87 protein-coding genes and 6 tRNA genes (2 of these 93 cut by a window edge) are annotated in these 115343 nt (G+C 65.8%); 57 read left to right on the top strand and 36 right to left on the bottom strand.

The features are described 5' to 3' along the window. Both purB and argH read right to left on the bottom strand, forming a co-directional pair. Window positions 1–1264: the 5' portion of an adenylosuccinate lyase gene (purB, locus tag H9X80_RS02530; protein WP_204792787.1), read on the bottom strand. The gene continues 83 nt to the left of window position 1, outside the view; 1264 of the gene's 1347 nt are visible here — the first part of the coding sequence; its start codon is at window positions 1262–1264; its stop codon lies beyond the left edge, outside the window. A gap of 64 nt (window positions 1265–1328) precedes the next feature. Then, a complete protein-coding gene (gene argH / locus H9X80_RS02535; RefSeq protein ID WP_204792788.1) occupies window positions 1329–2720 on the bottom strand; it encodes an argininosuccinate lyase in 1392 nt (463 codons plus the stop codon). Window positions 2721–2926: 206 nt separating this feature from the next. On the opposite strand from argH, the gene H9X80_RS02540 reads away from it, so the two are divergent. After that, complete coding sequence (locus H9X80_RS02540; protein ID WP_204792789.1) at window positions 2927–4024, top strand: hypothetical protein; 1098 nt, start codon at window positions 2927–2929, stop codon at window positions 4022–4024. A gap of 136 nt (window positions 4025–4160) precedes the next feature. On the opposite strand, the gene H9X80_RS02545 is transcribed toward H9X80_RS02540, so the two are convergent. From H9X80_RS02545 to H9X80_RS02590, 10 genes are all read right to left on the bottom strand, one after another. Then, window positions 4161–5489 (bottom strand): sensor histidine kinase, encoded by a 1329-nt coding sequence (locus H9X80_RS02545; RefSeq protein WP_239471483.1) that lies wholly within the window; start codon window positions 5487–5489, stop codon window positions 4161–4163. Further along, a complete protein-coding gene (locus H9X80_RS02550; protein ID WP_204792790.1) occupies window positions 5473–6162 on the bottom strand; it encodes a response regulator transcription factor in 690 nt (229 codons plus the stop codon). The genes H9X80_RS02545 and H9X80_RS02550 overlap by 17 nt, the downstream gene beginning before the upstream one ends. Further along, complete coding sequence (locus H9X80_RS02555) at window positions 6155–6913, bottom strand: hypothetical protein (RefSeq protein ID WP_204792791.1); 759 nt, start codon at window positions 6911–6913, stop codon at window positions 6155–6157. The genes H9X80_RS02550 and H9X80_RS02555 overlap by 8 nt, the downstream gene beginning before the upstream one ends. A 152-nt stretch (window positions 6914–7065) precedes the next feature. After that, window positions 7066–8295: an argininosuccinate synthase gene (locus H9X80_RS02560; protein ID WP_087353253.1), complete on the bottom strand. Its 1230-nt coding sequence runs from the start codon at window positions 8293–8295 to the stop codon at window positions 7066–7068. Between the two features lie 373 nt (window positions 8296–8668). Next, complete coding sequence (gene deoC, locus H9X80_RS02565; protein WP_204792792.1) at window positions 8669–9310, bottom strand: deoxyribose-phosphate aldolase; 642 nt, start codon at window positions 9308–9310, stop codon at window positions 8669–8671. Beyond that, window positions 9307–10266 (bottom strand): transketolase family protein, encoded by a 960-nt coding sequence (locus H9X80_RS02570; RefSeq protein ID WP_342590853.1) that lies wholly within the window; start codon window positions 10264–10266, stop codon window positions 9307–9309. Before H9X80_RS02570 ends, deoC begins: the two co-directional genes overlap by 4 nt. Further along, window positions 10267–11121, bottom strand: a complete 855-nt coding sequence (locus H9X80_RS02575) for a transketolase (RefSeq protein WP_204792793.1) — start codon at window positions 11119–11121, stop codon at window positions 10267–10269. 136 nt (window positions 11122–11257) lie between these two features. Beyond that, on the bottom strand, window positions 11258–11542 hold the full coding sequence (locus tag H9X80_RS02580; RefSeq protein WP_204792794.1) for a PTS sugar transporter subunit IIB: 285 nt from the start codon (window positions 11540–11542) through the stop codon (window positions 11258–11260). A 42-nt stretch (window positions 11543–11584) separates the two neighbouring features. Next, window positions 11585–13000: a PTS ascorbate transporter subunit IIC gene (locus H9X80_RS02585; protein ID WP_204792795.1), complete on the bottom strand. Its 1416-nt coding sequence runs from the start codon at window positions 12998–13000 to the stop codon at window positions 11585–11587. A gap of 119 nt (window positions 13001–13119) precedes the next feature. Continuing rightward, window positions 13120–13557 (bottom strand): PTS sugar transporter subunit IIA, encoded by a 438-nt coding sequence (locus H9X80_RS02590; RefSeq protein WP_204792887.1) that lies wholly within the window; start codon window positions 13555–13557, stop codon window positions 13120–13122. A 233-nt stretch (window positions 13558–13790) separates the two neighbouring features. Here H9X80_RS02590 and H9X80_RS02595 point away from each other — a divergent pair, with 233 nt between their 5' ends. Then, the gene (locus H9X80_RS02595) at window positions 13791–14582 is read left to right on the top strand and encodes a DeoR family transcriptional regulator (RefSeq protein WP_204792796.1); all 792 of its coding nucleotides are present in this window, start codon (window positions 13791–13793) and stop codon (window positions 14580–14582) included. 69 nt (window positions 14583–14651) lie between these two features. Here H9X80_RS02595 and H9X80_RS02600 read toward each other — a convergent pair whose 3' ends face one another. The 3 genes from H9X80_RS02600 to H9X80_RS02610 form a co-directional block, all read right to left on the bottom strand. Next, window positions 14652–15320 (bottom strand): transaldolase family protein, encoded by a 669-nt coding sequence (locus H9X80_RS02600; RefSeq protein ID WP_204792797.1) that lies wholly within the window; start codon window positions 15318–15320, stop codon window positions 14652–14654. A gap of 224 nt (window positions 15321–15544) precedes the next feature. Beyond that, window positions 15545–15620, bottom strand: a tRNA-Lys gene (locus tag H9X80_RS02605). A gap of 30 nt (window positions 15621–15650) precedes the next feature. Then, a complete protein-coding gene (locus H9X80_RS02610; RefSeq protein WP_428832966.1) occupies window positions 15651–16931 on the bottom strand; it encodes an aminopeptidase in 1281 nt (426 codons plus the stop codon). A 983-nt stretch (window positions 16932–17914) separates the two neighbouring features. On the opposite strand from H9X80_RS02610, the gene H9X80_RS02615 reads away from it, so the two are divergent. Continuing rightward, on the top strand, window positions 17915–18226 hold the full coding sequence (locus H9X80_RS02615) for a hypothetical protein (RefSeq protein ID WP_204792798.1): 312 nt from the start codon (window positions 17915–17917) through the stop codon (window positions 18224–18226). Window positions 18227–18366: 140 nt separating this feature from the next. On the opposite strand, the gene H9X80_RS02620 is transcribed toward H9X80_RS02615, so the two are convergent. Further along, window positions 18367–18441 (bottom strand) — tRNA-Gly (locus H9X80_RS02620). 672 nt (window positions 18442–19113) lie between these two features. Here H9X80_RS02620 and H9X80_RS02625 point away from each other — a divergent pair. Next, on the top strand, window positions 19114–19581 hold the full coding sequence (locus H9X80_RS02625) for a biotin transporter BioY (protein ID WP_342590854.1): 468 nt from the start codon (window positions 19114–19116) through the stop codon (window positions 19579–19581). Between the two features lie 136 nt (window positions 19582–19717). Here the strand turns inward: H9X80_RS02625 and H9X80_RS02630 are convergent, their stop codons facing one another. After that, window positions 19718–22081, bottom strand: coding sequence for a hypothetical protein (locus H9X80_RS02630; protein ID WP_204792800.1), 2364 nt, complete (start codon window positions 22079–22081; stop codon window positions 19718–19720). 163 nt (window positions 22082–22244) lie between these two features. Between H9X80_RS02630 and H9X80_RS02635 the strand changes: the two genes are divergently transcribed. After that, on the top strand, window positions 22245–23213 hold the full coding sequence (locus H9X80_RS02635; protein WP_204792801.1) for a helix-turn-helix transcriptional regulator: 969 nt from the start codon (window positions 22245–22247) through the stop codon (window positions 23211–23213). After that, window positions 23203–24135, top strand: a complete 933-nt coding sequence (locus H9X80_RS02640) for a helix-turn-helix transcriptional regulator (RefSeq protein ID WP_204792802.1) — start codon at window positions 23203–23205, stop codon at window positions 24133–24135. The genes H9X80_RS02635 and H9X80_RS02640 overlap by 11 nt, the downstream gene beginning before the upstream one ends. Window positions 24136–24144: 9 nt before the next feature. Here the strand turns inward: H9X80_RS02640 and H9X80_RS02645 are convergent, their stop codons facing one another. Together H9X80_RS02645 and H9X80_RS02650 are read right to left on the bottom strand one after the other, a co-directional pair. Further along, window positions 24145–27090, bottom strand: a complete 2946-nt coding sequence (locus H9X80_RS02645; protein ID WP_204792803.1) for a helicase C-terminal domain-containing protein — start codon at window positions 27088–27090, stop codon at window positions 24145–24147. Window positions 27091–27092: 2 nt separating this feature from the next. After that, window positions 27093–28061 (bottom strand): D-alanine--D-alanine ligase family protein, encoded by a 969-nt coding sequence (locus H9X80_RS02650; RefSeq protein WP_204792804.1) that lies wholly within the window; start codon window positions 28059–28061, stop codon window positions 27093–27095. A gap of 95 nt (window positions 28062–28156) precedes the next feature. On the opposite strand from H9X80_RS02650, the gene rlmN reads away from it, so the two are divergent. Continuing rightward, window positions 28157–29242 (top strand): 23S rRNA (adenine(2503)-C(2))-methyltransferase RlmN, encoded by a 1086-nt coding sequence (gene rlmN, locus H9X80_RS02655; RefSeq protein ID WP_204792805.1) that lies wholly within the window; start codon window positions 28157–28159, stop codon window positions 29240–29242. 110 nt (window positions 29243–29352) lie between these two features. On the opposite strand, the gene H9X80_RS02660 is transcribed toward rlmN, so the two are convergent. The 9 genes from H9X80_RS02660 to rpmH form a co-directional block, all read right to left on the bottom strand. Beyond that, on the bottom strand, window positions 29353–29598 hold the full coding sequence (locus tag H9X80_RS02660; RefSeq protein ID WP_204792806.1) for a hypothetical protein: 246 nt from the start codon (window positions 29596–29598) through the stop codon (window positions 29353–29355). Next, entirely contained in the window at window positions 29595–30464 is an 870-nt protein-coding gene (locus H9X80_RS02665) for a ParB/RepB/Spo0J family partition protein (RefSeq protein ID WP_342590855.1), read from the bottom strand. Before H9X80_RS02665 ends, H9X80_RS02660 begins: the two co-directional genes overlap by 4 nt. Next, on the bottom strand, window positions 30457–31257 hold the full coding sequence (locus tag H9X80_RS02670; RefSeq protein WP_204792807.1) for a ParA family protein: 801 nt from the start codon (window positions 31255–31257) through the stop codon (window positions 30457–30459). The genes H9X80_RS02665 and H9X80_RS02670 overlap by 8 nt, the downstream gene beginning before the upstream one ends. 657 nt (window positions 31258–31914) lie before the next feature. Next, the gene (rsmG, locus tag H9X80_RS02675) at window positions 31915–32640 is read right to left on the bottom strand and encodes a 16S rRNA (guanine(527)-N(7))-methyltransferase RsmG (RefSeq protein ID WP_204792808.1); all 726 of its coding nucleotides are present in this window, start codon (window positions 32638–32640) and stop codon (window positions 31915–31917) included. A gap of 148 nt (window positions 32641–32788) precedes the next feature. Then, window positions 32789–33373: a protein jag gene (locus H9X80_RS02680; RefSeq protein WP_204792809.1), complete on the bottom strand. Its 585-nt coding sequence runs from the start codon at window positions 33371–33373 to the stop codon at window positions 32789–32791. 69 nt (window positions 33374–33442) lie between these two features. Further along, the gene (locus H9X80_RS02685; protein WP_204792810.1) at window positions 33443–34204 is read right to left on the bottom strand and encodes a YidC/Oxa1 family membrane protein insertase; all 762 of its coding nucleotides are present in this window, start codon (window positions 34202–34204) and stop codon (window positions 33443–33445) included. 23 nt (window positions 34205–34227) lie between these two features. Next, window positions 34228–34464, bottom strand: coding sequence for a membrane protein insertion efficiency factor YidD (gene yidD, locus H9X80_RS02690; RefSeq protein WP_342590856.1), 237 nt, complete (start codon window positions 34462–34464; stop codon window positions 34228–34230). Between the two features lies 1 nt (window position 34465). Next, window positions 34466–34786, bottom strand: a complete 321-nt coding sequence (gene rnpA / locus H9X80_RS02695) for a ribonuclease P protein component (protein ID WP_204792811.1) — start codon at window positions 34784–34786, stop codon at window positions 34466–34468. 9 nt (window positions 34787–34795) lie between these two features. Beyond that, window positions 34796–34930 carry a 50S ribosomal protein L34 gene (gene rpmH / locus H9X80_RS02700; protein WP_072373740.1) on the bottom strand — a complete coding sequence of 45 codons (135 nt, stop codon included), beginning with the start codon at window positions 34928–34930 and terminating at the stop codon, window positions 34796–34798. Between the two features lie 361 nt (window positions 34931–35291). On the opposite strand from rpmH, the gene H9X80_RS02705 reads away from it, so the two are divergent. The 7 genes from H9X80_RS02705 (at window position 35292) to gyrA (ending at window position 46024) form a co-directional block, all read left to right on the top strand. Further along, a complete protein-coding gene (locus H9X80_RS02705) occupies window positions 35292–36374 on the top strand; it encodes an ATP-binding protein (protein ID WP_204792812.1) in 1083 nt (360 codons plus the stop codon). Between the two features lie 73 nt (window positions 36375–36447). Continuing rightward, the gene (locus H9X80_RS02710) at window positions 36448–37995 is read left to right on the top strand and encodes a DnaA ATPase domain-containing protein (protein ID WP_204792813.1); all 1548 of its coding nucleotides are present in this window, start codon (window positions 36448–36450) and stop codon (window positions 37993–37995) included. Between the two features lie 252 nt (window positions 37996–38247). Continuing rightward, window positions 38248–39348 carry a DNA polymerase III subunit beta gene (gene dnaN, locus H9X80_RS02715; protein WP_204792814.1) on the top strand — a complete coding sequence of 367 codons (1101 nt, stop codon included), beginning with the start codon at window positions 38248–38250 and terminating at the stop codon, window positions 39346–39348. 11 nt (window positions 39349–39359) lie between these two features. Next, window positions 39360–40466, top strand: coding sequence for a DNA replication/repair protein RecF (recF, locus tag H9X80_RS02720; protein ID WP_204792815.1), 1107 nt, complete (start codon window positions 39360–39362; stop codon window positions 40464–40466). Continuing rightward, entirely contained in the window at window positions 40450–41058 is a 609-nt protein-coding gene (locus H9X80_RS02725; RefSeq protein WP_204792816.1) for a hypothetical protein, read from the top strand. Before recF ends, H9X80_RS02725 begins: the two co-directional genes overlap by 17 nt. Before the next feature lie 130 nt (window positions 41059–41188). Continuing rightward, the gene (gene gyrB / locus H9X80_RS02730) at window positions 41189–43231 is read left to right on the top strand and encodes a DNA topoisomerase (ATP-hydrolyzing) subunit B (protein ID WP_204792817.1); all 2043 of its coding nucleotides are present in this window, start codon (window positions 41189–41191) and stop codon (window positions 43229–43231) included. A gap of 66 nt (window positions 43232–43297) precedes the next feature. Next, the gene (gyrA, locus tag H9X80_RS02735) at window positions 43298–46024 is read left to right on the top strand and encodes a DNA gyrase subunit A (protein ID WP_275100676.1); all 2727 of its coding nucleotides are present in this window, start codon (window positions 43298–43300) and stop codon (window positions 46022–46024) included. Between the two features lie 324 nt (window positions 46025–46348). Here the strand turns inward: gyrA and H9X80_RS02740 are convergent, their stop codons facing one another. Continuing rightward, the gene (locus H9X80_RS02740; RefSeq protein ID WP_342590857.1) at window positions 46349–46885 is read right to left on the bottom strand and encodes a bifunctional nuclease family protein; all 537 of its coding nucleotides are present in this window, start codon (window positions 46883–46885) and stop codon (window positions 46349–46351) included. Between the two features lie 136 nt (window positions 46886–47021). Here H9X80_RS02740 and H9X80_RS02745 point away from each other — a divergent pair. The 4 genes from H9X80_RS02745 to typA all read left to right on the top strand — a co-directional run bounded on the left by H9X80_RS02745 (window position 47022) and on the right by typA (window position 49768). Further along, window positions 47022–47098: transfer RNA gene (locus H9X80_RS02745), tRNA-Ile, on the top strand. A gap of 87 nt (window positions 47099–47185) precedes the next feature. Beyond that, window positions 47186–47261: transfer RNA gene (locus tag H9X80_RS02750), tRNA-Ala, on the top strand. A gap of 83 nt (window positions 47262–47344) precedes the next feature. After that, window positions 47345–47770, top strand: a complete 426-nt coding sequence (locus H9X80_RS02755) for a hypothetical protein (protein WP_204792818.1) — start codon at window positions 47345–47347, stop codon at window positions 47768–47770. Between the two features lie 159 nt (window positions 47771–47929). Further along, the gene (typA, locus tag H9X80_RS02760) at window positions 47930–49768 is read left to right on the top strand and encodes a translational GTPase TypA (protein WP_204792819.1); all 1839 of its coding nucleotides are present in this window, start codon (window positions 47930–47932) and stop codon (window positions 49766–49768) included. A gap of 75 nt (window positions 49769–49843) precedes the next feature. On the opposite strand, the gene H9X80_RS02765 is transcribed toward typA, so the two are convergent. Next, complete coding sequence (locus H9X80_RS02765) at window positions 49844–50590, bottom strand: trimeric intracellular cation channel family protein (RefSeq protein WP_342590858.1); 747 nt, start codon at window positions 50588–50590, stop codon at window positions 49844–49846. A gap of 135 nt (window positions 50591–50725) precedes the next feature. On the opposite strand from H9X80_RS02765, the gene H9X80_RS02770 reads away from it, so the two are divergent. The 16 genes from H9X80_RS02770 to H9X80_RS02845 all read left to right on the top strand — a co-directional run bounded on the left by H9X80_RS02770 (window position 50726) and on the right by H9X80_RS02845 (window position 68101). Continuing rightward, window positions 50726–50816 (top strand) — tRNA-Ser (locus H9X80_RS02770). Window positions 50817–50856: 40 nt separating this feature from the next. Then, window positions 50857–50946: transfer RNA gene (locus H9X80_RS02775), tRNA-Ser, on the top strand. A gap of 127 nt (window positions 50947–51073) precedes the next feature. Further along, window positions 51074–52441: a DUF4013 domain-containing protein gene (locus H9X80_RS09225; RefSeq protein WP_204792820.1), complete on the top strand. Its 1368-nt coding sequence runs from the start codon at window positions 51074–51076 to the stop codon at window positions 52439–52441. A 290-nt stretch (window positions 52442–52731) separates the two neighbouring features. Beyond that, window positions 52732–53019, top strand: coding sequence for a 30S ribosomal protein S6 (gene rpsF, locus H9X80_RS02785; protein ID WP_204792821.1), 288 nt, complete (start codon window positions 52732–52734; stop codon window positions 53017–53019). A 45-nt stretch (window positions 53020–53064) separates the two neighbouring features. Then, entirely contained in the window at window positions 53065–53565 is a 501-nt protein-coding gene (locus H9X80_RS02790; protein ID WP_204792822.1) for a single-stranded DNA-binding protein, read from the top strand. 54 nt (window positions 53566–53619) lie between these two features. Beyond that, window positions 53620–53892: a 30S ribosomal protein S18 gene (rpsR, locus tag H9X80_RS02795; RefSeq protein ID WP_204792823.1), complete on the top strand. Its 273-nt coding sequence runs from the start codon at window positions 53620–53622 to the stop codon at window positions 53890–53892. Between the two features lie 199 nt (window positions 53893–54091). Continuing rightward, window positions 54092–54985 (top strand): DUF2232 domain-containing protein, encoded by an 894-nt coding sequence (locus H9X80_RS02800; RefSeq protein ID WP_204792824.1) that lies wholly within the window; start codon window positions 54092–54094, stop codon window positions 54983–54985. A gap of 35 nt (window positions 54986–55020) precedes the next feature. Next, window positions 55021–55551: a 50S ribosomal protein L9 gene (gene rplI, locus H9X80_RS02805; RefSeq protein ID WP_204792825.1), complete on the top strand. Its 531-nt coding sequence runs from the start codon at window positions 55021–55023 to the stop codon at window positions 55549–55551. A 511-nt stretch (window positions 55552–56062) separates the two neighbouring features. After that, a complete protein-coding gene (gene dnaB / locus H9X80_RS02810) occupies window positions 56063–57418 on the top strand; it encodes a replicative DNA helicase (RefSeq protein WP_239471511.1) in 1356 nt (451 codons plus the stop codon). A gap of 169 nt (window positions 57419–57587) precedes the next feature. After that, window positions 57588–58868, top strand: coding sequence for an adenylosuccinate synthase (locus H9X80_RS02815; protein WP_204792827.1), 1281 nt, complete (start codon window positions 57588–57590; stop codon window positions 58866–58868). 21 nt (window positions 58869–58889) lie between these two features. Further along, on the top strand, window positions 58890–59852 hold the full coding sequence (locus H9X80_RS02820) for a DegV family protein (protein WP_204792828.1): 963 nt from the start codon (window positions 58890–58892) through the stop codon (window positions 59850–59852). A 63-nt stretch (window positions 59853–59915) separates the two neighbouring features. After that, window positions 59916–61202: a phosphoribosylamine--glycine ligase gene (purD, locus tag H9X80_RS02825; RefSeq protein WP_204792829.1), complete on the top strand. Its 1287-nt coding sequence runs from the start codon at window positions 59916–59918 to the stop codon at window positions 61200–61202. Window positions 61203–61217: 15 nt separating this feature from the next. Further along, window positions 61218–62000 carry a LytR/AlgR family response regulator transcription factor gene (locus H9X80_RS02830; protein WP_204792830.1) on the top strand — a complete coding sequence of 261 codons (783 nt, stop codon included), beginning with the start codon at window positions 61218–61220 and terminating at the stop codon, window positions 61998–62000. Further along, window positions 61997–63298, top strand: a complete 1302-nt coding sequence (locus H9X80_RS09335; protein ID WP_204792831.1) for a GHKL domain-containing protein — start codon at window positions 61997–61999, stop codon at window positions 63296–63298. Before H9X80_RS02830 ends, H9X80_RS09335 begins: the two co-directional genes overlap by 4 nt. Before the next feature lie 198 nt (window positions 63299–63496). Then, window positions 63497–66481 carry a glycoside hydrolase family 3 protein gene (locus tag H9X80_RS02840; protein WP_204792832.1) on the top strand — a complete coding sequence of 995 codons (2985 nt, stop codon included), beginning with the start codon at window positions 63497–63499 and terminating at the stop codon, window positions 66479–66481. Window positions 66482–66496: 15 nt separating this feature from the next. After that, entirely contained in the window at window positions 66497–68101 is a 1605-nt protein-coding gene (locus H9X80_RS02845; RefSeq protein WP_204792833.1) for a bacterial Ig-like domain-containing protein, read from the top strand. A gap of 224 nt (window positions 68102–68325) precedes the next feature. Here the strand turns inward: H9X80_RS02845 and H9X80_RS02850 are convergent, their stop codons facing one another. After that, a complete protein-coding gene (locus tag H9X80_RS02850) occupies window positions 68326–68823 on the bottom strand; it encodes a hypothetical protein (protein ID WP_204792834.1) in 498 nt (165 codons plus the stop codon). 524 nt (window positions 68824–69347) lie between these two features. Here H9X80_RS02850 and H9X80_RS02855 point away from each other — a divergent pair. From H9X80_RS02855 to H9X80_RS02880, 6 genes are all read left to right on the top strand, one after another. Continuing rightward, on the top strand, window positions 69348–70025 hold the full coding sequence (locus tag H9X80_RS02855) for an NUDIX domain-containing protein (RefSeq protein WP_239471513.1): 678 nt from the start codon (window positions 69348–69350) through the stop codon (window positions 70023–70025). Between the two features lie 712 nt (window positions 70026–70737). After that, the gene (locus tag H9X80_RS02860) at window positions 70738–82230 is read left to right on the top strand and encodes a Spy0128 family protein (RefSeq protein WP_204792836.1); all 11493 of its coding nucleotides are present in this window, start codon (window positions 70738–70740) and stop codon (window positions 82228–82230) included. Between the two features lie 72 nt (window positions 82231–82302). Then, window positions 82303–82602, top strand: a complete 300-nt coding sequence (locus tag H9X80_RS02865; RefSeq protein WP_204792837.1) for a MarR family transcriptional regulator — start codon at window positions 82303–82305, stop codon at window positions 82600–82602. 136 nt (window positions 82603–82738) lie between these two features. After that, complete coding sequence (locus H9X80_RS02870) at window positions 82739–84523, top strand: ABC transporter ATP-binding protein (RefSeq protein ID WP_204792838.1); 1785 nt, start codon at window positions 82739–82741, stop codon at window positions 84521–84523. Between the two features lie 172 nt (window positions 84524–84695). Beyond that, window positions 84696–85493: a hypothetical protein gene (locus H9X80_RS02875; RefSeq protein ID WP_204792839.1), complete on the top strand. Its 798-nt coding sequence runs from the start codon at window positions 84696–84698 to the stop codon at window positions 85491–85493. A gap of 260 nt (window positions 85494–85753) precedes the next feature. Beyond that, a complete protein-coding gene (locus tag H9X80_RS02880; protein ID WP_204792840.1) occupies window positions 85754–87259 on the top strand; it encodes a DUF6273 domain-containing protein in 1506 nt (501 codons plus the stop codon). Window positions 87260–87400: 141 nt separating this feature from the next. Here H9X80_RS02880 and H9X80_RS02885 read toward each other — a convergent pair whose 3' ends face one another. Next, the gene (locus H9X80_RS02885; protein ID WP_204792841.1) at window positions 87401–88282 is read right to left on the bottom strand and encodes a PfkB family carbohydrate kinase; all 882 of its coding nucleotides are present in this window, start codon (window positions 88280–88282) and stop codon (window positions 87401–87403) included. A 188-nt stretch (window positions 88283–88470) separates the two neighbouring features. Between H9X80_RS02885 and purE the strand changes: the two genes are divergently transcribed. From purE to purN, 5 genes are all read left to right on the top strand, one after another. After that, window positions 88471–88932: a 5-(carboxyamino)imidazole ribonucleotide mutase gene (gene purE, locus H9X80_RS02890; protein ID WP_204792842.1), complete on the top strand. Its 462-nt coding sequence runs from the start codon at window positions 88471–88473 to the stop codon at window positions 88930–88932. A gap of 27 nt (window positions 88933–88959) precedes the next feature. After that, complete coding sequence (gene srtB, locus H9X80_RS02895) at window positions 88960–90198, top strand: class B sortase (protein ID WP_204792843.1); 1239 nt, start codon at window positions 88960–88962, stop codon at window positions 90196–90198. Between the two features lie 12 nt (window positions 90199–90210). Continuing rightward, window positions 90211–91776, top strand: coding sequence for an amidophosphoribosyltransferase (gene purF / locus H9X80_RS02900; RefSeq protein WP_204792844.1), 1566 nt, complete (start codon window positions 90211–90213; stop codon window positions 91774–91776). Window positions 91777–91867: 91 nt separating this feature from the next. Then, on the top strand, window positions 91868–92953 hold the full coding sequence (gene purM, locus H9X80_RS02905) for a phosphoribosylformylglycinamidine cyclo-ligase (RefSeq protein WP_204792845.1): 1086 nt from the start codon (window positions 91868–91870) through the stop codon (window positions 92951–92953). Next, window positions 92943–93581 carry a phosphoribosylglycinamide formyltransferase gene (gene purN, locus H9X80_RS02910; RefSeq protein ID WP_204792846.1) on the top strand — a complete coding sequence of 213 codons (639 nt, stop codon included), beginning with the start codon at window positions 92943–92945 and terminating at the stop codon, window positions 93579–93581. The genes purM and purN overlap by 11 nt, the downstream gene beginning before the upstream one ends. 481 nt (window positions 93582–94062) lie before the next feature. Here purN and rlmD read toward each other — a convergent pair whose 3' ends face one another. After that, window positions 94063–95229 carry a 23S rRNA (uracil(1939)-C(5))-methyltransferase RlmD gene (rlmD, locus tag H9X80_RS02915; RefSeq protein WP_204792847.1) on the bottom strand — a complete coding sequence of 389 codons (1167 nt, stop codon included), beginning with the start codon at window positions 95227–95229 and terminating at the stop codon, window positions 94063–94065. A gap of 230 nt (window positions 95230–95459) precedes the next feature. Here rlmD and H9X80_RS02920 point away from each other — a divergent pair, with 230 nt between their 5' ends. The 9 genes from H9X80_RS02920 (at window position 95460) to H9X80_RS02960 (ending at window position 107670) form a co-directional block, all read left to right on the top strand. Beyond that, window positions 95460–96479 (top strand): SPFH domain-containing protein, encoded by a 1020-nt coding sequence (locus tag H9X80_RS02920; protein ID WP_204792848.1) that lies wholly within the window; start codon window positions 95460–95462, stop codon window positions 96477–96479. A 415-nt stretch (window positions 96480–96894) separates the two neighbouring features. After that, entirely contained in the window at window positions 96895–98361 is a 1467-nt protein-coding gene (locus H9X80_RS02925; RefSeq protein WP_204792849.1) for a radical SAM protein, read from the top strand. 231 nt (window positions 98362–98592) lie between these two features. Continuing rightward, on the top strand, window positions 98593–100668 hold the full coding sequence (locus tag H9X80_RS02930; RefSeq protein WP_204792850.1) for an elongation factor G: 2076 nt from the start codon (window positions 98593–98595) through the stop codon (window positions 100666–100668). A gap of 144 nt (window positions 100669–100812) precedes the next feature. Beyond that, the gene (locus H9X80_RS02935; protein WP_204792851.1) at window positions 100813–102003 is read left to right on the top strand and encodes an FprA family A-type flavoprotein; all 1191 of its coding nucleotides are present in this window, start codon (window positions 100813–100815) and stop codon (window positions 102001–102003) included. A 330-nt stretch (window positions 102004–102333) separates the two neighbouring features. Next, the gene (locus H9X80_RS02940; protein ID WP_204792852.1) at window positions 102334–103347 is read left to right on the top strand and encodes a hypothetical protein; all 1014 of its coding nucleotides are present in this window, start codon (window positions 102334–102336) and stop codon (window positions 103345–103347) included. A 494-nt stretch (window positions 103348–103841) separates the two neighbouring features. After that, complete coding sequence (locus H9X80_RS02945) at window positions 103842–105188, top strand: hemolysin family protein (protein WP_204792853.1); 1347 nt, start codon at window positions 103842–103844, stop codon at window positions 105186–105188. 79 nt (window positions 105189–105267) lie between these two features. Beyond that, complete coding sequence (locus H9X80_RS02950) at window positions 105268–106056, top strand: cyanophycin synthetase family protein (protein WP_204792854.1); 789 nt, start codon at window positions 105268–105270, stop codon at window positions 106054–106056. A 63-nt stretch (window positions 106057–106119) separates the two neighbouring features. Further along, window positions 106120–106575: a YtxH domain-containing protein gene (locus H9X80_RS02955; RefSeq protein WP_204792855.1), complete on the top strand. Its 456-nt coding sequence runs from the start codon at window positions 106120–106122 to the stop codon at window positions 106573–106575. Between the two features lie 3 nt (window positions 106576–106578). After that, window positions 106579–107670 (top strand): PRC-barrel domain containing protein, encoded by a 1092-nt coding sequence (locus H9X80_RS02960; RefSeq protein ID WP_204792856.1) that lies wholly within the window; start codon window positions 106579–106581, stop codon window positions 107668–107670. Between the two features lie 310 nt (window positions 107671–107980). Here H9X80_RS02960 and H9X80_RS02965 read toward each other — a convergent pair whose 3' ends face one another. Next, window positions 107981–108922, bottom strand: coding sequence for an endonuclease/exonuclease/phosphatase family protein (locus H9X80_RS02965; RefSeq protein ID WP_204792857.1), 942 nt, complete (start codon window positions 108920–108922; stop codon window positions 107981–107983). 919 nt (window positions 108923–109841) lie between these two features. On the opposite strand from H9X80_RS02965, the gene rfbB reads away from it, so the two are divergent. The 3 genes from rfbB (at window position 109842) to amrS (ending at window position 113288) form a co-directional block, all read left to right on the top strand. Continuing rightward, complete coding sequence (gene rfbB, locus H9X80_RS02970; RefSeq protein WP_204792858.1) at window positions 109842–110861, top strand: dTDP-glucose 4,6-dehydratase; 1020 nt, start codon at window positions 109842–109844, stop codon at window positions 110859–110861. A 148-nt stretch (window positions 110862–111009) separates the two neighbouring features. Continuing rightward, entirely contained in the window at window positions 111010–112416 is a 1407-nt protein-coding gene (gene amrA, locus H9X80_RS02975; protein ID WP_204792859.1) for an AmmeMemoRadiSam system protein A, read from the top strand. Further along, on the top strand, window positions 112413–113288 hold the full coding sequence (gene amrS, locus H9X80_RS02980) for an AmmeMemoRadiSam system radical SAM enzyme (RefSeq protein WP_204792860.1): 876 nt from the start codon (window positions 112413–112415) through the stop codon (window positions 113286–113288). The genes amrA and amrS overlap by 4 nt, the downstream gene beginning before the upstream one ends. Before the next feature lie 10 nt (window positions 113289–113298). Here the strand turns inward: amrS and H9X80_RS02985 are convergent, their stop codons facing one another. Both H9X80_RS02985 and H9X80_RS02990 read right to left on the bottom strand, forming a co-directional pair. Continuing rightward, entirely contained in the window at window positions 113299–114489 is a 1191-nt protein-coding gene (locus H9X80_RS02985; protein WP_204792894.1) for an Nramp family divalent metal transporter, read from the bottom strand. 73 nt (window positions 114490–114562) lie between these two features. Then, window positions 114563–115343, bottom strand: the final stretch of a protein-coding gene (locus tag H9X80_RS02990) for a magnesium transporter (RefSeq protein WP_204792861.1). The gene runs 1082 nt beyond the window's last position; the window shows 781 of its 1863 coding nt (coding positions 1083–1863); the start codon falls outside the window, past its right edge — the gene reads right to left on this strand; the stop codon is at window positions 114563–114565.

Consider the following 115343-nt stretch of genomic DNA (forward strand, 5'->3'; position numbering starts at 1 on the left):
GCTCCTCGGCAGGGAGGGTGCAGCGCGGGTCCGCCTCGAGCTTCTCGCGGAACGTGGAGCCCTGCTCGCACTGCTGGACCTCGTGCCAGGTGGCCATGGCGTTGTCCTGCACGATGGCGTAGGCCTGCTCGCGGGTAATGCCGGTCTCCACTAGGGCCAGAAGCACCTTGGAGGAGTAGATGAGGCCGCGGGTCTTGTTGAGGTTGGCCATCATGCGCGCCGGGTAGAGGATGAGCCCGTCCACGATGCGGATGAGGCACTGGAACATGTGGTCAAGCGCGATGAAGGAGTCGGCCTGCGCCACGCGCTCGGCGGAGCTGTGGGAGATGTCGCGCTCGTGCCAGAGGGCCACGTTGTCAAAGGCAACCTGCGCGTTGGCCTTCACCACGCGGGAGAGGCCGCAGACCTTCTCCACGGTGATGGGGTTGCGCTTGTGCGGCATGGCGGAGCTGCCCTTCTGGCCCTTCTTGAACGGCTCCTCCGCCTCCAGGGTGTCGGTGCGCTGGAGGTTGCGGATCTCCGTGGCGATGCGCTCGCAGGTAGCCGCCGTGGTGGCGAGGACGCCGGCGAGATAGGCGTGGTGGTCGCGGGAGATGACCTGCGTGGAGAGCGGGTCGTGCACGAGGCCGAGGTGCTCGCAGACGTACTCCTCGACGAACGGGTCGATGCTGGAGTAGGTGCCCACCGCGCCCGAGATGGCGCCGAAGGCCACGTTCTTGCGGGCGTCCTTGAGGCGGTCGAGGTCGCGCTTGAGCTCCCAGGCCCAGCTGCCGAACTTCATGCCGAAGGTCATCGGCTCGGCGTGAATGCCGTGCGTGCGGCCCACGCAGAGGGTGTCACGCTCCTCGAAGGCGCGGCGCTTGCAGATCTCGCCGAGCCTGCGCACGTCCTCGATCAGGATGTCGGTGGCCTGGACGAGCTGGTAGCACAGGGCGGTGTCGCCCAGGTCGGACGAGGTCATGCCAAAGTGCACCCAGCGGGAGGGCTTGGGCTCGCCCTCGGGCACGTCGCGGTCGATGTACTCGCCCATGTTGGTGAGGAAGGCGATGACGTCGTGGTTGGTCACGGCCTCGATGGCGTCGACCTCGTCCTTGTTGAAGTCCGCGTGCTCGCGGATCCAGGCGGCCTCCTCGCGCGTGATGCCGATCTTGCCCATCTCGGCGTGCGCCTCGCAGGCCAGGACCTCGATCTCCTGCCAGATGCGGTACTTGTTCTCCAGCGAGAAGATGTGGCCCATCTCGGGGCGGGTGTAGCGATCAATCATGTGGGGCTCCTTCGGCGTCGCGCTGCATACCAGCCTGATTCTACCGCAGGGGCGAGAAGAACCTCTACGCCACGCGGCCCTCGTCCGCGGCCAGCGCCGCGCGGGCCTCCCCGAGCTGAACCACCACGGCGTCGTGGCCGGTTCCGCCGTAGGTCACGCGGGCGTTGGCAATGCCGGCCGGGTCGAGGTCGCGGGCGACGTCCTCCTCGAACAGCGGGCTCGCGGCGGCAAACTCCTCGGCCGTGAGGTCCTCGAGGCCCTTGCCATGCTTCTCGCAGTAGAGCACGAGCTCGCCCACCACGCGGTGCGCCTCGCGGAAGGGCATGCCCTTCTTGGCCAGGTAGTCGGCCACGTCCGTGGCGGCCGAGAAGCCCGTGCCCGCCTGCGCGAGCATGGCGTCGGCGTTCACGGTCATGGTCTCGACCATGCCCGCGGCGATCTCCATGCAGTCGCTGAGCGTGCGAGCGGCGTCGAGCGGGCCCTCCTTGCACTCCTGGAGGTCTTTGTTGTAGGCGAGCGGCAGGGACTTCATCGTGGTAAGCAGCGCCATGAGGTCGCCGTAGACTCGGCCGGTCTTGCCGCGCGTGAGCTCGGCGAAGTCGGGGTTCTTCTTCTGCGGCATGATCGAGGAGCCCGTGGAGTAGCTGTCCGAGAGCGTGATGAAGCCGAACTCGGTGGAGCTCCACAGCACGATCTCCTCGCACAGGCGCGAGAGGTGCATCATGGAGACGGCGCAGGCGTACTCGAGGTCGAGCAGGTAGTCGCGGTCGGAGACGGCGTCGAGCGAGTTGGGGATGGTGCGGCCAAAGCCCAGGAGCTCGGTAGTGCGCTGGCGGTTCAGCGGGTAGGTGGTGCCGGCGAGCGCCGCCGCGCCGAGCGGGTTGGCGTCCGCGGCGTCGCGCGCGGCGACGAGGCGGACGTGGTCGCGCGTGAACATCCAGAAGTAGGCGAGCAGGTGGTGGGAGAGCAGCACCGGCTGGGCGTGCTGCAGGTGGGTGTAGCCGGGCATCACCACGTCGAGGTTCTTCTCGGCAACGTCGAGAAGGACGCGGCGCAGGGCGCGGTTGCCGGAGAGCAGCTGGTCGCAGAGGTCCTTGGCGAGCAGGCGGATGTCGGTGGCCACCTGGTCGTTGCGCGAGCGGCCGGTGTGCAGGCGGCCGCCGGGCGTGCCGATGTTGCGGGTGAGCGCGCCCTCCACGGCCATGTGGACGTCCTCGTCGTTGACGTCCCAGGCGAAGGTGCCCCCCTCGATCTGGGCGGCGATGTCGGCGAGGCCCTCGTCGATGGCGGCCTGGTCCTCGGCCGAGATGATGCCCTGCTCGGCGAGCATCTTGGCGTGCGCGCGGCTGCCGGCTATGTCCTGGGCCGCCATGCTCTTGTCGACCTCGAGGCTTGCGCCAAACTCCTGCGTGAACTGGTCAACGCCCTTCTCGAACCTGCCGCCCCACAGCGCCATGAGCCCTCCTTGCTTGCGTTTTGTCCCAACAAGCTTACCAAAGCGGGAGCGGGTCCTTGCGCGAGCGCCCGTCGCGTAGCATGGGTTTTACGGACCGCCCGGCGAACGCTTGCCGCCGTCCGCAGCTGCCCCGCGCCCGGGCGGCAAGGGGTGTGATACCCTACCGGCCACCGCGCGGCCCCCATCGCACAACGAAAGGGGTCGCCATGCTGATTTGCGTCAACAAGACGTCTGCGCTCGCACTTCTGCGACACGTCCGGGCAACCGGGGAGCTCGCGCACGCCCAGATCTGCGGCCTGCCCGAGCCGGACCCCCTCCCGCAGCGCAGGTGGACTGCGCGGCTCATCCCCCACGAGCTACTCGGCCTGCGCGACGCGCCCAGTCCCGAGCGGCGCGTGTGCGTGGCCGTCCCCTCGCAGGAGACGCGGCCGCTCGCCTCCTTCTTCTCAAGCACGGTGTATTCCACGGGATTGCCCCCAGGATCGTTCTTACAGCTGAGCGATGATCTGGTCATTCCCTGTCCCGAGCTGCTCTTTATCGAGCTCGCCAGAGTCATGCACCCGGCCGTGCACGAGCTCCTCGGCTATGAGCTCTGCGGGACGTTTGCCCGCAGCCCAATTGACCCCCGCACGGGCGGCGTGACTCATGGCCTCGCCCCCGTTACGGATGTTCTGCGCATCGGTGACTATATCGACCGGTGTCAGGGGATTGCCGGAATGCCCGCGGCGAGGCGTCACCTGAAGAACGTGCGGGACAACGCGTGGTCGGCAATCGAGGCTGTGATGGCGTTGATGGTCGTGCGGCCCGTCAGGGATTTGGGGTATGGAATCGAAAAGATCACCCTCAACAAGCGGCAGGGCAATCCACGCGCACTCGTCCAGCGCGGGTGCATGAGCAGCAGGGTTCCCGACATTGTGCTCGACGACCTCCCTGTCGGCTTCAACTACGACGGCCACGATCATCTCAACCTCTCGTCAATCATCAAATCCATTAGCAACTCCACGGAGCTGAGGGCATCGCTTGCCCAGCTGAGGAATAAGTACGTAGACGACCGCAAGCGCGACAGGGAGCTCGCCGCACAGGGACGGGTGGTCATGCCGGTTGTTGCCGAGGACGTTTTTGCGTGTGGCGGCCTTGATACGGTGGTCCTTGAGGCCCTGATGGCATCAGAGCGGCTCGGCGGACCCGCGGCGGCCAGCGTCGTCGAAGACGGGGCGTGGGATCACCAGGTGGAGCAGGCAAGACAGCAGCTCGTCTGGTCCCTTCTGCCCTGGGAGGGAGGAAAATCTCTGGGGGCCTTCTGATTGGGGCCGCATTAGAGGGACCCGCGGGAAATTAATCCACATTTCAGGGCGCTCCGAAAACAGCCAACTGGCCTTTTGCTCGATTCACAAAACCAAATGTGGATTAATTTCCCGTCACCGGGCGGCGCGCCTCCGCTCAGCGTCGCGGAATCCGCACGGTGAAGCGCGTGCCCACGCCCTCGCGCGAGACGAGGTCGATCGTGCCGCCGTGCTCCTCCACGATCCAGCGCGCTATGGCCAGCCCCAGGCCCGTCCCCTCCTTGGACGCGTCGCGCGCGGCGTCGGCGCGCCAGAAGCGCTCGAAGACGTGGGTGGCCTCCTCGGGTGACATGCCCATCCCCTCGTCGCGCACGGAGTAGGAGACGGCGTCGGCGTCTGCCGCCACGTCCAGCAAGATCCTCGTGCCCGTCGCCGAGTAGCGCGCCGCGTTCTGCACGATCACGCGCGCGGACTGCTTGACCATCGACGCGTCACAGGTCACGACGAAGCGCTCGTCGCTCGCGGCGTTGGTCGAGAAGCCCAGCTCGTAGGCGTGGTCGGCGTCGATCATGGCCGACTCGCCCGCCACCTCGCTCACCAGCGCGGCGAGGTTCACGGGCGCGAGCTCGAGCGTGTTGCGCCCCGAGTCCCCGCGCGCGAGGAACAGCAGCTGCTCCACCAGCTCCTGCATGTGCGCGCCCTCGGCCTTGAGCGCGGTGATGGACTCCTCCAGGACCGCTCGGTCGTCCTTGCCCCAGCGGTCGAGCATGTTCACGTAGCCCTGGATGACCGCGATCGGCGTGCGCAGCTCGTGGCTCGCGTCGGAGACGAAGCGAATCTGCTGGAGCTTGGCCTCCTGCATCTGGCGCAGCAGCCCGTTGAGCGCCACCTCGATGCTCGCCAGGTCGTCGACGCCGGTCTTTACCTGCGGCGAGTCGACCGACGCCCGCTCGATGGCCTGCTCGAGGCTCTCGATCTTGCTCGCGTCCATGATGTCCTTGGACCCGAGCGCCTCCGCGCTCAGGGCGAGCGCGTTCAGGGGCTGCAGCCTGCGCCGGATTCGTCGGACGTCCGAGAAGATGCCCAGCAGGCTCAGCAGCTCGACGGCAAGAAGGGCGGCGCCCGCGGGCCACAGGGAGATGAGGTCGGAGCCGGGCTCGAAGAAGAACCAGTCGCCCGCCGGGGTCGGACCCGTCTTGACGGCGAGCGTCAGCGCATCGAGCCCGCTGCGACCCGTGCTGAAGAAGAGCTCGCAGGTCACGTGGTCTGCCGGGATGATGCCGTAGGCGAGCGCGTCGGCCGGGAGGTCCCGGGCGTACCCCACCCAGAGCGCGGCAAGCACGGCGAGAAGAGCGATCAGGTCCACGAGGACCCACCGCACCAGCCGCCTCCACCAGAAGCCGAGCGCGATTCTCCACGCAATCGAGGAGGAGCGCTTCTCGCCCGCCGCGAGCTGGGTGCTGGGAGGCTCAGCCTTCTCTGACAACGTAACCAACCCCTCGGACGGTGGTGATGAGCTTGACGCCAAAGCGGTCGTCGAGCTTGGCGCGCAGGTGGGCTATGTGCACGTCAACCACGTTGGTCTCCCCCACGTAGTCGTAGCCGAGGGCCTCCCGCGCGAGCTGGACCCGCGTGAGCACGCGCCCCGGGTGCTCCATGAGGGCGCGCAGGACCTCGAACTCGCGGTTGGTGAGCTCCACGGGCTCGTCGCGCACGGAGACCACGTGGCGCTCGGGGTCGAGCGTCACCCCGCAGGCGGCGAGAACGCCCGCGGCGTCGGGCTCGGACAGGGCGGCGGGGGCGTGCCTCTTGAGCGCCACCCGCACGCGGGCGAGAAGCTCCTCGATGGCAAAGGGCTTGGTCACGTAGTCGTCCGCGCCGGCGTCGAGGCCGGCGACCTTGTCCATCACCGCGTCGCGCGCCGTGAGCATGATGACGGGGACGTCCTTCTCGCGCCGGATGCGCCGCAGGACCTCCATGCCGTTGAGCTGGGGCAGCAGGATGTCCAGGAGGACGAGGTCGAAGTCCACGTCCAGCGCCCGGTCCACGGCCGAGCGCCCGTCCGCGACCCACGTGACCTCGTAGCCCTCGTGCGCGAGCTCGAGCTCGACGAAGCGCGCAAGCTTCTCCTCGTCCTCGACGAGCAGGACCCTAGTCATGGCTCGGCTCCTCGGCGCCGCGCGCCTCGGGCTCGGGCTCCGGCGTCGCCGCCTCGTCGTTCGGCGAGAAGGACGCGGGCTCGTCGGCGGGCTCGGAGTCCGCACGCTCCTCCGCACGCGGCGCGGGCGCCGGGGTCGCCGGCCGCGGGGCGTAGGCCGGTGCGGGCGTCGGGGCAGGCGCGGGGGCCGTCGCGCGAGTCGCGGCGTGCGGCTCCTCCGCCTCCTCCGCCGGCCTCTCTATCCGACAGAAGAAGACCAGGTAGGCGAGGAAGAACACGGGAAGGATGAGCGCCATCCACCAGACGGGCTGGAACGGGCCCAGGTAGACGGCACGCCCGGTCGAGGCCGACGAGAGCAGCAGCCACAGCGCCTCGCCCACCACGGTGGGCAGAAGCGGCAGCTGCACGGACTTCTCGCCGTTACGGTAGGAGACCACCTTGCTGTCCATGCCGCGCCGCAGGAAGCGCCGGCACGCCGCCGCCATCCGCGAGAGCCAGCCCGCGGCCGCGCGCGGCCCCGACTGCGCCGAGCGAGCGTAGGCGTCCTGCGCCGCTCGCATCTCGCTCGAGACCCCCGCGCCCGGCGCGCCGGTTGACGCGCGCGCCGTCCCCGTCTGCGAGTAGCCACGCTCCTCCAGCCACACCAGGGCGTCCAGGACGTCGTCCCCGCAGGCGTCGAGCGCCGCCTTCGCGTCCGCGTAGCCCACGCCGGCCTTCTCGCGCACGGTCTCCACAAGCTCGATCTTCTCCATGGCAATCCCCTCTCTCGGTCGGTTGCCAGATCCGTCTCTGAGAACATGGTCCCAGGGCCAGATTAACCTCACCTTGAGAGGGGATTAACGTTTTCCCCAGCTTTGTCGGCCGGCGGGCCGGAAGGGATACGAAGGGACCGTCCCCTTGTCTCCTAGTGCACGGGCTGGAGGCCGGAGCCGGGACCCTGGACCTTGGACCAGGTCTTGGACTGCAGGCCGTGGAGCTCGATGAAGCCGCGCGCCGCGCTGTGGTCGAAGGTGTCACCCTCGTCGTAGGTGGCCAGGTTGTAGTCGTAGAGGCTGTAGGGGCTGCGCACGCCGTCGACGAACAGGCCGCCCTTGCACAGGATGATGCGCACGTCACCGGTCACGAACTTCTGCGTGTAGGCGTTGTACGCGTCGATGGCGTTGCGGTTCTGGGAGAACCACAGGCCGCGGTAGACGGTCGAGGCCCACTCCACGTCCATCTTGGCCTTCTGCTTGAGGGTCTCGGCGTCGAGGCAGAGCTGCTCGAGCGTCTGGTGGGCTTGGATGAGCAGCAGCGCGGCCGGGCACTCGTAGCACTCGCGGCTCTTGATGCCCACGACGCGGTCCTCGATCATGTCGATGCGGCCGTAGCCGTTGCGGCCCGCGATCTCGTTGGCCTTGATGATGAGGCTGAGCAGGTCCATCTTCTCGCCGTTGATGGCGGTGGGGATGCCCCCCTCGAAGGAGATGACGACCTCCTCCGGCTCGGCCGGGCAGTCCTCGAGGTTGGCCGTCATCGTCCAGATGTCCGCGGGCGGCTTGTTCCAGGTGTCCTCGAGCACGCCGCACTCGATGGCGCGGCCCCAGAGGTTGTCGTCGATGGAGTAGGGCTTCTTCTTGGTGGTGGGCACGGGCACGCCGTTGTTCTCGGCCCACTCCATCTCGGAGTCGCGCGTGGTGAGGTCCCAGACGCGCACCGGCGCGATGATCTCCAGCTCGGGGTCGAGCGCGCGGATGCAGGTCTCAAAGCGCACCTGGTCGTTGCCCTTGCCCGTGCAGCCGTGCGCGATGTACTTGGCGCCGTACTGGTGCGCGATGTCCACGAGGTGCTTGGAGATCAGCGGGCGGGACAGGGCTGACAGCAGCGGGTAGACGCCCTCGTACTTGCCGTTGGCCCAGATGGCCTTGGAGAGGATCTTCTCGGCGTACTCGGCGCGCATGTCGAGCGCCTCGGAGGCGATGGCACCCATGTCGAGCGCCTTCTGCTTGATCCAGGAGAGGTCCTTCTCGTCCTGGCCCACGTTGCCGCAGATGGCGATGACGTCGAGGTTCTTCTCGACCTGCAGCCACTTGACGATGACGGAGGTGTCCAGTCCGCCGGAGTACGCAAGAACGACCTTTTCCTTCTCAGCCATGGTGATTCCCTTCGGTTGGTTGGCTAGCTGCTTGACGTGCATACAAGAAAGCCCCGACGTCGCGGGGCGCTTGGAGCCGAGGCTGGCGATAAGAACCGGCAAGCTTGAAGCGACACGCGACATCTAGGGCGTGATTCGTCGGTTCTGGCGTCGGGAGGGGAGGAGGGCCGCAGCGGGCGTCTGCGCGCTGTGAACGTTCATAAACGTTGGCCTCCTCAAGTACGTTGAGCGGGCGCGGGCTATTGGCCCGCGGCTGTCTGACGAGGCTGACTATAGACCGCCGCGGCGGCGTGGTCCGGAATTGAATTCGAGTGGAAACAAAAAGGGCCGGACGCCGAGAAGGACGTCCGGCCCGAGGGCTGCGGGAGCGCGGCTATCCGGCCACGATGGCGATGCCGCTGCTCGTGCCGATGCGGTCGGCACCGGCGTCGACCATGGCCTGGGCCTCGGCGGCGTTGTGGATGCCGCCGGACGCCTTGACCTTGCAGCGGTCCCCCACGGTCCTGCGCATGAGGGCCACGTCCTCGACGGTGGCGCCGCCGGTCGAGAAGCCCGTGGAGGTCTTCACGAAGGTGGCGCCCGCCTCGACGGAGAGCTCGCAGGCGCGCACGATCTGCTCCGGCGTGAGCAGGCAGGTCTCGAGGATCACCTTGACGCAGCGGCCGCGGGCGGCCTCCACGACGGCGGCGATGTCGGCTCGGACCGCGTCGTCCTCCCCGGCGAGCAGCCAGCCGACGTTGATGACCATGTCGAGCTCGTCGGCGCCGTCGGCGACGGCGCAGGTGGCCTCGGCCACCTTGCCGGCGGTGGACATGGCGCCGAGCGGGAACCCGATGACCGTGCAGACCTTGACCGGGCTGTCGGCAAGGCGCTCGGCGGCCGTGGCCACCCAGCACGAGTTCACGCAGACGGAGGCAAAGCCGTGCTCGGCGGCCTCGTCGCAGAGGCGCTCGACCTGCTCGCGCGTGGCGTTGGCCTTGAGGACGGTGTGATCGATGATCGATGCGAGGCTCATGCGAGGCCTCCCTTGACCGAGGCCACGAGGTCGTCGGCGGTGAGGTGGAAGTCCTTCTGGAGCCACGCGGGGTCGCCCACCTGGCCGAAGCGCTCCTTCACGCCGTGACGGACGAGCTTGACGCCCGCACCGGCCTCGGCGAGCGTAGCGGCGACGGCGTCGCCCAGGCCGCCGATGACGCCGTGGTTCTCGAAGGTGACCACGAGCTTCTTGCCGGCCGCCTCGGAGAGCACGAGCTCCTCGTCGAGCGGCTTGACGCAGAACATGTCGACCACCGAGCAGGAGACTCCCTCCGCCTCGAGCGCCTCGGCGGCGTCGAGGGCCTCGCTCACGAGCTGGCCGCACGCAACGATCAGCACGTCGGAGCCCTCACGCAGGAGGTTGCCCTTGCCGAGCTCGAACGTGGAGCCGCTCTCGTAGACGGTGCGGACGGCCTTGCGGTTGGCGCGGATGTAGTGGATGCCCTCGAGCTTGGCGAACTCGGCGACGATCCAGCGCATCTGGGTCTCGTCGGCGGCGTCGCAGACGACGGCGCCGGGGATGGTGCGCATGAGCGCCATGTCCTCCCACGTGGTGTGGGTGCCGCCGTTGGTGCCGACGCAGAAGCCTGGGTCGGATCCGAAGATGTTGAGGGTGTTGTGCGCGTAGGCGCCCGACAGGAAGATCTGGTCGAACACACGGCGCGTGGAGAAGGGCCCGAAGGTGTGCGTGAACGGGTGGTAGCCCTCGGAGGACATGCCCGCCGCCACGCCGATCATGTTGGCCTCGGCGATGCCGCACTGGATGAAGCGCTCGGGGTACTTCTTGGCAATGTTGGTGAAGTGGCTCGCGCCACCCAGGTCGGCCTCGAGGGCGACGACCCGCTCGTCGACGGCCATGGCCTGCTCGATGGAGTCCACCATGACGTCGCGAAGCTCCGCACCCTTCTTGGTGCGGTCCTTGGCTAGCGTGAACACTTATGCCTCACTCCCCTCGATGTAGGCGCCCAGCTCGGCAATCGCGGCGTCGGCCGCCTCGCGGCAGGCGGGGTCGGAGAACTTCACCGAGTGGTTGCCGGGGTAGGTCTCGAAGAACGGCACGCCGGCGCCCTTGACGGTGTCCATGACCACGCAGGTGGCGGAGTCGGTGACCGCCTCGGCGGCGGCAAGCGCCTCGTCGAGGGCCTCGATGTCCTGGCCGTTGACCTGCTGCACCGCAAAGCCGAAGGCGCACATCTTCCCGGCGATGTCAAACGGGTTCATGACCTCCTCGCACGTGCCGTCGAGCTGGCGCTTGTTCCAGTCGATGACCACGATGCAGTTGCTCAGCTTGTAGTGGGCAAGGTACTCGAACGCCTCCCAGCACTGTCCCTCGTTAAGCTCGCCGTCGCCCACGATGAGGTAGACGTGGCGGTCGCTGCCCTTCATGCGCAGCGCGGTGGCGATGCCGGCGGCGGTGGAGGTGCCCTGGCCGAGCGAGCCGGTGGTCATGTCCACGCCCGGGGTCTTGGTGCGGTCCGGGTGCGACGGCAGGTTGGTGCCGCCCTGGTTCAGCGTGAGCAGCATCTCACGGTCGAAGAAGCCGCTCTCAGCGAGCGCCGAGTACCACGCGGGACCGGCGTGCCCCTTGGAGAGCACCACTCGGTCGCGGCCCTCCCAGCGCGGGTTCTTGGGATCGTAGCTGAGGCGGCGTCCGTACAGCACGCTCATGAGCTCCACGATGGACATGGAGCCGCCCAGATGGCCGGAGCCGGCCTTCTCGAGCATGACGAGGATGTCGCGGCGGATCTTGGCCGCCAGCAGCTTGAGCTCGGAAAGCTCCTCAGGCGTCATGTGAGGTCTCCTCCCTTTCTTGCTCTCTTCAACGGTTTCGGGTTTCGGCACGCGTCCTCGGCGAGAAGAACCTCGGGACGCGCGACAGACACAAGAGGAGCCCGTGCTTGGACGGGCTCCCCTCGCTAGGCTGTTGTTACAGACCCATCTTCTCGCGAAGCTTCTGCTCCAGCTCGTTCTTGTCGACGATGTTCTGGAGAACCACGACGTCCTCCTTGGGGACGTCCTTGATGAAGTCTGCGAGGTCGCGGCCGACGACGAAGAGGTCGGCGGCACCGGGGTGAACATCGGAGGTGGTGGAGTGGACGACCTCCACGCCCTCGACGCCCATCTTCTTGAGGGCGTCCTGGATGTTCATCTCGACCATGAGGCTCGAGCCGAGGCCGGAGCCGCACGCGCACATGATCTTTCTCACCTGCATGTTGACTACTTCCTTTCTGTTGTGACGCCTGACGTCACTAGGCTACTCCTGGGTCTTGGGCTTGGGAGCAACGATGTTGTAGATAATCGGCAGAAGGAAGCAGATGATGCAGACGACGAGCAGCGGCCAGCCCGGGATGATCTGGGCGAGGTTGCCGAAGAGGATGCCCATCCAGGAGAAGTCGGCGTCGGAGAACGTGGCCGAGGTGAAGCCGAGGGCCGTGAAGACGGGCATGCAGATGGCCGGCAGGAAGGTGATCAGCAGGCCGTGGGCGAAGGCACCGGCGATGCAGCCCTTGAGGCCGCCCTCGGCGTTGCCGAAGACGCCGGCGGAGGCGCCGCAGAAGAAGTGCGGGACGACGCCCGGGAGGATCAGGGCAACCGGGGTGATGTTGGCGTTGATGAGGGTCAGGATGACCAGGCCAACGATGCCGGCGACGAACGAGGTCAGGAAGCCGATGATGACCGCGTTAGGAGCGTACGGGAAGCACACCGGGCAGTCGATGGCGGGCTTGGCGCCGGGGACGAGCTTCTCGGCGATGCCCTTGAAGGCGGGGACGATCTCGCCGACGATCAGACGGACGCCGGAGAGGATGATGTAGACGCCGCCGGCGAAGGACATGCCGGAGGTCAGCGACCACACGAGCCAGTTGGTCGTGGTCTCGGTGCCGACGTTGAGCAGCGTGTTGAGGTACTGGAACTGCGTCGGGTCCTCGCCGAGGATGCCACGGCCCACGGCGACGCCGGTGACGATCACGAAGAGCACCATCATCGTGATGGAGATGGAGACGGTGGTGTCACGCAGGAAGATGAGGCGCTTGGGGAAGTTCACGTCCTCGGTGGACTTGCCACCCTTGAAGAAGTGGCCCACCCAGCCGGCGAAGGCGTAGCCGATGCCACCGAAGTGGCCGAAGGCGATGCCGTCGGAGCCGGTGATCTTGCGGAACGTAGGCTGGCAGTAGGCCGGGGAGAGAACCATGATGAGGCCGAGCAGGCAGCCGCCGGCGACGTAGAGGGACCAGCCCTCGAGGCCACCGATGGAGAGGACGACGGCGAGCATGCACGCCATGTAGAGCGTGTGGTGACCGGTCAGGAAGATGTAGGGCATGCGGGAGAAGCGCGCCAGCACGATGTTGAGAATCATGCCGAGGCACATGATGATTGCCGACGCCTGGCCGAAGTCGTTCAGGGCCATCGACACGACGGCCTCGTTGTTGGGAACGACGCCCTGCATGTTGAAGGCGTAGTTGAAGACCTCGCCGAAGGCGTTCAGCGAGCCGGACTGCAGGAAGCTGGAGCCCGCCTCAAGAACGAGGAAGCCGACGATGGTCTTGACGGTACCGGTAACGATGTCCTCGATGGGCTTGCCCTGAAGGGCGAGACCAAGGAGCGAGAGAAGGCCGACGAGAATGGCCGGGGTGGACAGAATGTTGACCACAAAGTCAAGGACTGCGTCCATCTTCTCTACCTCACTTTCCTAGATCCATACCTGACTGTCTGCTGCCTGTCGACGATCTCTCCCTGTCGTCGACGAGAAAGCCGAAACCTGCTTACGGGCCGGGGCGCCCGCCGGGCCGCCTACTCGGCGACGAAGAAGTCGTAGATCTCGTCGGCCGTGGCGGCCTCGGCGATCTTGGTGATGTTGTCCGGGTCACAGAACATCGTGGCCAGGCGACGCATGACCTCGATGTGACCGTCGGCGTCCGTGGCGGCAAGCGTCACGAGCACGCGCACGTCCGGGCCCTCCTCCTTGAAGCGGATGGGCTCGCGCAGCACCGTCACGGCCAGCTGGCGCTTGAGGACGCCCTGGTCGGGACGGGCGTGCAGGAGCGCCAGGTCCGGGCAGATGACGAAGTAGGGGCCGAACTCCCTGGCGTTATCGATGATGCCGTCAATGTAGCGGCTCTCCACATAGCCCTGGTCGACGAGCGGCTGGACGGCCACGTGGACGGACTCCTCCCACGAGTCGACCTTCTCGACGATCTGCACGTTCTCGCGCTTGAGCATTGACTGCATACCTGCCACGATGCGCCTCCTTCGCTGGCCACAAAGGCCCACTCGCATTCATACGGGCGATACTATACCGCTTTTTTTCCTGTTTCTTCCTGTTCTGTTCATAATCCGTTCAAACACGGTGAATTATCGGTGAACGGTCTTTTTGAAAGCGAGGACCTCTTGAGCCCCTCTTGCCGCGCATTCGCGTATCCTGTTTGCGTATGTATATAGAAGGCAGGAGAGGCAAGCAGGGCGTGTTTCCCAAGCAGCGTCGCGAGAAGATCCTTGAGATCCTTAACTCGGCGGGTCATGCGACCGTCGAGGAGCTCGCTCGTGAGTTTGGGGTGAGCGTCGACAGCATCCGCAAGGACCTCAAGGTCCTCTCCGACGCGGGGCTCTGCCGGCGCGAGTACGGCGGTGCTCTGCGCGTGGGCGGCCCGGTGGCCCAAGCCCCCGCCGCGCCGGCCTCGCCCGTCCTGGCCGACACCTCCGACGACACGCTGCTCGGCGACGAGGGCCGCATGGCCGTGGCACGGCGCGCCTACATGGAGATCAACGACGGGGACGCCATCTTCCTCGACATCTCCCGGACCAACCTCTATCTGGCCGACATCATCGCCGCCGGAGACAAGCGCCTCATCGTGACCACCAACATGATCGAGATCCCGCAGCGGCTGGCCGCAAACCCCAAGGTCACCGCCCTCGCCACGGGCGGCTACCTCAACGCGCAGCTCACCGGCTTCATAGGCTCGGCCACGATCAGCCTGCTGGAGCCCCTGCTGTTTGCCAAGGCCTTCATCGGCGCCAACGGGGTCGACCTCGCCACGAGCGCCGTCCTCGCCCATGACATGGACGACGGCATGGTCAAGGAGAAGGCCCTCAAGAACGCCTCGTACCGCTTCCTGCTGGCCGACAAGGCCAAGTTCCACATCGGCGGCGGCTATCGCTTTGCCTCCATCAACGACTTCACCGCCGTCATCACCGACGAGACGGACCCCGAGGTGCTGCGCGCCATCGTGAGGACGGGGACGCCCGCGCTGTGCTAGGCGTCCCCGTTGTGGGGGTGCTCGGGTTGTCACGGGGCGGAAGCGCCTGGCTCCTCTCGTCGGGCGGGGCTATGCGAAGAGGTGGTCGCGGCCGTAGGTGGCCTGCCAGCCGGCGCTAAACTCGTCCACCGCCTTCTTGGTGCCCGGGTGGTCCATCATGAGCTCGATGACGTTGGGGGGAACCGTGACGGCGTCGACGCCGGCGCGGAGGAGCTCGTGGACCTCCTCGACGTTATGGAACGAGGCCCCCATGACCTTCGACTCCAGCCCGCTCGCGGCCAGCATCTCGATGAGGTCGAGGACGCGTCCCACGCCGTCGCCGTAGTTGCACATGCGGTTGACGTAGGGAGCCAGGTAGTCGGCGCCGTTCATCGCGGCAAGAAAGCCCTGCTCGGCGGTGTGGATGCTCGTGGCAAGGACGTTCAGCCCCTCCTGCTTGGCCGCCTTGATGGCGCGCAGGCCGGCGCGCGTCACGGGGATCTTGGCGTAGGTGTTCTCCGGGCGCAGCGCGTTGATGGCACGGGCCTCCTCCATGATGCCCTCGAAGTCGGTGCGCACCACCTGGGCAAAGAACTTCTGGTCCGGGCGCAGGTACGCAAGGAGGTCACCGATGGCCCGCTCGGGGTCCTTCCCGCTCTTGATGATGATCGAGGGGTTGGTGGTCACGCCGGAGACGGTGAGCAACGAGTCGATCTCCCTGACGGCTTCAAGGTCGGCGGAGTCAACGATGAGTTCCATGCGAGGTCCTTTCCACAGGTGACGGGTGCGCGCCAGGGCACGACGGCACGTCCTTCTCGCCTGACTCTACACGCTTGGAAGGGCGTACGGCAGCGGATTTCCTGATTTTTCCTGTTTCGGTGCGGAGCCGTCGACGGGCGGCGCGGCGAGAAGAACCTCGGGGCTGCCGGCGCAACGCAAAAGCCCCCGGCAGCGGAAGAACCGCTGCCGGGGGCGCTATGCCATGGTGCGCCGTCAGGGCTTCGAACCCTGGACCTTGGGATTAAAAGTCCCCTGCTCTACCAGCTGAGCTAACGGCGCGCAGGGTCGATTCTACCACGCGGCCGGGCACTACTCCCAGGCCCACTGGCCGTTCACGAAGACCGGGGTCTCGGTGCCGTCGGACGCCACGCCATAGACGTTGAGGTCGTCGGTGCCGATCATGAAGTCCACGTGGGTGCTGCTCTGGTTGACGCCACGGGCGAGCAGGCCCTCCTTGCTCAGACTGGCGCCGCCGGCGATGCACTCCGGGAACCCCATGCCCAGTGCCAGGTGGCAGCTCGCGTTCTCGTCGTAGAGCGTACTGAAGAAGAGCGTCTCGCTCTGGCGGATGGGCGTGTTCTTGGAGACGAGGGCCACCTCGCCGAGACGGCACGATCCCTCGTCCGTCTCGATGATGTGGCGCAGCACCTCACGACCCTGCTCGGCACCGAAGTCGACCACGCGGCCGCCCTCGAAGCGCAGCCAGAAGTCACGCACCATCTGGCCGGAGTAGACCAGGGGCAGGGCGGAGTGGACCACGCCCTCGGCGCGCATGCGGTCCGGCGAGGTGAAGACCTCCTCGGTGGGGATGTTGGGGAAGAATGCGACGCCGTCCTGCGTACGGCCGGCACCGCCGTCCCAGACGTGGCCGTCCGTCAGGCCCACCGTGAGGTCGGTGCCGGCGGCGGACTCGTAGCGGAGGGCGTCGAAGCGGTGGGAGTTGAGGAAGCGCTTGGTCTTCTCGAATGAGGCGTTGTGGGTCTCCCATGCGCTCTCCGGGTCCTCGCCGTCGGCGCGGGAGACCTCGAGAATGAGCATCCAGAGGCGGTAGAGAGCCTCGGCCGGGGAGAGGTCGGGGAACACCTCGCGTGCCCAGGCCTGGACGGGCACGCCGGCGATGCACCACGCGTTGCGACCGAAGTCCATGCCGTCACGGAAGACGCGACACTCGGTGTTGCGAGACTTGGCAGCCGCGGCGGGCTTGGCCGGGTCAACCCCCTTGAGCATGGCCGGGTCAGAGCCCTCCAGGAACAGGAACGCCGCGCCGTCGGCGGCGAGTGAGTTGAGCTGCTCCACCTGCCAGGAGGGTGTGGTCTTGAAGAAGGAGAGGTCGCAGTTCTCATAGGTGAGGCGGGTGACCTCGTCGTCCCGCCAGATTACGGTGACGTGGCCGGCGCCGGCGCGGTAGGCGGCGTCCACCACGCGGCGCGCAAAGTCAGCACGCTCGACGGGCGCCTGCAGCACGAGCTCTTGGCCGAGGCGTAGGGAGGCCCCCTTGCGCACAAGAAGGCGTGCATAGAGGTCAAGCTGGTCGGAGAGCGCCTCGGTAGCGAGGCGGCACTCCTCGTCGGTCATGGGAATGAGTGCCACGATGGTTCCTTTCCGTTCTTGCCGCACGGCAGGGGCGGTGCGTCTTGTCATCACGCCAAACGACGGGGTTCCGCCACGCCTTGTGACGAAACCCCGCCGCACTGGGTAGCAAAACTATGTCACGCTTTTTCTACCCATAAAGACTACTTCAAGAACAGTACCTCAGCCCTGACGCCTATACATTATGACGGAGCTGTTTGGACGGCGTCTGTCGGCTCGACAGACAGGGACCTGGCTATAATTGCTTTTCCATCTCTGCTATCAAGCCAGTGGTGCACGGAGACAGCATCTTCAATCTGAGCTTTCTCAAGCTCGTCAGGATGATTTGAAAAGTCGAACGTGACAATCGATCCGCGGTCAAATACACGGCTACTTTCAACCTCTATGGATATAAAGCACCTATCTCGTGATATGTCTTTCACTGTTCCGCTACTCGTGAACATAGCGCTATTCAGGCCACCACCCGATGGAGACTGCCAAATCAAAATAACAATACACAGAATGGACGTTAATGCGAATGCCGTAACCGCTCTATGACGCACGCTTAGTTTAGAAAAAAGTACCATAGGTCGATTCAACCGCCAACGATGGAGAAAAAGCTGAGAGTCCGACGTCGGACTCACGTGCGCTAGATAATGTTAGTGAGAGGGACACTCCAGTGACAGCAGTGGCAAACATCTTTATAAAATTCCGACGATTAATGCCTCCTATGGTCGCTCCTCTCAATCGTTGATACTTTAAGAACATTATCTTGAAGTATCTTTGACCGTGAAATGGCAGCTACCGGCTGAAGGACCTGCCGCGGGAGAGGAGGCCCGAGGGATAGCCGGAAGCGGCGAAAGCACGTTGACGGGACTGATGAAAGCACGTTGGCGCGACCGGCGCCGATCCGTTTGCGAAATTGGCGAAAAGTAGGTTGACGGTATCACCTGTCGCGCGCCCTCGCCGACACGCACGACGACCTCCAGAGGGCGAAGCAGAGGATGTCCAAGTTCCTGCTGCGCCACGGGCACGCCTTCGACGAGGAGACCCCGACAGGCCGCAGGAAGGGGAACTGGACGCGCGCGTACTGGAGGTGGGCCGACGCGATAGAGTTCGGGGAGCCCGACGACGCCGCGGCCTACGAGCACTACCGCGACTGCGTGAGGCGCTGCCAGGAGGCGCGCGACGCGCTGGCCGCCAGGGTCGCGGAGTCCTCCGGCCGGCCCGAGTGGAGGCCCGTCGTCGCCAACTGCGCCACGACGCGCGAGACAGCGTGCTGGGCCTGGGCGATCGCGAGGATGGCCGTGGCGTAGCGCCGCCCCGCCGGGGGCACAGAGCAGGGTCCGACCCCGGGGCCCGCCGCCTCCGGTAGCCCCGGGAGGGACGGGCCGGTTTTGCCCCTTGACAATGTTCAGCTCATATTAAAAAGGGCCCCGAAGGGCCCGGAGGATTCTGGAGCGGGCAACGGGACTCGAACCCGCGAATGTCAGCTTGGGAAGCTGATGCCTTACCACTTGGCGATGCCCGCGTGTGCTCTTGCCGGACAAGCCGGCGCAAGAGGTAGTATACCGTGCTCTTTTTCACCGGACAAGGCGTCTGCGGAATCGACAGCGAAGAGTGAGACGGACGTGTGGACGTTTCGTGACGCCGTTGGGTGACCTGCCGGAGACCAGGCCTCCCGGCATCTCGGGGACGCCACTCCAAGGCTGGGGCTCTCCGCCCGACGCAGAGTCTTTCGAAGGTCTCCCGGAAGCCCGTCGCGCGTGTTCCGAAAGACTCATCCCCTACGGTGTGCCCCACATGCGGCACAGGCGGACGGAGGCTTTGATGGAGGGGACGCGCGCACGGCGGGAGCGGTCGAAGAACAGGGAGGCGCGGAGACGGCAAGAAGCACCGCGCAGTCGTCTCATAGGCGGCGACCCACTCGGTGGCGGCCTTCCCGCAGCGGTTGGCCATGCGGGAAGGATGACGCTGCTGGGACCGCTGGCCGGCCGACGATAGGGCCGAGGTCGAGCCCTCATGAGGGGGCCGCGCCGGTAGGCACGAGCCGTTGACAGCCGCCCCTACAAAGGGGGAACATTGCCCGCGCAGGCCGCACAAAACCTGCTCGGCCCCTGTGGATTGGACGAACATGTCTCCCCGTCAGACAGCCCGCTGCGGACTCTGTGTAGCCCTTCTAGCCGTCGGGTCCTCGATCAGCGTGCCACTTGGTCCCGTGCCCTTCACCCTGCAGACCCTGGTCCTGGCAATGCTCCCCGTAGCGCTTGGCGGCAGGGACGCCACGGTGACCGTCGCCGTCTGGATCGTCGCAGGGGCCGTCGGCCTGCCCGTGTTTTCGGGCCTCTCGGGTGGCATAGGTCACATCCTCGGCCCCACGGGTGGCTACATCTGGGGGTTTCTCGTGGGGATGGTCCTCGCCGCGGCCGTCCTCCGACTTGGGGCGCTTCCCAGGCCCCTGCGCGAGGCGTTCGCCGTTACGGCGATGCTGCTCGTTTCCTACGCACTTGGCACGCTGCAGCTGATGGCCCTGATGGGGGTCGACCTCGCGGCGGCGCTCGGAATGGCCGTGGTCCCGTTTGTCATACCGGACGTGTTCAAGCTCGCCGCAGGCGTCGCCGCAGGGCGGGCGGTCAGGAGGGCCCTTCCCCTCGACGTGCAGGCCGCCTAAATCCTCGGTGGACAGACCGCCTAGACAGAGGGAAGACCCTGGCTAGCTGAGGTTCCATAACAGAAGACCCGCCGGATACGTTCCGGCGGGTCTGTTTGCACGTCTACCTGTCGGCGACGCCCACCTGCGGCCCTCGTTAGGAGCGGCGAATCATCTCCGTGACAAGCTCGGCGACCTGCGCCGCCTGATCGCCACTCACGTTCTCCGGCAGGTCGTCGGCAGTCTGTGAGAGCGCCGCGAGCCCGTTGGCATCTACGCCACGGATGGTGACGGAGCGCAGTGAGGAGCGCATGGCCACGGTAGCGTCAGTACCCTGCCAGTCGCACGGGCGCTGGTCGAGCGTCATGTGCAGGTCGTTTGCCGCACCGGAGAGAAGGCGAGAAATACGGCGGTCCGCCCGGCGGTTGACCTCAAGCCCCTCGTTCTTGAGCAGACAGAGGTCACCGGCGCCCACGCAGTCGAGGTTGATGACGAAGCAGCCGCGAACCTCAGAGCGGTGCTGCTGCAGGAAGGCACGCATGCCCGCGTGGTCAAGGGAGGAGGCGCCCAGTGCGACGAACCAGATGTCATGGGAGACGAGGGCGTCGTCACCGAGCTTGAGAACGGCCTCACGCAGCTCCTCCTCGCTCGGGGCCTCCTCGTCCTCCACGAGGCGCAGACCGGAGCGGGGCGCAGCGCCCCCGCGCCACATGCTGCCGCCGTCTTCCTCGGAGTCCTCCTGGTCATCGGCACCAAGCCAACCGCCAGTGGAGGGGGCCTCGTCCTTGGGGGAGCTCTTGCGAAGGCCCTTGATCCTATCAAGTAGGCCGCTCAGCGGGTTGTGCCGTGCCGGCGCGGCCTCCTCGCGAATGGAGGAGATGGTCTCGATGGGCTCTGGGGCCACGGCGGGCGTCGGGGCCACGGACGCCGGGGCGTCCGAGGTACGCGGCGTTGCCACCTTGGGCGACTGGACGCGAGGCGCATGGGGGTCGGTCGCAAAGGGGTCGACCTCGCTCTCCGACGGATCGGGCAGGTCGAAGAGGGACGCTCTGCGCGCGACGCTGGAAAGCTGAGGACGGTAGCTCGTCTTGCCCCACTCAGGGTCTGTCGGAGCCGCCGTACGGGCGACGGGACGAGCGGCCTGCGTGGCGTCCGAGTCGCCCCTGTTGACTGCTTTGCCGGCATGACCAGAGGTGCCCCTCTCGTCCGCCGAACGTGAGGTGTCGTCCGCCACAACTGAGAGGCGGGCAGTTGCGGACGGGCTCTCGTGGGGCACGTCGGCCCTCAGGGGCTCGGAGGGAGCCGTGACGTCAGCCTCGGACCCATCGTCTGCGACAGAAGAGTCCGCAGTCTCGTCCGGCGTGGCAAGAAGCGTGGTCTCGGAGTCCTGGGTCACTCGCGGCTGCGGGGCAGTCTGGGACACGCCTTCCTCGGGTGTAGGTTCGGGTTCGGTGGCGTCCTGCCGAACGGCTGGCTCGGAGACCTCAGCGAGCCCCGTGGGGGAAGGTTCTGAAGGGACGGAGAGTTCGATGGTTGAGCCAGGCTCCTCGGTATCGGCGGACTCGGTCATCGGGGCTGCGGGACCGGGGGCGACCAGCGCGGGTGCCACGTACTCGATCTCGCAGTCCTCCGGAAGCATGCCGAGAGAGCGGAGCACCTCAGCCCCGTGACGAACGCCCACGACCTCCTCGTAGACGGGCTGCGCAGCGGTAACGTCGGCCGCGGCGGGCTCGGGGGTCCCATCCTCCGGAGCGGTCGCAGGCTCCGGCGCAGCCGGGCGCTCGCGAGGAGTCATGCCGCTCGGGCGGACGTTCTCGAGAACGCCGAGCATCGCGGCGACGGACGACTTGTTGTCGTTTGCGCCAAGCGTGCAGGCCGCCATCCGCTGGGCGATGACGCCCACTGCCACGAGCAGGGCCGGCAGCGCGGCGACGATGCCGACGAGCCACAGCACGATACGGACGACGTCGGGGATGAAGCCGAGCAGCTGCAGGAGGGCGCAGACGGCGGTCACGTAGGAGCACGGTACGCTCAGCTTGGTGACAAGGGGAAGGTAGGGCGCCACGGGAGTCGAGAGAAGGAAGTTCTCTCGCGGGGAGTCATAGTGGGCAACCACCACGATCGTACGGTTGCCCTTGGTCACGAGGGGCCCCGTGGCACGGTGGATGGCAACCACATTCTGGCTTTGGGCGGGCGGCCCGAAGCCCAAGGACACCTCATGGCCAAACAGACGCAGAACCGCAATCGCCGCGGGAACGATCGCAAGCACCAGACCGATGACGGTCAGCGGCAGGAAGCCGAGACCACTCACGAGCACGCCGAGAAACATCGCAACGGAGAGCGCGGCCGGAACCACGCCCGCGAGCGCAGGGGCATTGAACTCCTCTATCCTCGGCTCGACGTTGTGCTGCGCCATCAGCTCAGAGATGGTCTGCGCGGCCTGGAGCTCCTCCTGGCTGTTGGCCGGGGCTATGCCGACCTTCTCGTTGAGGTAGTCGAGGTAGTCATGTGTCATGGCCATGCTTGCATCCTTTTTATGAGTCCCGCAGTCGCCGTTATAAGGTGTGCATACAATCAAAAGAGTATACGTCTTGTGCATTGTTTTCGTAGAAAAGACGCAGACGACTCAAACAACGGTGCGAAAGGACGCCCCTCACGCAGGCGTCCCGACACGGAGGTCGGCATTGAGGGTCACGAAGGACGACGAGCGAGCGCGGAGGATCTGCTCGCTCGCGCTTGAGTTCATGAACGCGGAGTCGCCGGTGCCGTCGTCCGAGCTCGCCCGGGACTTCTATCCCGGCCTCGCGCCGGAGAGCTTCCGGCGTGCGTTCTCCCGTGACCGGGCGGCCCTTGCCGCCTGCGGGGTCACGGTCGAGGAGGTTCGCGCGGCAAGCGGCGAGTCCAGCTGGCGCGCCGACGATGGCTCCTTTGTCGGCGGGGCCGAGCTTGAGCCCCGCGAGGCCGCCGCGCTCGACGTGGCCTGCCAGCCCCTGCTGGACGACCCCGCCTTTCCCCTCTCGGATGACCTGCGCCTCGCACTCGCCAAGCTGACGCGCGCCTTCGCCGAGGTCGGCGCCGGCGTAGCAGCGGGGCCTGCCGCCGTCGAGGGCCGTGCCTTCACGGAGCTCCGGCACTGCCTGCTCGCGGGCTGTGCCGCGCGCGTGTGCTACCAGGACGCCAGGGGACACGCCTCCGAGCGCGTCATCGCCCCGTACGGCCTCTTTGAGCTGCGCGGCCACCGCTACCTCGTGGCCGGCCGCCTGGACAATCAGGGAGGCGTGGTTGGGGGCGGCGAGCGCACCTACCGCACGGACCGCGTGCTCCAGGCCGAGGCCCTGCCCGCGGTTCCGGTGGACGTCCCGCCCGACTTCTCCCCGCGGGACTGGAGGCGCCTCCCGTTCCAGATCGGCGATCCGGTCGTGGACGCCCGCTTCCTGGTGCCTCCCGAGCGCATGACGGACGTCCGACGTGCCGCCGGCAGCCAGGGCTCGTTTGCCCAGGACGGCAAGAGGAACCTCTGGACCGTCGAGGTCGCCGACCTCTCCGCGGCCGCGAGCTGGGCGGCCGCGCAGGGCATCCGCCCGCTCGCGCCGGAGGGGCTCGTGCGCGCATGGGAGTCGCTGCTTGAGGGGGTGCTGCGAGATGCCTCGTAGGAAGGGTGGCGCGGGCCGGCCGGGAGGCCTCGACGAGGCGCGCGAGCTCGTGGCGCTCGTGGCCAGCCTGAGCGAGGCGGGCGACGCGCTGAGCGCCGAGGCCGTGGCCGCGCGGCTCGGCGTCTCCCGGGAGCGCGCCGAGAAGCTTGTGGCGCTCGTGCTCACGGCCGCGGGCGCGGGAGGGTCCCGCCTGCCGCTCGTTGAGGAGGACGAGGCCGTTACGATGCTGCTCACGCGCGGGATGCGAGGCCGGGCCGTGCGCCTGACGACGCGTGAGACCGTGGCCGTAGAGGCCGCGCTCGAGCGGCTCGGCGTGCGGGAGGACGACCCGCTCAGGGAGCACCTCGAGGGTGCGCTCGCCCCGGCGGCACCAAGCGAGAACCTCGTCCGGCGCCTCGTCTCCGGCGAGAAGGACCCGGCGCTCGCCGCGCTCATCGCCGACTGCGCCCGCGCGCTCGCGGAGCGGCGCGATCTGCGCTTCCTCTATCGCCGCGCCGGCGGCGGCCCCGCGGGGCCCCGATGCGTCACCCCCCTGCGCCTGCGCTGCGAGGACGACGCCTGGTACCTCGAGGCCTACGACCGTGACCGCGCCGGAGAGCGGACCTTCCGCCTAGACCGCATGTCAGAGATGGAGAACGTCTCCCGCGCACCAGAGCCAGCCCCCACCCCGGTGCCGCAGACCGCACCAACGGTGCGTATCACCTTTGACGACCCGCGCGACCTTGACCTGCTCCCCTGGCACGACCTGCACGTCCTAGAGCGTGGCGAGAAGTACGTGGTGGCCGAGACGCCCTCCTACGGCAGCTCGTGGCTCCCTCGCATGCTCGCCGCCTGCGGCGGGAGCGCGCACGTGGACGACCCGACGCTCGCCGAGCAGGCCAGGGCCTACGCCCGGGAGCAGCTCGCCGAGGCACGTGCCTGACGCGCCGCGTCAGCTCTCGTGGGAGGCGCGCCACATCCTGATGTAGCGACCGACGTTGGCGCTTTCCAGGCGGGAGACGTTGCTCGAGGGCAGCGAGCTCACGAAGAGCCGCCCGTAGCCTTTGCTCGCCACCCGCGAGTCCGCGAGCACGAGCACGCCCGTGTCCGTCGAGCTGCGGATCAGACGACCAGCCGCCTGCTTCACCGAGATCACCGCCTCGGGCAGCGAGTAGCGCCACCAGGCGCGGTCCTCGCGGCGGTCGCGCTCGCGGACGAGCGGGTCGTTGGGGCTCGCAAAGGGCAGCTTGGGGATCACCACACAGCGCAGGGTGTCGCCCGTCGCGTCGAAGCCCTCCCAGAACGAGCGCAGCGCCATCAGCGAGAGGGTCTTCTCGCTCATGAAGCGGGTGCGGAGGCGCCGCGGGGAGCTGCCGCGCTCCTGGCAGGCCACCTCAAGGCCCTCGGCGGCGAGCCGCGGGCGGAGGGACTCAAAGACGCGTTCCATGTCACGGCGGTTGGTGAACAGCGTGAGCACCGAGCCGCCCATCGCCACGTGCACGTCAAAGAGCAGGTCCTCGAGGGCACCGAGGTAGGCGCGGTCGTTGGGAGCCGGCAGGTCGCGGGCCACCACCACGGACATGTGGGAGTCGTAGTCGAAGCTCGAGTCCAGCCGCACGTCCCGGTGCTTGGACTCGGGCAGCGCGGAGAGGCCGACGGCGTGGTCGAAGTGGGAGAAGTCGTCGCCCACGGCGATGGTCGCGGACGTGAAGACCACGCTTTCCATCTCCGGCAGCCAGCGCTCGGCGAGGTCGGCGCCCACGTCGATCTTCTCGGCAAGGAGGCGCTCGGTGGAGATGCGCCGCTTGGAGCGGGAGAGCTGCGCGGAGTAGACGTAGCGGGCGTCTGTGCCCTCGCAGATGAGGCGGATGCCGTCCAGAAGTGTCTTGAGGAAGCGCGAGGACTCGCCGAGCGAGGCGGCGTCCTGCGGGGCCTCAGCGGAGAGCGCCGAGACCGCGTCGGCGAGCGCGCGGACCGTCTCGTCGAGCGCGTCTGTCGCCGCGGAGGCAGCGCCGGCCACGGCGCCCCACTCGGGCGTGGCGCGGACGGCATCGTCTATCCAGAGCGTCACGAGGTCGTAGCCGCCATCGCTCCTTGCCAGCGGCGCGAGCTCGTGGACCGCCACGAAGAGGTCGGCCACCGCCACGCTCGCGCGGCTCACGGACGCGGCGGACTTGGTGAGCAGACCCATGGCCAGCGTTGAGGCGTCAAGCAGCATGGCCTGGACCATCGCCTGGTGGATGGCGCCGGTGCGGGTGCCGCCGAGCAGCTCGAAGGCCGCGCGGGCCTCCTCTCCGGAGACCTCGACGGCCCACTGGCGGCGGGCCTCGGCCTCGAAGCCGTGGGCCTCGTCGATCACCCAGTGGCGGATCGGCGGCAGGATGCGCCCCTCGGCCTCCACGTCGCGCAGGAGCAGCGAGTGGTTGGTCACCACCACGTCGCCGCGGGCGGCGCGGCGGCGCGCCCCGTGGAGCAGGCACTCGCCGGGGAAGTACGGGCAGCGGCCGCGCAGGCACTCGCCCGGCGTGGTCGTGAGCATCTGGCGCGGCACGGAGCGCCAGCGGATGCCGAGCGCGTCGAGGTCCCCCTCGGGCGACTGGCAGGCAAACGCGTAGGTCACCGCGATGGCCGTGAGCATGTCGCAGGCAACGGAGTTGTCAGAGCGCCCGTCGTGGGCGGCCGCGGCAAGCGGCAGCTCTTCCGCCGCGGCGCGGTCCAGGCGGTACAGGCAGGGGTAGTGGTCGTAGCCCTTGAGGCTCGTGAAGGTGAGGCCCCCCGGCAGCGCGGCGGAGAGCGCCGGCAGCTCGTGGGAGACCAGCTGGTCGGTGAGGGCGTTGGTCTTGGTGGCTATGCCCACCGTGACGTGGTTGCGCTGGGCAAAGAGCACCTCCGGCAGCAGGTAGGCCACGGACTTGCCCACGCCGGTGCCCGCCTCGATGGCGCGGTGCGTGGAGGTGGCGAGCGCGGAGGCCACCTCGCGCGCCATAGTCACCTGCTCGGGCCGGCGCTCCATGTGCTCGTACATGCGCGAAACCACGCCGCCCGGGGCAAAGGCCGCCTCGACCTCCTCGGCCGTGGGGGCGTGCGTCTCGGGAAGCTCCGCCGCGTCGGCGCGCTGCTCCCCCTGGGCCGAGCGGACCAGGGCCGCACGCACCTCCTTGAGCGAGAACGGCCGCGGCGACGCCTCGGCGGCGGCCCCGGCAAGGTAGGAGAGCACCGGCCGGAAGGGCCAGTCGACCTCGGGGTGCATGGCCGCCAGCTTGGCGAGAAGCCCCTCGGGCAGGTCGGAGAGAGCGGTCAGCAGGACGGGCCACATGCCACAGAGCGCGTCGACGTCGTCCGCGGCCCGGTGGGTGACCGACGCGCAGTCGAAGGCCGCAGCCATGTCCGCAAGGCGGTGCGTGGAGAGCCGCGGCAGGGCGATCCGGGAGAGCGAGAGCGTGTCGATCCACGTGTCGGAGACCTCGGAGCCGCCGGGAACCGCCTCGATGAAGGTGCGGTCGAACGTCGCGTTGTGGGCGAGCACCGGCCGCCCGGCGGTGAACTCCGCAAGGGCCGCCACCGCCTCGCGCGGGCTCGGCGCGCCCGCCACGTCGGCGTTGGAGATGCCGGTGAGGCGGCTGATCTCGGACGGGATCAGCATGCCCGGGTCGACGAAGGTCTCAAAGCGCTCGGTGACCTCGGTACCGCAGAGCAGGGCGGCCGAGATCTCAATGAGCTCGCAGTCCTTGAATGAGAGGCCCGTCGTCTCGGTGTCCAGCACCACGACCTCGTCCGTCAGGGGCCCGAAGTCTCGGCCGCGGGCCCTTCTCGCCAGGCTGAGGTACGCGGCTCGCACGTGCTCGGGGGTACCGGGGAGCAGCAGGGCCTCAAGCGAGCGCGGCGCCTCCGCGCCCACCGCTAGCAGCTCCCCTCGGAGCCCTCGAGCGCGTACTCGATAAAGCGCGTGCAGAGCTCCGGGAAGTCGATGCCGCCGTGGCGCGCGGAGTCCGGCAGGAGGCTCTCGGCCGTCATGCCGGGGATGGTATTGGTCTCAAGAATCACGGGCTCGCCCTCGGCGGTCACGATGAAGTCGCTTCGAGAGCAGCCTCGGCATCCGAGCGCCCGGTGGGCACGTACCGCCAGGTCCTGTGCGCGGGCGTAGACACCTGGCTCCAGGCGCGCGGGAATCACGTGGTGCAGCGCGGACGGCTCGTACTTGACCGTGACGTCGTAAAAGTCGGCACCGGTAACGATCTCGACCACCGGCAGCGCGTGGGCGTCATCGTTGCCGACCACGGGGACGGTGATCTCCATGCCCGTGACGCACTCCTCCACGAGCACGCGCCCTCCGGCCGCGGACGCCGTGGCGATGGCATCGTTGACGGCGGACGCCTCGGTCACGCGCGTGATGCCGAAGCTCGAGCCGTTGGCGGCGGGCTTCACAAAGAGCGGCAGGCCGAGCTTGGCAACAAGCTCGTCTACCTGCTCCGCGGTGAGAGCGGTCCCTGCGGGGACGTCCACGCCACGGGGCGTGCGGATGCCCGCGGACTCAAAGACGGCCTTGGCGAGCTGCTTCTCGGACGAGACGGCCGAGGCAGCGACGCCGGAGAAGGTGTAGGGAAGGTGCAGCACCTCGAGGAGCCCCTGCACACAGCCGTCCTCCCCGTAGGCACCGTGCATGGCAACGAAGGCCACGTCATAGCCTCCGCTCACGAGGCGCGTCATGAAGTCGCGCGCGGCGAGGTCGAGGGTGTCCACCCTCGTGAAGCCGGCCTCCACGAGCGCGTCGTGGCAGCGGGAGGCGGACTCGAGCGAGATCTCGCGCTCGTCCGACCAGCCGCCCCCTATGACTGCCACGTGTAGGGAACGCAGCCGCTCTCTGTCCATCCGAGCCCCTCCATCTGCCGCGCGCGTACGCTAGACTTGTCGTAATCCTCCTGTTGAGGATACTCCAAACGAACACGACCTCAGACGGAGGACCCATGCCCCAGGACACCACCCCGAGCACGCCGCAGCCAAACGGCGAGAAGAACAGCGAGAAGCGCGACCTCCACTCCCTCACCCGCGGTGAGCTTCAGGCACTTCTGACCTCGCTCGGCCAGCCGACGTTTCGCGCCAAGCAGATCGAGGACTGGGTCTGGGTCAAGAACGCCCAGAGCTTCGACGAGATGACCAACCTGCCCAAGTCCCTGCGTGAGGAGCTGGCGCGCCACGTCACCCTTGGCGGCGTGAGCGAGCTCGCCCGTCAGGTCTCGGTGGACGGCAGCCGCAAGTACCTGCTCGGCTTCTCAGACGGCGCCAGCGTGGAGTGCGTGGGCATGCCCACCCGCAACAAGCTCTCCGTCTGCGCCTCCACCCAGGCGGGCTGCCCGATGGGCTGCGCGTTCTGCGCCACCGGCGCCGCCGGGCTCACCCGCTCCCTCACCGCCTCTGAGATCTACGAGCAGGTCATGCACGTCCGCGACGACTTCAACACGCGCGTGACCAGCGTGGTCCTCATGGGTCAGGGCGAGCCGTTCCTCAACTACGACGCCACCGTCTCGGCGCTGCGCCGCCTCAACTCGCCCGACGGCGCCGGCATCGGCGCGCGCCACCTCACGGTCTCCACCTGCGGCCTCATCCCCCAGATCATGCGCTTTGCCAACGAGCCCGAGCAGTTCACCCTTGCCGTCTCGCTCCACTCCGCCGTCCAGAAGACGAGAAACGCCCTCATGCCCGGCGTGCGCAAGTACTCCCTCGTCAACCTCTACAACGCGATGGGAGAGTACGTCAACAAGACGGGCCGGCGCCCCACCTACGAGTATGCGCTCATCGCCGGCGTGAACGACACGGAGAGCGAGCTCCAGGCCCTCTGCGACTTCTGCGAGGGAACGCTCGCTCACGTCAACCTCATCCAGCTAAACGAGGTCGAGGGCTCCCGGTTCCAACCTTCCACCGAGGCGCGGGCCGAGGACTTCGTGCGCCGTCTCGCGAGCGTGGGCGTCGAGGCCACCATCCGCAACTCCCGCGGCGCTGACATCGACGCGGCCTGCGGCCAGCTCCGCCAGCGCGTCTCCAAGAAGGAGTAGCACTGCTTTCCTCCTTTTTGAGAAGAACATTAGTTCTGCGTACGTTTGTTCGTCATAAGAAGAGAGGGTTGGATTTTTGTCCAACCCTCTCTCTTTTGCAGGTGGATTGCCTAGAAGCCGAGAAACTCCCATTGCTCTCTGGTCCTGACGCGGTTGGGGAGCTCGTCCTCCTCCATGACCGAGCCCTGGGCATCGGAAACCGCTTCTGAAATCTTCTGGAAGGCGTCCTTCGTCGCTTTTACCCCTGCGCGCAGGCTCTCACGGGCAGAATCGGTCAGCAGCACGCGGTACGTCACGTAGCCTACCGCAGTCACTCCCGTAATCAGAATCACTGGAACAAAGGCGCGCACCTTCACTCAGACCACGTCCCCGGCCCGGCGAGAAGATCCACGATGTGGGCAAGCTCATCCTCGCTCTTGAACTCAATCTCTATCTTGTTCTTGCCTCGAACGTTCTTCACCTTGACGTTGGTATCAAGTGCCAGCTTCATCTGACGGGCGGCGCGCTTGAAGGACTGGGGAACCGGCAGGCGTACCGGCTTCTCAGTCTTCTCGCTGACAGAAAACAGTGGGGCAAGACTTTCTGTCTGACGCACCGACAAATGCTCGTCCACCACCTTGTTAGCCAGACTGATGCGGCCCTCCTCACTCGGGACGGCTAGGATGGCACGGGCATGGCCTGCCGTGAGTTTTCCCTCGTCCACGAGGTTCTGAACCTCCTGAGGAAGATCGAGGAGCCTGAGGGTGTTTGTGATGGTAGAGCGAGACTTGGAGAGAGCCTTGGCAAGCTCTTCTTGTGTCAGACCCTTCTCCTTGATGAGCTGTCGATATCCCTGCGCCTCCTCCAGAGGGGTGAGGTCAGACCGCTGAAGATTCTCAATCAAGGCAAGCTTGAAGACGTCCTCGTCTGATATCTCACGAATGATGACCGGAACCTCGTCAAGCCCTGCGGCCTTGGCCGCCTGATAGCGACGCTCTCCAGCCACAATCTCATAGTAGTCACCCTGCTTTCGTACCAGGAGTGGCTGCAGGATTCCATTTTGTTTGATTGAGTCAGTCAGTTCGGCAAGGTCATCAGCCTTGAACGTCTTTCTCGGCTGTCCTTTGTTTGGACGAATCTTGCTTAGGGGAAGCGTCGAGTCTGGGTGCATACCCGCTGTCTCGGCATCCGCTTCTCCTACAAGGAGCCCAAGGCCTTTGCCTAAACCACTTTTCTTAGCCACGTGCAACCACCTCTCTTGCCAGCTTCGAATAGGCAAGGGCACCCTTGCTCACGCGCGCGTACATTGCAACTGGAAGACCATGGCTTGGAGCCTCAGACACCTTTACGTTGCGCGGGATAATGGTCTTGAACATCTTCTTGCCAAAATAGTTCTGGACCTCGTCAACGACTTGCTTCGAAAGCGTCGTCCTACTGTCGAACATCGTCATGACCACGCCAAAAATCTCTAGATCTGGATTCATGCGACGCTTTACCATCTGCATTGACTCAAGGAGCTTTGCCACACCCTCAAGTGCGTAGTATTCGCACTGAATCGGAATGATGAGGCTATCCGCAGCGACCAACGCGTTGATGGTGAGAAGACCCAGTGAAGGGGGACAGTCAATAAAGACGTAGTCGAATTCGTCCTTTACCTTCTCGATAGCCTCCTTGAGCACAGACTCACGTGCCATGGCGGCCACAAGCTCGATTTCCGCTGTTGCAAGCTGAATCGTGGCGGGAACTATAAAGACATTAGGCTCACAGGTCTCAACAATTGTGTCCTCGATAGGTTGGTCATGAAGAATGACGTCGTAGATGTCATGCTCCAGGTCCTCTTTTTCGATTCCATAGCCACTTGTTGAGTTTCCCTGCGGGTCAAAGTCAACAACAAGCACCTTTTTCTTGCCCTCCCCAAGACAAGCCGAAAGGTTAATGACTGTTGTTGACTTTCCAACACCACCCTTTTGGTTAATTACCGCGACAACCTTGCTGTTACGCTGTGGAAGACCTCGTTTTACGTCTTTGTAGCTCATTTGTCCCCCATATTTCTTTCGGTTCAGTAGAAATGCCTTGTATCAGCATCATACGTGATTGTTTCACGTGAAACTGTGTCAATCTTCCTTATTGCAGCCTATATCTAGCAGAAGACATGTTTCACGTGAAACCTGAGCTCATTACGCGAATTTGTATACAGGTTTCTTCAAACCTGTCTATGGGGGCTTCGATTCCAATGAATCGGATGCTTAGTTTGCTACATATCATGTTTCACGTGAAACCTAGCCTGCAGTTAAATATGGGCAAGCCAGGTTCGCCTATTATTCCTGTTTACTATGACGTATGAAAACATCCGTCATATATATTTTGAGATGTGTTTACCTATCTCAGCAACTAGGTCTGGAGAACTGGATTGTAGAGTTCGGAGTAAACGGCTGACCGTACTCATCTCGCTCCATAGAAGCGTCTCGATAAAGTTGCGATTCTTTGAACACCAAGACAGACAAATGGTGACTGGGGCCATTCAATCTGATTTGACAAGTGCTCGGCTAAGGTCATAAGCCTAATGTCGTTCTCCTAGCAAGCTATAACTCGTTTTGTTTTTGACATGAGGTACTTCCATCATCTCCAGACTAAAGGCCTCCCCATCGTTTGTCTGAACGATGGGGAGGACACATGAACAATCTTTACGGGACCTACTCTCCTAGAGGTTCCCTCTTTGCAAGCCCTGTCTTTCGAGGAAGCTTGATCGTGGGCTTTCTCACCTTCTTAAAGACAAGAACCTCTCGATGACCAAGTCCTCGGGGCAGCTCAAAGGTTTCACGTGAAACAAGTTCTAGACCACAAATCTTAGCTGCACGAACACCCCTCTCAATTTCCTCTGTCTCAGGACGTCCCTTCTGAACAAGAAGCAGCCCATTGTGAGAAAGAAGAGGGGTGGCATACTCAACGAGTGCGTTGGTCTGAGCCACAGCGCGAGCAAGTACTATTGTCTGACTCCCACCATGAGTTCGAGCATAGTCCTCAACACGGTCGTGAACCGCAACAAGCCTTCTCATTCCAAGCTCCTGAATGAACTCGTTGACGGCAGCAACCTTCTTTCCAACTGAGTCAAGAAGAGTCCCGTGGGAACCAGTCATCACCCCAAAGGGAATCCCAGGAAACCCACCACCTGTACCAAGATCAAGGTAGCGGTCCTTCTCGCTAACCGAAACTTCACGGGAGGCAAGCGGAAGAAGAGAGTCCACAAGATGCAATGTCACCGCATCAGCCGGCTCAGTGATACGAGTGAGGTTAACCACCTTGTTCTTCTCAATGAGAAGCTCAAGGTGACGAACCATCAGCTCGGCCTGTTCCTTCTTACATCTAATCCCAAAGACAGCAAGCTCTTCAACGAGCTGTGCGATAAGAGCATCATGCATGTTAATCCAATCAGGACAACTGACCATGACAAGAAGTCACGATGCAGAGGTTTTTGTCATAGAAAAGGGAGGGCGCCTGAGACGCCCTCCCTAAGGATACAGAATCAATCAACGCTCCGTCGAGTGAACGAAGCTGAGGAATCAGAAGCTACCTGACCGCAGTAATGACCACGCGACGCTCCGGCTCCTCGCCTTCGGAATGCGTGACCACGCTATCGTCATCACGCAGGGCAAGGTGAATCAACCGACGCTCGTAGGCGTTCATAGGAGCGAGGGTCACCTTACCGCCGCGCTGGCGAGCACGCGCCGCAGAAGAGCGAGCAATCTCCTCGAGCTTGCGCTTACGGCGGCTCTTGTAGCTCTCGATGTCCACGGTCACGGGATAGTAGAACTTGATCTTGCTACTGAGCAGCGAGGTCAGAACCATCTGCAGGGCGTCGAGCGTACGACCATGACGACCAATGAGAACGGCCAGGTCCCCTTCGCTCACGTCAAGGATGAGCTCGCCGTCCTCCCCGTCATACTCGTCAATGGAGCAGTGGTCCTCCCCAAAGAGAGACAGGATACCCTTGAGGTAGCCAACCGCAAGGTCTGCAATGCGATCCATCTCGTCGTCGGTCAGGGCGACACCGGCCTCGTAGTGCTCACGGATGGAGGCGAACTCGTCGGCGTCCTCGACGCCCGTCTGTCCCTCGGTGAGCTCACTGGAGTCCATCATCGCGTCCTCCGCCATCTCAGCCTCCTGCAATATAAATAACTAAAACTAAACGACTCTATAAGAGCAGCTTGTAAATAGGAACAACTAGCTCTTCTTGTGCGGGCGCGGCTTCTTCTCGCGACGCACCACGTCAACCTCGATGGGCTTGTTGGCAGCCTCAGCGGCGGCCTCGGCCTTGGCCTTCTCCATGACGCGCTTGGTGATGAGCTGCTGCTGGACGACCTGCCAGAGCGAGGAGGTCACATAGTAGAGCAGGACGGCTGCCGGGCAGCTTGCCCAGCCGAACCACAGCATCAGGATGGCCATGACGCCACCCATCATGTAGCTCTGGGAGCGCTGCTCGGCAGGCTGGTTGCGGGCGGTGAGCACCATCGGGACAAACGTCAGGATGCCAAAGAGCACGTCAAAGGCAATGTAGGGAACCGCCGCCACGATACCGGAGGCATCCACGACCTGCGCAACGGAGAGGGAGATCGAGGGGAGGATGTTGAAGAAGCTCGCGTCCGTGGGCACGTTGCGTACCACGGAGAACAGGCCGAAGAAGACCGGCATCTGCAGGATGAGCGGCAGGCAGCCCCCAAGCGGGTTGAACTTCATGTCCGCGTAGACCTTGCGCAGCTCCTCAGCCTGGCGCGTCGGGTCGTCGGCATAGCGCTCCTGAATCTCCTGCAGCTTGGGCTGCATGACCTGCATGCGCGCCGTCGACTTGGTGGAGTGCGTCATGAGCGGCGTCAGGATGAGTCGGATGATGAGGGTCAGCACGATGACAGCAAGTCCCCAGTCTCCGACGAACCCCTCGATGCCCGCGAGAATCGCGGTCAGTAAGTTAATAAACCATTCCCACATGGTTCCTCCGTGGCCCGCGCCCCTCAGGGCACGGGGTCATATCCGCCAGCATGGAGGGGATGGCACCTGAGGATCCTGCGAACCGCAAGCCCGCACCCCCGAACGAATCCGTGGCGCTCGATGGCCTGACGCGCGTACTCGGAGCAGGTGGGCAGATAGATGCACCGCGGGGCAAGGAGCGGGGACACGTGCCTCTGGTAGAGGTCGATGGCCCAGGTGGCCACGCGCGCCGCCGCCGTCTGCCCTCCGCGGGGGGTCACCTTACACGCCCGCCTTTCCGAGCAGCCTCCTCAACGCACCAGACACCTGCTCAGGCGAGCTGTCATGGGTCCGGTACGTCGAGAGGAGAATCACGTCATAGCCGTCCCTCGGAAGCCCGGCAAGGCGCGCCGACTCTCTCAGCACGCGCTTGCACCTGTTCCGAAAGACGGCGTTACCGAGCCTCTTCGCTGCGACGAAGGCGACCCGCCCGGGGCCGCCTTCGTCGAGCGGTGCCACTCGAATGCGCAGGTAGGAATCGTTGTAACCCCTCCCCTGCGAGAAGACCCTCTCAAAATCCCTGCGTGACTTGATGGTCTTCATAAGACGTCGCTAGACGGTGAGGCGCTTGCGACCCTTGGCACGACGACGGGCGAGGACGGCGCGACCGCCCTTGGTGGCCATGCGGGCACGGAACCCGTGCGTGGTGGCGCGCTTGCGCTTGTTCGGCTGATACGTACGCTTCATAGCTATTCCTCCCGATTGGGTTTAGGCGTCCTTTAGAGCAATAAGCTCAGAGATTGTAAGGGTCTTTCACGCGACGTGTCAATTTAGCCACCAAAGAATCTCCATGTTTGGGCCGCTCAGACACCTCGTTTGTCACCGCGGCGAGAAATGCCAGGGTGAGACGCAGCTTTCACTCGATGAATCCATCTTTGCATATGGATGAAAGATGTCTTTCTCATGGTATGATTTTTCAGCACACGGAACCCACATAGACCGAGTTTTCTACTATTGATAATCAGCTGTAGAAAACTTTCGTTCATATCGAATTCTCACTGAAAAGTTTTCGACACTTGTTCAGCGATTGTAGAAAGGGGAGAAGACGGTGGCGCGGGACTTCTATCCCTTTGTCGAGAAGGACGACGCCGACGCAACCGACGGGGACGCTGGAGGGAACCTCGAGGTCCACCATCCCGCGCGCATAGCCGTCTACGACGACGCCTCCGCCGCGCCGCGCGTAGTGGTCATAGAGCCCTGCGAGGTGCGCGACTACCTCGAGCAGATCACGGCAGCGGTGAACCGTCTCTCTCACGAGCAGGGCGGGACCATTCCTTTCATGGTCATCAGGGAGATCGTCGAAAACTTCATCCACGCCTACTTCCAGGCGCCGACGATCACCATCCTCGACGGCGGCAACACCATTCGCTTCTCCGACCAGGGCCCGGGAATAGCCTCCAAGGACCTCGCGCTCGAGTACGGGACGAGCTCGGCCACCGAGGAGATGAAGCACTACATCCGCGGGGTGGGGAGCGGCCTTCCCTATGTCCAGCAGTACATGACGGACAAGGGCGGCAGCCTTGAGATAGAGGACAACATCGCAGGGGGGACCGTGGTGACCATCTCCACCCACCCACGCGAGGAGGCCCGCGCCGTCTCGGGAGTCTCCACGGCCCCCTCGTCTCCGATGTCCGCGCCGACCTCCCCGCAAACACAGTCTCCCTGGCAGCCCCCGGCGTCACAGGCCCCGGTGCCGCAGCAGATGCAGGGGTGGGCACAGCAGGCATACCCCGGTCCCTGGTCCCAGCCCTACCAGCAGGGAGCATGGCAGCCAGCGGCGCAGGCCTGGGTGCCACGTGGCCCGTCGGCCTACCCCTATCAGCCGGCGCCCGGCGCTCCCTCGTCCTTCTCGCCGGAGCCGCAGCCGCAGCCGCAGGCAGCCTACCAGGTGCCCTCTCCTCAACGGCAGGTTGCACCCTTCGTGCCGGCCATCCAGCTTGACGACCGTTCCCACCAGGTGCTCACCTTCCTCGCGGAGCACGAGGTCGTGGGCCCAACGGAGCTCGTGCGCGCCTTCGGCTCCTCGGCAGCCACCTGGTCTAGGACCCTCTCTAACCTGAATGCCCAGGGGCTGGTGACAAAGGTCGGGCAGAAGTACCAGCTCACCGCCGTGGGCAGGACGTTCGTCTAGGCGTCGGCGGAAACTTATCAACAATCACCTATACTGTGGCAGCAGTTTTCGACATTTGGTGATTGCGGGGCACATGGACATATCTCTGGAATCTGACGCCGAGGCGCTGTGGCAGGACGCGCTCGACCTTCTCGCTGACAGGAGCCTGCCGGAGGCGGTGCTTGCCATGCTGCGGAACTGCGTTCCAGTGGGCATGGACGACGGGGTCCTCCGGCTTGAGACGCCCATGCGCCTGGTTCTCAAGACCGTCTCCAAGAACGCCCCCACGATAGAGGAGTGCCTCACGCAGGCGGCCTTCCAGCCGATGCGCCTGGAGATCTCCTTTGCCGCCGGCAAGGCGCCAGCGCCGCGGCCAACGTCCACGATGACCCGCGCCGAGGCCGAGAGTTGGAACGCCGACACCACGCCGGGCGCCCAGGTGCCAGCTCCGCGGACCCTCATCGAGGACACCTGGGACGAGCGTGCCGCCGTCGCGGAGCGTGAGGAGGAGAACCGGCGCCGCCGAGCACGAAACCCCCTGGTGGAGGACATCTCCGAGGCAACCTCAAAGCTCACCTTTGACCGCTTTGTCCGTGGCGAGGAGAACGACATCGCCTACCAGGCGGCACTGCAGGTGGCAAACGGCATGAACAGCACCTACAACCCCCTCTTCATCTACGGCAAGAGCGGTCTGGGCAAAACGCACCTGCTACGCGCCATACAGAACTACATAGCCCGGAACGACCCCTCCCGCCTGTGCGTCTACCGCGACGCCTCGGCCTTCATCACCGACTACACCGAGGCCATGCGCCACTCCGAGCGCTCGGCCGCCTCGGTGCTGCGTCAGAACTATGCGGACATCGACGTCCTCATCATCGACGACGTGCAGAAGATGGCCGGCAAGGCGGGCACCGTGGGGTTCTTCTTCGACACCTTCAACGAGCTCGTGGGCAACGGCAAGCAGATCGTGCTGGCCGCCGACCGCACGCCCGCTCAGCTCGGAATGGGCAAGGACGGCTTCGACGAGCGCGTCACGAGCCGCCTGAGCTCGGGCTTCACCGCGCCGATCCAGGTCCCGAGCTACGAGCTCAAGCTGCGCCTCATAGAGACCTTCTGCGAGCGCATGCGCGACGACGCCCTGCGCGAGAACGTCCATGGCCTTACCGGCGAGGTCCCCGAGGAGGCACGTCAGTACATGGCCGAGCGCGCCGGGACCAACATCCGCGTCATAGAGGGGTTCTGTCAGCGCTGCCTCTTCGCCGCGACCGCGGCGGAGGCGCGCGGGGAGAGGCTCACCCGGGAGGAGATCGAGTCTCTTGCGCGCGAGTGCTGGCCCAGCGCGCGGCTCACGGTCTCCATAGAGGACGTGCAGAAGGCCGTCGAGAAGTACTATGACATCGACCACTCGAGCCTCATCGGCAACAAGCGTCACAAGTCACTGATGGAGGCGCGGCACGTGGCCATCTGGCTCTCCCGCGAGCTGTGCGACCGCACGCTCGCCGACATCGGCAAGCACTTCGGCGGGAGGAGCCACGCCACGATCATGCACAGCATCAGCGTGGTGGACGAGGCCAAGCGGGAGGACAAGGGGTTCTACGACCGACTCATGCAGATCCGCGAGTCGATAACGGGAAACGTCTAGCGTTGCGCGCGCACGAATGTAGACAATCGTGTTGACAGGCTGTCAGAGGGAGGAGAAAAACCATGAGGTCGTGTAGAAGGAGTTTTCGACAACGCCGGTGATGTCGAGGCGTGTCAAAGGCGAGCCCGTCTTCCAAGAGCATGGCGCAACACCTCTGACCTCGTGTTTCTCTGAGTTTTCCACTTATCTACACGCTCTATTACTACTACTGCTCTTATATTTATCTATAAGTACAAACAGAAGGGGTCAGCCGTGAAGTTCACCGTCAGCCAGTCAGCGCTCATGAAGGCCCTCGCCGTGGTGGCCAAGGGCATGGGAACCAACTCGACCCTCCCCATCCTCTCCGGGATCTACGTCCGTGCGGGCGAGGGGACCCTTGAGTTCCAGACCAACAACCTGACCATCTCCATCCGCCACCTCATCCCCGCCAACGTCGAGGAGCCCGGCGAGACGGTGGTCTCCGGCAAGGTGCTCACCAGCATCGTCAAGACCCTCCCCGACGCTGCGGTGACCTTCGACGGCGCCGACCGCAACCTCAAGATCTCCTGCGACAAGTCAACCTTCCGCCTCAACACGCTCAACCCCGCCGACTGGGCTGCCTTCCCGGAGCTCGCGCCCACGCGCACGATCGAGCTCCCGAGCGACCTGCTCTCCCGGATGGTGGACAAGGTCTACCGCGTGACCTCGCGTGAGACGAGCCGCCCCATCCTGCAGGGCATCCTGCTCACGGTGGAGGACAACACCATCCGTCTGGTGGCAACCGACTCCTTCCGCCTGGCCGTCTGCGACTCCTCCGTGGAGGCCGCGCCGGGAGAGGCCTTCCGTGCCATCGTGCCGGGCACGGTCTTCCACGACGTCCTGGGCATGCCGTCGATGACGGACACGGTGCAGATCGGCACCACGGACAGCCAGGTGGTCTTCTCCTTTGGCAACACGACGTTCGTCTCGCGCCGCATCGAGGGCAACTTCCCCGACTACAAGCAGCTCCTGCCTCCCACCTGTGCCACCGCAGTGGAGCTCGACGTGGAGGCGTTCTCGGCCGCGCTCAAGCGCGTGTCCGTGATCGCGCTGCAGAACGCCTCGGTCCGCTTTGACATCGACGCCGACGGAGGCCTGGTGCGCCTCTCCGCCTCCTCGCCCGAGCAGGGAGAGTCCACCGAGACCATTGCCTGCGAGGTGGAGGGCCAGAGCATGGCCATCGCCCTCAACTACCACTACGTCTTCGACTGCGTGAACGCCGTCTCCGAGGGCTCGGGCATGCGCCTGGAGCTCCAGGGCTCCACGCAGCCGGGCATCTTCAAGAGCAACGGCAAGGTGAACTACCTCTACCTGCTCATGCCGGTGCGCCTCTAGCGAGAAGGACCGTGGGTCTTCGGGTCACAGAGCTCGCCCTCGCGGACTTCCGCAGCTTCGAGCGCCTCGAGCTCGCGCTCTCGCCCTCGGTGACGGTCTTCGTGGGGCCCAACGCGGCCGGCAAAACCAACACCGTGGAGGCGCTGCAGCTGCTCACCGCCGGGCAGTCGTTCCGTCGCCCCGCGCCGCGCCAGCTCGTGCGCGATGGTGCGGAGTCGGCGCGGATTGACGCGCGGATGGAGGGAGACAGCCGCGTGCTGGACGCCCGCTGCGACGTCACGCTGACGCCCCCGCGCCGGCAGTTCTCCCGCAACGGGAAGCGCTGCCACGCGGCCGACATGCCCGAGGCGCTCATGAGCGTGCTCTTCACCCCGGACGACCTCGCGCTCGTGAAGCGCGGGGCGTCGCACCGCCGCGCGGAGCTGGACGACTTCGGCCGGCAGGCCAACCGCGGCTACGCCAACGTGCTCTCGGCCTACCTGCGCTCCGTGGAGCAGCGAAACCGCCTGCTCAAGGACGAGTTCCCGGACGCCTCGCTCATCGACGCCTGGGACGCGTCGGTGGCGCTCGGCGGCGCCACACTGCTCCATGCGCGCCTTCGGCTCTTCGGTCGCCTGGCGAGGAAGGTCTCGGCGGTCTATGCCACCGTCTCGGGCGGCGAGGAGCTCTCCTGCACCTACGAGTGCACCCTCGGGAACTGCACGGAGCTGGCGGGTCTTGGCCGTGACGAGCTGCGCGACCGCTTCATGGAGCGTCTGGCCGCCTCCCGCGCGGAGGACCTGCGCCGCGGGCAGACCTGCGTGGGGCCCCACCGCGACGACGTCCGCTTTGAGATCTCTGGTCGCGACGCCCGCTCCTTCGGCTCCCAGGGCCAGCAGCGCTCCGTGGCACTCGCGCTCAAGATGGCCGAGGTGGAGCTCGCCGAGGAGATCCTCGGCTCCCGCCCGGTCCTGCTGCTCGACGACGTGATGAGCGAGCTCGACGAGCGCCGCCGCGACGCCGTGATGTCCTTCGTCCGCGGTGGGATCCAGACGGTGGTCACCACCACCAACCTCGGGTACTTCTCGCCGGAGCTCATCGATGCGGCGGAGGTGGTGCGCTTTGGCGAGAAGGACTGACGGCGCGCGTCCCAGCACGGACCACCTCCCGCCCGTGACCTCCGAGCTCGTGGCGTCCGAGCTCAGGCGAGCCGCCGCCCCGACGCCAGCCGCAGACGTCTTCTCCGCGTGCTTGGACGCCCTCGACGGGCACGGCGAGGTACGTTCCACGTGGAGCGCCGGCCGCGCGTGGAACGCGGTGAACGGGGACATCGAGCGTGCGCACACCACTGGCGTCTTCGTCCGCGAGCCGCACGGACACGAGCAGCTGCCCACGCTGATCGTCTACGTGGACTCCCGCAGCCGCGTCACGGACTTCACCGCCAACCGCGAGGTCTACCGCGCGCGGCTGGAAAACGTCGGGCTGCGCTTCCAGGACGTGACCTTCCGCGTGTCCAAGCGCCCCACCCGCGCCGCCGCGGCCGCGCCGAGGAAGGCGGACGGTGCGGCGGGAGGTCCTTCTCGCCCGCTGCCGGAGCTCACGCCGGAGGAGGCCGCAGAGGTCGAGAGGCTCTGTGCGTGCCTGCCTGACGCGCTGAGGGACAGCGTCTCTCAGGCGATGAGGCTCTCGTATCGCCGGGAGCGAGACGAACAGAGCGGAATTGGTGAATGAGGGCTTAGACAGTCTCTCACGGCCCCACAAGCGGTATCATTGAATCGTCTGGGCAGATTTTGGTCTGGGACCAGACAAACATCGAACCCTGAGCACATCGCCGCAGCTCTTGTCAAAGAGAGGATGACGCGTGGCAAAGAAGAACGAGAACGAGTACGGCGCGAGCGAGATTAAGATCCTCGAGGGACTCGAGGCCGTCCGCAAGCGCCCCGGCATGTACATCGGCACCACGTCCGCGTCCGGCCTGCACCACCTGGTGTGGGAGATCGTGGACAACTCGGTGGACGAGGCCATGGCCGGCTTCTGCACCAAGATCCGCGTGACGGTGCACCCGGACAACTCGATCACCGTCGAGGACAACGGCCGCGGCATCCCCGTGGAGAAGCACCCGGTCAAGAAGATCCCGACCCTCGAGGTGGTCCTCACCATCCTGCACGCCGGCGGCAAGTTCGACAACAACGCCTACAAGGTCTCCGGCGGCCTCCACGGCGTGGGCGTCTCCGTGGTCAACGCGCTCTCCAAGAAGCTCATCGCGCAGGTCAAGCGCGACGGCAAGATCTACGAGATGGTCTTTGAGCGCGGCAAGACCGTGCAGAAGATGAAGGTCGTGGGCACCTCCAAGGCCACCGGCACCACGATCACCTTCTGGCCGGACGAGGAGATCTTCGAGACCACGGTCTACAGCTGGGACACCCTGCACGACCACCTTCAGGAGACGGCCTTCCTGAACAAGAACCTCAAGATCTCCCTCACCGACGAGCGCGAGCTCATGCCTCGCACCGAGGAGTTCTGCTACGCCGGCGGCATCATCGACTTCGTGAAGTTCCTGAACGCCGAGAAGGACATCCTCCCCGGCCTCTCCCGCCCCATCTACATCGAGGGGCGCTCCGCCGCCGACGCGCCGGAGTCCCAGATGGGCGAGGTCGAGGTGGCCATGCAGTGGAACACCGGCTACTCCGAGCACACGCTCTCCTTTGCCAACGATATCTACACCGAGGAGGGCGGCATGCACCTCGAGGGCTTCCGCACCGCCCTCACCAAGGTGATCAACGACTACGGCCGCAAGCAGAACATCATCAAGGAGAAGGACGCCAACCTCACCGGCGACGACATCCGCGAGGGACTCACGGCCGTCATCTCCGTGAAGCTTCCCGACCCGCAGTTCGAGGGCCAGACCAAGGCCAAGCTCGGCAGCTCCTATATGCGCACACTGACCAACCGCATTGTGTCGCAGGGCATGGCCGAGTACCTCGAGGAGCACCCCAACCAGGCCAAGGAGATCCTGAAGAAGGCCTCCCAGGCTGCCAAGGGTCGCCTTGCGGCCCAGAAGGCGCGCCAGGCCACGCGCCGCAAGAGCCTGCTCGAGAGCGCCGCGCTTCCCGGCAAGCTGGCCGACTGCTCGGTGCGCGACGCCGAGATGACCGAGCTCTTCATCGTGGAGGGTGACTCCGCAGGTGGATCGGCCAAGGACGGTCGCCGGCGCGACATCCAGGCCATCCTGCCGCTTCGTGGCAAGATCTTGAACGTGGAGCGCGTGGGCGACCACAGGGCCTTCTCGTCCGACACCATCCAGGCGCTCATCACCGCCATCGGCACCGGCGTGACCACCGGCACCGGCGAGGGCGGCGACTTCGACCTCTCCAAGGCGCGCTACCACAAGATCATCATCATGACGGATGCCGACGTCGACGGCGCGCACATCCGCATCCTGCTGATGACCTTCTTCTACAAGTACATGCGCCCGCTCATCGACGCCGGCTACGTCTACATTGCCACGCCGCCCATCTTCGGCGTGAAGGTGCGCAACAAGATCCACTACGTCTACCCCGACGGCAAGACCCCCGAGGACGAGCTGCTGCGCCAGACCATCCGCGGCCTTGGGCTCGACCCCGACGAGGAGGACGAGACCGACAAGTCCCAGGCGGCCATCAAGGGCTCGGGCCGCAAGCGCAAGGGCTACTCCGTCCAGCGCTACAAGGGTCTGGGCGAGATGGACCCCAAGCAGCTCGCGTCCACCACGATGGATCCCAAGACGCGCATTCTGCAGCGCGTGACCATCGAGGACGCCGCCATGGCCGACCGTGCCGTGCGCGAGCTCATGGGCAACCAGGTCGAGTACCGGCGCGACTACATCGAGAAGCACGCGCACGACGCCCGCTTCCTCGACGCGTAACCCCACTTCGTATCACCCAGAGAAAGGCCACACGTGGCAGACGAGAACAACACCACCCCCGACGGAATGCCCGACGACCTGAGGCGTCTTCTCGCCCGCGCCGAGCAGGGCGACGACGCCACCGGAGACGTCTACATCGAGGACGACTCCGATGATGAGGACGACGCCGACGACGGCGAGCTCGAGGAGAGCTTCGGCACCAACGCCCGCGGCGAGGACGCCGGCGAGACGGACATCAACGGCGGCTCGCTGCAAATCAGCGAGTTCGGCCACGAGATGAAGCAGAGCTTCATCGAGTACTCGATGTCGGTTATCACCGCGCGCGCCCTGCCGGACGTGCGCGACGGCCTCAAGCCCGTGCACCGCCGCATCCTCTACGCCATGAACGAGTCGGGCATCTTCCCCAACCGACCGCACAAGAAGAGCGCCTGGACGGTCGGCGAGGTCATCGGCAAGTACCACCCGCACGGTGACTCCGCCGTCTACGACACCATGGTCCGCCTGGCCCAGTGGTTCTCCATGCGCGTGCCGCTGATCGACGGTCACGGCAACTTCGGCAACATCGACGGCGACGGCGCGGCGGCCATGCGATACACCGAGAGCCGCCTGGCCAAGCCCGCCATGGAGCTCCTGCGCGACCTGCAGAAGGACACCGTCGACTGGCAGCCCAACTACGACGAGTCCCTCGCAGAGCCGCAGGTCCTGCCCGCGCGCTTCCCCAACCTTCTGGTCAACGGCTCCTCGGGCATCGCCGTCGGCATGGCCACCAACATCCCGCCACACAACCTCGGCGAGGCCGTCGAGGCCACCTGTGCCTTCATCGACAACCCCGACATCACGGTCGACGAGCTCATGCAGGTCATGCCCGGCCCGGACTTCCCCACCGGCGCCATCATCATGGGCTCCGACGGCATCCGCCAGGCCTACGAGACCGGCCGCGGCTCGCTCACCGTGCGCGCCAAGGCACACGTGGAGTCCACCAAGACCGGCCGCTCGCGCCTCGTCTTCACCGAGATCCCCTACCAGGTGAGCAAGGGCACGCTGCAGGAGAAGATCGCGCAGCTCGTCAACGAGAAGCGCATCGAGGGCATCTCCGACATGCGCGACGAGTCCACGCAGAAGGGCCTGCGCCTGGTCATCGAGCTCAAGAAGGGCGTGGTGCCGGAGGTCGTCCTCAACAACCTCTACAAGTTCACCTCGCTGCAGACCACCTTCGGCGTGAACAACCTCGCGCTCGTGGACGGCGTGCCCAAGTGCCTCTCGCTCCGCGAGATCCTGCGCTGCTATGTGGACCACCAGGTCGACGTGGTGACCCGTCGCACCGAGTACGACCTCAAGAAGGCGCGTGCCCGCGCCCACATCCTCGAGGGCTACCTCATCGCGCTCGACAACATCGACGAGGTCATCCACATCATCCGCTCCTCGCAGACCGACACCGAGGCCTCCCAGCGCCTCATCGAGCGCTTCGGCTTCACGCCCGAGCAGACCCAGGCCATCCTCGAGATGCGCCTGCGCCGCCTCACCGGCCTCGAGCGCGACAAGATTGAGGAGGAGCTCGCGGGCCTGCGCAAGGCGATTGCCTACTACGAGGACCTTCTCGCCCACGAGAACAAGATCCTCGCGGTCATCAAGCAGGAGATGCGCGAGATCGCGTCCAAGTACAGCGACAAGCGCCGCACGGAGATCTCCGGCGCCGCGCGTGACCTCGACGTGGAGGACCTGATCGCCGACGAGGACATGGTCGTCACGATCACCCACACCGGCTACGTCAAGCGCATCCCGGTGGCCACCTACCGCTCCCAGAAGCGCGGCGGCAAGGGCGTCCAGGGCCTCTCCCTCAAGGACAACGACTTCGTCGAGGACCTCTTTGTGGCGAGCACCCACGACTACGTGCTGTTCTTCACCAACCTCGGCAAGGTCTACCGTCTCAAGGTGCACGAGCTGCCCATCGGCAGCCGCCAGGCGCGCGGCTCGGCCATCGTCAACGTGCTCGCGCTCGCTGAGGGCGAGCACCCCACGGCGGTCATCACCACGCGCGAGTTCCCCGCGGACGAGTACCTGATGTTTGCCACGCGCGGTGGCATGGTCAAGAAGACGGCCATGAGCGAGTACGACAAGAGCCGCCGCGACGGCATCATCGCCATCAACCTGCACGAGGGCGACGAGCTCGTCAACGTCCGCCGCGTGCGCCCCGGCGAGAAGGTCATCCTGGTGTCCACTGACGGCAAGGCGATCCTCTTCGACGAGACCGAGGTCCGTGCGATGGGCCGCAACACCTCCGGCGTCCGTGGTATCACCCTCAAGGGCGAGGCCAGGATGCTCGGCATGGAGATCACCAACGGCAACGGCGACCTGTTCGTCATCACCGAGAACGGCTACGGCAAGCGCACGCCCATCTCCGAGTACCCCGAGCACAAGCGCGGCGGCCAGGGCGTCTACACCATCGCGATGACGGCCAAGAAGGGCAACCTCGTGGCCTGCCGCGTGGTAGGCCCGCAGCACGAGCTCATGATCGTGAGCGAGGAGGGCGTCGTCATCCGCGTGAAGTCCGGCGACGTGAGCCGCCTCGGCCGCTCCACGCAGGGCGTCAAGGTGATGAACCTCGCCGACGGCGACCGCGTGAGCGCCGTGGCCCGCATGGTGACGCACAAGAAGAAGGCCCCGAAGCACGACGAGGCCCAGGGCATGCTCGACCTGGCCGCGGCCGGCGCCAAGGACGCCGACGAGCCCGAGAGCGTCGACATCGGCGGCGACGAGGAGCTCTCCGACGACCTGATCGACGACGAGGAGTAGCCTGTCGCGGCGCTGTGCCGCGCAGGAGTGAGACGAAGGGCGGTCCGCGGGTTCTTCTCGCCGCGGGCCGCCCTTTTGCGGGGAGCGAGCCGTGCCGCCTGTGACTGGCCATGTTGTCGCAGGCTGTTCCGCCGCCCTGGTGCGGGATTTGGCGGGGATGTGTGCTGCGCGGGAATCCCTGGGAGTGTGCGTAGGAGGTGCGAGAAAAACCGCCCGTGTGCGTAGGGGTGCGCACACGGGCGGTGATTTTGGCGGCGAAAACGCACACGCCCGGCGAATCAGGCGCAGACGCACGGCAAGTTGGTGGACGCGGCGCGACTCCGGTTACTCGCCGTCCTGCTCGCCGTGCGCCACGTTGAAGTCCTCCGGGGAGAGCTGCTCCACGAAGGCGTGGAACTCCTCGAGCTCGTGCGCGCGCTCGTCGGCCTCGACGCCGCGGAAGTCCGGTAGCGCGGCGGCGGCCAGCACGGACTCGTCCGCGTAGATGGCCACGCCCTCGCGCACCGCAAGCGCGATCGCGTCCGAGGGGCGTGCGTCCACGTAGTGGCGCTCCCCGGCCGCGTCCAGAAGCTCCACCTGCGCAAAGAAGGTCGTGCCCTGGACGGACATGACGCGCACGCTGAGACAGCGGCCCCCGAGCTCGGCAATGACGGCGCTCAGGAGGTCGTGGGTCATGGGCCGCCCGCCGGAGCGGTCGCGTACGCCCATCGTGATGGCCGTGGCCTCCACGGAGCCGATGCGGATCGGGAGCTGCTGCGGCGTGGCGCCGGCCGGCACGTCGTGCGTGACGAGGACGATGAGGGACGCGACCGGTCCCCCGCCCACGACCACGCTCTGTATGTCCATCCGTCTCAGCGGCACGCCGTCTCCCTTCTCTTTCCGTTGGCATATCCTACCCAATCGCGGGGCCTTCGCAACCTGTGCGCACCGGCAGAAAAGAAATTGCAAAAAGGTGTTGACCCTCGGCGGGGGGCTGTGTAATATATCTCCTTGCGTTGGGCCTGTAGCTCAGTTGGTCAGAGCGTCCGGCTGATAACCGGGAGGTCACAAGTTCGAACCTTGTCAGGCCCACCACTTCCTGACAATAGTCGCCCCAGCGTTAGCCGAGTCGCCGCTGGGGCGATTATTCTTTTCCGGCGAGCTTTCTGCGCCGGGCCCAGAGGGGACGTAGCTCAGCTGGGAGAGCGCGGGCTTTGCAAGCCTGAGGTCGTGGGTTCGATCCCCATCGTCTCCACCACACGTTCGCCGGGACCCTCGGGCCCCGGCTTTTCCTTATGCTGCGGTATCATCCCAGCAGGACACGTGACGCAAAGGAGCCTCATGGCCGAGAAGAACCTGAGGGAGGGGGTCTCCCCCCAGACCGACGAGCTCGCAAGCACGCTCATGGGCGATGCGTTTGACCTGCTTGCAGACGGAGAGCCGTTTGAGGTGCTCCTTGCCGTGCAGGACGCTGGCGGCAGGGTGTCAAGCTACGAGTTCGTGGACGACGGCCCGGAGGCCTGCCTCGAGGGAGCCCGTGCCCGTGTTCGCGAGGCGGCGGGCCACGGCGCGGTGCGCTATGCGATCGCCTACGAGGGCGCGGTGGCAGATGACGACGGCTCCTTTGCGGACGCGCTGCTGCTGGAGTTCGGCGAGCGGGGTTACCGCAGCTACTCGGCCTTCTCTCTGATCGACGGCAAGGGGGCCGGCGACGGCTTCACGTGGACCGACCCCGCGCCGGCCGGCGAGATGGAGCCGCTGCTGTAGGCGTGCCGGCGGCCACGCATACCGCCATCGGCCCGGGTCTCCTTGGGCGCTTCCTATAGAGTCTGTGACCTGCGGGTTCTTCTCGCCATGCATACCGTCCGCGCTGTATAATGCACCGGTTGCCGAATAGTTGCACACAGAACAGACCGAGAGGGACCCATGCGCCAGGAGAACATTAGAAACATCGCGATCATCGCGCACGTCGACCATGGCAAGACCACGCTCGTGGACCAGATGCTCAAGGCCACGGACGCCTTCCGCGAGAACCAGCAGGTCCAGGAGCGCGTGCTTGACTCCAACGACCAGGAGCGCGAGCGCGGCATCACCATCCTGGCGAAGAACATCTCGATCGAGTATCAGGGCGTCAAGATCAACGTCATCGACACGCCGGGCCACGCCGACTTCGGTGGCGAGGTGGAGCGCGTGCTGCGCATGGCCGACGGGGCGCTGCTGCTGGTGGACGCCGCCGAGGGCCCAATGCCGCAGACGCGCTTCGTGCTTCGCCACGCCATCGACGCGCACCTGGCCATCATGATTGTGGTCAACAAGATCGACCGCGAGGGCGCGCGCCCGGAGGAGGTCGTCAACGACTCCCTCGACCTCATGATGGACCTCGGCGCCACCGACGAGCAGCTCGAGTTTGCCATGGAGCACGTGGTCTACGCCTCCGCAGTCAACGGCTTCGCCCGCCTGGCGCCCGACGACGGCAACATGGACATGTACCCGCTGCTGGACATGATCGTGGACGCGCTGCCCGCCCCCGACGTGGACGTGGACGGCCCGCTGGCCATGCAGTGCGTGACCATCGACCACTCCGAGTACGTGGGTCGCATCGGCATCGGGCGCATCTACTCCGGCACCATCCACGACGGCGACAAGATCCTTGTGGTGAAGAACGACGGCTCCCGTGCCATGAGCCAGGTCAAGCAGCTCTTCACCTTTGACTACCTGGGCCGCAAGGAGGCCACCGAGGTGGCCGCCGGCGACATCGCGGCCGTGGTGGGCGTGGACTCCACCGACATCGGCGACGTCTACACCGACCCCGACAACCCCGTGGAGCTGGAGCCCATCGAGATCGACCCGCCGACGCTCTCCGTCATCTTCGAGCCGTCGACCTCCCCGCTCGTGGGCCGCGAGGGCGACATCGTGGGCGGCCGCCAGCTCAAGGAGCGCCTGATGCAGGAGCGCGAGAACAACGTGACCATGCGCATCGAGGAGCTTCCCGACAAGACCGGCATCGAGGTGGCCGGCCGCGGCATCCTGCACCTCTCCGTGCTCATGGAGACCATGCGCCGCGAGGGCTTCGAGTTCCAGGTGGGCCGCCCGCGCGTGCTCTTCAAGAAGGACGAGAACGGCGCCATGACCGAGCCGGTGGAGCAGGCCGTGGTGGAGTGTCCCGGCGAGTACTCCGGCAAGGTCATCGAGGTCTTCGGCAACGCCGGCGGCACCATGTCGAGCATGGAGACCGGCACCACGCAGACCCACCTTGAGTTCAAGATCCCCACGCGCGGCATCATGGGCCTCAAGAACCGCATCCTGAACGTCACCCACGGCGAGGCCGTGTTCTACCACACGTTCCTCGAGTACGGCCCCTATGCCGGTGAGATCGGCGTGCGCCAGAACGGCGCGATGATCTCCATGTCCACCGACAAGGCCGTGGCCTACGCGCTCGGCACGCTGCAGGAGCGCGGCCAGCTCTTCGTGGGTCCCGGCGACGAGTGCTACGAGGGCATGCTCGTGGGCGAGCGCTCCAAGCCCGGCGACATGGTGGTCAACATTGCACGCACCAAGAGCCTCGGCAACCAGCGCAGCTCCACCGCCGACATCGCGGTGCAGCTCACCCCTCCGCGCACCTTCACGCTGGAGGAGGCGCTCGAGTACATCATGGACGACGAGCTCGTGGAGGTCACGCCCAAGAGCATCCGCATGCGCAAGCGCATCCTCTCCGAGACCGAGCGCCGCAAGTGGGCCGTGCGCACGGGCAAGGTGAAGAAGTAGCGTCTCGCAGTGCCTCTGTGACGCGCAACCGCTCCGTTCGCCTGTGTCGCCTCTCCGGCGGCGCAGGCGTTTTTCTTAGCCGCGCCGCGAGCGCCTGTGGGCCTTGCGCCAGCGTGTCACGCGGACGCGCCGGGCAGCGCGCTGCACCGGCTCGACCACGCGCGGCGCGAGGTCCACGTCTGCCGGCGTCTTGACGTTGAACCGCAGGGACCACCGGCGCAGCCCGATGGTCACGAGGATGCAGAGGACCGCGCCCCAGAGCTTGTTCAGGGAGCACAGCACCACGGCAAGGTAGTAGACGACCGACCCGGCCAGCGCGCAGACCGCGTAGAGGTTCGAGCGCTGGAAGATCCGTGGCACCTCGCCCAGGAAGACGTCGCGCAGCATGCCACCCCCCACGCCGGTCATGATGCCCATGAGCACGCACGAGGCCGGGAGCATCCCGTAGACCAGCGCCTTGTCGGTGCCCACCAGCGCAAAGAGCGCCACGGCCATGATGTCCAGCCACTCCAGGAGGTTTGGGACGCTGTCCAGGGAGCGAGGGAAGAGGAAGCCCAGCAGACCCGTGGCGGCGCTCGCCAGGATGGCAAACGGCGAGTCCAGCATGTAGACGCTCCCCACCTGCATCATGACGTCTCGGATGAGGCCGCCGCCCAGCCCGCACAGGAGGGCCAGTCCCACAAACCCCACCGCGTCCAGGTGTCGCACGCGGGCTACGAGCACGCCGCCCGCAGACCCCACGATCACCGACGCGAGGTCAACCCACGTGGGCAGCGAAACGGCCGCGAACTCGGGGTTGATGGTGGAGAAGATCTCTGGCACGTGCGCTCCTTGGGTCACTCCTGCGATGCCCGTCCATTGTTGCGCACCCCGCATCACACCGAGGCGAGAAAAACCATGAGATTGTGGTCGCGCGCGGGGCGCTCTTACGCTATACTGACCGCTGCAGCATTTCATGGAGAGTTGTCCGAGTGGCCGAAGGAGCACGATTGGAAATCGTGTAGGCGCCTAAAGCGTCTCCAGGGTTCAAATCCCTGACTCTCCGCCAGAACTTTCTCGTGGCGCCTTCGGGCGCCACGTCACCCTTCGGAGGGGTGGCAGAGTGGTTGAATGCGGCGGTCTCGAAAACCGTTTACCCCTTCGGGGGTACGAGGGTTCGAATCCCTCCTCCTCCGCCAGAGCATGAATGGGTCGGCACGCAGGCGCGGGTCGGCCTTTTTCATGTCGCTAAACTGCCTCCCCTGCAAACCTTCCCCCGTACGTTTGGGGTACGCTACAGGAAGTCCACGACCAAGGGGGGGACAGATGGTATCTGAGAACGAACTCGAAGGCTTCCGCCGCGACCGCTACTTTGCGCGCTCCTGGGCCCTGCTTACCAGGGACCGTGGCTGGGTCAAGCCCGTCCTCGTCATGACCGTGGCACTGCTCGTGCCCGTCGTGGGAGTACTCGGCGTCATGGGCTACGTCCTCGAGTGGGCACGCCTGACCGCCTGGGGCGTCAACTCCGCCCCCAAGCAGCGCGACGTGGCCGTGGGCGCCTGTATCGCCAGCGGCTGGCGCGCCCTGGTGGTGATGGTCGTCTGGGGCATCTGCGTGGGCCTCATCGGCGGCGTGCTGGCCGTGGTCCCGCTTCTGGGCGGCCTGCTCTCGTTTGCGTGGACCGTCTTCGGCATCTTCCTGAACCTCGTGCTCATGGCGGCCCTCGTCCGCGCCACCATCTACCAGGAGATCAAGGCCGGCCTGCGTGTGCCCACGATCTGGCAGATGGCCTCGCACGACGCAGGCGGCCTCCTGCGCGTCCTGGGCATCCAGGTCGTGGGTAGCGTCATCATCGGCGCGATCACCTTCGTCGTGGTCTTTGCGACGATGATGAGCATCCTCCCGCAGCTCATCTACCTCTTCGAGTACATCGCGGCCTATGAGAGCATCATGTCAGACTCCATGCTCGCCGGCCTCATAATCTCTCGGGTCATCTCGATCCTGCTCTCCCAGTGGCCGGCCCTCGTGGTGCTGACGCTGGTCGGCGGCTTCTTTGGCATCGTGGTGAACATGCTCGCCCTCACGTCCGTGGGCCTCTGGATGCGTCAGTTCAACGTGGGTGCCTGGACCCGCGAGGAGGACCCGCTGCCTCCCTACGTGAGCGACCCGCGCGACGCCGGCCCCTCCTACGGCTACGGCTCCGCCCCGCAGCAGCCGCCCGTACCGCCGACCCCGGGTGCCCCCGCTTCCGGCCCGGCCCCGTCTGCCGACCCTGCGCAGGCCGCGCCTACTGCCGGCGCTCCCGCAGGGACGAGCCCCGACAGCGCGACGCCCTACAACGTGAGCCCGACCCCGGCAGCCCCGTCCCCCGCCGGCGAGAAGACCGACTACACCGACGGCTCCTGGGTCAGGGAGGTCACGCCCGCCGCCGCGGCGCCAGACGCCGCGCAGGTCCCGGCCGCACCAGTTGTAAACGTGGCTCCCGCAGCGCCGGTGCAGTCCGCGCCCACCCCGGTACCCGCGGCCAGCCCCGAGCCGCCCGAGCCGCCGGCTGCGTCCCAGGACGGCCCCGTGGCGCCGCCCGCGCCGCCCGAGCCCGCCGCTCCCGCGCAGGGCAGCGAGCCCACGTCCTTCTCGCCGGTGAGCGAGGAGGGGCCGGAGGGCCCCGCGAAGCCCGAGGGACCCATCTCCTAGGGGCCGTCACGCCGTGCCTGTGAAGACCATGTGGACGCCGGGAGGCAGCGCGCCTTCCGGCGTCCTCTGCGTTATGGGCTCCTACCACGGCGGACCCCGCACTGGTGAAAGGGTGTGGGAAGGCAGGCGTGCGTCATCTGTCACGCCGGCTGGGTACCATCCCGGAAGAGGGGAAGTCGTGGAGGTTTTCGCAGGTACCCGTTGACTGTGATAGGATGTCCAGTCGAACCTTTCCTGCTCCGGGCGCACCTTCACTTCCCGGAGCCATTAGCCCAGAGGAGGTGAAACACATGAAGGCCTATGAACTGCTGTACTTTGTCGACCCCACGTGCAACGAGGAGACCCGCGCTGGCATCATGAAGCGCATCGAGGTCGCCCTTGGCGATGGCAAGGTTGACAGCGTCGAGGACTGGGGCAAGCGCAAGCTCGCCTTTGAGGTCGACGACCTTACCGAGGGTGACTACATCCTCATCAACTTCCACGCAGATCCCACCGTTATCGCCGAGCTCGACCGAGTTCTGCGCATCAACGACGCCGTGAAGCGTCACATGGTGGTCCGTCGTCCGGACAAGGACTAGGCATGGAAGCGCGGGCCCAAGCGGCCCGCAGAGAGGAAGTGAGTCATGAGCATCAACAGGGTGAACATTTCGGGAAACCTGACCAGGGACCCCGAACTGCGCATGACGAACAGCGGCATGCAGATTCTTTCCTTTGGTGTCGCCGTCAACGACCGTCGTCGCAACCAGCAGTCCGGCGAGTGGGAGGACTACCCCAACTTCGTTGACTGCGTTGTCTTTGGCGCCCGCGCCGAACCGCTCTCCCGCTTCCTCTCCAAGGGCTCGAAGGTTGCCGTCGAGGGCAAGCTTCGGTACAGCTCCTGGGAGACCAAGGACGGCCAGAGGCGCAGCAAGCTCGAGGTCGTCGTCGACGAGGTGGACCTCTTCAGTTCGAGGGACCAGCAAGGTGGCGGCGCGCAGGCTTCCTACCAGGCAACCTCGTCGTACGGCGCGCCCGTTGCCGCCGCCCCGCAGCCCGCGCCTGCCATGTCGCAGCAGGGCGGCTACACGCGGCCCGTCCAGACCCCGCCGGCGACTGACGTCTACGACGAGGACATCCCGTTCTAACCACCGGGCGACAGGGCGTGAGCCTGCGTCGCCAACAGAAAGGCAAAACAAGACATGGCTAAGCAGAAGCAAGACTATCAGCGCCAGCCGCGTCGCAAGTACTGCCAGTTCTGCAAGGAGGAGACCGAGTACATCGACTACAAGGATGTGCAGCTTCTCCGCAAGTACATGACCGACCGCGGCAAGATCAAGCCGCGCCGCGTCACTGGCGTCTGCACGCAGCACCAGCACGACATCGCGCTCGCTATCAAGCGCGCCCGCGAGATGGCGCTTCTTCCCTACACCATCCCCGTGGTCTCCAGCCGCGGCGGCCGCAACCGCGGCTAGGCGCCTTTTCGGGAGAAGAGCGCAGGCAATGAGCGGCTGGCCCGACAACGGCTTCCCCACACCCCCGCAGGGGGCGGGGGATGCGCGTGAGCGCTCCACTGACGAACGGGGCATCGTGCCCGCCGGTCAGGGGAACGGACCACGCCGGCCGGCTCTTTCGCTGCCCTCGGGCCTGTTCTTCTGCGTGCTCGGAGGTGCGGTGGCGTCATCATCGATGGCGTTGCTCGCCCCGGCGCTCGTAGGGTACGGGTTCGTCTCTGCGTCATTTACGGGAGGGCCGCATGGCAAGGTGGCGGGGCTGGTGGCCTCCGTCGCCCCCGCGGTGGCCCTGAGCGTGACGCTTGGGCCGTCGTCCATCGTCGCTGCCGTCATCTGCTGCCTTCTGGCGTGCGCGGCGGGCGAGCTTGCCCTTCGGGGTCGGCTCACGCCCGGTGTGGCCTGCGTGGCGGTCGCCCTTGCGGCGCTTGCGCAGATTGGGGCGGACAGCGTCGTCAGCGCCGCCCAGGGCACGACCATCGCCGCAAGCGTCGACTCGCTCGTGTCTGCCTACCAGGACTCGCTTTCCGAGACCTCGGTGGCGGCAGCGTCCCTGATGCAGCAGGTCCGGGCCGTGATGGCCATCATGTGGCCAACCGCCTACGTCCTGTCCACCGTGGCCGAGTACCTCTTCGCCTCGGTGGGAGTGACGCTTGCCGTAGCGCGGATCCCGGAGCCGTCCGTGAGGATGCCGCGTCACGCGGAGTTCGACCTCCCGCTGTGGGTGGTCGGCGTCCTCGTGGCAGGTGTCGCCGGGCTTGCCTTTGGGCTCACGGCCTCTGGGCCGGTGGCAGGCGTCGTCCTCATGGTCGCGGCCAACGTGGTCATGGCCCTGAGAGTCGCCCTTGCGGCGCAGGGACTCGCGGTGTTCGCCTGGCTCCTTGGGCGGCACCACCTCGGGCCGCTCGCGTGCCTGGTGCTCGGCGGCGCGGCGCTCTATCTCGAAGTACAGTTTTTCGTAATGACCCTCGTAGGTCTCGTGGACGTGTGGGCCAACTTCCGCCACCTCGCGCGTGGCGGGCGGCCTGGCGACAAGCAGATCGCGGGTCAAGACTAGGGTCGGCTTCGGCCGATCGACCGAAGGAGTGTCACATGAAAGTCATCCTTTTGGGTGAGCTCCGGGGCAAGGGCGGAGAGGGCGACGTCGTAGAGGTCGCCCAGGGCTACGCGGAGAACTACCTGTTCCCCAACAAGATCGCCCAGCCTGCCACCCCGGGCAACATCAAGCAGCTCGAGGAGCGTCGTCACAACATCGAGAAGCGCGAGGCACAGCGCATCGCCACCGCCGAGGCCACCAAGGCCGCGCTCGACGGCAAGTCCGTGACCGTCGACGCCAAGATCGGCGAGGAGGGCCAGCTGTTCGGCTCCGTCACCCCCGCCCAGATCGCCGACGCCATCAAGGCTCAGCTCGGCGTCGAGGTCGACCGCAAGCGCGTCGGCCGCGGCAACAACATCAAGACCTCTGGCAAGCACGCCGTCGAGGTCAACCTCTACCGTGAGATCACCGCGGTGGTCAACGTCCTCGTGGGCGTGACCGAGGAGGAGGCCGCCGAGGAGGAGGCCGACGCCGCCGAGACCGAGGCTGAGGCCGAGGTCACCGAGGAGGCCGCCGACGCCGAGTAGGCGCGGCACGAGGTTTTCAACGAGCCTCTCGCTGAGCTGGGAGTTTCTACAATAACCGCAGGTCAGCAAAGTGTAAGAAGGAGCCTCGGCTGGCAGGAGACCAGCCGGGGCTCCTCTTTGGCTCTGAATGTCGATACCAGCGTTTACCTGCGGCTTTGTTAGGCATATCACGCTTTTACATACATTGTCATAGGTCCGGCCCGCCGCCTTCCGGCTCTGTTGAAAACTGGAAGAATTGTCTAAAACTTTTGAAATCCTGCGGGAATAGAAATGATGAAAACGTCGAAAGATGAAGAATCCGCCGGTTGACGGGGAGTTTTTTCTCATCGGGCGTGTCGAAGACCGGAGACGCTGAAAATGACCCCTTGACAGCGGGCCGTCGATGAATGACACGAAGGGACTGTCCCCACGTATCACTTCCATGGGCGGGGCCTTCGCTAGAATGTACGGACGGACCGGGAGCGAGGAGAGAGCCGTGGCGCAGAGTGACTACTCAGTGAACCCAACCAGGATGACGGTCGGCGGCGAGGGCGCCTCCATGCCGCAGGATCCCGAGGCCGAGGCCTCGGTGCTCTCCGCCATGATCGTCTCCCCCGACGCGCTGCAGGAGTGCCTCATCGACCTTGAGCCGGACGACTTCTACCTGCCCTCCAACCGCACGGTCTTTCTTGCCATGCGGGAGATGTTCGACAAGAACCTCCCCATAGACACCATCTCCCTGGCCGACTACCTCAAGAGCTCCGGCGAGCTCGAGCGCGTGGGCGGTCGGAGCTTCCTGCTGGGCCTGGGCAACAACTCGCTGGCGCTGGTGGGCTGGCGCCGGCACGTGGAGATGCTCCACCGTGACACCACGCTCCGCAAGATGATCAGTGCTGCGGCGCAGATCACGGCCCTCGCCTTCGACGCCCCGGAGGACACCAAGGAGGTTGTGGACCGCGCCGAGAAGCTCCTGCTGGACGTCACGGACCGCGACGTCCACGCTGGCGAGCAGTCCCTCGAGGAAATCATGGCGGACCTCTACGAGGACCTCGGGCAGAACGCCGCCAACCACGACAAGCCGCTCGGCGTCTCCACGGGCTTCCCCCGCATCGACGAGACGCTGCTCGGCCTGCGTCCCGGCCAGATGATCGTCATCGGCGCACGCCCGGGTGTGGGCAAGACGTCCTTCGCGCTGAACCTTGCCACCAACGCCGCCTTTGCCGGGGCGTCGGTGGCGCTCTTCTCGCTGGAGATGTCCAAGGTGGAGATCGCCCAGAGGCTGCTGGCCGCAAACGCCCGCGTGGGCCTCCAGGAGATCCGCTCCGCCCGTATCAGAAACGAGCAGTGGCCGCAGATTCTTCAGGCCACCAACGACCTCTCCCAGCTTGACATCATGATTGACGACACCCCGGGTACCACCGTCACCGAGATTCGCGCCAAGGCGCGCCGCATCCTGCACGGCAAGCCGCTCGGCTTGGTGATTATCGACTATCTGCAGCTCATCTCGCCACCGGCCGGGGGGCGCCGCGCGGACAGCCGCGCCACCGAGGTCTCCGAGATGAGCCGCGGCATCAAGATCATGGCCAAGGACCTCGAGGTGCCGGTTGTGGCACTCTCCCAACTCAACCGTACCGTGGAGAACCGCACCGGCAAGCGCCCGCAGCTCTCCGACCTGCGCGAGTCCGGCTCCATCGAGCAGGACGCCGACATCGTGGCCCTGCTCGACCGCTCGATGAACGAGGAGGAGGCCGCCCGCGACGACCGCCCGGACATGAACGAGACCACGTTCATCATCGCCAAGAACCGCTCCGGCGCGCTGGCTGACATCGCGCTTACGTTCTTGCCGGGGTCCACCAAGTTCGTCGAGGTGGACAGCTTCCACAGCTAGGTGAGACAGGGGGACGGAGAGAGACAGGGGGACGGGGGAGGTGTCCCACGTGTTCCAGTGGGACACCTCCCCCGTCCCCCTGTCTCTCTCCGTCCCCCTGTCTCACCCGTCTCGCAGGCGCATGCCGTATAATCCGTGTGTATGTGACTTTCGCGACGAGAGGGAGCTTATGTCGGCATCAGTGCTCGTGGGTACTCAGTGGGGCGACGAGGGCAAGGGCAAGGTCACCGACCTGATCTCGGGCGACTTCGACGTCGTGTGCCGCTACGCCGGCGGCGCCAACGCCGGCCACACCGTCATCGCCAACGGCAAGAAGCTGGCACTGCACCAGGTTCCCTCCGGCGTCATGTACGAGGGCACCTACCCCGTGATCGGCAACGGCTGCATCGTGGACCCGGAGATCCTCCTCTCTGAGATCGACATGCTCGCCGAGCAGGGCATCTCCGCCGAGCACCTCAAGATCTCCGGCAACGCGCACATCGTCATGCCCTATCACAAGGACCTTGACGGCGCGCACGAGAAGAAGCTCGGTAAGAACCTCATCGGCACCACCAAGCGCGGCGTGGGTCCCTGCTACATGGACAAGATGAACCGCACGGGCCTGCGCATCCAGGACATGCTGGACGAGAAGATCTTCCGCCAGAAGCTGGAGAGCGCGCTGGCCTATACCAACCCCATCCTGGAGAAGGTCTACGAGCTGCCCACCTACACGGTTGACCAGATCTGCGAGACCTACCTGCCCTACGCCGAGCGCATCCGCCCCTACATCGTGGAGAGCAGCCTCTTCCTTAACGAGCAGCTCGAGGCCGGCAAGAACATCCTCTTCGAGGGCGCTCAGGCCACGATGCTCGACATCGACCACGGCACCTACCCGTTTGTGACCAGCTCCAGCTGCACCGCCGGCGGCGCCGTCACCGGCTCGGGCGTGGGTCCCACCAACATCGACCGCGTGCTCGGCGTGGCCAAGGCCTACCTCACGCGCGTGGGCTCGGGCCCCTTCCCCACGGAGCTCTTTGACGAGGTGGGCGAGAAGCTCGGCGAGGTGGGCCACGAATATGGCGTGACCACCGGCCGCAAGCGCCGCTGCGGCTGGTACGACGCCGTGGTGGTGAACTACGCCGCGCGCGTGAACGGCCTCACCGACCTGGCCATCACCAAGCTCGACGTGCTCGGCTGCCTGGACGAGATCAAGGTCTGCGTGGCCTACGAGTGCGACGGCGTGGAGTACCACACCGTTCCGGAGCACCAGAGCGTCTTCTACCACGCCAAGCCGGTCTACGAGACCCTGCCCGGCTGGAAGTGCGACATCTCTGGCATCCGCAACTTCTACCAGCTCCCGCGCGAGGCCAAGGACTACATCGACTTCCTCGAGCAGCTCGCGGGCGTGCGCGTGTCCATCATCACGGTGGGCCCGGACCGCGAGCAGACCATCGACCGCTACTGGCACTAAGCGGCGACGTGGGGCCAACCTGTGGCAGAGGGCAACTTCGGCATCATCTGTGACGAGGGCTGCGACCTCCCGGCCGCGTTCCTCGAGCGTGCTGGTGTGGTCTGTGCGTCCCTTGGCGAGAAGAACCCAGGGCCCACCCGCGCGGACGGTCACGCGGGCGCGTCCGGTACGGCCGACGGCTCGGCCGTGACCGTCGCCGACATGGCCCCCGTCCTCGAGGCGTGCTATCGCGCGCTGGCGGCGCGTGGGGTGACGGAGGTGGTCTCCGTGCACTCCGCCGGGTGCTTCTCGCCAGCGGTGGAAGCCGCGCGGCAGGCGGCTGCCGCCTGTGCGGACGAGCTGCGCGTTGAGGTGGTGGACTCGGGGTCTGGGTCCGCCGCCACGGGGATGCTCCTGGACCGCGCATCCTTCTACCGCTCCCGGGGCGCAGACCTTGACGCGGCAACGACTGCATTGAGTGAGCTTGCCTCCCACGTGCGGCTGCTCGTGGTGCCGGCGACGTCGGCGCCCCTGGTGCGCCGTCGTGCGCGCCGGGCCCACGCGGGCCTGCTCAGCCGGGCGACCGCCTCGCTCAGGGTGCGGATCTCCGGTGAGCGCGGCCTCTATCTGGTGACGCGCGGCGAGGTCACGCAGCTCGCGCGCTCCACTGACCTGGCGGAGCTCACCGGCCGGCTGGCCCACGCCATGAGCGCCGTGGCCGCAAACGAGGGCCCGCTCACTTACGTGGTGGTGGAGACCGGTGACTCCCGCTCCCTGCGCGCGCTGGAGAAGCCGCTGGACACCAACGAGTTCGACGCGCGCCGCCTGGGCACGGTGCGGGCCGGCGTCTCCGTGGGAGAGGCCGTCGGTGCGGGAGCCGTCGCCGTGGCGCTGGTGCCCACTATCGCCTATGACCGGCTGCCCGGCGACGAGGGGACGGCCGAGGACCTTGTGGACGTCCTCGCCGCGGCCGAGGCGGGCGTACCGGAAGACGCGACCGCCTGACTCCGGTCCGACGGCACAGACTAGACAAGAGCGGCCCCGCGGGGCCTGACCAAGGAGGTACACATGAGCGACGCTAAGGTTGACATCCTGCTTCTGGGCTCCGGTGGCCGCGAGCACGCGCTTCTCGCCAAGCTGGCGGAGTCCCCGCGCGCGGGCAAGCTCTACGTGGCGCCTGGCAACGGTGGCATGAACGCCCTGGCCGAGCCCGTCGAGCTAGACATCGAGTCCCCGGTGGACGTGGCAAACTGGGCACGCGAGCACGCCGTGGGCCTCGTGGTCATCGGCCCCGAGGCACCTCTTGTGGCCGGCGTGGCCGACGCGGTGCGCTCCGCGGGCATCCCGTGCTTTGGACCCAACGGCAAGGCCGCGCAGATGGAGGGCTCCAAGAAGTTTGCCAAGCAGGTCATGAGCCGCGCCGGCGTCCCCACCGCCGCCTACCGCACCTTCACCGACGAGGCCAGCTGCGCCGAGTACGTGGAGCGCGAGGGTGCGCCGATCGTCATCAAGGCCGACGGCCTGGCCGCGGGCAAGGGCGTCATCGTGGCCAAGACCACCGAGGAGGCTCTGGAGGGCGTGCACGAGTGCTTCTCCGGCGCGTTCGGCGAGGCCGGTACCACCGTGGTGGTCGAGGAGACGCTCGAGGGGCCGGAGTGCTCGCTGCTGGCGCTCACCGACGGCACGACCGTGGTGCCGCTGGCCACCGCGCAGGACCACAAGCGCGCGCTCGACGGCGACCGCGGCCCCAACACGGGCGGCATGGGCGTGTACTCGCCGGTTCCCGAGCACCTGGTCTCCGCCGAGGAGCTCGCTGCGATGGTGGACATCGAGAAGCGCGTGGTGGCCGAGCTGGCCTCCGAGGGCATCATCTACTCGGGCTGCCTCTACGGCGGCTTCATGCTGACCAAGGACGGCCCCAAGGTCCTGGAGTTCAACGCGCGCTTCGGCGACCCGGAGACCCAGGTGGTCCTGCCGCGCATGAAGGCGGACCTGGTGGACGTGTTCCTGGCCTGCGACTCGGGCACGCTCTCCGAGGACATGGTCTCCTGGGACGACGACTGGGCCGTCTCCGTGGTGCTGACCTCGGCCGGCTACCCGGGCAGCTACGAGAAGGGCAAGGTCATCACCGGCATCGAGCGCGCCGAGGAGCTGCCCGGCGTGACCGTCTACCATGCCGGTACCGCCCTGCGTGACGGCGAGCTGGTCACCAACGGCGGCCGCGTGCTCGACGTGACGGCCGTGGCGCCGACCTTCGAGGAGGCCCGCGCACAGGCCTACCGCGCCTGCGAGCTCATCGACTTCGAGGGCAAGACCTACCGCAGCGACATCGGCATACGCGCGATCAAGCAGTAGCCTGGGGGTGCTTGCATGGCCGGGAGCAGGGCAACTGTCAGGATTGGCGTCGTAGACGACGACGCCTCTGATCGCGCACAGCTCCACGCGGCCATCGACCGCTTTGGGGCCGAGAACGACGTGGCGCTGAGCGTCACGGAGTTCCCGAGCGCCGGGGTGTACCTCTCCGAGCCTGGCGGCGTCTTCGACATCCTCTACCTCGACATAGACATGCCGGGCATGTCTGGCATGGAGCTTGCCGAGACCATCCGCCAGACCGACTCGGGCGTCGTGATCATCTTTTGCACCAACCTCCAGCAGTTTGCCGTGAACGGGTACCGCGTCTCCGCCCTGGGCTTCATCGTGAAGCCGGTGGAGTGGTACCCGTTCCAACTGTTCTTGAGCCGTGCCCTGCGCGCGGTGGGCCTGCGCGCCGCCATGCGCAGCAAGGGCTCCGGTAAGCGGATCGTTCTCAAGGACGGCGGGGTCTCGCGCGTGGTGAGCGTGGCGGACATAGAGTGCGTCGAGGTTCGCAAGCACTACCTGCTCTACTACGTGCATCCGCGTGAGACCGACTCCGAGTCCGTGCTGCGCGTCCGGGGCACCATGCGCGCCGCCGAGGCGGAGCTGGCCCCGTACGGCTTCTCTCGCTGCAGCTCAAGCTATCTGGTCAATCTGAGTCGCATCGCCTCGGTGGAGCGCAACGACGTGCACGTGGGTGGGCAGACCCTCTCCATTGGGCGGACGTTCAGGGACGGCTTCCGGCGGGACTTCTCCCACTACCTCGCCAACCGGGGATGGGAGGGTGCACGGTCGTGATAGGGCTCGTTTCCAGTGCACAGGTGGGCCTGGGTCTTCTGTTCGCCGCGCTCTTCTTTGTGCCGTGGAACCAGCGCCGCGGCCCCGCGTGGGCCGTCGTGTTTGGTGGCGTGGCCGCGGTGCTTGTTGTCTCCGAGCTGCTCAACTTGGAGGCCGTGCCGGGCCTGGTGTCGCTGAGCGTCTCGGCGGGCCTGGTCCTCCTGTGGGCAATCGCGTGCTTCCGCTGCGACGTCGTCCATGCGCTCTTTGCGCTGACCTGCGCCTACACCGTGCAGCACATGACGAGCAAGTTCGTCTACATGATCGTGATGGCGCTGCTGATCGACTATCAGGTGCCGCTTCCCACCTTGTGCCCACTCGTTCTTCTCGCCGTGGCGAACGTCATCGTGCTCGTCCCCGTCTACCTGAAGTTCACCCGTCCCTACCTGCACAACGGCAGCATCACGTTCAACCGCATGCAGACCGTGGTGCTGCTTGCGCTCTTCCTGGGTGCGGCCATCTTCCTAAGCTGGGTGCTCGAGGACACCCTGGACTCCTCCTCGTCGAGCTACCTCACCAGCTACCTCTGCCTCAATAGCCTCTGCGTCCTGCTTGCCGTGACCGTCCTGTGCCTCGAGCTCACCAACTGTAGCGTCAAGCGCCTTGAGGGGGAGAACGACGTGCTGGAGCGCCTGCTTGAGGAGGACCGCGTCCAGTACGAGCAGGCGCAGCGGGACATGGAGAAGATCAACATCCGCTACCACGATCTCAAGCAGCAGTACACCCACGCCCAGGCTGAGGACCGCGCCGAGCTCGAGGCCGAGATGAGCGAGCTGCGCCCGCGCTACCGCACGGGCAACAAGGCCCTTGACGTGGTGCTCACCGAGAAGAGCGCGGCGTGCGAGAAGGACGGCGTGCAGCTTGTGTGCTCCGTGGACGGCCAGCTGCTCGGGGGCATGCGGAGCTACCACGTCTACTCCCTCTTTGGCAACGCCCTCGACAACGCGGTCGAGTGCCTCTCCCAGGTGGAGGACCGCAGCCGTCGCGTGGTCTGGCTGAACGTCGAGCCCGTTGGCGAGATGGTGGTCGTGCGCGTGGAGAACTACACGCCGTCCGAGCCCGTCGTCCGGGGCGGCTCCCTCGTGACCACCAAGGAGGACGCCGCGTCGCACGGCTACGGGATGAAGAGCATCCGCAACGTGGCGGAGATCTACGGCGGCACGGCTGAGTTCTTCGTGGAGGACCACCTCTTCCGTCTGGTGGTGACCATGCCCCTGGCGGAGCTGCGGGTGCACGAGCAGCGCGAGGACGCCGCGTAGCGCGCCCCGACGCCCCGCGCAGCCCCGGGCGCGGAGGGGCCGCGTGTCGATTGGGCCACTCTTGCTGACGTCCGTGCCTACCCTGAGGTACTTCTCGCCCTGTCGAAATACTGTGGACTCACTGACGCAACCCGCTGGAGCGGTGCACAGCTCCAGCGGGTGCGCTGAGTCATGCACGTAAGAAACGAGGGAGGTTATATGTCAGAAGCAAAAGCGCCCCGGAACGTGACCCGGCGTTGGCTCGGCGCCGCCGGCGTCGGCGCCGTGCTCACGAGCCTCATGGCATCCGGTACGACCGTCGCGCTCCAACAGGAGGGCGAGGTCGACCACGCACTCGGGACCGGCGGCTCGGACTCCGCCTACGGCGGGACCGAGTTCACCGCGGACGGCTCGCTTTCCGACGAGGGCTTCGAGCGCTACATCGCCGCGGCCTACGAGTTCTGCGAGCGCGAAGAGGAAGAGGGCAGCGTCCTTCTCTACAACAAGGACAACGCCCTGCCCCTCAGCGACTCCGAGCGCAACGTGACGGCCTTTGGCCGCGGGAGTATCGACCCGGTCTTCCGCAGCACCGCCGGCGGCTCGTCCACCAACAAGGACTATCAGAAGACGCCCGTCGACGCCCTCAAGGACGCCGGCTTCAACGTCAACGAGACCCTGCTTGACGCCTACGCCAACGCCGACGCCCCCGCCGACCGCACGGTGAGCAGCGTGGGAGAGTACGACCCTGCCGTCTTCAGCGACGACGTGAAGGGCTCGTTCTCGGGCTACGGTGACGTTGCCTTTGTGACGATCTCGCGCTTTGCGACCGAGGGCCAGGACCTTGCCATGTCCAACGACGCCGGCAAGCGCATGCTCGAGCTCGACGACAACGAGAAGGCCATCTTCGACACCATCCAGGAGTCGGGCCAGTTCAAGAAGACCGTGGTCCTGCTGAACTCCGTCTTTGCCTTCGAGCTTGGCTGGCTCGAGGACTATGACGTGGACGCCGTGCTCTGGGTGGGCAACCCCGGCTTCTACGGCATGCCGGGCGCCATCCGCGTCATCACCGGCGAGGTGAACCCCTCGGGCCACACGCAGGCGACCTTCGTGGCCAACTCGCTCTCCGCCCCGTCTGCGGAGAACTTCGGCCTGCACTCCTTCGACTACGCCGGTCGCACGCCGCGCACCGCGGGCGAGAGCTTCGTGACCTACAGCGAGGGCATCTACGTGGGGTACCGCTACTACGAGACGCGCTACGAGGACTGCGTGCTCGGCCAGGGCAACGCCGACTCTACGGCGGGCGTGAAGGCGTCCTCCGACGGCTGGAACTACGCCGAGGAGGTCTGCTTCCCGTTTGGCTTCGGCCTCTCCTACACCACCTACGAGTACACGCTCGACGACGTGACCTACGACGCGGCGGCCGACAAGTTCACCGCCAGCGTCACCGTGGAGAACACCGGCAGTGTGGACGGCAAGGCCAGCGTCCAGCTCTACGTGCAGTCCCCCTACACGGACTACGACAAGCAGAACGGCGTGGAGAAGTCCTCGATCCAGCTGGTGGCCTACGCCAAGGTCGACGTGCCGGCTGGCGGCGAGCAGAGCGTGCAGCTGGAGGTCCCGTGCTACCTGCTGGCCTCCTACGACGCCAACTCCGCCAAGGGCTGGATCCTCGACGCCGGCGACTACTACTTTGCCGTGGGCAACGGCGCCCACGAGGCTCTCAACAACATCCTCGCGCTCAAGTGCGGCGACGAGGTTGAGGGCCGTCTCGTCGACCACAACGGCGACCCGGCGGAGCCCAACACCAACGCGGCCAAGCTCTGGACCTCGGAGAACGCCGACACGGACACCAAGAAGTACCGTCAGTCACCCTACAGCCCCGACGTCGAGGTCACCAACACCTTTGACGACGCCGACCTCAACTACTGGGCTAATGACGACCAGAAGATCACCTACCTCTCGCGCTCGGACTGGGAGGGCACCTACCCGCAGACCGTCTCCACGCTCACGGTCAACGACGCCATGTACGACGGCCTGAACATGCAGTTCTACAAGAAGGCGGCCGACGCCAAGAGCGTCTCCGACTTCCAGCTGGGCGTCGAGCTTGACGAGAAGATCAACTTCCTCGACATGAAGGGCGTGGAGTTTGACGACCCCAAGTGGGACGACTTCCTCTCCCAGCTCACGATGGACGACCTGCTGCTCAACATGGGCGACTCCAAGGGCATCAAGACCGTCAAGGCGGTCAACAAGCCCGGCTGCACCATCGTCGACGGCCCCGAGGGCATGAACGGCCAGTTCAAGTTCGGCGACCGCCGCAACTGCACCGGCTGGGCCACGCTCTCCATCGTTGCCGCTACGTGGGACCCCGACCTGCAGTACCGCTTTGGCCAGATGTATGGCGAGGACGCGCTCTACGCCTCCATCCCCATCGCCTACGCGCCGGCGACCGACATCCTGCGATCTCCGTACTCCGGCCGTACCTCCGAGTACTTCTCGGAGGACCCGATGCTGGGCTACTACGCGGCAAAGAACGTCATCTCCGGCATGCGGACCAAGGGCCTCATCGGCACGATCAAGCACTTCTTCCTGAACGAGCAGGAGGCCGGCCGTCAGGGCATCGCCACCTTCGCCAACGAGCAGTCCATCCGTGAGATCTACATCCGCGCCTTCGAGGGAACGCTCGCTGCGGGCGAGTCGCTCGGCGTGATGACGGCGTACAACCGCATCGGCCTCATGTACGCCGCCGCGAGCCAGGGCATCCAGCATATCCTCCGCGACGAGTGGAACTACGGCGGATTCATTATCGACGACGCCCTGAGCGCCTCCGAGTACTCCTCGGCGCCCGAGATGCTCATGGCGGGCAACAACATCTTCTGCCTGGACACCGCCCGTCCCACCGAGGTCGGCAAGCTCATCAACTCCACCGACGACGGCGACCTGCTCCAGAAGGTCATCGACTCCAACCACTACCTCTACTACGTCATGCTGCAGTCCTCCATGGGCACCCTGTCCTCCGACACGGTGGTCTCGGACTCCATGCAGTGGTGGAAGATGGCCCTCTTTGGGGTGGACGGGGTCCTTGCCGCGCTCACCGTGGGAGCCGCCGCCGTGTACGGCGTGAAGGCCTACCGCGAGTCCCACCCGGTACCTGACGGTCCCGGCTCCGGCTCTGACGACAAGAGCCTCGACGAGAAGAACTAACGGAGGTGGAATCAGATGCTTGAACGTATGAAGAACCGCGGCGTCGGCGGGGTGCTCTGCCTGGTGGCCGGGCTCGTGGCGCTGGTGACCGCGGTCGTGTTCTTTGCGACGCAGGCCGAGGCCGCACCGCTTGGCCACACGGGCATCATGCCCGGCGTGGCGCTTCTGGCCGGCGTCGTGGTGACCGTTGCGCTGACGCTCGTGCCCCTGCGTTTTGGCGCGCTCATCCAGACCGTGGTCTACGGCGTGGCCGTGTACTTCTCGGTGACGCAGCTCTACCTCGTGTTTGCCGACGTCATCTTCAGCGTGACGTACGCGGGCGGCAACGCGCTGCTCTGCGTGATGTACATGGCCGGCGCGCTTCTAAGCTGCGTGCTCTGCGTGGTGGCGTGCTTCTTTGAGAAGCCCGTCTCCCAGAAGGACCGCCAGGGCTCCAAGAAGCTCGTGCCGGTGGCCGCCGTCCTGGTGGTCGCCGCCGTGGTGGGGGTCTTTGCGGCGAACCTGAGCCTTGGTCCCGGGGCGGCCACGAGCTCCGATTCTGCCTCCGGCTCCGAGGAGGCCGCTACCGGCGCCACGATGAAGTACGCGGACAACGAGTTCAAGGACATGTCCATTGACGAGCTCGCCGCCATCCCCCGCTCCGACTGGGAGGCCAAGGAGGCCAACGGCGACGTTGCCTACTTCTTCGAGGGCCAGTACACCGAGGGGTTTGCCACCGTTGTCGACCCGGCGTGCCTGGACATGTACCTCTGCACGGACGGCTCCATGTACGGCTCCCTGAGCGGCCCGGTCACCTCGGTTGCCCCGGGCGTCACCTACGTGTACGGCTACTGGTACAACGTGGACGAGTCCGGCGAGAACAACTTTGTGATTCACCTTGCTGGCACCCAGAGCGCTGACGGCACCACGCGCGCCACGAGCACCGAGGGCGGCGAGGACGCCGACATCCAGATCTTTGACACCGACCACGGTGACTACAACTGGGAGGCGAGCTTCAGCCTCGGTCTCTACGGCGGCGCGATGACGCGCAACATGAACATCTACGGCCAGGTGTACGCCCCTGCCCAGAGCCTTGAGATCGACGCGTCCCAGCTTGACACCTTCTACACCGGCGACACTTTCAATCCTGCCGCGCTCTCCGTCACCGTGGTCCGCGCGAGCGGAGCCACCGAGAACATCTGGGGCGGACGCCTGAGCTTCAGCGGCTACGACTCCGAGACCACCGGCACCAAGACGGTCACGGGCTCGTTCCTCGGCGCCACCGCTACCTTTGACGTGACGGTCGACGAGCTCAACGCAGAGACCTATGCGGGCACGTACGGCCTGGTTACGGGTGATGCGGTCGTTGACACCGACGTGACCATGACGGTGGACTACTCCCACAAGACCGTGACCATTGCCTCGGCCGACGGCTCGGCCAAGGTCGTCGGGACGATCAGTGATGCGACCGACACCGCCGTGACGATGTCCATCAACGGCAGCGAGCCGCTGACGGCCACGATTTCCGGCTCTGGCGACGCCAAGACCATCACGGTCCCGGCTCACCAGGAGGTGGTGAACGGCATGACCGGAAGCACTACCTACGACGTGGGTGAGTACACGCTCACGCTGAGCAAGTAGCTCTCTCCGGATTGCCCCCTTCCCTTAGAGGCCCGTCGCAGAGTCTGTCTGCGGCGGGCCTCTTTGTCATGGGGCGGCGCGTGCTGTCCTGCTGCGCGGCTGACTTCGATATTCCTCTCCCTGCTTGTTCGATGTGGGCCACTGAATATGAGCAGGTAGATGATGGCAAAGTCGATTTAGCCGATACCGGTTGCCGACCACGTGGTCGATGGTGGAAACGCCGCCTACACGTCTCCAGTGCCCAGTAACTTGGTAGCAAGGTGCCCGCGCTTCCACCAGGGAAGGGCTGCCATAGCCTGCTGACGCTCGGCGATGCCGGCAACGCGGTCGGCGAGGTGCGCGGAGCGGTCATTGGCAACGGAGAGCTGCTCCCTCAGCTCCCTCAGTTCGCGATCACGTGAAGAGCGGAGCTCGGTAAGCTCAGCCACAAGCCGCTCGTTCTGTTCCTTGAGGTCCTTGATACGTCCGTTGAGGGCGGCAATTACGGCATCGTTGCCCGTGCTCTGGGCAGGAGGCTCTGGGTCAGGGTTCTGAGGGGTGCGCGGGGGGATGCTCTTGCCAAGCGCGTCGGCGAGTGCCGAGACAGCAAAGTCATCGAGCACGTCGGTCTTGCCCACACGTGTCACATGGTCAGGCGAGAGCCCAAGTTTGTCGATGTAGTTGACTACCGTCTGCTTGGCCACGCCCAGCTGGTCGGCAACCTCTCGTTTTGTAACGCCCATGTACACGCCCCTTATACGTCAGGCTTGGCGGCCTGCTCTGCTCGATTATCCGCGTGCCTGTAATTATAGGGTTAGTCAAGGGTTGTTCGGCAAGTATCAACCAACCATCGACTAATCTGTGTGACGTGGTCGAAAATATGTGTGACCTCAGACAGCTGTTTGATGAAGGACAAAATGAGGGGCGGAATGTTCGGCCAGTGTAACGGTCGAACACATCGTCGACTAAAGTGCACAATTGGGGCTACGGTTGGGCATAACGGCGCAGTACGTGGAGCGCCAGCAGGTATGAAAACGTGCGGCGCGCGGAAAGGCTCGACGTACAAAAATGTGTTCTTAACAAAAGTCAACGCGTTCGGTCTGCAGCTGCCAACAAGCCCCGCCTGCTTGGACTAGAGTAGTTCTTGCGAGCCACGAGCCCGACGGCGAAGACCCAGGAGGACCGCATGTCCGAGAAGTCCGAGAACATAACTGCCCGTGACGTTACCCAGCCGACGCGTGAGGAGCTTGGGAGCGCCGTAGACGATATGCGCGATTCCGTGGTTGCGTTTACCTATGATGGCGACCGTTCCTCGCAGGACCACCTCTCCGGAGCGCCCGAGGAGCGCGACCTCGTGCTCGGCGAGGACGACCCGCGAGATGCGGCACTGGCCGAGCACCCGCTGACCGAGGACGTGGCCTGGACCGGTCGCATCTTCAACGTTGACCGCCTGCGCGTGGAGCTGCCCGACGGCCGCGCCGCCATCCGTGACGTGGTGCGTCACCCCGGTGCCGTGGCTGTGGTTGCGCTGACTGAGGACGGTCGCATCTGCCTGGTGCGCCAGTACCGCACCGCGCTTGGACGCGTGACCGTGGAGATTCCGGCTGGCAAGCTCGCCCCCGGCGAGGACCCGCTTGAGTGCGCAAGCAGGGAGCTTCTTGAGGAGACCGGTATGAGCGCGCAGAAGATCGCCTTCCTTACCACCATCGCCAGCTCCGCGGGCTTCTGCGACGAGCTCATCCACATCTATATGGCCACCGGTCTTGCCTTTGGGAAGTCGGACCCGGACGCCGACGAGTTCATCAACGTGGACCTGGTCCCGCTGGACGAGCTCATCGACGCGGTGCTGGACGGCCGGATCGAGGACGCCAAGACCGTGGTGGGCGCGCTGGTGTGCGACGCGATCATGCACCGGCTGACGCCCGGCGAGGACGCGGAGGAGTAGCGGCGCGCTCTCCCAAGCATCACTGTTGATATATAGGTGATAGAGAGAACCGGGCTGGTTACGTCCGGTTCTCTCCGGTTACATACACCTTCCTGAATTAACAAATATCAACCTTAAGTCCCAATACATACCGTAAGCAGCCCCCAACCTCCCCTGTTTCTCCAGCGAGAAGAACCTTATGGGTTGGCAGGCTTGCGTTTGACTGACGTAAAACCTGCGCGTGCGGAGATTTTCGCTCGAAAACTGAATATATCAGTTTCTGAATCGAGCGCTTTGAAAGGCGTACTTGCTGGAAGGAAACTTAATAAGGGGAGGGGTGACATCGTTAGAAGTTGAACTACTGCTTCAACAGCATCTTTATCTGTTTTATAAAGTTTAGAATAGAATGTGGGAGGGGGTATTATATAGATACAATAATTTGTAAAATACGAGCTAAACGCTCAATTACATTTACAAAATAGTGAGCTACAACTCTCAAGTCATGGCTTACACTGACCGAGTCTGGCTGTATTGGCACCATTCTGTCGAGTCAAAAGGTGCTCTTGGCTTGGAGGTTTGTATGAAGCACATGAAGCACACCACGGGGGGTGGGTTCTCTTCTAGGAGAAACCTGAAGTCACCTCTCTCAAGCAAACCCAAGCGGAAGTGGGGGATCTTTGCTGCAGCAGCAATCGTTGTCGTAGCGATTGTTGCCGCAGCGGTTGCCTCACCGATGGCTGCGCGAGCGGCAGCGAGTGGCACCACGTCCGTCGACCCCGACACCACCAATGCGTGGGAGAACTACACCGCTCCTGGCGGCGAGACCTCTACGCAGAACGTCGGCCGTATCTGGACCGACAAGAGCGTGTTCAACACGGATTACACCTTCCAGGGCCAGCTGAGCGGCTCTGTGCAGAAGGGTGACTCCGACTTCGTCGTCGGCCTGTCTGCCCTGTCCTCCACCTCGAACCTGACCGAGACCATCACGACGAGCCAGCCGCTCGACATCGTGCTTGTGCTCGATGTGTCCGGTTCGATGGACGACCCCATGGAATCGTATGAGCCGGTTTACGACCTTCGTACAAACTGGGGTGCACCCACATATTACATTGAGCTCAACGGCGAGTACCAGGAGATTAGCCATGACAGGCAAGGCTGGTATTATGAGACCGGTTGGGGATGGTCCTCTACTCGTCATGATGTGACCCCCAAGACGTCAGCTGACGATCCTAACGGCACGCAGGTGTATCAATATGTCGAGGGCGAGGACAAGATCGATGCCCTCAAGGAAGCCGTTAACGGGTTCATCGACACGGCGAACGAATCAAACAGCTCCATCCAGAACCCCGACGACAAGAGCCGCATCTCCATTGTAAAGTTCGCGGGCGACACCTACAGGTATGAAATCGGCAACGATCGCGGTGAGGGCGGCAGCTCTTCCTACAACTACACTCAGGTCGTTTCTGACTTCACGTCGGATGCCGACGCGCTTAAATCCGACGTTAGAGCGATTCGTGCCGGCGGCGCAACATCGGCCGATATGGGCCTGAGCCTTGCACAGGATGTGTTCGAAGGTGGCTATCACGGTAATCATTGGGATAACGATACCTATCTTGGCGCTCGAGATAATGCCAAGAAGGTAGTCATCTTCTTTACCGATGGCGAGCCGAACCACAGCAGCGGCTGGAACGGCGCGGTGGCAAACGATGCCATCGATGTTGCCCGCCAGCTGAAGAACGATGGTACGACCATCTACTCGATTGGCGTCTTTGGTGATGCGAATCCGTCTGACACCGAGCAGGATTTCAACGGCTACATGCACGGCGTCTCGAGCAACTATCCCAACGCGCAGAGCTATAACAACCTTGGGCAGCGTGCGCCGGAAAGTGACTACTATAAGTCGGCGACGAACGCGAATGAACTGGATTCTATTTTCGAGGACATCTTCCAGCAGGAGTCGCAGAGTACTGGCTCCGGCTCGCCTATCCAGAGCATCACGCAAGCGGGCGCGCAGGAGACTCCCGGCAACCTGACCTTCACCGACCGGCTCGGTTCTTACATGGAAGTTACCGGCACCGGCGCGGGTGCTGACAAAATGCAGCTGGCCTATGCAGACCAGCTCTACACAAGCAAGTCTCGCGACGAGCAGCAGATTCAGGGTGGCACCGTCTATACGTACCACTTCGATGGCCAGGTGGCCGGCAACGCCGTGTACGGCGCAGCCAACCTCTCCGACATCTCCGTCAAGGTGACGCACTACAATGACGCGGCCCAGGGCGACCTTGTCCAGGTGACCATCCCGGCATCCCTCATCCCGCTGCGCAACTATGACGTCAACGCCGACAACAAAACGATGACCGTCTCTAAGGCGTACCCCATCCGTCTCTTCTACGGCGTGAGCCTCAAGCAGGGTGCGGAGGATGCCATCAACACAGGTTCCGGCGATGTGTACGACGCCATCGCGCAGAACAACGTCTCCGCCGACAAGCAGACCCTCGACTTCTACACTAACCTCTACACCAACGGCAGCGGCGACACCACGGCCGTTTTCACGCCGAACGAGGCCAACAAGTTCTACTACTACACCTCCGACACGCCGCTCTACGTGGACGAGGCGTGCACGGAACGCGCGACGCGCCAGAACATCGATCAGTACAATAAGGTTTACTATCAGGACACCTACTACGTGCAGACCGAAAACGGCGGCTATGAGCAGCGTACGACGTCCGTTGCCGTCAACCGCGACGGCTCCGAGTTCAGCCACATCGCCTTCGTTCAGTGGGGCAGCGGGTACGGCAACGCCTACATGCCGGCGCACACCCAGCGCACCGACCGTCCTGCCACGCTCAACACCGACAAGTTTGAGAATAAAACCGACACCGCCGAAACCGCTCTCGTTCCTTCCTGGAGTGGCGTCAACGAGGTGTCCCAGGCGCTCGGCAATAACGGCAAGATCAGCTACCCGATGCCCGGCTCCCTCGAGATCAAGAAGACGGTCGACTGGACCAACGGCTCCGACCAGACCCAGCAGGACAAGAACTCCTTCATCTTCGACATCTCGCTCACGGATGCGAACGACAAGCCCATCAGCGGCACGTACAACTACTACGTGGATAACGCCGAGACCGCATCCGGCCAGGTGACCTTCACCGACGACGGCAAGGCGAGCATCCAGGTCAACGGCGGCACCACGGTGCGCATCGACGGTCTGGCCTCGGGCGCCAAGTTCACGGTGACCGAGCAGGGCGTGGGTCAGAACGGCTTCACCGTCACGTCTGACACCACCTCGCAGACCGACGTTGAGAACACCAACACCACCGACGGCATCGTGACCGGCACCATCCCCGCCGGTTCGCAGGCGTCTCTCTCCTTTGTCAACCAGTACCACGCCGAGGACGTGAACCTGAGCACCAACGCCAAGCTGCAGGTTAAGAAGAACCTGACCGGCCGCGATTGGCGCGACACCGACGAGTTCACCTTCGCGATCGATGGCCTTGCCGGTCCGAACGGTACTGCAGCCCCCGAGCCTGACGAGACCACCATCAAGGTCGATGACGAGACCGCCGACTACACGAAGGCCTTCGGCGACATCACCTTCACGCAGCCCGGCGAGTATCGCTACGCTGTGACCGAGGTAAGCGACGGCATTCAGACCATCCCCGGCATCGACTACTCCGCTGCGCGCTATCGCGTTGTGGTGAACGTGAGCGATAACGGTACCGGCAACCTCGTGGTCGACTCCGTGACCATCGAGCAGCGTCTGGACGACGAGGGCCATACGCCGCAGTCTCAGCCCACCATCGATAACAACACGATGGTGTTCACCAACAACTACAACCTCGATGCCGCTACGACCAACATCGACGGCACCAAGAACTACACCGACACGACCGGCAAGAACCCGATCAACGCCGACAAGTTTACCTTCCAGCTGAAGGCGCTCGGCGGTTACGAGACCGAGGGCGGCAGCGCCGACCACTACACGGTTGACGCGGCTGACGTTCCGATGCCGGATACCGCCGACGAGAACCATGCCGTGACGACCAACAACACGGGTTACGAGTTTGGCTTCCCGACCATTAGCTACGACGGCAACGCCGTGGGTAAGACCTTCGTATACGAGGTCAGCGAGCTCAAGGGTAGCGAGCAGGGCATGACCTATGACGAGGACACCAAGTACACCGTCAAGGTTGCTGTGTCCGAGATCGATGATCCGGAGAACCCGGGCCAGAAGATCATCGTGGCCACGCCTGACCTCGATCCCCAGGACATTGTCTTCAACAACACCTACGATCCGGCCGATGCCACGCTCGCGGGCAAAGACGCCATCCATGGCACCAAGAAGCTGACCGGCCGCGAGATGAAGGAAGGCGAGACCTTCTACTTCCAGCTCACCCAGACGGGTGGCCCGGCCACGCCTGACCCGAAGGACGGGGACGCCTACGTCCAGGTGCTGAACGCGGCCGAGTACGCGACCGTCTCTCAGAGTGACCAGGACATGTACTTCAACTTCAAGGACATGACCTTCTCCGTCGCCGGCACCTACACCTTCCAGGTGAACGAGGTCGCCAACCAGTACGGCGATGAGACCACGGACGGCAACGGCCTCACCTATGACAAGAACGTCTGCACCGTGACCGTGGAAGTCAAGGACAACCATGACGGCACCATGACCGCCATGCCCTCCTACAGCAACCAGAGCCACAGCGAGACCGACAAGGCCGTGTTCGACAACACCTATCAGGCCGAGATGAACTACGGCGCTAACGGCGCGGGCGGCATCAACGTGACCAAGCAGATGCTCGACCGCCCGATGGCCGAGGGTGACTTTAGCTTCACCATCACTCCCGAGGGCGAGGATAAGGCGTACGAGACCTTCACCAACACCGCTGCCGAGATGAACGGCACGGTGACCATGAAGCAGCTCCAGAACCTGACCTTCGACCAGGACGATGCGGGCAAGACGTTCACCTACATCGTGGACGAGTCCGACCCGGCCGAGGGCCAGGCGCTGCCCGAGGTCGACTACGACCAGAGCCAGTACAAGGTCGAGATCCAGGTTATCGACAACGGTGACAGCACCATGCACACCGTGACCACAGTGACCAAGATCAAGAACGCCAAGGGCAAGAGCGTCAACAAAGTTGTCGTGGATCACGCTGATTCCAGCGCCGACGGCTATACCGCTCCGACCTTCGGCTTCGTGAACGACTACAACCCCAAAGGCACGACCGCCGGCGGCGAGGATGCCGAGCATCCGCTGCAGGTGACCAAGACCGTCGAGGGCGCTCCCTCGCCTGAAGGCGTGGAGTACTCCTTCACGCTGACGCCGGCTGAGGACTACGGTGAAAAGGTCACGGGCCTGACCGACGGCAAGCTGACCACGCACACCACGGGCAGCATCGCCAAGGGCGAGTCCCAAACCGTGGACTTCGGCCAGCTGACCTTCACCGAGCCGGGCAACTACACCTTCAACGTGCAGGAGGACCAGCCCGTCGTTGACGCTGGCTGGACCTTCGACGACGCCAACGGTGACGGCGTGACCGAAGCGCACCAGATCACCGTTGTGGTGACCGACCTCAATGACAAGGGTGAGTACGACGGCAACCTCTACATCCAGAGCGTGAACGGCAGCCCGGTCCAGGTGACCAACAGCTATCATGCCAACAGCATCACCGTGGGCGGCGAGGGCGCTGACCAGCAGATCAACGTCCAGAAGACCGTGACCGGTGCTGACTCCGACGAGAACTTCAAGTTCAAGCTCGAGCCCATCGTCGACGAGACCAACACCGAGGAGGTGTGGGCCAACAACGTCGAGCCCGCCGAGGGCAACGACGGCACCGCCACCATCGACGGTGGCGTGACCCAGGAGAAGGCCAGCACGACCACCTTCGGCGGCATCACCTTCAAGGCTGAGGGCACCTACCAGTTCAACGTGACCGAGGTCCAGGCGCATGACGGCGTGGACGACCCGGCCGGTTGGACCTACGACACGCACACCTCCGTCGTGACCGTGACCGTGACCGACGAGGGCAACGATGGTCAGCTCGACGCCGCGGTGAGCTACGACAACTCGCAGGCCAAGACCGACGCCGACAAGGGTTGCAAGACCGTTGCCGCGTTCACCAACAGCTACGCCCCCGGCGAGATCACCACGACCGACGACACGAGCGTCGACACCAACATCAAGGTGACGAAGAGCGTCACGGGCGCTCCGGCTACCGAGGCGTTCACGTTCAGCCTCAAGCTGGCTGACGGCCAGGACGGCTCCAACGTGTTCGAGGGTACGGGCGACGACAAGACCCCGTTCGACGGCGTTGAGGTCACGACGTCTGACAACATCGCTGCCGACTCCACCGAGACCAAGGCGTTCGCGGGCGTGACCTTCACCAAGGCGGGCGACTACAAGTTCGTCATCGACGAGACCACCACGACCGACAAGGCCGGCTGGACCTACGACGGCTCCACGCACGAGATCACGGTCCGCGTTGCGGATCAGGACGCCAAGCTCGTCATCACGGGCATCGACGGCAACAACCCGACCTTCACAAACGCCTACACCACCTCCGGCACCCTGTCCGGGAATGGCGAAGAGGCAATCAAGGTCACGAAGAGCCTCACCGGTCGCGCGAACGACGAGTGGCTTGACGGCGATTCGTTCAAGGCGATGCTGACCGCTCAGGAGAGCACGGTCGACGGCCAGACGATGGCAGCCGATAGCGTGCCTATGCCCGGCGGCCGCACCGGTGGCGTGGCGACGGTTGACCTGACGAAGGACAACCATGAGAGCGTGGCCTTCGGCGACATCACCTACACGCGTCCCGGCACGTACAACTACACGCTGGCTGAGGTCCAGGAGAACGCGATCGACGGCGTTTACTACTCGCTGGCCGAGTACAACGTGGTCGTGACCGCAACCGACAACGGCAACGGCACGCTGACCGTCACGTCCGAGATTACCCAGACCAAGGACGACGACGGATTCGGCTCCAGCGAGGAGGGCTATACCGGCAGCACCGAGTCCGTTGACGTGGCAACCTTCACCAACGTTTACCAGCCCAACTTCGCAACGCTCGACGGTGCGCAGAACCTGACGGTCTCCAAGAACCTTGAGGGCCGTGACTGGTACGAGGGCGACGAGTGGACGTTCGCGCTGGCGCTCACCGACGGTGATGCGTCCAAGGTGATCATGCCTGCCCAGACGCAGCTGACCATCAACGCGAACACGCCCAACTTCGCGGCGAGCTTCGGCAACATCACGTTCCGTGCGGCTGGCACCTACATCTTCACGGTGACGGAGTCCGGCGTCGTTGAGGGCGTGACCAACGACACCGATGCCGAGCGCACCATCGTGGTTGACGTGAACGACGACACCAAGGGCAACCTGATCGCTACGGTCAATGCCGAGCGGAGCGAGGGCCTTACCTTCACCAACACCTACCAGCCCACGGGCACCACGATCAGCGGTGACAGCGCCATCACGGTGCAGAAGACCCTGACCGGTCGCGATTGGGCTGACGGCGAGGAGTTCGGCTTCACCATCAAGAACATCCAGAAGCCCGAGGGCCTGGAGAGCGCGCCGATGCCGGAGAACGACACCATCACGGTGGGCAAGCCGGCCGAGGGCAACGTTGCCACCGCGCAGTTCGGCGACATGACGTTCACGCAGGCTGGCACCTACGTGTACGAGATCACCGAGAACCCGGGTGACGGTTCCCTGAGCTACGACGACCACACCGCCACGGTGACAGTAGCCGTGTTTGAGAACCAGGCCGACGGCACGCTGTCCGCGCAGGTGTCCTACGACAACAGCACGGCAACCACCGACGGTGACAAGGCCGTGACCGGTGCCGCCGCGTTCACCAACGCATATAACACCGAAGGCTTCGACCTGTCCTTCAGTGGCACCAAGCACCTCGAGGGCCGTGACTTCCAGCCCGGCGACGAATTCACCTTCATGGTGAACGCCGGTGCCGATGTGCCCGTGCCCGACGGCGTGACCGTCACCTCTCGGGACGAGTCCAGCTGGACCGGTACGGTTACCATCAAGCCTGAAAGCGGCAACGACGCCACGATTGACTTCGGCAAGGCTGCCATCACTCAGGCTGGCGAGTACACCTACCTGATCACCGAGCAGAACACCGGCATCGATGGCATGGGCTACGACGAGTCCACCCACACCATAACCTTCAAGGCGGAGGACAACGGCCAGGGCGGTTTCAATGTCACCCAGACCGCCGGCGACCTCACGTGGGTGAACAATGCAGCCTTTAAGATGGACAAGCCCGTCTCGCTTGAAGGCACCAAGTCCATGACCGGCGCTGACATGTCCAACGGCCAGTTCACCTTCACTGTGGAGCCGCAGGATGGGGCTCCGATGGGCGAGGGCACCCAGGCCGTGACCAACGGCGAGCCCACTCAGAACGAGGATGGCAGCTGGACCGCTTCGCTCGACGTGCTGAAGGACGTGTCCTACGATGCACCTGGTGACTACGTGTACCTCGTCACCGAGCAGAACGACGGCCAGCCCGGCTTCACCTACGACGGCACCCAGTACAAGGTGACGGTCACGGTGGCGCAGGACGGTACCTCGTCCACGAAGGTTGAGAAGTCCACGGACGGCGAGAACTGGGCCGAGGCTACTGCGGTCGCGTTCAACAACAGCTACGCGACCGAGGGCAGCGCCACGCTCAACGGCTCTGCCAACCTGGGCGGTACCAAGACCCTCTCCGGCCGTGACTGGACGAACGATGACAGCTTCACGTTCATCCTTGCCGCGGGCGACCAGCCCACGCAGCAGGCCATCGCCGACGGCACCATCCACATGCCCGACACGATGGAGGTCGTGCAGGGCGCCTACTCCGACGGCGCTCAGGTGCCGTTCAACTTCGGCAACATCGTGTTCGACCAGGCTGGCACCTACACCTTCACCATCTCCGAGCAGCAGCCCGGCGACGATGGCTTCGTTGGCCCGACCGCTGGCATGACCTACGATGATCATGTCCGCACCATCACGGTGACGGTGGTCGACAACGGCAACGGCCAGCTTGAGGCTGCGGCCGAGGCTGAGGGTGACGCCAACTGGACCAACACCTACAAGGTTGACGGTGAGAACCCCGGCACCCTCTCCGGTGCTGAGAACCTCGAGGTCACCAAGGTGATTGACGGCCGCGATTGGCAGGATGGCGACAGCTTCACCTTCGAGCTGACCGCCGACGAGGCGAACCCCGAGGGCGCCACGCTCCCGGAGAACGCCTCTGGCATCACGATCACCAACGAGACCACCGGCCACAAGGCCGCGTTCGGCGACATCACTTTCAGCAAGCCCGGCAACTACACGTTCTACGTGAACGAGCAGATGCCGCAGGATGACGACCACGCGACCGAGGGTGTCCAGAGCAACGGCGTGACCTACGACGGCGCGCAGCGCGTCATCGAGGTGAGCGTTGTCGATAACTATGACGGCACGCTGACGCCGTCCGCCACGGTCACCTCCGACCACGGCCTGACCTTCACCAACACCTACAAGGCGGGCGGCACCACCACGCTTCCCACTACGGGTGAGGGCAGCTTCACGCTGCGCAAGGTCCTGACCGGCAAGGCGTGGAACGGTGACGAGTTCACCTTCAAGGTCGAGGCGGCTGACTCTGCGTCCGCGAACTACCTGCCCGAGCAGACCGAAGTGACGGTGAACGCCAAGACCGGCACCAACGACGAGGGCTACGACTTTGCCAACTTCGCCTTCGGTCCGATCACCTATGACCAGGCCGGCACCTACACCTATACGGTGACTGAGCTACCCGGCTCCAACGCGGGCATCCAGTACGATACCCACACCGCCACGGTGACCGTCACCGTCTCCGATAACCTGCACGGCGGGTATATCGCCTCCGCGACGGTTGCCAACGGCACCTTCACCAACGAGTACGCTACCTCGCTTGACTTCGGCGCCGAGGGCCAGGGTGGTCTCTGGATCCAGAAGAGCCTGACCAACCATGACATCGCGGACGACCAGTTCGAGTTCACGGTGACCGCTGCTGACCAGGCCTCGGCCGACAAGGCTGGCTTCGACGGCATGTCCAAGGTCGTGAAGTCCACGGCTGCAACGATGGATGACAATGGCACCGCCATGAGCATGGCCGAGATCTTCTCCGACGCCACGTTCACGCAGGACGACGCTGACGACACCTACACCTACACGGTGCGGGAGACCAAGGGTGGCGAGTTCGGCTACACCAACGATGACACCGTCTACACGGTGACCATCACCACGGCCGACGACGGCCAGGGCGGCATCAAGGTGACCACCACGGTGTCCGCTGACAACGGCTACAACCAGTCCTACGTCTACGACAACGACGAGACGACGGACGACCCGCAGGCTATCGTGCCCTTCTCCAACAGCTACGAGGCCACCGGCACGCTCGGCGGTGACGGTGAGGGCAACGTGACGATCAACGCCACCAAGTCTCTGACCAACCGCCCGATGACGGACGGCGAGTTCACCTTCAACGTGACCGACGCCAGCGGCAACCAGGTTGCCACCGGCACCAACGATGCCAACGGCAACGTGACCTTCAGCGCGATCGACTACACCAAGGACGGCATGCTCGACGACGTCGAGAACGGCCTTGCCAGCTACAGTCAGGTCGACGGCAAGGACACGTTCACCTACACCTACACGGTGGCCGAGGATCAGGCGAGCTTCGACGAGGGCGTGACCGCCATCGCCGGTAGCTTCCAGATCACGGTTACGGTGACGGACAACAACGACGGCACGCTGGGCATCGCGGTCGCCTACCCCGATGGTGGCGACAGCCTCCAGTTCCGCAACGCCTACGGTGAGGGCGAGACCGGCCAGGCCACGCTCAACATCAACGGTGCCAAGGTCCTGAACATCCAGTCTGGCAACAACGCGCCTGACATCGCCGGTAAGTACAGCTTCACGCTGACCGGCTCCGAGGGCGCTCCGATGCCCGCTACCACCACGGCTACCAACGACGCCGCGGGCAACGTCAACTTTGGTGACGTCACGTTCACCATGGAGGGCGTGTTCGGCGACACCGGCGGCCAGGCGGCGGCGACCGACGAGGCCGCGACGGACGAGGCCAGCGTGGCCGCCAAGTCCGCGGTCCGCACCAAGACCTTCACCTACACGGTGACCGAGTCCGGCACCGTTGCGGGCGTGACCAACGACGCCGCGGCCTCCAAGACCTTCACGGTCACGGTGACCGACAACGGCGACGGCACGATCTCCGTGGCCACTGACCAGGCCACTGGCGCTGAGTTCAGCTTCACCAACACCTACGCCGTGACTCCGACGCAGGAGACCCCGACCGGTGACGACGGTGCCACGGGTACCGGTCACATTACCATCGGCAAGGAGCTGACCGGCCGCGCCATGACCGAGGGCGAGTTTGGGTTCGCGCTGACCGACGCCAACGGCACCGTGGTGTCCCAGGGCACCAACGACGCCAATGGCAACGTTGAGCTTCCGGCCATCACCTTCAACGAGCCGGGCGACTACGCCTACACGCTCGCCGAGGTGAACGGCGGCCAGGGCGGCGTGACCTTCGACCAGGCCGTCTACCAGGTGACGGCGCACGTGACCGACAACGGCGATGGCAGCCTGAGCGTTGCCTGGACCGTCAAGAACTCGGCTGGCGAGCCTGTCAACCAGCTCACCTTCCACAACTCCTACTCCACGGCCCCTGCGACCGTCGTCTTTGGCGGCTCCAAGGTGCTTGACGGACGTGAGCTTGCGGCCGGCGAGTTCAGCTTCGAGCTCCGTGACCACGACACCGGCAAGGTGCTTCAGACGGTCACCAACGCCGAGGACGGCTCGTTCGCCTTCGACACCCAGGTGTTCGGTGGCGTCGGTGAGTACACCTTCGACATCGCTGAGGTTAAGGGCGACGCTGAGGGCGTGACCTACGACGACATGGTCTATACCGCCAAGGTCACCGTCACAGACGACGGCAACGGGCACCTCCTGGTGACCGGTCTCACCTACAACGACAAGGTCGAGCTGCCGGTGTTCACCAACACCTACGTGGAGCCCGCGGCGCCCGAGCCACAGGAGCCCGAGCCCGCGGCACCGACGCCTGAGCCCGAGATTCCCGACACGGGCGACCACACGAGTTCCGTGCTGCCTGCCGTCCTGATCGCATGTGGCGTGGCGCTGGCCGGCGGCGCCTGGGCGCTGAGGAAGCACCAGGGCAGGTAACTGCCAAGATAGACCGAGCGCGGCCGGCGTCCCTGCGGGGGCGTCGGCCGCCTTCTTTAAGAGGTGGTAGGTATGAGCAATGCGGACCAGAGGGCCAAGGCGGCTCCCAAGCGCCTGACGCCGACGGAGCGCCGCATACTCCTCTATGTGGCCGAGCGCGAGGGAAAGTCGTGCTCAAAGGCCGAGATGGCCGAGGCACTCGGACGGAACCGCAAGACCATCGACCGTCTTGTCGCCCATCTGCGGGAGGAGGGGCTGATCGTCTCCAAGCCCGTGTGGGACAAGAACGGAGCACAGCTTCCCAATTCCTATCGGCTGGCGCGCAACAAGGACGCGCGACGCGCCGCGGAGGCGGCGAGCGAGGCGTCGTAACGCAGCGAATCCGCCGCCCATCCGCATCGCTGCCACAACGGCCCCAGGTTCTTCTCGCTGCTGCGGTGCCTGCGGTGGGGGCGGCGGTGCTACCCTAGTGCGGCATGTCTCGCGCCAACCCAGACCGGAGTCGTTCATGTCGCTCTTCTCGCGCTTTCTGACCTACTACAAGGGCCAGCTGCACCTCTTTGTCATCGACACCATCGCCGCCATCGCGGTGGCCGGCATCGACCTCGCGTTCCCGCAGATCCTGCGCACCCTCACGGGCGGCCTCTTCACGGAGGGCGCGGGCGCCATCATGGGGGCGCTGGCCTACCTGGCCGTAGGCCTCGTGGCCATGTACGCCGTCCGCTTTGCGTGCCGCTACTTCGTGATCTTCTGGGGTCACGTGATGGGCGCGCGCATGGAGAGCCGCATGCGCGAGGACCTCTTTGACGCCTATGCGCGCCAGAGCTTCAGCTTCTTTGACCACAACAAGTCGGGCGACCTCATGAGCCGCCTGGTCTCGGACCTTTTTGACATCGCCGAGGCCGCCCACCACGGCCCGGAGTTCGTCCTCATCGGCGTGGTGGAGGTCACGGGCAGCTTCATCATCCTCTCCACCATCAACGTGCCGCTCACGGCCGTGCTGGCACTCATCGCGGTGCTGCTGGTGGCCTACAACGCCTACGCCAACTTCCGCATGCGCGCGGTCTACACGGAGAACCGCGTGCGCATCTCCGGCGTCAACTCCCGCCTGGAGGACGCGCTCAGCGGCATGCGCGTGGTCAAGAGCTTTGCTGCGGAGGACGTGGAGCGCGCCAAGTTCCGCGCCTCCAACGACGCCTACCTGGACTCCAAGACCCGGATGTATCGCGCCATGGGCCGCTACCAGGCGGCCATCGCGGTCATGATGGGAGCGCTCAACACGGCCGTGGTGGTCCTGGGCGGCTGGCTCATCGCGCAAGGGCAGATGCAGGCCATCGACCTTGCCACCTACGCGCTCTACATCACGCTCTTCACCTCGCCCATCCAGTCCATCCTGGACTTCACGGAGACCTTCCAGAAGGCCATCGCGGGCTTCCGCCGCTTCTGCGAGGTGCTGGACGCGCAGCCGGACATCCAGGACGCCCCCGGCGCGCCCGACCTCGTGGTAAGCGAGGGCGCCATCAGCTACCAGGACGTCCACTTTGCCTACGCGGAGGCGGACGGCCGCAAGGACGAGGAGGTCATCCGCGGCCTCACGCTGGACATCCGCCCCGGGGAGACCATCGCGCTGGTGGGGCCCTCGGGCGGCGGCAAGTCCACCACCTGCTCGCTGCTGCCGCGCTTCTACGACGTTGACTCCGGCTCCATTACGATCGACGGCCAGGACGTGCGCTCCGTCACGCAGCGGAGCCTGCGCGAGGCCATCGGCCTGGTGCAGCAGGACGTCTACCTCTTTGACGGCACCATCGCGGAGAACATCGCCTACGGCAGCCCGGACGCCACGGACGAGCAGATTCGCGAGGCCACGCGCCGCGCCAATATTGCGGAGTTTATCGAGAGCCTGCCGGAGGGCTACCAGACCCAAGTGGGCGAGCGCGGCAGCCACCTCTCCGGCGGCCAGAAGCAGCGCGTGGCCATTGCGCGCGTGTTCCTCAAGAACCCGCCGATTCTCATCTTTGACGAGGCGACCTCGGCCCTGGACAACGAGTCCGAGCAGGCCGTCCAGGAGTCGCTGGCCGAGCTCTCTCGCGGGCGCACCACGCTCGTCATCGCACACAGGCTCTCCACCATCAAGAACGCTGACGAGATCGTCACGATGGAGCACGGCCGGGTCTCTGAGCGCGGCACCCACGAGGAGCTGCTGGCTCTGGGCGGCACGTACGCGCGCTACTACCACATGCAGTTCGCGGACGGCGCGGAGCCGGCGGCGACCGCGGCGCGGGACGCTCGGTAGACGCGGGGGCGGCCTATTGCGGGTTCTTCTCGCCGTGCGGGATGCGTGAGGGCCCTGCGGGGCGTCTGCGGGGGCGGAATTGCGTATACTGTGAGGGATTGAAGCTACTCCGCTTGGAGCCCGGCGCACGTGACCGGAGGTCGTCGCCGCATCTGTGACGGGAAGAGAACGCATGGCTAAGAAGAGCGAGATCGCGCGCATCCAGAAGGGCGCCCTCACGGCCGACGAGGCCGAGGAGCTGTTCTCGCGCGTCGACCACACGGGTCACACGGACGAGGAGCGCGCCCGTCGGCAGCGCGCGCACCGCAAGGAGAAGGGCGTCTCACTTGATGTGGACCCCCTCTCGGAGGACGATCCCTCCGGCTCCAACGTCGGCAAGGTCATCGCCAAGACGGCCGTGCTCTTTGTGGCGGTCTTCCTGGTGGCCGTGGTTGTGGGCCAGGTGGCCTTTGGCCTCATTCGCCGTGCCAACACCGCCAACCTGGCCGAGGAGGCCAACGTCCGCACCGTGGCCTCGGCGCTCTCCGGTGGCGTGGAGTGGGGCAACGGCTTCACGCAGTTCCCGGAGGACTTCACCGTCCAGGAGGCGGACGAGAACACCGGCCGCGTGGAGGTCACCGTCATCGACACCAGCTCGGAGAACGCGCTGGAGTGCTTTGCCGGCTCACAGGTGCAGGCCACGGCGTTTGCCGTGAACGCGCTGCTCAACCCCAACATCAACACCGTGGTCTACCACGTGAACGTCCACACGGACCCCGACGGCAAGATTCAGCAGTCCTCGCTCTTCGGCTTCCTCAAGCCAACCGGTGACGTGACGTCGTTCATGACCTTCGTCTGGACCAAGACGCAGTCCGAGGCGGGCGTGCAGTTCTCCTGCCACATCACCGGCATCGACGACGCGGTCCAGGACGAGCTGCGCGACCAGATTACCACTTCGTTCACCCCGGTCCAGATCCTGAGCGGCAACTAGGGGCGGCCTGGCCGTCCCGCGGGGCGGCCCGCAGGTGGGCCACCGGGTGGGCCGCAAGGCGACGCCCGGGCACGGGCTGGCGAGAAGAGCCGACGCTCTTGGCATGTGTGGCCTATAGGCGTCCCGTCCTACGTGCTTCTTACCGGTGCTTTGGTTCAACTTAGCGAAAAGCCAGCTTCTAAGCTTGATTTGAGATGGGCGCGGCCTCCCTGGTCATGCTACTTTGGTAGCGTGCAAGAAGGTGACAGGGGAGGTCGTCCATGAGGTGCGGGAACTGCGGTGAGGAGCTGCCCGGGCGCGCGAGGTTCTGCCCCGCCTGCGGTGCTCCCGTGGACCAGCCCACCGAGGAGGAGTTGACTGACACTGCCGTGATCGGGGCCGGCGGCCTCGGGGCGGATCAGGAGGTTGACCCCGAGGACCTCCCGGCGTCCAAGAAGCTCGAGGAGCCGCTCGAGCCGGTTGGCCTGGGTGCCGTCCCGCTGATGCCCGTTGTCCCGCCGCCTCGCGCAACCCGCGTGCGACCAAGGTCGCCGCGCCCGTATGCCTCCCATGGCCACCCCGGCTCCGCGTCCGTTCCCCCGAGCCAGCGCGTCTGGTCCCCCGACGAGCGGGAATGGCAGGAGCGCGAACGGGAGGCCGAGCGCCAGGCCGAGCCTGCCGCCGAGCCCGACGCCGCCGCTTCCGGACAGGACGCTCGGGACTCGTCCGGGAATCTCCTCCGCGGTGCCGCCCGTCGCGTCGCCGCCGGCGCCAGGCGGGCCGCCGACCGTGCGAGGTCGCTTGACCGTCGCCGCATCGGCATAGTTGTCGGCGCCCTTGCGGTGGCCGCCGTCCTCGTGGCGGCATTCGTCGGCGTGGTGTCCACGAGCTGGCTGGGGCCGTTCAGCCCCGACGACGCACCGGCGCCGCAGGTCCAGCCTCCCTCGGACGGCAGCATTGACCCCATCCAGCCCGATGACTCCGCCGAGGAGCAGCCGGATGAGGCGGGCTCGCAGCTCCCCGAGGGCGCGCCCGAGGTTCGCGCGACGGTGGAGGACTACTCCTGGGAGGAGCTCTCGCAGATCTCCGCCCTCATCGCCGGCGCCTCTTCCGACGCCGAGGGCCTGGAGATTGCCGAGACCTACCATCTCTGCGGGGCGGACGGCACCCTAGATGGTACACAGGCCAAGTCGCTGGAGCTTTCCGACGGCACTGAGGTCACCATGCGCGTGGTCGGCTTCCGCCAGGACCAGAAGGCCGACGGCTCCGGTCCGGCAGGCATCACGCTGCTCTCCGAGGACGGCGTCTCCGAGCAGGCCATGAACGCAACCGGCCAGCTCGTGGGCGGTTGGGAGGAGTCCACGCTGCGTCCCTGGATGAACCAGAGCCTCATCGGCGAGCTGCCGAGTGAGGTGTCCGACCTGATCGTGAGCGTGGAGAAGACCACCAACCCGCCCGCCGGCACCGGCGAGGTGGGCCAGGACGTCACCGAGGACAAGCTCTGGGTGCCGTCCTACTCCGAGGTGGTCGGCGAGCCGGGCTCCGGCAGCAATCGCTACGGCCTCTACGAGTACGAGGGCCCGCAGTACCAGCTCTTCTCCGACCTCGGCATCACGTGGGCCCAGCCGAGCCCCGAGCTCATCATCCCGTCCGGTGGCTACTGGTGGCTGCGCAGCCCGGACGTGGCAAACGACCGCTGGTTTGTCGTCGTGGGGCCGGAAGGCCAGAGCGCCTACGGTCACCGACCGGCCACGGAGAACGCCATCGTCATGGGGTTCTGCCTGTAGCCCTTCGACTGACCTACGAGGACCATCCTACAGACAACGGGCGGGCGAGAAGTACCGTGATCGAGGTTCTTCTCGCCCGCCCTTTTTGAGCCGTTGTGGTGGGGCCGGCCTTGCCCGGGGTGCCCGAGCGTGGCGCTCGGGCTACGCGAGCAGCGCGGTGACGTCGCCGAGGACGCTCTCGAAGCTCACGCCGCGCACCTCGTAGTCCGGCTGCGCCGGGGTGATCTGCATGGCGTGGCGCACCAGCGAGCTCGCAAACTCCACGGAGGAGCGCAGGTCACGGCCGGTGTAGATGGCCGCGGTGAGGCCGGAGGCAAAGAGGTCGCCGGTGCCGTGCAGCATGTAGGGCAGAAGCTCGCCGGAGACCTCCTCCACCATGCCGTCCCCGCCGGCCACGGCCACGTAGTTGCGGATGACGCTCTCGCCGGCGTGGACCACGCCCTTGAGGACCACGGACTTAGCGCCCATCTCAAGCAGGGCGTCGGCCATGCGGCGGACGTAGGCCTCGTCCACGTCCTGGCCCTCGTAGGGGATGCCGGTGATGATGGACGCCTCGGTGAGGTTGGGCGTGAGGACGTCGGCGCCGTCAACGAGGCCCTTGGTGGCCTCGCACATCTCGTCGGTGTAGGTGGGGTACTTGGAGCCGCCGTCGCCCATCACCGGGTCGACGATCCTGAGGGCGCGCGGGTACTCGCGGTAGAGGCGCAGGATGGCGTCAACCTGCTCGGCCGAGCCGAGGAAGCCCGAGTAGACGCCGTCGAGGTCAATGCCCTCCTCGCGCCAGGCGTCGAGGTACTCGCCCAGCATGGGCGTGGTGTCGTGCATGTAGAACTTGGGGAAGCGCGTGTGCGCCGAGAAGAGCGACGTGGGGACCGGGCAGACGTCGATGCCCGCCGCCGAGAGCACCGGGATCGCCACGCCGAGGGAGCACTTGCCGTAGCCGCAGAGGTCGTGGACGGCCGCCACGCGTGGCAGGTAGGCGCCCTTGCGCTCGTACAGGTGCAGGTTGCTGGCTGTGTTCATGGGATTCTCCTTTGTCCGCGGACTGATGGACCAGCGTACAGGGGCAAAGGATAGACCTTTACGGGCCCGTGGGTGCCGGCGCGGGCGAAACGTGCTGGTTTCATGGCGGCGTGCGCACTTCCTGCCGTCGGGACGCGTCCGTGCAGGTTGCGTATACTAAAGGGCTGTAGCCAATCGAGAGGAGCAACATGGCAGACCAGCCGCTCGTTGGAATCATCATGGGTTCCAAGTCAGACATGCCCACGATGGAAGCCTGCACCGCGCAGCTCGAAGAGCTCGGCGTTCCGTACGAGCTGGTTGTTGCCAGCGCGCACCGCAACCCCGAGAAGGTCCACGAATGGGCCGGAAGCGCCGCCGAGCGCGGCCTCAAGGTCATCATTGCCGCTGCCGGCAAGGCGGCCCACCTCGGCGGCGTGGTGGCTGCGTTCACCCCGCTGCCCATCATCGGCGTGCCGATGAAGACCTCCGACCTCGGTGGCATGGACTCGCTGCTCTCCATGGTTCAGATGCCCTCCGGCGTGCCGGTGGCGTGCGTGGCCATCAACGGGGCCAAGAACGCCGCCATCTATGCCACGCAGATCCTCGGCGCCACCATGCCCGAGTATCGCGAGAAGATCGTGGAGTTCAAGCGACAGATGGCCGAGGCGTAGGGCCTCGGAAGGGAGGCGGGAGCCCAGATGGCTTCGCACTTCAAGCAGCCGGGCCCGGACGAGACGCCACGCCGCACAGGGAGCCACGCGGCGGGGGCGGGCCCTTCTCGCCCGGTGGGACGGCACGCCGCTGGTGACGCCGCCGGTTCGCGGGGCGCTCACGGGCAGGCGGCCCCCGACGCTACCGTGCCTCGGATGGAGGGCGGCCTGCGTGGGCACCTTTCCACCCCGCGCGGCGGCGACGAGTCCTATCACGCCCCCGTGGGCAATCCGCACGCGGCGCACGTGACGGAGCGGTCTGACGGCTACATCTCGGTCGTCTCCGAGGGCCCCGGCGACGGTCGGCGGTCTCGTGGGAGGCGGCGTCGCGAGGACGGGTTTGTTGAGACGGACCCCTACGACCTCTCCGGCCGCCGAAGCAGGGACCCCCGGAAGCGCGTGGGCCGCGTTGTGTCCGTGCTGCTGTTCGTGGTGGGCATTGCCCTCATTGCCGTCGCGGGGGGCATGTGGCTCTACAACCAGTGGCAGTACCACGAGCAGGACCGCATCAACGAGGAGCTGGCCACCTTTGCGGACGTCTCGGACAACGGGACGACGCCGCCGCAGGTTGACTGGGAGGCCCTCAAGGCCCTGAACGACGAGGTGGTCGGCTGGGTGCAGATTCCCGGTACGGCGGTCAACTTCCCGGTCTATCAGGCGTCGGACAACGAGAAGTACCTTCACACCAGCGCCGAGGGGAGCTATTCGCTTGGCGGGCAGGTGTTTATGGACTACGAGAACACGCCGCCCGGCATGATCGACGCCCAGACGGTGATCTACGGTCACCACCTGCGCAACGGCGCCATGTTCAAGCCCGTCTCGGACATGACCAACCAGGAGATGTTCGACAGCGTGTCGACCATCTGGTACGTCACGGAGGACGCCACCTACGAGCTGGAGCCGCTGCTGGTGTATGAGACGGACGCCTCGGACACGGGGGCGCGCACGTTCAGTTTTGCCTCCGACGACGACCTGCACGCCTACCTCACAGACCTGCTGTCCCGCTCGGTCACGAGCCGTGCGGACGCCGCGGACGTGATCTCCCGCACGAGCCATGCGCTCACGCTCTGCACCTGCAACTATGAGAACGGCGACTCGGGCCGCACGCTGCTGGTCTGCGTGCCCAAGTCCGAGGCGGCCGGTGACGCTGCCGCCTCTGGCGCCGCCGACGCCGCCGCTGGCGAGACCCCTGCCGACGAGACCGCCGAACAGACCCCCACGGAGTAGGAAGGACCACCCTTGCCCAGCCACACCAACCCCACGTCCTGGAAGTGCCGTTCATGCGAGCGGGGAGGCTGCCCTGCCGGCGGCTGTCCCGGCTGCGGTGACGACAAGCTCCACGAGGAGTGCGGCGTCTTCGGCGTGTGGGCGCCCGGACGCGACGTGGCGCGCATCACCTACTTCGCCCTGCGCGCCCTGCAGCACCGCGGGCAGGAGTCGGCGGGCATCGCCGTGGGCGACGGCAAGACCGTCCTGATTCGCAAGGACCTCGGCCTGGTCACGCAGGTCTTCTCCGACGACGACCTCTCCGCCATGCCGGGCAAGGTGGCCTGCGGCCACTGCCGCTACGGCACCGCGGGCGCCAAGGGCTGGGAGTCGGCCCAGCCGCACCTCTCCACCATCGACGACATCATCATCGCGCTGGCGCACAACGGCACGCTGGTCAACTTTGACGACCTGCGGCGCGAGCTCATCGAGATGGGCATCCCGTTCCGCTCCAACACGGACTCCGAGGTGGCAGCGCGCCTCATCGGCTACTTCACCCAGCGCAGCCACCGCCTGCGCACGGGCATCGCGCACACGATGCGCATGCTCGAGGGCGGCTACGCGATGGTGCTCGTGCGCGAGAACGCGCTCTACGCCTTCCGGGACCCGCACGGCATCCGCCCGCTGGTGCTGGGGCGCCTGGGCGACGACGGCTGGGTCGTGGCCAGCGAGACCTGCGCGCTGGACATCTCCGGCGCCACCTTCGTGCGGGAGGTCGAGCCCGGCGAGATCATCCGGGTCTCTGACGACGGCATTCGCTCCGAGCGCGGCTGCAAGGCGCTCTCTCCCGCGAACTGCATCTTCGAGCACGTGTACTTCTCGCGCCCCGACTCGGTGAAGGACGGAGCGAGCTTCTACCTCATGCGCCACAACATGGGCCGCCGCCTTGCGCAGGAGACGCCCGTCGACGCCGACCTGGTGATCTCCGTGCCGGACTCGGGCACCCCGGCGGCCGAGGGCTTTGCCCAGGAGCTGGGGATCCCCTTTGGCACGGGCCTCATCAAGAACCGCTACGTGGCACGCACGTTCATCCAGCCCACGCAGGAACTGCGTCAGATGGGCGTGCGTCTCAAGCTCAACGCGCTGCCGGACGTGGTGCGCGGCAAGCGGCTGGTGATGGTGGACGACTCCATCGTCCGTGGCACCACGAGTCGCCAGATCGTGAGGATGCTCAAGGCCGCGGGTGCCACCGAGGTCCACGTGCGCTCGGCCTCCCCGATGGTCAAGTGGCCGTGCTTCTACGGCATCGACACGGGCAGCCAGGACCAGCTCATTGCAGCCAACATGTCTCTTGACGAGATTCGCGCCCACATCGAGGCGGATTCCGTGGGGTTCCTCTCCACCGAGGGTCTGCTTGCCTGCGTGCCCAAGGCGGGGTACTGCGAGGCGTGTTTCACCGGCGAGTACCCCGTGGAGATTCCGCATTCCTTCTGGAGGGAGCGCTTCCTGCCCGGTTACGAGCCCCACAACCTGACCCCTGCCTCGAAGACCTCGCAGATGTCCCTCGAGCAGGCCGAGAAGGTCATGTCGCAGGAATAGACCAGCCGTGTGGAGCGGCCCGGCGCGTCTTGCGGCGCCTGGGCCGACGCCAGGGATCCCGTTTGTCAGACCACCCAGAAAGGGGAGAAAGATGGCCGATACGCCCAGCACCAAGCATGTGAGCTACGAGGACGCCGGCGTCGACACCGCCGAGGGCGCTCGTGCGGTCGACGCGATCAAGGCGGCCGTGGCAAGCACCAACCGCCCCGAGGTCGTGAGCGAGCTGGGCGGGTTTGGCTCGTGCTTCTCCATGAAGGCGTTCAAGGACATGGAGGACCCCATTCTGGTGTCCGGCACGGACGGCGTGGGCACCAAGCTCGCCATCGCGCAGCTGCTTGACCGGCACGAGACGGTGGGCGAGGACCTTGTGGCCATGTGCGTCGACGACGTGGTGCCCGTGGGAGCCGAGCCGCTCTTCTTCCTGGACTACGTGGCCATCGGCAAGCTGCGCGCCGAGCACGTGGCCAAGATTGTGGGCGGCATCGCCGAGGGCTGCCGCAAGTCGGGCTGCGCGCTCGTGGGCGGCGAGATGGCCGAGCACCCCGGCGTCATGGCCGCGGACGACTACGACCTCGCCGGCTTTGTGGTGGGCGTGGTCGACCGACCCAAGATGATCGGGCCGGAGAAGGTGCACGTTGGCGACGTCATCCTGGGTCTGCCCAGCTCGGGAATCCATTCCAACGGCTACTCGCTGGTGCGCAAGGTTGCCATCGAGGGCCGGACGGTGGAGGAGCTCGAAGCTCCGCTCGAGGAGCTGGGCGGCGAGTCGCTCGCGGACGCCGTGATGCGGCCGACCACCATCTACGCCGGCGGTCTGGTGCGCGCGCTGCGCGCCGGGGCACCGATTCACGCGATGGCGCACATCACCGGCGGTGGCATCACGGAGAACCTTGACCGTGCGATGCCCGACGGCGTGGACGCGCTGGTCTACCGTGGTGGCGAGGACGGCCCCGCGTGGGACATCCCGCCCGTGATCACGTACATGGTGCGCGAGGCCGGGCTCACCCTCGATGAGGCGTATCGCACGTTCAACATGGGCGTGGGCATGGCCGTGATCTGCGCACCGGAGGACGAGGACACGGTCAGGGCCGCGCTTGAGGAGCAGGGGTTCGCCCCGTTCCGCGTGGGCGAGTGCGTGCCTGGTTCCGGCAAGGTGGTGTACGACGATGAGCGATAGGGACGTGGCGGCCGAGCCGCTCAAGATCGGCGTGCTGATCTCCGGGAGCGGGACCAACCTGCAGGCGATCATCGACCGGATCGCGGACGGCTCTCTGAACGCCTCGATCGAGCTGGTGGTGAGCTCGCGCCCGAGTGCGTACGGCCTCAAGCGCGCCGAGGCGGCGGGCATTCAGACGCTCACCCTCTCCAAAGACATCTATGCCGATCCCGAGCAGGCCGACGAGGTCATTGCCGCCGAGCTGAGGCGCCGTGGCGTCGAGTACGTCATCATGGCCGGCTACATGCGCAAGGTGCACGACCCGATTCTGGCGGCCTTTCCCAACCGCGTGGTCAACCTGCACCCGGCGCTGCTGCCGAGCTTCCCGGGGGCGCACGCCATCGCCGATGCCTACGAGCGCGGCGTCAAGGTTACGGGCGTGACGGTGCACTTTGCCAACGCGGACTACGACGCTGGCCCCATCATCGCGCAGCGTGCGCTGCCGATCGAGGAGGGGTGGACCGTGGACGAGCTCGAGGCGCACATCCACGAGATTGAGCACGAGCTCTATCCAGAGGTCGTGGGGCTGCTTGCCGCTGGTCGCGTCCATGTGCGGGACAACGGGACCGTGGCCATAGACCCCGCGTAGAGTTGTTGAGATAACTCAGGGGCGCCCGGCGAAGTCCTTCGCCGGGCGCCCCTGAGTTATGGCCTCTTTGGCGTGCGGTGTGGGTGGCACCGCGGTTTGCAGCGTCACCGGCGCGTCCCATGTTCTGAGGCTTTTGTCGTCCGGCCCGCCCCTGCCTGGTTCCCGTAATCAGCCTCTAGCCGGTACCCTCAATTTGCAATTTGGCCATAACTGTGACGTTTGACCCGGTAGATTTGCAATTCGGCTATAAGTGTGACGTGTCTGTGGGGCTCGCCTAGTAGCGCTACCACAAAGCCGCAGGAAAACACATAGCAAACGAAACCAAAAGAGCCCTTACGGGCTCGTTGCCGTCACAGTTATGGCCAAATTGCAAATTTAGGGGCCTGCACGTCACAGTTATGACGAAATTGCAAGAACGGACGCGCCTGCCCGCCAGTGCATGGGCGCTGGACCGCCGCGGGCGCCCGCGGATGCACCCGCGCTACCTCCGCACAAGCGTGGCGACGCACTCCACGTGCTTGGTGTGCGGGAACATGTCCACCGGCGCCACGCGCTCAAGCCGATAGCCGCGCTCGCGCAGCAGCGCAAGGTCGCGCGCCTGCGTGACCACGTTGCAGGAGACGTAGACCACCCGCTTCGGGGAGAGCCGGGCCACCCCGTCAAGGAACTCGGGCGTGCTTCCCGCGCGAGGCGGGTCCATGACCACAACGTCAAAGCGCTCGTGGGCCCCCTCGCGCGCCATCCAAGCCGTTGCGTCCGCCGCCACAAAGCGGCATCGCCCGTCCACGCCGTTGGCCGCTGCATTGCGCCGCGCACACGCCACCGCCCCGCGAACCTGCTCAACCCCCGTGACCTGCAGCCCAGGTGACGCAGCCGCCGCACAGATGCCGATTGTCCCCGTTCCGCAGTAGGCGTCGAGCGCGCGCTCGGCGCCACCGACGCCCTCGAGCGCCAGCTGGTAGAGCACCTCGGTCTGCTCGGGGTTGGTCTGGTAGAAGCTCGTTGGCCCTATCTCAAAGCGGCAGCCGAGCAGCTGGTCGTGCATGACGCCCGGCCCGTAGAGCGTACGGCTCCGTCGTCCTAGGATCGCGTTGGTGCGCCGGTCGTTTACGTTGAGCACGATGCTCGTGACCTCGGGGCAGGCCGCTCGGAGCTCGTTGACCACGGTCCTCTCTCCGCGGAGCTCGTTCACGCGAGAGACCAGCACCAGCAGCACGTCGTCCGTCTTCCATCCACACCGGACGACCGCATGGCGCAGCACGCCCGTGCCCCGGTCCTCGTCGTACGGCGGGATGTGCAGCCGCTCGGCAACGCGGGCGACGCCGTTCAGCACGCGCCGGGCACGCTCGTCCTCAACCAGGCAGTCCTGGCACCGCACGATCCGGTGCGTGCCCGCGGCGTAGAACCCGCTCAGCACGTGTCCACGTCCGCCATATGCAAACGGTGTCGCCGCCTTGTGCCGGTAGCGCACCGGCTCAGCCATGCCGCGAATGCCCTCTACGGCCGCCCCGTCCTCCTGGGCCATCGAGCCCAGAAGCTTCTCGACCTGTTCCTGCTTACGGTGCAGCTGTATGGGATAGGGGACCGCGAGCCATTCGCAGCCGCCGCAGTCACGCGCAATCGGGCAGGTGTACGTCTTATATCCCATGTGCCCCAGTATGACAGGGGGGTGCGGGAGTTTGTCAACCCCGCTCCCGTCGTCCCGCGCGGATGACGCTGCAAGGCGCTTGTTCCGTCCTGCCACTCGCCGCCACCGCCCGACCGTCTGCGTCTTCCTCTTGCAATCATCCTCTTGCGCAGAAACCAATCTGATATCACAATGGTCTCAGACGAGGGCGACCATCCCGGGGCGCGCCCGTCACGAGGAAAGGAACCGCAATGACCGTTGAGAAGAAGGCCCGCGCCGCCTCTGGGTGGCCCATGCTCTTTGTGACCCTTGCCGGCTACGTGGCCTCCATCTGGGGCATGGTCCAGGGCATCGTCATCCTGGCCACGGCCGAGGAGGCCGGCGTCCCCGCGCCCGTCACCGGTCCCGTGCTGCTCGTCGGCGGCATCGTGCTGCTCATCGTGGCCATCATTGTCACCTGTGGGTTCTTCTCGCTACAGCCCGGGCAGGCCCGCGTGCTCGTGCTCTTTGGCAACTACGTGGGCACGGTCCGCGAGTCGGGCTTCTACTGGGTGAACCCCTTCTACAGCCACAGCCTGGGCTCGGACGGCACCGGCGCCTCCGTTGACATCAGCCTGGAGGAGGGCACACCCTCCGTGAAGGCCGCGGCGGCCACCAAGGCGCTCTCCACCAAGGTCTCCCTGCGCGCCCGCACCCTCAACGGCGACCGCCTCAAGGTCAACGACAAGATGGGCAACCCCATCGAGATCGCGACCGTCGTGGTCTGGCACGTGGCCGATACCGCCAAGGCCCTCTTTGACGTGGACCACTACCCCAGCTACGTGGCCATGCAGACCGAGACCGCGCTGCGCCACGTGGCGAGCGTCTACGCCTACGACCACATGGAGGACGACGACGCCTCCAACAGCTCCATCACGCTGCGCTCCAACATCGAGGAGGTCTCCGCCACCCTCAAGGAGGAGCTCGACCGTCGCCTTGCCCCGGCCGGCGTCTCCGTGGACGATGCGCGCCTCACCCACCTGGCCTACGCGCCGGAGATCGCTCAGGCGATGCTGCGCCGCCAGCAGGCCGAGGCCATCATCGCCGCGCGCAAGAAGATCGTGGAGGGTGCCGTCAGCATGGTGGACATGGCGCTCAAGGAGCTCTCAGACGGCGGCGTGGTGGAGTTTGACGAGGACCGCAAGGCCGTGATGGCGTCCAACCTGATGGTGGTGCTCTGCGGCGAGTCCGAGGCCCAGCCCGTGCTCAACACCGGCTCGCTCTACCAGTAGCCAGGAAGGGCGAGAAGAACGTGGCCGCGCGCAAGCAATACCCGCTCCGCATAGACCCAGAGGTCTGGGCCGCGGTCGAGCGCTGGGCTGCCGACGAGATGCGCAGCGCCAACAGCCAGGTGGAGTGGATCTTGCGGGACGCGCTGCGCCGGGCGGGGCGCCTGGGCGGAGCCGCGTCTGAGCGGCGCGAGGATGCGGGGCGGAAGTAGGCGAGGGGGCGGAGGGCCGGCAGGCGCCTCCGCCCCCTCACGTTGAGGTTCTTCTCGCCGGGCGGGCGGCTGGCGGGCCGTGCTGCATATTTCTTAACCATTCCAAAACGTTGCGACATGCGTTCAAGCTTGCTGACAACGGGTACACTGACGCCTGTAATCGAACTGAATTCAAAAAGTTCGACCTACGGACGAAAGAGGCACCCATGCAGTCAAAGATCGCTCATGCGGCCGAACGCAAGGCCTTTGGCCTCGTCCTCGACCAGATCATCAAGGCCGGTTCCGCCCCGGACCGCGAGCAGAAGCTCGACAAGCTGCTCGACATGGCGGGCAACCTGCTCAAGGACACCTCGCCCGGCTCCATCCGCGGCCTGCGCAAGGGTCTCTATCCCGGCTCGAAGTGGGAGCAGTTCCTCTGGAAGGTCATCGACGAGACCGACCACCACGTCCTCAAGACGGCCATCCTGAACGGCGCCTACGAGGCGGCCTTCCGCGGCCTGCGCAACACCACCGCCAACGCCGAGAAGTACCAGTGCAACGTACCCTGGATCATCCTGTTTGATCCCACCTCGGCCTGCAACCGTCACTGCGTGGGCTGCTGGGCGGCTGATTACGGCAACTCCCTCAACCTCACCTACGAGGAAATGGACCGTCTGGTCACCGAGGGCTCCGAGCTTGGGTGTCACCTCTACATGCTTACCGGTGGCGAGCCCCTTGTCCGCAAGAAGGACGTGCTGCGCCTGGCCGAGGCCCACGACGACTGCCTCTTCAACATCTTCACCAACGCGACCCTCATCGACCAGGAGTTCTGCGACGAGGTGCGCCGCCTGGGCAACATCGTGTTCTCGATCTCGCTTGAGGGCGACGAGGCCTCCAACGACGGCCGTCGCGGCGACGGCTCCTACGAGGACGCCATGGCCGCCTTTGACCTGCTGCACAGCAATGGCCTACTCTTTGGCACGTCGACGGCCTACACGCGCGACAACGTGGACATCGTGAGCTCGGACGATTACCTCGACACGATCATTGAGAAGGGCGCTCGCTGGGCCTGGTACTTCCACTACATGCCCGTGGGCGAGGGCGCCAACGCGGACCTCATGCCCACCGTGGATCAGCGCGAGTACATGCTGCACCGCATCCGTGAGGTGCGCGCGGTGGAGGGCGGCAAGCCCATCTTTGCGATGGACTTCCAGAACGACGGTGAGTTCGTGGGCGGCTGCATCGCCGGCGGGCGCGTCTACTGCCACATCAACGCGCGCGGCGACGTGGAGCCCTGCGTGTTCATCCACTACTCCACGGCCAACATCAAGGAGAAGTCTCTGCTCGAGTGCTTGCGGCAGCCGCTCTTCCAGGCCTATCGCGAGAACTACCCCTGGAACGACAACATGCTGCGCCCCTGCCCCATGCTGGAGAACCCGGAGATCCTGCCGCGGATCGTCCACGAGGCCGACGCGCCGTCCACCGAGTACGTCACGCCGGAGGACGTCGACCACCTCTGTGCTCGTACCACGCCCTACGCGCACGAGTGGGAGAAGCGCGCCGAGAAGATCTGGCTGGAGGAGCACCCCACCGGCAAGAAGGTCTACGAGGACGCCCTCTCCGACGAGAAGATTTCCGTGAAGGCCAAGCTCATCGCCGAGCACGACGCGGAGGCCGAGAAGGACCTTGTCTGACGTGACAGGGGGGACAGGGGGACGGAGGAAGTGTCTCCGCTCCGTCCCCACGTCTCGCCAGGGTGCAACCGGGACAGGGGGACGGAGCGGAACCACTTCCTCCGTCCCCCTGTCCCGCGTCCCCCTGTCAGGCCCCACTTCCCACCCGCTGCCCGATACGTACGATATGCGCCGGCCTCCCGTGGGTAAGGTGAAAGACATCGTGCACACACCCTGTCCGAGGGAGGCATCATGGCAGCAAAGGGAACGGAGAAGGTCAAGAACGTGGTCCTTGTGGGCCAAGGCGGCGTGGGCAAGACCATGCTGGCCGAGGCCATGCTGCACCTGACGGGCCGCACCACCCGTCTGGGAGGCCACGCCGGCACCAAGCCCACGCTGGACTACGACGGCGAGGAGGGCGAGCGCGGCTTTTCCATCTCAACCTCGATCGCGCCCGTGACCTGGCAGGGCACTCGCCTGAACGTGCTCGACGCCCCGTGCTACCCGGACTTCGTCGGTGACGCCTATGCCGCCATGAGCGCCGGCGAGACGGCCGTCTTCGTGGTGGACGCGGCGTCCGGCCCGGGCACCATCACCACGCGTCTGTGGTATGCGGCCGAGGACCTCTCCCTCGCACGCGCCCTCTTCGTGAACCGCCTCGACCGTCCGGACGCGGACTTTGACGTGGCGTTTGCCACGCTCCAGGAGCGCTTTGGCAACAACCTTGGCGCCGTGACCATCCCGATGGGCTCGGGTGAGTCGTTCGCCGGCATCATCGACGTGGTGCACATGACGGCGCGCCACCTCGAGGATGGAAAGCCCGTGGTGACCGACGTCCCGGCCGAGTACGTCGATGCCGCCGAGGCCGCCCGTGCCCAGCTCACCGAGCTCGTGGTCGAGGCTGACGACGAAATCATGATGAAGTACCTGGAGGGCGAGGAGGTCACCCAGGAGGAGCTCGAGGGGCTTCTCGCCAAGGCCATGCGCGAGCGGGTCTTCGTGCCCGTCTTCTCCGGCAGCTGCGTGCGCGAGGAGGGCGTCATCTCCTTCATGGACGCCGCGGTGGAGTGGTTCCCCACGATGGCCGACTTCGGTCGCATCCCGCTGGTCAACGGCGAGCAGCTCGACATCTCCGAGGACGACGAGCGCCCCGTGGTCTTTGCCTTCAAGTCCCTCAACGACCCGCAGAACGGTCGCCTCTCCTTCCTCAAGGTCCTCGCCGGCACCATCACGCCGGGCGTCGAGCTCACCAACGCCCGCACGCGCAAGACCGAGCGCCTGGGCCACCTCTACCAGATGTGTGGCAAGGAGACCACCGACGTGCAGAGCGCCGCGGCCGGCGATATCGTGGTGGTGCCCAAGCTCGAGGCCATGACCGGCGACACGCTCTCCGTGACGGGTAAGGTCGAGGCCGCCGAGTTCCGCTTCCCCAACTCGCTCTATCGCATCGCCATCGAGCCGGACAAGCGCGGCACCGAGGGCAAGCTCTACGCCTTCCTGGAGAAGTCCGCCGACGCCGACCCCACCCTCAAGGTGGAGCGCGACGAGGACACCGGCCAGACCGTCATCTCCGCCATCGGCGAGGCGCAGGTCAGCGTTCTGCTTGACCGTCTTGAGGATCGCGCCGGCATCACGGCGCACACCGTGGCGCTCAAGATTCCGTACCGCGAGACCATCCGTCGCGTGGCCAGCGCCCAGGGCCGCCACAAGAAGCAGACCGGCGGCGCGGGTCAGTACGGCGACTGCTGGCTGCGCATCGAGCCCAGCCCCGGCCAGGGCTACGAGTTCGTGGACGAGGTCGTGGGCGGTCACATCCCGCGCGGCTTCATCCCGGCCATCGACAAGGGCGTCCAGGAGACCATGCGCGACGGCGTGCTCGCCGGCTACCCGATGATCGACGTCAAGGTTGCCGTCTACGACGGCTCCTACCACCCCGTGGACTCCAACGAGATGGCGTTCAAGACCGCTGCGCGCATCGGCTTCCAGAAGGCCGTCGCGCAGGCCGAGCCCGTGCTGCTCGAGCCGATGGCGCACCTGCGCATCACCGTGCCGGAGAGCTACGCCGGCTCCGTGATGGGCGACGTCTCTGCCTCCCGCGGCCGCGTGGAGGGCATGGAGGCCGGGACCGGCGCACACGCCGGCGAGACCACCGTCGTGGCCACGATTCCGTACGCCGAGGTCACTGACTACGCCACGCGCCTGCGCTCGCTCTCGCGCGGCACCGGTGAGTTCGAGATGGAGCTCTCCGGCTACGAGCAGGTTCCACACGACATCCAGCAGCGCCTGGCGGACGACTACGCCGCCCGCCGCGCCGCCGGCGAGAAATAACGAGAGGGGACAGCCCTTCGTATCGTTGGCCCCCACGCGGGGCGGTCGGCCCACGCGGGCCGACCGTCCCGTTCTTCTTACCGCGCCGTGCTATGCTAGCTGCCAGAAGGACGCCGTCATTTAGCTGTCACACAAGGAGGCCCCATGCTTTCCGCAGTTCAGATCAAGCCCGACGTCTACTGGGTCGGCGCGCTCGACTGGAACGCGCGCGAGTTCCACGGCTACACCACCGAGGCCGGCATCACCTACAACGCCTATCTCATCATGGACGAGAAGGTCACGCTGATCGACACGGCCAAGATCACCTTTGTCGACGAGCTCGTCCAGCGTATCTCCTCGGTCATCGACCCGTCCAAGATCGACGTGCTCATCGCCAACCACGTGGAGATGGACCACTCCGGCTCCACGCCGCGCATCCGCGAGCTGGCGCCCAACTGCCAGATCTACTGCTCCGCGCCGCAGGGCGTCAAGAACATGACCGCCCACTACGGCGACCTGGGCTACAACGGCGTCAAGACCGGTGACACACTCTGCATCGGCAAGCGCACGCTGGCCTTCGTCCAGACGCCGATGGTCCACTGGCCGGACAACATGGTCACCTACGACGCCTACGACAAGATCCTCTTCTCCAACGACGCCTTCGGCCAGCACTTCGCCAGCTCCGCCCGCTTTGACGACGAGAACGACATGTGCGAGGTCATGCACCAGGCGCACAAGTACTATGCCAACATCGTGCAGCCCTACCGTGCACAGGCCGCCGCGGCCGTGAAGGCGGTGCGCGGGCTCGGCCCGGACGCGCTCGACCTGATCTGCCCGGCGCACGGCGTCATCTGGCGCAGCTACGTCGAGGACATCCTGCGCGCGTACGAGGGCTTCGTCTCCGGCGAGCTGCAGGAGCGCGCCGTGGTTGTCTACGACTCCATGTGGCACTCCACCGAGCAGATCGCCCGCGCCCTCGTGGACGGCTTCCTGGCCGCCGGCATCCCCGCCCAGCTCATGGACCTCAAGGAGAACCACATCTCCAACGTCATGGACGTGTTCATGGACTGCAAGTACGTGTGCGTGGGCTCGCCGACGCTCAACAGCCAGATGCTGCCCACTGTGGCGAGCTTCCTCACGTACATGAAGGGGCTCTCGCCCAAGAACGGCGACCGCGTCGGCCTGGCGTTCGGCAGCTACGGCTGGGCGCCGCTCGGTCCCAACAACGTGGGCAAGGAGCTTGAGACCGCCGGCTTCAAGCTGCCCGAGAAGACCTTCGCGGTGAACTGGATTCCGAGCGAGGAGCAGCTCACCGAGGCACGCGACCTCGTGGCGAGGCTCGTCGCCGCAGAGTAGCAGGCGCATCGAATTACATTGCAACGCTGGAAGGGCGGTCGTCGGGGCATGTCCCGACGACCGCTTTCTTGTGGCGTGCCGGCCGCGTCCGGTTCGACACATGCGCCGCCACGGTCGGTACGACGCATGCGCCGTCGCGGTCGGTACGACACGCCGCCGCGCTGGAGCGACACACACCACCGCGGCCGACCCACGCCGTCCTTCTGGGATTCTTCCTCTTATCCTACAAATATAATCAAATTAAAAACAACGATTTACAGGTAAATAACCGTCATTATGCGCTATGGTCAGATACCCTTCCCACGAGAGGTGCCCGAAGGAGGACGCGCCATGAGAGTTCTGACCATAGGATACGAGTCCGCCCTCGCCTTCTGGCGTTCCGTACGCCTAGCCCAGGAGCCCGTCTGCGAGCGGTCCGAGGACGTGGTCTACGGAAGGGGAGAGACCTCAACGGCGCGCCTCGCCCGAAGAGCGGCCGAATTGTGCGGGCTTGACCTGCCGATTCGCATTGTGGTGAGCAGCCAGGCTGAGCGCCCCCATGCAGAAGACCTCGTAGCTCACCTCTCCGGCGCTCCGCTTGAGGCGGCGCACGTGTTCTCGATTGATCGCGAGCTAGCTGTCTGCAGAATGCCCGCCGTGCTAGTTCAGCTGGGCTCGACGCTGGATGAGATCGACCTAGCCAGAGTCGCCTATGAGATGACAGGCACCTACGGCCTTGACGGAGAGGGGGAGGCGGTTAGCGATCTGAGGCCCCTGGTTAGCCTTGGTGAGCTGCGGAGCTACGCAACCGCAGCGCGCGCCTGCGGCGCCCGAGGCGCCGCGCGCGTCATCCGAGCGCTCGATCTGGTGGTTCCCGGGTCGAACTCCCCGCGAGAGACCGACGTGGCCCTTGTGCTGAAGCTTCCCCGCTCTAGGGGAGGCATCGCGTTTCCGGGGTTTACCCTGAACGAGCGCGTGAGGCTGCCCGAGCGTGCGCAGCGAATCGCGTCCATCCGCGAGCTGCGGCCCGACTTTCACTGGGCCAAGTGGCTCCTGGCGATGGAGTATGAGAGCGACCGCTACCACCTGAGTCCGGAAGCCATGAAGCGCGACGAGCGTCGGCGTCGCGCACTTGAGGCAGCTGGCTATACGGTGAAGCTCCTGACCAACGACATCCTCATGAGCGACACGCAGTTCAACATCTTCATGACTGAGCTCGTGCAGGTGGCGGACCCCTACCGGCGTCCGGCCTCCGACAAGATGCTCGCCCGCCGCGCCGCGCTGCGCGAGCGCCTGTTCGGCACCCAGAGCGAGGAGGAGGCCCAGCGAGACCTCAGCACGCCCTATCAGGGAGTCATCGTTTGAAAAAGTGCCATAACTGTGACGTGGTGGCCCCGCGATTTGCAATTTGGTCATAACTGTGACGTTCAAAGTGGCCTGTATTCAGATTCGGCGTCTACTGCCCCACCGTTGCCCCACAAAGGGCCAGTTGATGCGGGGCCGATGCATGGCCTGTAGGGGAAAGACGTCACACTTATGGCCAAATTGCAAATTGTGAGAGCGGCTTGTAGCACTTGTTAGGCTTCTGCAAAACTTATGTCAAGCTGAGGCCAAGCGGGAGCGTCCGCATGTGGCGGAGAGGCCCCAGTGGCGCGCGGTCATGCCAATCGCCGTGCCAGCAAGGCCGATCCGAGCCCACAGAGCCCGGCAAAGGCGTTCCGTCAAGCCGTTACCATCCCGCCCCCTCAAGTGCGCCCGTGCTCGCGACCTGCTAAAATCTACCTCTATGCCCATCGGTGTCAGCGTCCCTGCCGACGGCATGCATCTGACCCCAGACCAAGGAGGTTGCGCACGAGCGCATGGACGTAGCAATAAGTATTGTGGTCACCTTCCTGCTCACCCTGGCCAACGGCTATTTCTCGATGTCCGAGATGGCGGTGGTGAGCGCCAAGAGGGCAGTCCTCGAACCCGAGGCAGAGGATGGTGACCGCAAGGCCCGTGCTGCCCTCGATCTGGGCTCCAACTCAGAGCAGTTCCTCGCGACCATTCAGGTCGCCATCACCCTTGTTGGCTTTGCGTCGTCCGCCTTCGCGAGCACGAACCTCTCGGACCCGCTGGACACCTGGTTCATGAGCCTCGGTATGCCGGAGGCCATCGCCACCCCGCTGGCACCCGTCATCATCACGCTGTTGGTCTCCTACCTCTCCATCGTCGTCGGCGAGCTCGTCCCCAAGCGCATGGCCCTCGCCAACGCCGAGGGCGTCGCCAAGTCCATCGCCGGGCCCATCCGCGGCTTCATGCACGTTGCCCGCCCGCTGGTCTGGCTTACGGCCAAGTCCGCCAACGGCATCTCCTCCCTGCTGGGCATCAAGTCTGCCGACGAGCGCGAAAGCGTCTCCGAGGAGGAGATCAAGTACATGGTGACCGACGCCGACGAGCTCTCCGACCAGGAGAAGTCCATGATCCACGAGGTCATCGACATGGGTGACACCATCGCCCGCGAGGTCATGGTCCCGCGCGTCGACATGACCGCGATGGAGGACACCTCCACGCTCTCCGAGGTCATGGCCGTCATGCGCCGCACCGGCTACTCCCGCATCCCCATCTATCACGAGTCGGTCGACCGTATCGTGGGCATCGCGCACATCAAGGACATCATCAGCCCCATGCTCGACGAGGGCCGCGGCTCCGACCTCATCTCCGCCCACGTTCGCACCGCCGACTTCGTCCCTGACACCAAGGACATCATCCCGCTGCTCTCCGAGATGCAGTCCAGTCACGACCAGATGGTCATCGTGGTGGACGAGTATGGCGGCACCGCGGGCGTCATCACGATTGAGGACATCGTCGAGGAGGTCGTCGGAGAGATCGAGGACGAGTTCGACCCAGACAACAAGTACCTCACCAAGCTCTCCGACCGCGAGTGGCTCGTCGACGGCCGCTTCTCCCTGGACGACGCCATCGACCTTGGCTGGCCCGTCGAGGACAGCGAGGAGTACGAGACCATTGCGGGCTTCGTGACGGACCTCGCCGACAAGCTTCCGCATCCCGGGGACGTCATCGAGAAGGACGGCTATCAGTTCCGCGTGCAGTCCATGCGCGGCCGTCGTCTCTCGATGCTGCGCGTCATCGCTCCTGAGAAGCCGGTGGAGGACGACCCGGCGGACGCTGACGGCGAGAAGGACGTGGAGTCACCGAAGGATTAACCCCGTCCCGGGGACATTCATTACAATAGGTGGAAATCGTCGCCCGCCTGGCGGGCCTGGAGCGAGGGGAAGCCGCACAATGGCCCAGCTGTTCGACATCAGGAAGGTCACGGTCGGCCCGAGGAACCTCGAGGCCGTGGTTGAGCTCGCGCCTACCGCGCCGCTTATGACGAGCGATGACCCTGCTGGTACCGAGCTCGTCTGCAATCTCATGCCCGAGCTTGCCGACCATGTCTGCCTGGGTGACTCCGCCCCGCGTTTCGGCGACGTCGTTGCGGACACCGAGCTTGCGCACCTGCTCGAGCACGTGACCGTCGAGCTGCTTGCACGCACGGACGTCGCCGGGGACGTCTCCTCCGGCCAGACCGTCGAGCTCGCGGAGCGCGTCTATCAGATCACCCTTGCGTGCCCGGACGACGTGCTTGTTGCCGGCGCGCTCTCCAGCGCCGTCTGGATTCTCCAGTGGGCCTACTCCGGCGGCGGCGAGCCCGAGCCTGACGTCGAGGCCATTGCCTCCGGCCTGGTCGGGCTTGTCCAGAGTCTCGACGTCCCGTCCGACGGCCAGGATCAGGGGCCGGAGCAGGCCGCTCCTGCCGCCTCGGACCAACGGCCGGAGGACTCCCTCGCCTCGGGGGAGTCTTTTGAGCAGACGTACGCCCCCGAGCCCGTCCCCGAGTACCCCGCGCCAGATTCGGCGGAGTCCGTGACCGAGTTCGTGGTCGAGTCTGTCGCCGACGAGCCTGAGCCCGCTGACGCTTCGGCTCAGGAGCCTGCGGCTGAGCCCGTCCAGCCCGCACCCGCGCCCACCGGGTCTTCTGCCTCCGCCTGGGACATGGAGGACGTCCCTCGCCCGCACTTCGTTCGCTAGCACGTCCGTTAGTCGGCGCACACCCCGCGCCATCGCATTGGCCAGCACTGACAGGAGGAACTCATGAACAAGAAGACGGTTGGTTTCATCCTCGGTAGCATCGTTGGCGCCGCTGCTGGCGTTGTCGCGGGCATCATGCTTGCGCCTCGCTCCGGCGCGGAGAGCCGCGCCATGGCGGCCGACGCCATGAACGACGCCTGGGACTCCGCGGTCGACACCTACGAGCGCGGCGCCGGCGTCGTGACCGACAAGTTCAACAGCGTCCGTCCCACGGTCGACGCCAAGACCGACGAGCTCCGCGCTAAGGTCGACCTTGCCCGCGAGCGCATGGACCAGCTTCGCGACTCCCTCTCCGAGGCCGTCGCCGGCGCCTCCGCTCAGGTGCAGGACGCCGTGTCCTCCGTGGCCGACCGCGTCTCCGCCATGGCCGACGCCCCCGTCGCCGGCGAGACGCCTGCCGACGCCGTCCACGTCGAGGTTGTTGACAGCGACGACGCCACCGAGACCACCGAGGCCTAGCGCGTGCTCAAGATAAGCGACCTCACGGGTCTGCGTGTCCTTGTCCCCAAGTCCGCGAAGAAGGCCAAGGACGGGACCGTCACCGAGCGCTTCCAGAAGCTCGGGAAGGTGCACAACGCGGTCTTCTCACCCAGCGGGAAGCGGGTCGTGGGCCTCATGGTCAAGCGACCGGATGTTGCGGGCATGGTCAAGCGCGCCGACGTTTTCCTGGCCTGGGACTCCTTTGAGCTCCAGGACGAGAAGACCCTCCTCGTCACCCGCCCGGACGACGGCATGGACAAGGCCGCCCGTCGCCGTCTGAGCCTCAACTGGGACGCCTGCATCATCTGGACCGGAATGGACGCCCACACCACGGCGGGCAAGTCCCTCGGCTACGTCTCCGACGCCGAGGTGGACCAGAAGACTGGCCGAGTGAGCCGCTTCCTGACCACGGACGGCAGCGTCTCCCGCGCGCTCGTCGGCTCCTTTGTCATCACTGCCGACATGGTGCGTGGCTACCGTGACGGCTGCATGATCATCGACCCTGGCGAGAAGAACGTGGAGCTTGACGGCGGGCTCGCCGGCGCTGCCGGAGAGAGCTACGCCCGCGCCAAGGCCAAGGGCGCCGAGGTTGGCAAGAAGGCTGCCGTCGTGGCCGGCGAGGCCGTGGACAAGGGCTCCTTTGCGCTTGGCCGCGCGCTCGGCAAGGCGAAGCGTGCCATTGCTGACGCGGCGTCCGAGGGCGAGGCCGCGGAGAAGCGTCCCCAGCCCCAGGCTCCTGCCGTGGAGGCGGCGGACGTGCGCGTGGAGAAGCCCGTCGAGCGGCTGCCCGAGCAGGCGGCTGAGGTTCCTGCCGAAGACGCGCGCCCAAAGCCCAAGACGTACGCGCCGGTTGACACGTCGGCGCAGGGTCAGTCGGCTGCGGCTGCCGCGTCGAAGCCCCGACCCGCAGCACCAAAGACCAGCTCGGCCAGGACCGCCCGTCCCGTGGCCAAGAAGAAGCCGGCCTCTACCGGCGACAAGGTCGCCCGCGCGGCAGGAAAGCAGCTCGGAAGCCTGGGCAAGATGTTCGGCTCCTTCAAGGACGAGTTCGACAAGGCCAGCAAGGGCGAGTAGTGCCAACGGCAATCGCATCAGGGCGGAGGGCCAATCGACCCTCCGCCCTTTCATGCGGCGCCTCATAGTTCTGCAAATACTTCCTTGATGAACGAAAAGCTTCATTGATAGAAGAACAACTTCGTTGATTCAGGCAAAAATCTGTAGATGCCCAAACCAGCTACGTCTCGCACAACTATCTAAAGCCGCTGGTTCGGACCGGCGCCCTCGTGCTGACCCCCCCGAGAAGCCTCGCAGTAAGTTCCAGCGTTTTGTGGCGGCGCGCTAGGAGATGCCGCGCGCTAGCCGCCCTGCCCGCCAGCCACTCCGCCTACCGCACCTCAAGCGTCCCCAGCAGCGCCCGATGGTCCGTCCCGCCCACCTCGATTGCCTCAAGCGAGCTCACCACCAGGCCGGAGTTCCGTGCGTAGACGATATGGTCGATCTCGATCAGCGACGGCAGCGCACCGGAGGGGTACGTCATGTGGAATCCCTCGCCGCTCTGTTCGCCGGCATCCACAAAGCTGGAGCCCAGAAGCTCGCGGAAGCGCGCGTGGTCCCACGTGGAATTGAAGTCGCCCATGACCAGGTAGGTGTGGTCGTAGTCGGAAAGCGAGCCGATCACGGAAAGCCCGGAGTCCCACAGGTCCTGCGCCCCGCGCACCGGTGAGTTGGGGTGCACGCTCACCACGCGCACCGATCTTCCGCCAATCTGCACGGTTCCTGCTGGCATCGAGCTGGTCTCAATGGGCAGCAGGTTGCCCGAGACGTTGCTCATGGGCGAGAGGCTCCAGATGCCGTTGCGCCCGCCGTTGCTCACCTCGGACGCGGCGTCGGAAATGACGTAGTACGGCAGCAGGTCGTAGATCCCGGCGTTCCCCAGCTCGGCGATGAACTCGTCCGAGAGCTCCTGCATGCAAAGAACCTCAACGTTCTGCGAGCGCACCAGGTCAACGACCTCCTGCGCGGACGCGTCGCCGTTGTGCGTGTTGAGCGTCATGATGCGCGCGGCGGAGTCGGCTGGGTCGGCCGCGGTCTGCGTGGCAGCGGCGGCTGAGGCCGAGACGCGCTCCCCGGGCAGCAGGTAGCCGTGATGCCACCACACCATAACGGCCAGCGCGGCGACGGTGACCACCAGCAGCAGCCGACGCCGCCACAGCGCAGCCAACACCAGGCACACAATGATCGGCGCAAACAGCAGCGGGATGAACGAGACCGCCTCGGGCACCAGCCGGCCGTTCGCAAGCTCCGACGGCAGCACCCGCAGTGCCATCAGACCCAGCACGCCAAGCATGACCAGCCACAACAGGCTCGAGAGGCAACCGTGACTCGCCGCCCTTCTCAGCCTGCGCCCAGACGCCCGGCGAGAAGAACCTCTCTCAGAGGGCTCCGTGTCCTGGGCGTGACTGTCCGCCGACCGCGGCGCCGCCACGGTAACGCGGGGTCCCGGAGCCGTGTCCCCGGTGGGGGCTTCAACGACAGGGCGAGGGCGTACGATCGTTGACGACGGCTCAAGCCACTCGTCCACCGCCTGTGCCGCCGCCGTGTCTGACTCGTCGTTAGGCTCCGGCAGGGCCGTCGTCATGGCCCACTCCTCGTCGGACATGGGCTCCCAGCGGGCGTCCGTATCCTCGGGCTCTGCTGGGTTCGGTAGATCTGCCGAGAAGGGCACTGCCCGCATGGCGGGGGAAGGGGCGGGCCCTTCCGGCCCCATCAGCCGGGTGGCACCGTCATTCGTGGGAGCGGCCTGGCCCTCGCCAGACCGGGCGCCCTGCGCCTCAGTGGCCTCGCAGCCCGAGGGTCGCATCGTTTCGTTCTCGCGGAAGTGCTGCGCCATCTGTCGCCCCTTTCCCAACGCTCAGGACCATCCTAGCCGAGGGCCCGGTCGTTCATGTGTTTCCCACCTCCATTTCAGAAGCGTGAAAAGACGGGGCGTGCGTCGGGCCCGGTCCGCTGGGGCTTGCGACGTGGTCAAACGACGCCCGCTCCCCACGGCATGACGAGGGTCAGGCGCTCTCTGCTAGCATTCTGTGTCATGCACGCCGGCGTGGCGTGGGCCGGCGGGCCTGGGTCGAGCGCCCGTGCCCGCTCCGCCCGCTCCCCTCCGACCATCGCCGCGGCCTTGCGCGGCAGCGGTTCGGGACTTGCCGCAGAGGGCCCTTCAGCTGCGAATGACCAAAGGATGGCGAAGCATGACAGAAACCTTCGAGCCCAGAAACATCATCGTCACCGGCGGCTGCGGCTTCATCGGGTCCAACTTCGTCCGCCACGTGGTGAGCAACCACCCCGGCGTGCACGTGACCGTGCTCGACAAGCTCACCTACGCGGGGAACCCGGAGAACATCGCGGGGCTGCCCGCCGACCGCGTGGAGCTCGTGGTGGGCGACGTCTGCGACGCCGGGCTCCTGGGTCGGGTCGTCCCCGGCCACGAAGCGGTCGTGCACTTTGCGGCCGAGACCCACAACGACAGGTCCATCGTCGACCCCGAGCCGTTCCTCAGGACCAACGTCGAGGGCACGTTCCGCCTGCTCGAGGCGTGCCGCAGGCACGGCATCCGCTACCACCACGTCTCCACCGACGAGGTCTACGGGGACCTTCCCTACGAGGGCGACGACAGGATCCGCGAGGACTCCCCGTACAACCCTAGCTCCCCCTACAGCTCCACCAAGGCGGCGTCGGACATGCTCGTCCGGGCCTGGGTGAGGACCTACGGTCTCCGCGCCACGATCTCCAACTGCTCCAACAACTACGGCCCCTACCAGCACGTGGAGAAGCTTATCCCCCGGCAGATCACCAACATCCTGGACGGCGTCCGCCCCAGGCTCTACGGCGACGGGCGCAACGTCCGCGACTGGATCCACGTCGACGACCACAGCTCCGCCGTGTGGGCCGTCCTGACCCGCGGCCGCGTCGGCGAGACCTACCTGATCGGCGCCGACGGGGAGCGCTCCAACGTCGACGTGCTACGCGCCATCCTGCGCGCGATGGGCAGGCCGGAGGACGACTTCGACTGGGTGCGCGACCGCCCCGGCCACGACCGCCGCTACGCGATCGACCCGACCAAGCTCAGGACGGAGCTCGGCTGGGAGCCCGTCCACACCGACTTCGCCGAGGGCCTGGGCCAGACCATCCGGTGGTACCGCGACAACGAGGCCTGGTGGCGCCCCGCCAAGGAGGCCACCGAGGCCAGGTACGCCGCGCAGGGGCAGTAGGCCGTCACCGGTACGGCGCGGCCCACGTCCTCCCGTGGCCAGCCCTGGCTGCGAGGCTTTTCCTCGTCTTAGGTCGGCGGGGTAGAGGACTCATGTACTGGCGAGAAAAACGGGCACAATGTCGGTAACGCCGTCTGAGGAGGCTGCCATGTCCGTTGTTGCCGCGTTTGCCGTTCCGCACCCGCCCGTGATCGTGCCGGGGGTGGGCCACGGCCGAGAGGAGGGCGCGGCGGCAACCATCGCCGCCTACGAGGAGGCAGCCCGCCGCATCGCCGACCTTGCGCCTGACACGCTGGTGATTTCCAGTCCGCACACCGTTTCCTACCTAGACTACCTGCATGTCTCCCCGGGGCGCGGCGCCCACGGGGACTTCTCCGATTTCGGCGACCGCGCTGACTCCTCGTCCGTCATCTACGACGAGGAGTTCGTCCGGGAGCTCTGCGCGGAGGCCGAGGATGCCTGCATTCCAGCCGGAACCCGGGGCGAACGCGACCCCTCGCTTGACTGGGGCGTTCTCGTCCCGCTCCACTTCATCCAACAGCGCCGCGATGCCAGCGAGTTTAAGGTGGTTCGCATGGGACTCGCGGGCTTCTCGCCAATTGAGCATTATCGGCTGGGGCGGCTCGTTCAGCAGACGGCCGAGCGGCTTGGTCGGCGCGTGGTCTACGTGGCGTCCGGCGACCTCTCGCACAAGCTCTCCGCGGACGGCCTCTACGGGTTCCATCCGGACGGGCCCACCTTTGATCAGGCGGTGTGTGACGTCTTTGAGACGGGGAACTTCCTGAGTCTTCTCACAATGGACCCGGGCCTCTGCGAGCGTGCGGCGGAGTGTGGGCTACGTTCGTTCCAGATCATGGCAGGAGCGCTCGACGGTACGCCGGTGCGGCCCGAACTGCTCTCTCACGAGGCGCCGTTTGGCGTGGGCTATGGCGTTGCGGCCTTCACGCCCACGGGCCCGGCCGGGTCTGACCCGGCGCGCTCGTATGAGGAGGCCTATCTTTCCTGGCACGCAGACCAGCTCGCGCAGACGCGGGCTACCGAGGACCCGTACGTCCGCCTTGCGCGCGCCTCCCTGGAATCTTACGTGCGTACGGGGAAGAGCCTGCGCCTTCCAGACGACCTGCCCGCCGGGCTCGCGAGCCGTCGTGCGGGCGCGTTCGTCTCACTCAAGAAGGACGGGCGCCTGCGCGGCTGCATCGGGACCATCGCGCCCACTCGCGCAAGCCTTGCGGAGGAGATCGTGGCCAACGCAGTCTCAGCTGGCTGCCATGACCCGCGCTTCTCGCCGGTCACGGCCGACGAGCTTGACGAGCTTGTCTATGACGTGGACGTGCTCGGCGCGCCGGAGCCGGTGGCGGATCGCAGCCAGCTTGACCCTGCGCGCTACGGCGTCATCGTGAGCACGCCCGACGGGCGGCGCGGCCTGCTGCTGCCCGCGCTCGACGGCGTGGACACCGCCGACGAGCAGCTGCGGATAGCCGCACGCAAGGGTGGCATCTCCCTTGCCAAGAAGAACGTGCGCCTGGAGCGCTTTGAGGTGGTGCGTCACCCGTGAGCGTCGAGTCGTGCGCGACGTGTGACGTCTGCCCGCGTCACTGTCGACTTTCTCCGGGCGCGCTTGGCGCGTGCCGGGCGCGGCGCAACGTTGGTGGCGTGGTGGTGCCGGAGAACTACGGCCGCGTGACCTCGCTTGCGCTCGACCCTGTTGAGAAGAAGCCGCTGGCGCGCTGGCTCCACGGCAGCTACGTGGTCTCCGTGGGAGGCTACGGCTGCAACCTGACGTGTCCGTTCTGTCAGAATCACGAGATCTCGCAGGCAGGCAAGGATGACGTTCACTGGCGAGAAATCTCCCCGAAGGCTCTCGTGGAGCTTACTGCTGACGCTGCGGCGCGAGATCGTCGCGTGGCGGGGATAGCCTTTACCTACAACGAGCCGCTCGTGGGCTGGGAGTACGTGAGAGACGTGGCGCGGCTGGCACGCAGGCGTGGCCTTGCATCCGTGCTGGTTTCTAACGGCTGCGCCGACCTGCGGGTCATTGAGAGCCTAGCGCCTCTTCTGGATGCGGCGAACATCGACCTCAAGGGCTTCTCGCCAGCGTTTTACGAGGCGTGCGGGGCTCCGACAGCAGCGCTTGACGCAGTGAGGGCAACGATTGAGCGCCTTGCGGCCGAGTCTGGCTGCCACCTCGAGGTCACGACGCTCGTGGTACCCGGCATGAACGACTCCGAAGACGAGATGGATGCTATCGCGACGTGGCTGGCCGGCCTCATGGGCGGTTGCGGTGCCGACGAGCTCACCCTGCACGTCACCCGCTTCTTTGGGCGCTGGCGGATGGCCGATACGGCCCCGACTCCGGTGGAGACGGTCTATCGGCTTGCTGACGTGGCGCGCCGCCACCTTCGGTACGTCTTCACGGGCAACTGCTGAGCGGCGCCCCCTACACCCCCATAGCCTGCATCACGAACATCACCACGGTGAGCACCGCCACGGCAACGACCATCGCCCAGGTGAGCGTGTTCCACACGCGGCCGTTGGCAAAGCGTCCCATGACGTGGCGGTCGCTCGCAATGAGCACCATGAACACCAGCAGCACCGGCAGCAGCACGCCGTTGATGACCTGCGCGAGCATCATGATCCCAAACAGGTCCACGTTGGGCAGCACCACCACGAGCGCGGAGACAAAGATCACCGCCGTGATGATGCCACGATAGACCGGCGCCTCGGTCCAGCTGCGGTCGGCGCCGCGCTCCCAGCCGAAGGCCTCGCAGATGGCGCTCGACGTGATGCCCGGCAGCACGCACGCAGCCAGGAACGACGCCCCCACCAGCCCCGCGCCAAAGAGGGCCTCGGCGTAGTCGCCCACCAGGGGCGCCAGCGCGCTCGCGGCCGCCTGGGCGCTGTCCACCGTGACGCCCGCCGGGAAGAGGACCGCGCCGGTGGTCAGGATGATGAACCAGCTGATGACGCTTGCCACCACGGCCCCGGTCACGGTGTCGATCCGCTGGTAGGGGAGGTCGTCGGCGTGCGCGTTCTTCTCGACCACGTTGCTCTGCGCCAAAAAGAGCATCCACGGCGCGATGGTGGTGCCGATGTTGGCCACCAGCAGCGAGAGGTAGGCCGGGCTCCCGGAGAGCTGCGGCACCACGGTGGCCGTGAGGGCCGCCCCCCAGTCGGGACCAACCATGACCCCGGCCACCACGTAGGTAACGAACACGCACGCCACGGCGAGAAGGACCTTCTCGATGCGGCGGTACGACCCGCTCATCGTGAGCATCCAGATGGCGACGGCCGCCACGGGGACGGAGACGTAGACGGGCACGCCGAAGAGCGCCAGGCCGGACGCGATGCCGGCGAACTCGGAGAGCGTGACCGTGGTGTTGGAGACCAGGAGCGCGAGCATGGCCACGGCGGAGAGCCGCACGCCGAACTGCTCGCGGATGAGCGAGGCGAAGCCCTTTCCGGTGACGCAGCCCATGCGCGCGGCGGTCTCCTGCGCCACGATGAGCAGGAAGCACATCACCGGCACGGTCCAGAGCTGGCCGAAGCCGAACAGGGCGCCGGCGTTGGAGTAGGTGGCCACGCCGCCGGCGTCGGCGCCCGCCAGCGCGGCGAGCATGCCGGGGCCCATCGCGGCGAGGACGCGGCGGGGCTCGAGCCGCGCCCGGCTGCCCGCGTCGTCGCGCGACTTGCGCCGGGCCACGCTAGCCAACCGTCCCGGGCTGTCCCGTGGCCAGCATCGCGGCCAAGAGGAACACGGCCACCGTCACGAGCATCGCCACCACGGCGAGCGTGAAGCCGGAGGTCTCCTTGTTGGCGTCGTCACGCCGGCGCAGGACAACCAGGTAGACCGGCGAGGTGGCAAAGGAGACGAAGATCGCCGCCGCGGCCGCCACGCCCCCGCGCGCGAGCGCGTCGCCGCTCCCGGGGGTGGGGACCCACGCGGGCGGCGCCAGGGTGGGGACGACCTGCGCAACGCAGACCGTCACGAGCGCCACCAGCGCGCCGAGCACGAGGCCGAGGCCCAGCCCCCTGAAGGCAAAGCCGATGAGCGAGGGGGAGTCCTCGTCGTCGGGGTCGTGCTCGAGGAAGAAGCTGGTCACGTAAGAGACCGCGTCGTTGGCAAGCACGAGTGCCGCCGCAAGCGGGGCGCAGAGCGTCAGCACCTCGGGCACCAACAGCCGCCCGCCCAGGGCGAGCTCGAGCGCAAGCGCGCAGAGGGCCCACGGGAGCACCCAGGCGCTGCGGCGCAGGAGCCAGGCCAGGGCGCTCGTGTGGCCGGAGTCGTCGCCCTCGACCGAGCCGCCTGCCACGCGCAGGTCCTGTGCGTGCTCCTCCTCCAGGACGTCCAGCGCGTCGTCCACGGTCACGATGCCCAGCAGCCGCCCGTCGTCGTTGACCACCGGCATGGCCAGCAGGTTGTACTTGGCGATGTCCTCGGCCACGTCCTCCTGGTCGTCCTCGGGGCCGGCCGTGATGAGGTCC

It is taken from the genome of Olsenella profusa (assembly GCF_016900315.1).
GTDB lineage: Bacteria > Actinomycetota > Coriobacteriia > Coriobacteriales > Atopobiaceae > Thermophilibacter > Thermophilibacter profusus_A.

Bases quoted from the DNA above. Each gene is read 5' to 3' on its own strand.
- argH (WP_204792788.1), bottom strand. From the start codon at position 2,720: ATGGCGCTGTGGGGCGGCAGGTTCGAGAAGGGCGTTGACCAGTTCACG.
- H9X80_RS02540 (WP_204792789.1), top strand. From the start codon at position 2,927: ATGCTGATTTGCGTCAACAAGACGTCTGCGCTCGCACTTCTGCGACAC.
- H9X80_RS02550 (WP_204792790.1), bottom strand. From the start codon at position 6,162: ATGACTAGGGTCCTGCTCGTCGAGGACGAGGAGAAGCTTGCGCGCTTC.
- H9X80_RS02555 (WP_204792791.1), bottom strand. From the start codon at position 6,913: ATGGAGAAGATCGAGCTTGTGGAGACCGTGCGCGAGAAGGCCGGCGTG.
- H9X80_RS02560 (WP_087353253.1), bottom strand. From the start codon at position 8,295: ATGGCTGAGAAGGAAAAGGTCGTTCTTGCGTACTCCGGCGGACTGGAC.
- deoC (WP_204792792.1), bottom strand. From the start codon at position 9,310: ATGAGCCTCGCATCGATCATCGATCACACCGTCCTCAAGGCCAACGCC.
- H9X80_RS02575 (WP_204792793.1), bottom strand. From the start codon at position 11,121: ATGACGCCTGAGGAGCTTTCCGAGCTCAAGCTGCTGGCGGCCAAGATC.
- H9X80_RS02580 (WP_204792794.1), bottom strand. From the start codon at position 11,542: ATGCAGGTGAGAAAGATCATGTGCGCGTGCGGCTCCGGCCTCGGCTCG.
- H9X80_RS02585 (WP_204792795.1), bottom strand. From the start codon at position 13,000: ATGGACGCAGTCCTTGACTTTGTGGTCAACATTCTGTCCACCCCGGCC.
- H9X80_RS02590 (WP_204792887.1), bottom strand. From the start codon at position 13,557: ATGCAGTCAATGCTCAAGCGCGAGAACGTGCAGATCGTCGAGAAGGTC.
- H9X80_RS02600 (WP_204792797.1), bottom strand. From the start codon at position 15,320: ATGGAACTCATCGTTGACTCCGCCGACCTTGAAGCCGTCAGGGAGATC.
- H9X80_RS02615 (WP_204792798.1), top strand. From the start codon at position 17,915: ATGTCCAAGTTCCTGCTGCGCCACGGGCACGCCTTCGACGAGGAGACC.
- H9X80_RS02630 (WP_204792800.1), bottom strand. From the start codon at position 22,081: ATGGCCATGACACATGACTACCTCGACTACCTCAACGAGAAGGTCGGC.
- H9X80_RS02640 (WP_204792802.1), top strand. From the start codon at position 23,203: ATGCCTCGTAGGAAGGGTGGCGCGGGCCGGCCGGGAGGCCTCGACGAG.
- H9X80_RS02650 (WP_204792804.1), bottom strand. From the start codon at position 28,061: ATGGACAGAGAGCGGCTGCGTTCCCTACACGTGGCAGTCATAGGGGGC.
- rlmN (WP_204792805.1), top strand. From the start codon at position 28,157: ATGCCCCAGGACACCACCCCGAGCACGCCGCAGCCAAACGGCGAGAAG.
- H9X80_RS02670 (WP_204792807.1), bottom strand. From the start codon at position 31,257: ATGAGCTACAAAGACGTAAAACGAGGTCTTCCACAGCGTAACAGCAAG.
- rsmG (WP_204792808.1), bottom strand. From the start codon at position 32,640: ATGCATGATGCTCTTATCGCACAGCTCGTTGAAGAGCTTGCTGTCTTT.
- H9X80_RS02680 (WP_204792809.1), bottom strand. From the start codon at position 33,373: ATGGCGGAGGACGCGATGATGGACTCCAGTGAGCTCACCGAGGGACAG.
- H9X80_RS02685 (WP_204792810.1), bottom strand. From the start codon at position 34,204: ATGTGGGAATGGTTTATTAACTTACTGACCGCGATTCTCGCGGGCATC.
- rnpA (WP_204792811.1), bottom strand. From the start codon at position 34,786: ATGAAGACCATCAAGTCACGCAGGGATTTTGAGAGGGTCTTCTCGCAG.
- rpmH (WP_072373740.1), bottom strand. From the start codon at position 34,930: ATGAAGCGTACGTATCAGCCGAACAAGCGCAAGCGCGCCACCACGCAC.
- H9X80_RS02710 (WP_204792813.1), top strand. From the start codon at position 36,448: ATGGACATATCTCTGGAATCTGACGCCGAGGCGCTGTGGCAGGACGCG.
- gyrA (WP_275100676.1), top strand. From the start codon at position 43,298: ATGCCCGACGACCTGAGGCGTCTTCTCGCCCGCGCCGAGCAGGGCGAC.
- H9X80_RS02755 (WP_204792818.1), top strand. From the start codon at position 47,345: ATGGCCGAGAAGAACCTGAGGGAGGGGGTCTCCCCCCAGACCGACGAG.
- typA (WP_204792819.1), top strand. From the start codon at position 47,930: ATGCGCCAGGAGAACATTAGAAACATCGCGATCATCGCGCACGTCGAC.
- H9X80_RS09225 (WP_204792820.1), top strand. From the start codon at position 51,074: ATGGTATCTGAGAACGAACTCGAAGGCTTCCGCCGCGACCGCTACTTT.
- rpsF (WP_204792821.1), top strand. From the start codon at position 52,732: ATGAAGGCCTATGAACTGCTGTACTTTGTCGACCCCACGTGCAACGAG.
- H9X80_RS02790 (WP_204792822.1), top strand. From the start codon at position 53,065: ATGAGCATCAACAGGGTGAACATTTCGGGAAACCTGACCAGGGACCCC.
- rpsR (WP_204792823.1), top strand. From the start codon at position 53,620: ATGGCTAAGCAGAAGCAAGACTATCAGCGCCAGCCGCGTCGCAAGTAC.
- rplI (WP_204792825.1), top strand. From the start codon at position 55,021: ATGAAAGTCATCCTTTTGGGTGAGCTCCGGGGCAAGGGCGGAGAGGGC.
- dnaB (WP_239471511.1), top strand. From the start codon at position 56,063: ATGACGGTCGGCGGCGAGGGCGCCTCCATGCCGCAGGATCCCGAGGCC.
- H9X80_RS02815 (WP_204792827.1), top strand. From the start codon at position 57,588: ATGTCGGCATCAGTGCTCGTGGGTACTCAGTGGGGCGACGAGGGCAAG.
- purD (WP_204792829.1), top strand. From the start codon at position 59,916: ATGAGCGACGCTAAGGTTGACATCCTGCTTCTGGGCTCCGGTGGCCGC.
- H9X80_RS02830 (WP_204792830.1), top strand. From the start codon at position 61,218: ATGGCCGGGAGCAGGGCAACTGTCAGGATTGGCGTCGTAGACGACGAC.
- H9X80_RS02840 (WP_204792832.1), top strand. From the start codon at position 63,497: ATGTCAGAAGCAAAAGCGCCCCGGAACGTGACCCGGCGTTGGCTCGGC.
- H9X80_RS02845 (WP_204792833.1), top strand. From the start codon at position 66,497: ATGCTTGAACGTATGAAGAACCGCGGCGTCGGCGGGGTGCTCTGCCTG.
- H9X80_RS02850 (WP_204792834.1), bottom strand. From the start codon at position 68,823: ATGGGCGTTACAAAACGAGAGGTTGCCGACCAGCTGGGCGTGGCCAAG.
- H9X80_RS02855 (WP_239471513.1), top strand. From the start codon at position 69,348: ATGCGCGATTCCGTGGTTGCGTTTACCTATGATGGCGACCGTTCCTCG.
- H9X80_RS02860 (WP_204792836.1), top strand. From the start codon at position 70,738: ATGGCTGCGCGAGCGGCAGCGAGTGGCACCACGTCCGTCGACCCCGAC.
- H9X80_RS02865 (WP_204792837.1), top strand. From the start codon at position 82,303: ATGAGCAATGCGGACCAGAGGGCCAAGGCGGCTCCCAAGCGCCTGACG.
- H9X80_RS02870 (WP_204792838.1), top strand. From the start codon at position 82,739: ATGTCGCTCTTCTCGCGCTTTCTGACCTACTACAAGGGCCAGCTGCAC.
- H9X80_RS02875 (WP_204792839.1), top strand. From the start codon at position 84,696: ATGGCTAAGAAGAGCGAGATCGCGCGCATCCAGAAGGGCGCCCTCACG.
- H9X80_RS02880 (WP_204792840.1), top strand. From the start codon at position 85,754: ATGAGGTGCGGGAACTGCGGTGAGGAGCTGCCCGGGCGCGCGAGGTTC.
- H9X80_RS02885 (WP_204792841.1), bottom strand. From the start codon at position 88,282: ATGAACACAGCCAGCAACCTGCACCTGTACGAGCGCAAGGGCGCCTAC.
- purE (WP_204792842.1), top strand. From the start codon at position 88,471: ATGGCAGACCAGCCGCTCGTTGGAATCATCATGGGTTCCAAGTCAGAC.
- srtB (WP_204792843.1), top strand. From the start codon at position 88,960: ATGGCTTCGCACTTCAAGCAGCCGGGCCCGGACGAGACGCCACGCCGC.
- purM (WP_204792845.1), top strand. From the start codon at position 91,868: ATGGCCGATACGCCCAGCACCAAGCATGTGAGCTACGAGGACGCCGGC.
- purN (WP_204792846.1), top strand. From the start codon at position 92,943: ATGAGCGATAGGGACGTGGCGGCCGAGCCGCTCAAGATCGGCGTGCTG.
- rlmD (WP_204792847.1), bottom strand. From the start codon at position 95,229: ATGGGATATAAGACGTACACCTGCCCGATTGCGCGTGACTGCGGCGGC.
- H9X80_RS02920 (WP_204792848.1), top strand. From the start codon at position 95,460: ATGACCGTTGAGAAGAAGGCCCGCGCCGCCTCTGGGTGGCCCATGCTC.
- H9X80_RS02925 (WP_204792849.1), top strand. From the start codon at position 96,895: ATGCAGTCAAAGATCGCTCATGCGGCCGAACGCAAGGCCTTTGGCCTC.
- H9X80_RS02930 (WP_204792850.1), top strand. From the start codon at position 98,593: ATGGCAGCAAAGGGAACGGAGAAGGTCAAGAACGTGGTCCTTGTGGGC.
- H9X80_RS02935 (WP_204792851.1), top strand. From the start codon at position 100,813: ATGCTTTCCGCAGTTCAGATCAAGCCCGACGTCTACTGGGTCGGCGCG.
- H9X80_RS02940 (WP_204792852.1), top strand. From the start codon at position 102,334: ATGAGAGTTCTGACCATAGGATACGAGTCCGCCCTCGCCTTCTGGCGT.
- H9X80_RS02945 (WP_204792853.1), top strand. From the start codon at position 103,842: ATGGACGTAGCAATAAGTATTGTGGTCACCTTCCTGCTCACCCTGGCC.
- H9X80_RS02950 (WP_204792854.1), top strand. From the start codon at position 105,268: ATGGCCCAGCTGTTCGACATCAGGAAGGTCACGGTCGGCCCGAGGAAC.
- H9X80_RS02955 (WP_204792855.1), top strand. From the start codon at position 106,120: ATGAACAAGAAGACGGTTGGTTTCATCCTCGGTAGCATCGTTGGCGCC.
- H9X80_RS02965 (WP_204792857.1), bottom strand. From the start codon at position 108,922: ATGGCACTGCGGGTGCTGCCGTCGGAGCTTGCGAACGGCCGGCTGGTG.
- rfbB (WP_204792858.1), top strand. From the start codon at position 109,842: ATGACAGAAACCTTCGAGCCCAGAAACATCATCGTCACCGGCGGCTGC.
- amrA (WP_204792859.1), top strand. From the start codon at position 111,010: ATGTCCGTTGTTGCCGCGTTTGCCGTTCCGCACCCGCCCGTGATCGTG.
- H9X80_RS02985 (WP_204792894.1), bottom strand. From the start codon at position 114,489: ATGGGCCCCGGCATGCTCGCCGCGCTGGCGGGCGCCGACGCCGGCGGC.